This is a genomic window from Flavobacterium sp. CG_23.5 (assembly GCF_017875765.1).
Taxonomy (GTDB): Bacteria; Bacteroidota; Bacteroidia; order Flavobacteriales; family Flavobacteriaceae; genus Flavobacterium.
Genome location: NZ_JAGGNA010000001.1, coordinates 57,672 through 173,014, shown reverse-complemented (window position 1 = coordinate 173,014; position 115,343 = coordinate 57,672). Strand labels below are relative to the sequence as shown.

The 115,343-nt window shown below is 33.8% G+C and carries 79 protein-coding genes and 1 tRNA gene (1 of these 80 only partly in view); 57 read left to right on the top strand and 23 right to left on the bottom strand.

All coding sequences use genetic code 11. From position 1 onward, the window contains the following. Window positions 1–606: 606 nt before the first annotated feature. From H4V97_RS00600 to H4V97_RS00565, 8 genes are all read left to right on the top strand, one after another. Complete coding sequence (locus H4V97_RS00600; RefSeq protein WP_196849685.1) at window positions 607–1,158, top strand: DinB family protein; 552 nt, start codon at window positions 607–609, stop codon at window positions 1,156–1,158. 392 nt (window positions 1,159–1,550) lie between these two features. Further along, window positions 1,551–2,579 (top strand): alpha/beta hydrolase, encoded by a 1,029-nt coding sequence (locus tag H4V97_RS00595; protein WP_209548648.1) that lies wholly within the window; start codon window positions 1,551–1,553, stop codon window positions 2,577–2,579. A 904-nt stretch (window positions 2,580–3,483) separates the two neighbouring features. Then, window positions 3,484–3,678, top strand: coding sequence for a hypothetical protein (locus tag H4V97_RS00590; RefSeq protein ID WP_196849687.1), 195 nt, complete (start codon window positions 3,484–3,486; stop codon window positions 3,676–3,678). Window positions 3,679–3,946: 268 nt separating this feature from the next. Then, entirely contained in the window at window positions 3,947–4,651 is a 705-nt protein-coding gene (locus H4V97_RS00585; RefSeq protein ID WP_196849688.1) for a DUF4386 domain-containing protein, read from the top strand. 451 nt (window positions 4,652–5,102) lie between these two features. Next, window positions 5,103–6,479, top strand: coding sequence for a tetratricopeptide repeat protein (locus H4V97_RS00580; protein WP_209548647.1), 1,377 nt, complete (start codon window positions 5,103–5,105; stop codon window positions 6,477–6,479). Between the two features lie 689 nt (window positions 6,480–7,168). Continuing rightward, window positions 7,169–7,780, top strand: a complete 612-nt coding sequence (locus H4V97_RS00575; RefSeq protein ID WP_196849690.1) for an SOUL family heme-binding protein — start codon at window positions 7,169–7,171, stop codon at window positions 7,778–7,780. 161 nt (window positions 7,781–7,941) lie between these two features. Beyond that, complete coding sequence (locus H4V97_RS00570; RefSeq protein ID WP_231385418.1) at window positions 7,942–9,570, top strand: long-chain fatty acid--CoA ligase; 1,629 nt, start codon at window positions 7,942–7,944, stop codon at window positions 9,568–9,570. A 212-nt stretch (window positions 9,571–9,782) separates the two neighbouring features. Next, window positions 9,783–10,367 carry a fasciclin domain-containing protein gene (locus tag H4V97_RS00565; RefSeq protein ID WP_196849691.1) on the top strand — a complete coding sequence of 195 codons (585 nt, stop codon included), beginning with the start codon at window positions 9,783–9,785 and terminating at the stop codon, window positions 10,365–10,367. Between the two features lie 276 nt (window positions 10,368–10,643). Here the strand turns inward: H4V97_RS00565 and H4V97_RS00560 are convergent, their stop codons facing one another. Both H4V97_RS00560 and H4V97_RS00555 read right to left on the bottom strand, forming a co-directional pair. Beyond that, on the bottom strand, window positions 10,644–11,195 hold the full coding sequence (locus H4V97_RS00560) for a C40 family peptidase (RefSeq protein WP_196849692.1): 552 nt from the start codon (window positions 11,193–11,195) through the stop codon (window positions 10,644–10,646). A gap of 211 nt (window positions 11,196–11,406) precedes the next feature. Next, the gene (locus H4V97_RS00555; protein ID WP_196849693.1) at window positions 11,407–11,781 is read right to left on the bottom strand and encodes a hypothetical protein; all 375 of its coding nucleotides are present in this window, start codon (window positions 11,779–11,781) and stop codon (window positions 11,407–11,409) included. A gap of 244 nt (window positions 11,782–12,025) precedes the next feature. Here H4V97_RS00555 and H4V97_RS00550 point away from each other — a divergent pair, with 244 nt between their 5' ends. Next, entirely contained in the window at window positions 12,026–13,075 is a 1,050-nt protein-coding gene (locus tag H4V97_RS00550; RefSeq protein WP_196849694.1) for a glycosyltransferase family 9 protein, read from the top strand. Window positions 13,076–13,230: 155 nt separating this feature from the next. Here the strand turns inward: H4V97_RS00550 and H4V97_RS00545 are convergent, their stop codons facing one another. After that, entirely contained in the window at window positions 13,231–13,977 is a 747-nt protein-coding gene (locus tag H4V97_RS00545; protein WP_196849695.1) for an NUDIX hydrolase, read from the bottom strand. A 162-nt stretch (window positions 13,978–14,139) separates the two neighbouring features. Here H4V97_RS00545 and H4V97_RS00540 point away from each other — a divergent pair, with 162 nt between their 5' ends. The 12 genes from H4V97_RS00540 (at window position 14,140) to H4V97_RS00485 (ending at window position 31,346) form a co-directional block, all read left to right on the top strand. Beyond that, window positions 14,140–16,605, top strand: a complete 2,466-nt coding sequence (locus tag H4V97_RS00540) for a glycoside hydrolase family 3 N-terminal domain-containing protein (RefSeq protein WP_196849696.1) — start codon at window positions 14,140–14,142, stop codon at window positions 16,603–16,605. 607 nt (window positions 16,606–17,212) lie between these two features. After that, window positions 17,213–18,031: a 3-methyl-2-oxobutanoate hydroxymethyltransferase gene (panB, locus tag H4V97_RS00535; protein ID WP_196849697.1), complete on the top strand. Its 819-nt coding sequence runs from the start codon at window positions 17,213–17,215 to the stop codon at window positions 18,029–18,031. Between the two features lie 65 nt (window positions 18,032–18,096). Then, window positions 18,097–18,867 (top strand): glycosyltransferase, encoded by a 771-nt coding sequence (locus H4V97_RS00530; RefSeq protein ID WP_209548646.1) that lies wholly within the window; start codon window positions 18,097–18,099, stop codon window positions 18,865–18,867. Between the two features lie 3 nt (window positions 18,868–18,870). Then, window positions 18,871–20,301 (top strand): ArnT family glycosyltransferase, encoded by a 1,431-nt coding sequence (locus tag H4V97_RS00525; RefSeq protein ID WP_209548645.1) that lies wholly within the window; start codon window positions 18,871–18,873, stop codon window positions 20,299–20,301. A 7-nt stretch (window positions 20,302–20,308) separates the two neighbouring features. After that, window positions 20,309–20,998: an RluA family pseudouridine synthase gene (locus H4V97_RS00520; protein ID WP_209548644.1), complete on the top strand. Its 690-nt coding sequence runs from the start codon at window positions 20,309–20,311 to the stop codon at window positions 20,996–20,998. Between the two features lie 75 nt (window positions 20,999–21,073). Then, complete coding sequence (locus tag H4V97_RS00515; RefSeq protein WP_209548643.1) at window positions 21,074–22,402, top strand: aldehyde dehydrogenase; 1,329 nt, start codon at window positions 21,074–21,076, stop codon at window positions 22,400–22,402. Beyond that, on the top strand, window positions 22,393–23,130 hold the full coding sequence (locus tag H4V97_RS00510) for a nitroreductase family protein (RefSeq protein WP_209548642.1): 738 nt from the start codon (window positions 22,393–22,395) through the stop codon (window positions 23,128–23,130). Before H4V97_RS00515 ends, H4V97_RS00510 begins: the two co-directional genes overlap by 10 nt. 35 nt (window positions 23,131–23,165) lie before the next feature. Beyond that, the gene (locus tag H4V97_RS00505) at window positions 23,166–23,936 is read left to right on the top strand and encodes a hypothetical protein (protein WP_245345170.1); all 771 of its coding nucleotides are present in this window, start codon (window positions 23,166–23,168) and stop codon (window positions 23,934–23,936) included. Window positions 23,937–24,437: 501 nt separating this feature from the next. Continuing rightward, window positions 24,438–28,085, top strand: a complete 3,648-nt coding sequence (locus tag H4V97_RS00500; protein ID WP_317196487.1) for a PAS domain S-box protein — start codon at window positions 24,438–24,440, stop codon at window positions 28,083–28,085. 100 nt (window positions 28,086–28,185) lie between these two features. Then, a complete protein-coding gene (locus H4V97_RS00495) occupies window positions 28,186–29,046 on the top strand; it encodes a neutral zinc metallopeptidase (protein WP_209548640.1) in 861 nt (286 codons plus the stop codon). Between the two features lie 195 nt (window positions 29,047–29,241). Further along, window positions 29,242–30,531, top strand: a complete 1,290-nt coding sequence (locus H4V97_RS00490) for a DEAD/DEAH box helicase (RefSeq protein WP_209548639.1) — start codon at window positions 29,242–29,244, stop codon at window positions 30,529–30,531. Between the two features lie 335 nt (window positions 30,532–30,866). Continuing rightward, the gene (locus H4V97_RS00485; RefSeq protein WP_209548638.1) at window positions 30,867–31,346 is read left to right on the top strand and encodes a hypothetical protein; all 480 of its coding nucleotides are present in this window, start codon (window positions 30,867–30,869) and stop codon (window positions 31,344–31,346) included. Window positions 31,347–31,785: 439 nt separating this feature from the next. Here the strand turns inward: H4V97_RS00485 and H4V97_RS00480 are convergent, their stop codons facing one another. The 3 genes from H4V97_RS00480 to H4V97_RS00470 all read right to left on the bottom strand — a co-directional run bounded on the left by H4V97_RS00480 (window position 31,786) and on the right by H4V97_RS00470 (window position 35,098). Next, complete coding sequence (locus tag H4V97_RS00480) at window positions 31,786–32,484, bottom strand: pseudouridine synthase (RefSeq protein ID WP_209548637.1); 699 nt, start codon at window positions 32,482–32,484, stop codon at window positions 31,786–31,788. Window positions 32,485–32,618: 134 nt separating this feature from the next. Continuing rightward, entirely contained in the window at window positions 32,619–33,224 is a 606-nt protein-coding gene (locus tag H4V97_RS00475) for an REP-associated tyrosine transposase (RefSeq protein ID WP_209548636.1), read from the bottom strand. A 338-nt stretch (window positions 33,225–33,562) separates the two neighbouring features. Next, complete coding sequence (locus tag H4V97_RS00470) at window positions 33,563–35,098, bottom strand: YifB family Mg chelatase-like AAA ATPase (RefSeq protein WP_209548635.1); 1,536 nt, start codon at window positions 35,096–35,098, stop codon at window positions 33,563–33,565. A gap of 233 nt (window positions 35,099–35,331) precedes the next feature. Here H4V97_RS00470 and H4V97_RS00465 point away from each other — a divergent pair, with 233 nt between their 5' ends. The 4 genes from H4V97_RS00465 to H4V97_RS00450 all read left to right on the top strand — a co-directional run bounded on the left by H4V97_RS00465 (window position 35,332) and on the right by H4V97_RS00450 (window position 41,664). Continuing rightward, window positions 35,332–38,322: an amidohydrolase family protein gene (locus H4V97_RS00465; RefSeq protein WP_209548634.1), complete on the top strand. Its 2,991-nt coding sequence runs from the start codon at window positions 35,332–35,334 to the stop codon at window positions 38,320–38,322. 44 nt (window positions 38,323–38,366) lie between these two features. Then, window positions 38,367–39,671 (top strand): amidohydrolase family protein, encoded by a 1,305-nt coding sequence (locus tag H4V97_RS00460; RefSeq protein WP_209548633.1) that lies wholly within the window; start codon window positions 38,367–38,369, stop codon window positions 39,669–39,671. A 4-nt stretch (window positions 39,672–39,675) separates the two neighbouring features. Further along, window positions 39,676–40,053 carry a PH domain-containing protein gene (locus H4V97_RS00455; RefSeq protein WP_196849711.1) on the top strand — a complete coding sequence of 126 codons (378 nt, stop codon included), beginning with the start codon at window positions 39,676–39,678 and terminating at the stop codon, window positions 40,051–40,053. Between the two features lie 285 nt (window positions 40,054–40,338). Further along, the gene (locus H4V97_RS00450) at window positions 40,339–41,664 is read left to right on the top strand and encodes an ammonium transporter (protein ID WP_209548632.1); all 1,326 of its coding nucleotides are present in this window, start codon (window positions 40,339–40,341) and stop codon (window positions 41,662–41,664) included. A gap of 411 nt (window positions 41,665–42,075) precedes the next feature. Here H4V97_RS00450 and H4V97_RS00445 read toward each other — a convergent pair whose 3' ends face one another. The 6 genes from H4V97_RS00445 to H4V97_RS00420 form a co-directional block, all read right to left on the bottom strand. Next, window positions 42,076–52,797 carry a T9SS type A sorting domain-containing protein gene (locus tag H4V97_RS00445; RefSeq protein WP_209548631.1) on the bottom strand — a complete coding sequence of 3,574 codons (10,722 nt, stop codon included), beginning with the start codon at window positions 52,795–52,797 and terminating at the stop codon, window positions 42,076–42,078. Window positions 52,798–53,513: 716 nt separating this feature from the next. After that, the gene (locus H4V97_RS00440; protein ID WP_209548630.1) at window positions 53,514–55,361 is read right to left on the bottom strand and encodes a CocE/NonD family hydrolase; all 1,848 of its coding nucleotides are present in this window, start codon (window positions 55,359–55,361) and stop codon (window positions 53,514–53,516) included. A 161-nt stretch (window positions 55,362–55,522) separates the two neighbouring features. Further along, window positions 55,523–57,550: a protein-disulfide reductase DsbD family protein gene (locus H4V97_RS00435; RefSeq protein WP_196851603.1), complete on the bottom strand. Its 2,028-nt coding sequence runs from the start codon at window positions 57,548–57,550 to the stop codon at window positions 55,523–55,525. Continuing rightward, on the bottom strand, window positions 57,550–58,857 hold the full coding sequence (tilS, locus tag H4V97_RS00430) for a tRNA lysidine(34) synthetase TilS (protein ID WP_209548629.1): 1,308 nt from the start codon (window positions 58,855–58,857) through the stop codon (window positions 57,550–57,552). Before tilS ends, H4V97_RS00435 begins: the two co-directional genes overlap by 1 nt. A 13-nt stretch (window positions 58,858–58,870) precedes the next feature. After that, on the bottom strand, window positions 58,871–60,025 hold the full coding sequence (locus H4V97_RS00425) for an ATP-binding protein (protein WP_196851601.1): 1,155 nt from the start codon (window positions 60,023–60,025) through the stop codon (window positions 58,871–58,873). A 103-nt stretch (window positions 60,026–60,128) separates the two neighbouring features. After that, window positions 60,129–61,415, bottom strand: coding sequence for an anthranilate synthase component I family protein (locus tag H4V97_RS00420; RefSeq protein ID WP_196851600.1), 1,287 nt, complete (start codon window positions 61,413–61,415; stop codon window positions 60,129–60,131). A gap of 325 nt (window positions 61,416–61,740) precedes the next feature. Between H4V97_RS00420 and H4V97_RS00415 the strand changes: the two genes are divergently transcribed. Next, window positions 61,741–62,118, top strand: a complete 378-nt coding sequence (locus H4V97_RS00415) for a DoxX family membrane protein (protein ID WP_196851599.1) — start codon at window positions 61,741–61,743, stop codon at window positions 62,116–62,118. Window positions 62,119–62,199: 81 nt separating this feature from the next. Here the strand turns inward: H4V97_RS00415 and lpdA are convergent, their stop codons facing one another. The 4 genes from lpdA to H4V97_RS00395 all read right to left on the bottom strand — a co-directional run bounded on the left by lpdA (window position 62,200) and on the right by H4V97_RS00395 (window position 64,772). Continuing rightward, window positions 62,200–63,603 (bottom strand): dihydrolipoyl dehydrogenase, encoded by a 1,404-nt coding sequence (lpdA, locus tag H4V97_RS00410; protein WP_196851598.1) that lies wholly within the window; start codon window positions 63,601–63,603, stop codon window positions 62,200–62,202. Between the two features lie 128 nt (window positions 63,604–63,731). After that, the gene (locus tag H4V97_RS00405) at window positions 63,732–64,022 is read right to left on the bottom strand and encodes a type II toxin-antitoxin system RelE/ParE family toxin (RefSeq protein WP_209548628.1); all 291 of its coding nucleotides are present in this window, start codon (window positions 64,020–64,022) and stop codon (window positions 63,732–63,734) included. Further along, complete coding sequence (locus H4V97_RS00400) at window positions 64,012–64,257, bottom strand: hypothetical protein (protein WP_196851614.1); 246 nt, start codon at window positions 64,255–64,257, stop codon at window positions 64,012–64,014. Before H4V97_RS00400 ends, H4V97_RS00405 begins: the two co-directional genes overlap by 11 nt. 56 nt (window positions 64,258–64,313) lie before the next feature. Beyond that, complete coding sequence (locus H4V97_RS00395; protein WP_196851613.1) at window positions 64,314–64,772, bottom strand: Lrp/AsnC family transcriptional regulator; 459 nt, start codon at window positions 64,770–64,772, stop codon at window positions 64,314–64,316. Between the two features lie 279 nt (window positions 64,773–65,051). Here H4V97_RS00395 and H4V97_RS00390 point away from each other — a divergent pair, with 279 nt between their 5' ends. Both H4V97_RS00390 and H4V97_RS00385 read left to right on the top strand, forming a co-directional pair. Continuing rightward, complete coding sequence (locus H4V97_RS00390; RefSeq protein WP_196851612.1) at window positions 65,052–66,278, top strand: aminotransferase class I/II-fold pyridoxal phosphate-dependent enzyme; 1,227 nt, start codon at window positions 65,052–65,054, stop codon at window positions 66,276–66,278. A 437-nt stretch (window positions 66,279–66,715) separates the two neighbouring features. Next, window positions 66,716–68,872, top strand: coding sequence for a prolyl oligopeptidase family serine peptidase (locus H4V97_RS00385; protein WP_196851611.1), 2,157 nt, complete (start codon window positions 66,716–66,718; stop codon window positions 68,870–68,872). Between the two features lie 116 nt (window positions 68,873–68,988). On the opposite strand, the gene H4V97_RS00380 is transcribed toward H4V97_RS00385, so the two are convergent. Then, window positions 68,989–70,920 carry an amino acid permease gene (locus H4V97_RS00380; protein ID WP_196849262.1) on the bottom strand — a complete coding sequence of 644 codons (1,932 nt, stop codon included), beginning with the start codon at window positions 70,918–70,920 and terminating at the stop codon, window positions 68,989–68,991. 264 nt (window positions 70,921–71,184) lie between these two features. Next, on the bottom strand, window positions 71,185–74,100 hold the full coding sequence (locus H4V97_RS00375; protein WP_209548627.1) for an FAD-binding and (Fe-S)-binding domain-containing protein: 2,916 nt from the start codon (window positions 74,098–74,100) through the stop codon (window positions 71,185–71,187). A gap of 267 nt (window positions 74,101–74,367) precedes the next feature. On the opposite strand from H4V97_RS00375, the gene H4V97_RS00370 reads away from it, so the two are divergent. From H4V97_RS00370 to H4V97_RS00305, 14 genes are all read left to right on the top strand, one after another. Beyond that, entirely contained in the window at window positions 74,368–75,900 is a 1,533-nt protein-coding gene (locus tag H4V97_RS00370; RefSeq protein WP_209548626.1) for a glycoside hydrolase family 10 protein, read from the top strand. Window positions 75,901–75,933: 33 nt separating this feature from the next. Then, window positions 75,934–77,208: an MFS transporter gene (locus H4V97_RS00365; RefSeq protein WP_209548625.1), complete on the top strand. Its 1,275-nt coding sequence runs from the start codon at window positions 75,934–75,936 to the stop codon at window positions 77,206–77,208. Window positions 77,209–77,374: 166 nt separating this feature from the next. Beyond that, on the top strand, window positions 77,375–78,985 hold the full coding sequence (locus tag H4V97_RS00360; RefSeq protein ID WP_209548624.1) for a glycoside hydrolase family 3 protein: 1,611 nt from the start codon (window positions 77,375–77,377) through the stop codon (window positions 78,983–78,985). A gap of 138 nt (window positions 78,986–79,123) precedes the next feature. Continuing rightward, on the top strand, window positions 79,124–79,762 hold the full coding sequence (locus tag H4V97_RS00355) for a peroxiredoxin (RefSeq protein ID WP_209548623.1): 639 nt from the start codon (window positions 79,124–79,126) through the stop codon (window positions 79,760–79,762). A 90-nt stretch (window positions 79,763–79,852) separates the two neighbouring features. Further along, window positions 79,853–80,161 carry a thioredoxin family protein gene (locus H4V97_RS00350; protein WP_209548622.1) on the top strand — a complete coding sequence of 103 codons (309 nt, stop codon included), beginning with the start codon at window positions 79,853–79,855 and terminating at the stop codon, window positions 80,159–80,161. 54 nt (window positions 80,162–80,215) lie between these two features. Next, window positions 80,216–80,473 carry a DUF6952 family protein gene (locus H4V97_RS00345; protein ID WP_209548621.1) on the top strand — a complete coding sequence of 86 codons (258 nt, stop codon included), beginning with the start codon at window positions 80,216–80,218 and terminating at the stop codon, window positions 80,471–80,473. Between the two features lie 289 nt (window positions 80,474–80,762). Continuing rightward, window positions 80,763–81,260, top strand: coding sequence for a thiol peroxidase (gene tpx / locus H4V97_RS00340; protein WP_209548620.1), 498 nt, complete (start codon window positions 80,763–80,765; stop codon window positions 81,258–81,260). A gap of 9 nt (window positions 81,261–81,269) precedes the next feature. After that, entirely contained in the window at window positions 81,270–81,644 is a 375-nt protein-coding gene (locus tag H4V97_RS00335; protein WP_209548619.1) for a diacylglycerol kinase family protein, read from the top strand. Between the two features lie 18 nt (window positions 81,645–81,662). Next, window positions 81,663–84,110 carry a DNA translocase FtsK gene (locus H4V97_RS00330; protein ID WP_209548618.1) on the top strand — a complete coding sequence of 816 codons (2,448 nt, stop codon included), beginning with the start codon at window positions 81,663–81,665 and terminating at the stop codon, window positions 84,108–84,110. Beyond that, window positions 84,094–84,804, top strand: a complete 711-nt coding sequence (locus H4V97_RS00325; RefSeq protein WP_196849251.1) for an outer membrane lipoprotein carrier protein LolA — start codon at window positions 84,094–84,096, stop codon at window positions 84,802–84,804. Before H4V97_RS00330 ends, H4V97_RS00325 begins: the two co-directional genes overlap by 17 nt. Window positions 84,805–84,811: 7 nt before the next feature. Then, a complete protein-coding gene (locus H4V97_RS00320) occupies window positions 84,812–86,245 on the top strand; it encodes an LptF/LptG family permease (protein ID WP_209548617.1) in 1,434 nt (477 codons plus the stop codon). A 9-nt stretch (window positions 86,246–86,254) separates the two neighbouring features. Continuing rightward, window positions 86,255–87,388: a 3,4-dihydroxy-2-butanone-4-phosphate synthase gene (gene ribB / locus H4V97_RS00315; protein WP_196849249.1), complete on the top strand. Its 1,134-nt coding sequence runs from the start codon at window positions 86,255–86,257 to the stop codon at window positions 87,386–87,388. A gap of 166 nt (window positions 87,389–87,554) precedes the next feature. After that, window positions 87,555–87,642, top strand: a tRNA-Ser gene (locus H4V97_RS00310). Window positions 87,643–87,923: 281 nt separating this feature from the next. Next, window positions 87,924–89,171: a site-specific integrase gene (locus H4V97_RS00305; protein ID WP_209548616.1), complete on the top strand. Its 1,248-nt coding sequence runs from the start codon at window positions 87,924–87,926 to the stop codon at window positions 89,169–89,171. 426 nt (window positions 89,172–89,597) lie between these two features. Here H4V97_RS00305 and H4V97_RS00300 read toward each other — a convergent pair whose 3' ends face one another. From H4V97_RS00300 to H4V97_RS00285, 4 genes are all read right to left on the bottom strand, one after another. Then, on the bottom strand, window positions 89,598–91,523 hold the full coding sequence (locus H4V97_RS00300) for an AAA family ATPase (protein WP_209548615.1): 1,926 nt from the start codon (window positions 91,521–91,523) through the stop codon (window positions 89,598–89,600). Window positions 91,524–91,709: 186 nt separating this feature from the next. After that, window positions 91,710–92,888, bottom strand: coding sequence for a hypothetical protein (locus H4V97_RS00295; RefSeq protein WP_209548614.1), 1,179 nt, complete (start codon window positions 92,886–92,888; stop codon window positions 91,710–91,712). A gap of 594 nt (window positions 92,889–93,482) precedes the next feature. Next, window positions 93,483–93,806, bottom strand: coding sequence for a hypothetical protein (locus tag H4V97_RS00290; RefSeq protein ID WP_209548613.1), 324 nt, complete (start codon window positions 93,804–93,806; stop codon window positions 93,483–93,485). A 3-nt stretch (window positions 93,807–93,809) separates the two neighbouring features. Then, window positions 93,810–95,501 (bottom strand): hypothetical protein, encoded by a 1,692-nt coding sequence (locus H4V97_RS00285; RefSeq protein ID WP_209548612.1) that lies wholly within the window; start codon window positions 95,499–95,501, stop codon window positions 93,810–93,812. Between the two features lie 170 nt (window positions 95,502–95,671). Here H4V97_RS00285 and H4V97_RS00280 point away from each other — a divergent pair, with 170 nt between their 5' ends. Continuing rightward, window positions 95,672–96,058: a helix-turn-helix domain-containing protein gene (locus tag H4V97_RS00280; protein WP_209548611.1), complete on the top strand. Its 387-nt coding sequence runs from the start codon at window positions 95,672–95,674 to the stop codon at window positions 96,056–96,058. A 144-nt stretch (window positions 96,059–96,202) separates the two neighbouring features. On the opposite strand, the gene H4V97_RS00275 is transcribed toward H4V97_RS00280, so the two are convergent. Further along, window positions 96,203–96,757 carry a PAS domain-containing protein gene (locus tag H4V97_RS00275; RefSeq protein WP_209548610.1) on the bottom strand — a complete coding sequence of 185 codons (555 nt, stop codon included), beginning with the start codon at window positions 96,755–96,757 and terminating at the stop codon, window positions 96,203–96,205. 621 nt (window positions 96,758–97,378) lie between these two features. Between H4V97_RS00275 and H4V97_RS00270 the strand changes: the two genes are divergently transcribed. The 14 genes from H4V97_RS00270 to H4V97_RS00205 all read left to right on the top strand — a co-directional run. Next, window positions 97,379–98,224, top strand: a complete 846-nt coding sequence (locus H4V97_RS00270; RefSeq protein WP_209548609.1) for an RteC domain-containing protein — start codon at window positions 97,379–97,381, stop codon at window positions 98,222–98,224. Window positions 98,225–98,335: 111 nt separating this feature from the next. Then, a complete protein-coding gene (locus H4V97_RS00265; protein ID WP_209548608.1) occupies window positions 98,336–98,614 on the top strand; it encodes a helix-turn-helix domain-containing protein in 279 nt (92 codons plus the stop codon). Window positions 98,615–98,653: 39 nt separating this feature from the next. Beyond that, window positions 98,654–99,544 (top strand): transcriptional regulator, encoded by an 891-nt coding sequence (locus tag H4V97_RS00260; protein WP_209548607.1) that lies wholly within the window; start codon window positions 98,654–98,656, stop codon window positions 99,542–99,544. 75 nt (window positions 99,545–99,619) lie between these two features. Beyond that, window positions 99,620–100,231 carry an ATPase gene (locus H4V97_RS00255; RefSeq protein ID WP_209548606.1) on the top strand — a complete coding sequence of 204 codons (612 nt, stop codon included), beginning with the start codon at window positions 99,620–99,622 and terminating at the stop codon, window positions 100,229–100,231. 96 nt (window positions 100,232–100,327) lie between these two features. Next, complete coding sequence (locus tag H4V97_RS00250) at window positions 100,328–100,957, top strand: hypothetical protein (protein WP_209548605.1); 630 nt, start codon at window positions 100,328–100,330, stop codon at window positions 100,955–100,957. A gap of 295 nt (window positions 100,958–101,252) precedes the next feature. Continuing rightward, entirely contained in the window at window positions 101,253–103,217 is a 1,965-nt protein-coding gene (locus H4V97_RS00245; protein ID WP_209548604.1) for a tetratricopeptide repeat protein, read from the top strand. An 18-nt stretch (window positions 103,218–103,235) separates the two neighbouring features. Further along, on the top strand, window positions 103,236–105,050 hold the full coding sequence (locus H4V97_RS00240; protein WP_209548603.1) for a site-specific DNA-methyltransferase: 1,815 nt from the start codon (window positions 103,236–103,238) through the stop codon (window positions 105,048–105,050). A 7-nt stretch (window positions 105,051–105,057) separates the two neighbouring features. Then, a complete protein-coding gene (locus H4V97_RS00235) occupies window positions 105,058–107,352 on the top strand; it encodes a DEAD/DEAH box helicase (RefSeq protein ID WP_209548602.1) in 2,295 nt (764 codons plus the stop codon). 9 nt (window positions 107,353–107,361) lie between these two features. After that, window positions 107,362–108,348 (top strand): virulence RhuM family protein, encoded by a 987-nt coding sequence (locus tag H4V97_RS00230; RefSeq protein ID WP_209548601.1) that lies wholly within the window; start codon window positions 107,362–107,364, stop codon window positions 108,346–108,348. A gap of 5 nt (window positions 108,349–108,353) precedes the next feature. Then, window positions 108,354–108,569, top strand: coding sequence for a DNA modification system-associated small protein (locus H4V97_RS00225; protein WP_209548600.1), 216 nt, complete (start codon window positions 108,354–108,356; stop codon window positions 108,567–108,569). Window positions 108,570–108,574: 5 nt separating this feature from the next. Further along, a complete protein-coding gene (locus H4V97_RS00220) occupies window positions 108,575–110,584 on the top strand; it encodes an AAA family ATPase (protein ID WP_209548599.1) in 2,010 nt (669 codons plus the stop codon). A 6-nt stretch (window positions 110,585–110,590) separates the two neighbouring features. Next, entirely contained in the window at window positions 110,591–112,171 is a 1,581-nt protein-coding gene (locus H4V97_RS00215; protein WP_209548598.1) for an ATP-binding protein, read from the top strand. A gap of 564 nt (window positions 112,172–112,735) precedes the next feature. Beyond that, on the top strand, window positions 112,736–114,292 hold the full coding sequence (locus H4V97_RS00210; protein WP_209548597.1) for a reverse transcriptase domain-containing protein: 1,557 nt from the start codon (window positions 112,736–112,738) through the stop codon (window positions 114,290–114,292). 18 nt (window positions 114,293–114,310) lie between these two features. Beyond that, a protein-coding gene (locus H4V97_RS00205; protein WP_209548596.1) for a nuclease-related domain-containing protein crosses the window boundary here: on the top strand, window positions 114,311–115,343 show its 5' end (the start). It continues 1,949 nt past the right edge of the window; the window shows 1,033 of its 2,982 coding nt (coding positions 1–1,033); the start codon lies at window positions 114,311–114,313; its stop codon lies off the right edge, out of view.

Below are 115,343 nucleotides of genomic sequence, written 5' to 3'. Positions count from 1 at the left end.
AAAATGCAGGTAATAAGTTTGTTTTAACATTCAATAAGACACTGTAACTTCAATAGAAAAATAACATAGTGTATCATTCGTTTTGATCTATTGCGTGATTTAGTGATATTACCGCTTCGCATTCAATTTACGTTCACTCGAAAAATTACCGGTTGCGAAGCACACACCATCTCAAAGAGCCAAACGGTTTGCATCATACTCGCGAAAAACATAGAATATAAGAAGAAATGTAACAAATAACAAAATCTGAAGAATCACTAAAAGATAGTATTAACAAGGCATACAACGACACAGTATACAGAAGGCCAGCAGGTAACAGGCGTTTGACAAAAAAGCGAATTAAGTTCTAAATTCATGTTTATATTTCGCAAGAAATTTAGAAGTAACAGAAAATATTCGGTTACGAAGTTCGCAACCTCGCAAAGCGACGAAACGTCCGGCTGTGAAAAAACTAAGTCAAAAAGAGAAACTATTCGGACACTTGTAGGAGAAAAATTTCATACAGCCTGTTCTCAGAGGCTCTTTTTGAGTTTATTCAGAGACTGACGTTAGTAACAAGTGTAGAAATTGAACTTAATTTTGACAAAATTTAAATAATTTAGGACAATGAAAAAATGGACAACTGAATTGGATAATATAACTGAACAAGCAATCTCAAAATTTGGGATACTTTCAAGCGAACAGTTGAATTGGAGACCTAATTCCAATACGTGGAGTATTGCCCAAAATATTGACCATATAATAGTTGTTAATGAGACCTATTATCCCGTTTTGATCGCTTTAAAAGAAGGAACATATAAAACCCCGTTCATATCGAAAATTGGTTTTATGGTTTCATTTTTGGGAAAAACGATTCTCAATGCTGTAAAACCAGACAGAAAGAAGAGGATGAAGACATTCCCGATTTGGGAGCCAACTGGAAGCGAAATAGACGGAGCAATATTGAGCCGATTTGAAAGGCATCAAAGTGAATTGAAACGACAAATTGAATCGTCAAAAGAATTGATTGAAACGGGGACAATAATTTCATCCCCTGCAAACAAAAATATAGTTTACAAATTGGAAACCGCATTTGACATTATTATTTCGCACGAGCAAAGACATTTTGAACAAGCCAAAGAGATTATGGAACTAATGCAAAATAACACTATCCACTAACAGCTGAGGCTTCGTTGCGTCTGAAAGACGAACAATGAACTCGCGGTTGAACGGAACCGCTTTACTTCCAGCCCTATGGGGTTATCGTAAAATAATTAAGAGGATTTGATATCCTCTTTTTTTTGGGGTGATAATCGATCTGGTTTTATCGTGTTTTCCTTCACCTTTGGGCATAGCTGCTCTTACCAATTACTGTAATTCAGCTTAAAGGGAACTACTTATTTGTAACTGTTGGCGCGAGATTCCCGTTATGTGTTGCATCTTTAAATATAAAACTTTTCTTCCTTTTTGTGACATAAATTTCTATATTTGGAAGAAATAAACGAAGGTTTTTTCACAGACTGACGTTGGCGGTAAGTTTACAAAAGACTAGAGACATCAATACATAAAAAATGAAAAAAAAGATTTTTAAAATCACAAAATGGCTATTACTAATATTATTGATAATATTTATAGTAAAAGGATGCATTCCAACTAAGTTAGACGTTCCTCAAATGAAACAAAGAGTAACAACTCAATATTGGAATTTACCCTCTGGTTCAAAAATAGCATACACAATGATTGAAGGGAAAGGAACGAAAAAAACTTCCCCAATTATTTACTTACATGGTGGACCGGGTGGTTATGTTTATACAAAAAATATTGAAATTCTTGGTAAACTTTCAGAATTAGGATATGATGTCTACTTATATGACCAAATTGGTTCTGGACTCTCGGGTAGATTAGAAAAAGTAAAAGAATATACTGCAAACCGTCATAAAAAAGACCTTGAAGAAATTGTAAATCTATTGGGAGCAAAAAAAGTAATTCTTATTGGGCAATCATGGGGTGGAGCTTTGGCAGTATTAATTGCGGCAGACAACTTGGATAAAACTGATAAATTAATTTTTACTTGTCCTGGTGCAATAAAACCAGTAAACGATGAATTAGAAAAAGTAAAATCGCCAGATAGTTTACAATTAAAAGAACCTTATAACCCAAATGCAAAAGCTATTGCTTTTGCTCTTAATCCAAGATATATTTCAATTAGTATTTGGGCTCGTTTTTTCGGTACAAAATTAGCTTCTGACAAAGAAGCTGATAGTTATCTAACTAAGTTGGCAACTGTATTTACAAAAGGACTTGTTTATGATTCATCAAAAGCCATAGCGGAGGAAGGTGGTGCTGGATGTTACAGCAATTTAAACACAAGCGTAAGTTATGGTAAATTAACCGACCCAAGAATAAATCTTAAAAAATCAAAAATTCCTATTTTAGTTTTGAAAGGACAATATGACAATATAAATTGGGGCTATACCAAGGAATATCTTGACTTGTTCACGAATCACAAATTAAAAATTATTCCAAGTGCTGGTCATGAAATTTTTGTTGAACAACCTGAAATATATTTGAATGAAATAAAAATTTTTTTAGAAAATTAAAACCTACCGCCAAAAGCTAAGGCTTCGTTGGGCTTGCAAAGCCAACAATGAAGCCGCGGTTAAACGGAACCGCTGTATTAGCAGTTTTAATGTCGTGGGTGTGTTCCCGATGCCGCCCATATTAGCTGATTAAATAATAAAACACAATTATGAATAGAAACGGAAATCTAATTTTGAGTAGTACTTGTTTATTTTATTTTGCAAGTGTAATATACATATCATTTAAACATATTGTTCTACATAATTTTTTTAGTGCAATATTCGAGTTAGTAACAATCCCTTTACTTATTTTAACAATCGTACTGCTTGGTGTTAATCTTAAAATATGGTATTTGGAAAAGTTGTCAATAAAATCACACTCCTTTCTTTCAATATTCATTTTAATAACAGCTATAATCTTAATGACTTTAGCAACAATCTTTGATATTTAAAATGCAGGTAATAAGTTTGTTTTAACATTCAATAAGACAACGGTAACTTCAATAGAAAAATAACATAGTGTATCATCCGTTTTGATCTATTGTGTTATTTAGTGATATTACCATTTCGAAAAATTACCGGTTGCGAAGTACACACCATCTCAAAGAGCCGGACGGTTTCCATCATACTAGCGAAAAACATAGAATGTAAGAAGAAATGTAACAAATAACAAAATTTGAAGACTCACTAAAAGATAGTATTAATCCATTGAGTGTAATTAGTTTTTGATGATAATTTTTCGTCAGTTCGAGTGATTTTCTCCCAAAGCCTCGGGAAGAAAAATGTATCGAGAACAAGAAAAATTGTTATTAAAATCGGTTCTCGATACATTTTTTGTTTCATTTCATTACACAAAAAATACTCGAACTGACGTTTTGAATAGTTACAGCTAACGGGTAGTATCAAATAATTAAATAGAGAACAAATGAAAAAACTAACAAAAAGGAATTCGCTTATTTTAATGTCTAGTGGAATGTTTATAATTGCAACTTCTCAAGTGTTTTCACGTTTTGTGGAATTAACTGATTTGACAAAAGGTTTGTTTTTGGGAATAGGCCTCGGACTTTTAATTTTGGCGGTAGCTTTAAGAAACTATAATACAGTTCAAAAGATTAAATAAACATCGCAGAAAATAAACTAAACTTCACACTATAGAATATTTGAAAACAAAATAGTTGAAAGATTTGAATTGTGTAGTAATAAAAAAGTAATAATAAGTACGATTGAGCGACAGCAGTTTTACAAGTTTGAGGTTGTACTGAAATTATGTTTTACTTCATATCTTCGTTTGGGAAGAAAAAACGCTGTTTAAAAATTCTCAACATTGCGAAGCAAAAAAACATATGGCAAGTTAAAATCAAAATTACTCCGAAAAAAAACTACATAAAATGATTTCAGATAAAAAATTAGCTCGTATTGCAGGTTTTTGTTACTTACTAGTAATTGCAACAGGATTGTTTTCCGAAGTTTTTGTAAGGCAGGCATTAACAGTTTCTACCGATGCGTTAGCGACTGCACAAAACATAAAAGCACATGGAATGTTATTTCGTTGGGGTTTTGCTTCGGACCTTTTCAATTTTGTAATAGGTTTGCCAACGATATTAATAATTTATCATATTTTCAAGCGAGTAAATAAATTATTAGTACAACTTGCGTTAGCTTTTGTAATTATCCAAACCGCCATAATTGCTGTCAATCTGCTCAATCAAATTTCACCGCTTCTGATTTTGGGCAATGATCCGTACCTAAACACTTTTCAACCAAATCAACTTGCAACACTTTCGTTGTTGTCGTTAAAAATTCAAGCCCAAGGTTATGCTATTGGTTTGGTATTCTTTGGATTTTATTGTTTAATAATTGGTTATGTACTTTTCAAATCAAACTTTTTACCAAAAATATTTGGAATACTTTATGCACTTTCAGGTTTATGCTACTTGATAAATAGCTTTACAATGTTTCTTTCCAAAGGTTTTGAAAACCCAATTTTTCTATATCTTGCAATTCCGATTTTTATTGGTGAATTGTCTTTTTGCTTGTGGTTACTAATAAAAGGTTTAGACACTTCAAAACATAAAATACCGAATGAAATTTAAGATTGTACTTATAAACAGAAAAAAGTCCGAACCGCTAACAGTTAAGGCTTCGTCGCGTTCGCAACGTCGAACCAACACCTAAGCAATAGCTACTGAACGATTCTATATTTGCCCTATTGAATTTGTTTAGTACAGTCAACTATCATAAGAGAATATTCAACTTGATTGGTCAAAAAGATTTTTAATAAGATCTACAAGCGTTAGTCTATTCGTTCAACTTTATGAAAATATTTTTAAAGCCTCTTTGCCACTTAAAATAATTAAAAAATCATTAAGAGTATTTTTGTAAAGAGACTTTCTTTTACACTACAAATCAACTATATTTACGTTAAAGTAAGTTCTAAAAAGACCTTTTTGGGGTTTTTAGTCTGATAGCTATCGAACGAAGCCAAGTTGTGTGATATTTTCGAGAACCGAGTAATTAATATTATATTAGAACTAAATTCACCCTATGCGAAACATTCTCCACCTGCTACTGATTTTAATTTCAGTAGGAAATAGCTTTGGACAATCAAAAGATGTCAAAGAAATTGAGAATACGTTATCTTTTAACAAGGAATACACTACAAATATAGTATCGTTAATTAAAGCTTCCTCTGAAAATACAAATATAAACCCTACCAAATCAATTGATTTTGCAGAAGAAGCGCTTCTCGAATCAAAAAAAATTAAATCTTTATATTATGAAATGCAAAGCCTAAATAAATTAGGTTTTGCATTATTTGTTACCGGCAATTATTCCAGGGGATTAAAAATTTCATTGCAAGGACAACAATTAGCTGAGAAATTAAATGACAATAATGGTATCCTCAGTGCCTATAATAATATTGGAAATATTTACAGGAGACAAGGAAATTACAATGGTGCGATTGCAACCTTATTACTGGCAAAGAAACTTTTAGAAGAAAAAAAGTTGTCTGGTAGCAATATAATTTCAACGTTAGGTATCTGCTATCTTGAAACAGGGCAAACAGACTTGGCAATAAAATACCTTCAAGATGCTTATCAGCAAAGCCTTAGAGTTAAAAGCGATCAAATTTCTATTATTTATAACCGATTAGGGGATTTGCAGTCGAAATTAAATAATATTCCATTAGCGTTGGAATATTACCGCCTTGGCGTAGCGACTGCCACGGAGAGAGAACAATACAGATGGTTATGTTTTAATTATCTTTCATTAGCAACTTTGTATTTTAACCAAAAGCAGACCGATTCAAGTATAGTTTATGCACAGAAAGCAATTTCGATAGGAAAACACAAATTTCTTCATCAAACCCAAAAGGCTGCAATAGTTCTTTCTGATTCTTACAATCAATTGAAACAGTCCGATAGCTGTTTAAAATATTTACGGATGGCCATGACTATCAAAGATACTATCCAAAATAACAAAGAGGAATCAGAAATCCAAAACCTCTTATTTGAGGATCGCCTCCAAAAAATAGAAGTCGCTGAAGAAAAAGTACGATTGGCAGAGGAACGTGCCCACAATCTTCAATATTCGGCAATTGCTGTAACACTAATTCTTTTTGTGATAACTTTCCTAATCTTTAGCCATTCGAAGTTTGCCAATAAGGCAACAATACGTTTTTTGGGAATCTTATCTTTGTTAATTATCTTTGAATTCATCAATTTACTTCTTCATCCGTACCTTGGCGGATTGGTTCATCATTCTCCAATACTCATGTTGTCCATAATGGTTTTAATCGCTTCACTTTTGATTCCGTTGCACCATAAATTGGAACATTGGATAACAGAAAAACTAATCGAAAAAAACAACAAAATAAGATTAGCCGCTGCGAAAAAAGTAATTGAACAAATAGGGCGCTGAAAATCAAAAAAAAAAGTCGCAAAAAAGTTAAGGCTTCGTTACTTTGACCGCGGCGAACCAAAACCCAAGCAATCGCAAATGGAAGAAGTAATGATATCTTTGTTGAACCCGTCACGGCGAGAAGGCAGGAACCAATCATGAGTCCATTCCTATGGAATTATCGTAAAAATATTTGAAGGATTTCAAGAGGGTTTGATATCCTCTTTTTTTTATGGCATACTGTTATAAAGCATATTGAGCTCTATTTTGTTCATTTTCTAGTACAAATTATAAGCTTCACTGTTAAATAACCGAATAAGGAAGTTGCTTTTTGACTAATATCAATGGGGAAATTGCATTCTAGGATTGCAAAGAGAATCAATAAAAAAACTGTAAAGGACCAATAAATTTAAAGCTAAAACAGTTACAAAGATTATTATCCTAATGAAAAAAAACTGGTATTGGACTAGGATTGCAAATCCACGCCATAGGATTTTTCGAAAAAAATTGACAAGATTATGGTAATCAATAAAGCTATACTTTCAATACAATCTTTAATTGACTTCTTCTTTTTGGTAAATAGGATACATTTTTTTCATAACTTTCAACAATGCGGTAGCGAATAAACTGCTACAATCACCCCAAGGGCTTATAGCCCGTGAATGTTGGTGAAATTAAAAATACAATAGCCATAACCCTAAATCCAAATAATGAAAATACTATTAATTTCACTCGGAGTAATCGTTGTAGCCTTTATCATCGTTCAATTATACGCCATGAACGAGCAAAAAAATATTGAATCCTATCCATATGTAGTCAATAAAAAGTACGACACATTTGAAATCCGTAACTACGAAGCAACTTTGTTTTCTTCTGTCAAACTCTCTACTAAAGATTATAAAGAGGCGTCCAGCAAAGGGTTCTCAATTTTAGCCGGATACATTTTTGGTGGAAATGAAAAGAATGAAAAAATAGCGATGACTTCACCTGTAGCCATGTCCTTGGAAGATTCCATGACGGTTATGTTTATGGTTCCCAAAAAATTCAAAAAAGAAACCCTTCCACAGCCTAACCAATCGCGAATAGAGTTTCGCGAGGAACCGGCAAAAACTGTTGCTGCCATTACCTTTGGCGGTTGGGCAAATGCTGAAAAAATAGAAAAATATAAAGAGAAATTGAAGGCAGCTTTGGATGCCGAGGGAATAAAATACACAAACCGATTTTACTTTTTGGGATACAATCCCCCTTTTGAAGTTATTAATCGTAAAAATGAAGTTATTGTTGAGTTGGAAATCGCACCCGTTGAACTAATTAAACAATAATAAAGTTGTCCGAAGTGTTATAAATCGGATTGAGCGTATATGAACTAGCTGTCGAGGAAAGGGAATTGTCAAATAACCGAATTTAAAAAAAAAAGGAAACTGATTGAATATTACGCAACAAGTAACATCATAGAATTAAATAATATTTTAAATTTTTTAGTATGGAAGGCTTAATAATGAATTATCCACTCACAACGACTACCATTCTTGAATATGGAAACAGCGTCTATCATCATAAAAAAATAATAAGCTACTTACCAGACGGAACCCGACAGGAATATCTCTTTGGTGACATGTACAAACGATGTAAAAAGTTAGCCAATGCGTTGACACTAAAATTAGGAATCACTAAAGGGGACATGGTGGGTACTTTTGCATGGAACCACGCGCCTCACGTTGAATTGTATTATGGTATTTCAGGTGTAGGAGCTATTTGTCATCCTATAAATATTAGGTTAACAAGCCATCAAACGGAATATATAATCAACAATTCTGAAGATAAAGTTATTTTTGTGGATGCAACTTTAGTCCCATTAATAGAAAAAATTGCCAGCCTGCTGGAAACAGTAGAATGTTATGTGATCATAAATGCCGCTAAAGACTTTAAAACCTCTTTGCTAAATACTATACACTACGAAGATTTACTGGCAGAGCAATCACAAGATTTTGAATGGCCCACGTTAAACGAAAATGATGCTTGCGGAATGTGTTATACAAGCGGAACAACGGGTTTGCCAAAAGGAGTTTTATACTCTCATAGGTCAACGTATTTACATGCTTCAACCATTATATCACCAAATGCCGGAAATTTTAGTAATCTAGATACCATTTTATTGATTGTACCACAATTTCACGTAATGGCTTGGGGATTTCCGTATTTATGTCTGTTGTCTGGATCAAACATGGTACTACCCTCTTCCAATTTACAACCAGAAGCTATTATTAAAATTCTTCAAGAAGAAAAAGTTACTAAAGCAAATGGAGTACCCACAATTTGGTTAGGCGTTTATGATGCCATGAAGAAGAATCCACCACAAGAAAAACTAGCACTGGAAGAATATCTTGTAGGGGGATCTGCATTACCCAAAAGTCTTATCGAAGGTTTCGAAAAAGATTTCGGGATAAAAGGAGTTCAGGCCTGGGGAATGACAGAAACATCACCTTTGGGTACCGTTTCCAGATTACAAATAAAGCATGCCCATTTATCCGATAACGAAAAACTGGACATCCGTGCCAAACAAGGAACTGCTTTTCCTGGTGTGGAATTAAGGATTATGACAGATGACGGCGCTTTGGCACCCGCAGATGGTAAAACCATGGGAGAATTACAAATCAAAGGCGCATGGGTTATCAATTCTTATTTTAAAACCAATAATCAGGAAAGTTTTACGGAAGATGGTTGGTTTAAGACGGGCGATGTCAGCACTATCGATGCAGACGGTTATATGGAAATTAAAGACCGAACAAAAGACCTTATAAAAAGCGGAGGCGAATGGATCTCTAGTGTTGCCTTGGAATCTGCATTAATGGCTCATCCTAAAATTAAAGAAGCGGCCGTAATTGCCATCGCAGACGAAAAATGGGTAGAAAAACCTTTGGCTTCCATAGTCTTGGTCAGAAATGAAGATACAGTTTCAGATGAAGAATTAATTGAATTTTTATCCAGAGACTTCGTAAAATATCAAATTCCAAGAGATTATGTTTTTATAAATGAAGTGCCAAAAACAAGCGTTGGTAAATTTGACAAAAAAGAGATTAGAAGACTTTTTGCGGCGGGAAAACTTACTTGAACAGCATAATTCCTTATTCTAGTAAACGATTCACTCGCAACCTATTGTGGCAAACCTAATTTGCTTCTAAATAAAGACAATAGTGACTAGCATTACTACCAATTAAGTTCATACATTATTATTTGTTTAATTATTTGTTAAAAAAAATAAACAAAACATATAATTGTGTATCTTTGAGTGTATTAATTTATTTTAAACTTAAAACATTGACTATGAAATTATTAAAAACATTAAGTGTATTGTTATTATCAGGAGTAATCGCTACTTCTTGTGGTAAAAAGAAAGAAGCTGATTCAGCAGAGATGACAGATTCAACAGCAGTAGTAATGGATACAACGGTTGTTGTCGAAACACCAAACATTGTAGGTGTAGCTTCTGCAAATGCAGATTTCTCAACGCTTGTAACAGCAGTAAAAGCAGCAGGATTAGTTGAAACATTAAGTGGAGAGGGTCCTTTTACTGTTTTTGCTCCAAATAACGCTGCCTTTGCAAAACTTCCTGCAGGAACTGTAGATGGTTTATTGAAACCAGAAAATGTAGAAAAACTAAAAGCAGTTTTGACTTATCATGTCGTAGCAGGAAAATTTGACGCTGCAACAGTGACTGATGCTATCAATAAAAATAACGGAAAATACAGTGTTAAAACTGTTCAAGGAGGTACAATCGTTTTAAGCTTGATGGACGGAAAAGTAATGTTGACGGATGAAAAAGGTGGTAGTGCAATGGTTATCCTTGCAGATGTAGCTGCTTCAAACGGAGTTATTCATGCTATTGATAGTGTGGTTATGCCAAAATAATTTTATACCTTATTATTTTAAAAGCCTTTACAGCAGTGTAAAGGCTTTTTTTTGTGAAGTAAAGAACGTAACTTTTTTATTTTTTTGCAACAAACAACAGTTCTAACAATAATTTTGAAAACTATAATAAAACTGTCAATGGGTAAGAATTGCAAATCCCTATTTCATTTTGTGATTGAGAAAATCTTAGAGGCAATCCGTTTTTCTATTTTATCCCAATATTTCATTATCAAGCAAAGTTGGAATTCGCAGAGATATTTCCCAGCTTCTCTAAATTTATAAAACACGAACTGCTTTTACAAATCTACGTGCATAACCCTCTTTCTTTAAACTTGTAATAATGACTTTCATTTCGCGACTGGAAGATGCGTGGATAAAATCACTTTCCTTTCCTTTTGGATTAGTCACAATACCTATATGACCTATAACATTTCTGCTTGGGCTCAAGAACACTAGAATATCTCCTTTTTGGACTTGATTAATGGGAATTTCTTTTCCGAAATTTTTAAATTCTGAAGAACTTCGCGGAACATGAATTTTAAAATGTTGAAAAACAAAATAAACAAATCCTGAACAGTCAAACCCAGCCCTGGAGGAGCCAGCCGCAATATAGGGCGTCCCTAGTAATCCCATTCCAAAATTCACAATATCATCCCTCAAGGAAACATCAATTTTAATTTGATTTATAATTGTGTCATTCAATACGGTTTCATTCGTTTTAGGAAACTCCTTCGCTCCTCTAAGCGAACCATACGCCACGCAGGAAACAGTTAGTGATAAACCAATTATTTTTGCGAATTTTAAAAAATTTGTCTTTTTGGATGTCATATTAAAAAAATTAGATTAACACTTTTAAGCTTGGAAAATGAGTGTAGATGTACTTATATTCCGAAAATAAAGTAGTATTTGCGTGAGTCATAACCATCTTCCACTTTTACAAATCTAACCAAATTTAGATGATTCGAACCGAAAGGGTGTAAAAAAGGCCAATTGCTAACTTGCAAATTAAAACGCGACATTTAATAAACACAAGCTTGCCTTACAATTTAGTAGATTTACCTACCATCAAATAAATATGATTATTTGGATATAAGAATTCCATTTTGGTATTCTGCTTGTTTACTTTCATCTCCACCTGCCCTTTCTCATTCTCTAAGATATAAAGCATATAATTTGGATCTGGAGAATACACTGAAGAGTCCACTATTTTATATTTCAATTTCATGTCAGTAAAAAAGAATACAACATCGTTTTTTTGAGTATCCAAGAACACAAAAGAATACTCATTTCCTGAAATATCACATTCTCCGGTTTTAAAAGGAAGTTCGTCTACACAATACCGTTGCACATTAAATACATGTTCTTGAGAATACAAGCTACCGGATAGCAGGAGCGTTAAAATAAAATATTTCATACTTTTTGATTCTTTTTTAAATTGTTAGATATGTAAACTACCAATTTTTGTAATACAAAAGATATGCCAATAAACTACTTTAGAGGATTGCAGCTAGTCTGTTTTATTTGTTTTGAGGAAAATTTTCATTCTGAATTGTATAAAAAAAGTCGTTTCTTTGACGATTATTCTTTAGAAAAAAGAAATATTAAAATAAAAATTAGATGTAGTTTTTCATTACACATAAAATAATTTTATCAAAAGCATGAATATAAAAAGTGAAATCAATGCATTCAGAAGAACTCTAATGCACCGTTTAACTAAAAACATTGGAACTTCCCATTTTAATCCAGATACAGATTTAACTAAAGTAGAGATTAAAAAGATCCTAATTTGCAGACCAAATCCTAGGTTAGGAAACCAGTTATTAATTACTCCGCTTGTTCAAGAAGTCATTGCAACTTTTCCACAATGTGAAATTGATTTATTCGTAAATGGAGGCTTGGCGGCAATTGTATTTAAAAATTATAAAAACGTCAAGCGAATAATCCAGCTCCCAAGAAAACCTTTTAAAGAGTTAGTAAAATATTTTAAAGGTTGGTTATCCTTAAAAAAACACCCTTATGATATTGTTATTAATGTAGTTGAAAACTCTTCTTCTGGAAGGCTTTCTGCGCAATTTGTGAATTCAAAGTTCAAATTTTTTGGGGATGATGTTGATGATATTAAATCGAAATATCAGGATTACGAACATATTGCTAAATATCCTGTCTATAACTTCAGACATTATTTAACCAAACTTGGATTTAAGGAAAATGACAATCCAGTGCCTTCATTAAACCTATTGTTAAGTGCTTCTGAAATCACCGAAGGTCAAAAAGTACTGCAAAGCATAATTAAAAACGACAAAAAAACTATTTGCATATTTACCTTCGCAACTGGCGACAAATGCTATTCAGAATCGTGGTGGGAACCATTTTATGAACGATTAAAAAAGGAATACCCTGACTATAACATTATTGAAGTTTTACCTGTCGAAAACGTTTCGCAAATAGGATTTAAAGCACCTACCTTTTATAGTAAAGATGTTCGAGAAATCGCTTCATTAATTTCAAATACCAAAGTATTTATTGGTGCCGATAGTGGAATCATGCATTTGGCAAGTTCAGCACAAACGCCTACTGTTGGACTATTTTCCCGCGATAACATAAACATGTATGCGCCTTACGACAACAATAGTGTCGCCATAAATACGAATACCAACTCTATTGATGATTATATCAAAGTAGTAGATGGAATTCTTAAAAAAAAATGATTTGATAAAAATTTAATTACTAAAATTAAACCATTTACTTCAAAATAAGTTTAAATGAAAAAAGAAGCACTTGAGCTTCTTTTTTTCATTTAATAAAACGGGGGCATTGATTTTAATGAAAATAAATTCAATAAAAATAATTGGTTTATTTGTTTTTACCAGCCGCTGTTTAGTCCTTCTTTCAATGCTTTTCCATATTTATCCAAATCAAATTGATATAAATCCGGCGCTTTGTGCGCACCGCCTTTTCTTCTTTCATCCAGTTTTATAAGAATATCGTAACGCAACATTTTTCGATAAAAATTACCTCGATTTAATTTTTGCCCCAAAATAATTTCATACAATTTTTGAAGTTCGGGCATGGTAAATTTTTCCGAAAGCAGATTGTACCCAATCGGTTTGTCATTTAACTGCTTGCGAAGTTTGATTAGTGCTTTATCGAAAATGGCACGATGATCCATCATAAAGTCAGGCAGTTCATCAATTGATCTCCACTCGCAAGCGTCCGAAAGTTCGTCTACAATTAGATTCACCTTAGAATAATCGACCAAAGCATAAAACCCAATGGAAATAAAACGTTGTTTGTTCCAAAGTGTATCCTCGGAATCATCAAAAAATACTTCGGAACGATTCAAATCTCCAAAAACCCTGAATTGTTGTAGGTATATATTTTCGGCACCTGTACGCTGTTTCAAAATTCTTTTGGCAGCTTCGTTTATATTTTCTTGTTTTAAAATATATCCACCGGGAAGCGCCCAAAGGTTTTGCTCTTTCATTTGTAAAACCAAAACTTTTAAAGAGGCATCATGAAAACCAAATATAACGCAGTCAATAGAAAGATTTGGTAGATAATTTGCCCAAGATTCTTCTGATTTTTCTTCCAATATTTTTTTTAATTCCATTGCTTTAAATTGTTGTCAAATCTACTAATTTGATTTTAACTATCACTTTACTAATTATATAAAACAGTATTAAAGATATTTTTTTTGCAAATATTAAAAATAATAATTAATATTGCTTCATAATGAAGCAATGAAAATAACCAAAAAACTAAATCTAACTTTATGAAAAACAATTCTATCCAGAAAATCACAAAGATTTCGCTGCTTTCTTTATTAGTTTTTTCAGGAATTTCTTGGAATACAAAATCAGGAAATGGCAAGATTGAAAAAGACCCAACTATTACCGTAAACGGATTCACTTTCACCGATTTCAATAATAATGGAAAACTGGATAAATACGAAGATTATCGGCTTTCTATGGAAGATCGAATCCAAGATTTAATCAATAAAATGACTGATGAAGAAAAAGCTAGTATGTTAATAGGAACAGGAATGCCAGGTTTTGACACAGTCACTTGTAGACCTATTCTTGGCGGTTATCAAGGAAAAGTACCCGGAGCTGCAGGTGGAACTTATGAAATAAAAAGATTAGGAATTCCTGCAATTGTAGTTTCTGATGGTCCGGCAGGAGTTCGTATTAAACCAGTAAGAGACAATTACAGCAATACTTATTATGCGACGGCTTTTCCTGTTGGTACTGCTTTAGCTTCCACGTGGAATGAAAAGCTTATTTACAATGTGGGAAAAGCGATGGGTAATGAAGTTAAGGAATACGGAATTGATGTTTTATTAGGCCCTGGAATGAATATTCACAGAAATCCATTATGTGGTAGAAATTTTGAATACTACTCAGAGGATCCTTTAATTGCTGGTAAAATTGCTGCTGCAATGGTAAATGGAGTTCAATCAAATGGTGTTGGAACTTCTATCAAACACTTCGCAGCTAATAATCAAGAGAGAAACCGTATGGGCATAAACGCTCATGTAAGCGAAAGAGCCATGCGTGAAATTTATTTAAGAGGTTTTGAAATTACTGTAAAAGAAGCTAATCCTTGGACCATAATGTCATCCTATAATTTAGTAAACGGCACTTATACTTCTGCCAGAAAAGATTTATTGACTACGGTTCTTCGTAAAGAATGGGGTTTTAAAGGACTGGTTATGTCAGACTGGTTTGGTGGTTATAACGACTTCATGTCGGCATTTAAAAAAGATGCGGTAAGTGATGTAGTAAAACAACTTTCCGCTGGAAACGATTTATTGATGCCCGGACTTTATGCTCAACAACAAAGTATTTTAAAAAATATTAAAAACGGAAAATTATCAAAAGAGGTTATTAATATCAATCTAAGAAGAGTACTGGAATTGGTTATGAAATCCCCTGCAATGAACAAGTATAAATATTCTGATAAACCCAACTTAAAAGAAAATGCTGACGTTACCAGACAAGCTGCGGCTGAAGGAATAATTTTATTGAAAAATAATAATGTTTTACCTTTTACTTCAAAATCATCTCCTTTGGCCGTCTTCGGAAATACATCTTACGATTTTATTTCCGGTGGAACGGGCAGTGGCGATGTAAACGAAGCTTATTCTGTTTCACTAATTGACGGACTTACCAATTCAGGTTTTTCAATCGATACAGAATTAGAAGGATTGTATAAACCCTATACTGCCGACCTAAATGCGAAAGAAATGGCTCGTCGCGAGAAAGAAGGCGGATTATTGGCAACCCCAAAAAGAATTCCTGAATTAGAATTGAATACAGAAATTATTTCCAAGAAAGCGAATTCATCAGAACTTGCTTTGATTACCATTGGAAGAAATGCTGGTGAAGCAGCTGATAGGAATGAAGATTCCGATTTTAATTTGGCTCCGGATGAGGTTACTTTAATCAACAATGTTGCTGAAGCTTTTCATGCAAAAGGAAAAAAAGTAGTTGTGATTTTAAATATTGGCGGTGTAATTGAAACAGCCAGTTGGAGAGAAAAAGTAGATGCTATTCTTTTGCCTTGGCAACCCGGTCAAGAAGGTGGAAATTCTGTTGCTGATGTTTTTTTAGGAAAAGTAACCCCTTCAGGAAAATTAACGATGACTTTCCCAGTAAAATATGAAGACACTCCATCTGCCAAAAACTGGATTGGCACACCCGCAGAAAATCCAACGAGCGTAAATTATGAAGAAGGCGTCTATGTTGGCTACCGTTATTTCAATACTTTTAATGTAAAACCAGCTTATGAATTTGGTTACGGATTATCATATACAACATTTGATTATTCTAATCTTACATTAGGTGCAGTTTCATTTACAAACAAAATGACGGTTTCTGTAACTATTAAAAATACAGGTAAAACAGCAGGTAAAGAAGTAGTTGAATTATACCTTTCAGCTCCATCAAAATCAATTGACAAACCAAAAGAAGAATTAAAGGCATTTGGTAAAACCAATTTATTGCAACCTGGAGAAAGTCAAACCATAGTTTTAACATTAAATATAAAAGATCTAGCTTCATTTGTTCCAAATAAAAATGCTTGGATTGCTGAAGCTGGAAAATACAAAGTTCTAATTGGCGCCTCATCATTAGACATCAGAAAAACAGCCGAATTTTCTCTAGCAAATGAAAAAATTGTAGAGAAAACAAACCCTGCCTTTGCTCTTGATTTAAAATTTACAGATTTGAAAAACTAATTACTGTTTTTTTTAATAAGAAAAAAAGGATTCGACTTACACCGAATCCTTTTTTTATGGAATATTGTTCCATTATTTACTTTACTTTTCTTTCCAATTCTAATTTTGCGATTGGTTGGTGTACAAAAGCAACTTCTTCAATTTCAACAACATTTTTTTAACAACCTAAATAGTGCGGGGCTCAAGATACCTTCGATTTGATGTTGTAAATTTTAGGAATTTACAAAAAATAGAGATCAATTATAATAGCACAAATTACGGCCGAAAAATAAAACAGACGTATTTTAAATACTCTTATTAAAAAAAAACGCAACTATCTTCTATTATTGCAAATTATCGGTAAATGAAGTATCACAATTGCAATTACCTCCTGTAATTTAGACAGAAATTGACCTTTAATTTGCTTCCGATTGCTGGGATTTATAAGTTTAAAGTTAAAGGATATGTAGTAAGTTTTTTATAATTTTAAATGCGCAAAATATAAAGATTTTATAAAGATTTAGGACTTCTAAAGATAATTTAGAAATTTGAGAGTCTAATTATGGCTTGTAATTATTGTTTCATAAGAATTTGTTTTACTACTTTTACAACTCATAAAAATAGAACTATGTCTGTCGCAAAAAAAGATTACAAAAGAATTACCACCAAGTCACTGATTGAAATGAAAGCCAATGGTGAAAAAATCTCTATGCTTACTGCTTATGATTATACCATGGCAAAAATCGTTGATACTGCTGGAATCGATGTGATTCTTGTGGGCGATTCTGCATCTAATGTTATGGCAGGTCACGAAACGACTCTACCTATCACTCTAGATCAGATGATTTATCATGCTTCTTCAGTAGTTAGAGCAATCGAAAGAGCTTTGGTTGTAGTTGATTTACCTTTTGGAAGTTATCAGTCAGACCCGAAAGAAGCCTTGCGTTCCGCTATTAGAATTATGAAAGAAAGCGGCGGACATGCGGTGAAACTGGAAGGTGGAAAAGAAATAAAAGAGTCAATCAAAAAAATTCTAAATGCAGGAATTCCAGTTATGGGACATTTGGGTTTAACCCCACAATCCATTTATAAATTTGGAACCTATACCGTTCGTGCCAAAGAAGATGAGGAAGCTGACAAACTAATGGAAGACGCTAAATTGCTTGAAAAACTGGGATGTTTTGCCTTAGTTCTTGAAAAAATCCCGGCCCATTTAGCCGAAAAAGTGGCTCAAAGCATTTCGATTCCAGTGATTGGAATTGGAGCTGGTGGCGGTGTTGACGGTCAGGTTCTTGTAATCCATGATATGTTAGGAATGAATAATGAGTTTAGTCCTCGTTTCTTGAGACGCTATATGAATCTATACGAAGGAATGACGACTGCAATTGGTCAGTATGTTGCTGATGTGAAATCAAGTGATTTCCCAAATGCTAATGAACAGTATTAACCATTTATTAAAGTAACTTAAAGAACCAATGCCTATATTTGTCTTAAAATAAATACAAACCCATTATGCTCGAAATACCTACTACTTATATAGTTATTCCCTGCTATAATGAAGAAAAAGGCCTTTTATCCAAGGAATATTCTAGGTTTCTTGATACTATACCTGAGGCAATTATTTGTTTTGTGAATGATGGTTCTACTGACAAAACACTACAAGAGCTCACTCTCTTACAGGAAAAACATTCGGGTCAGGTTCATATTGTTTCGTTGCTGAAAAATTCAGGAAAGGCGGAAGCAGTTAGAACCGGTATTAATTATTGCAACCAAAATTTTAACTACCAATTCATTGGGTATCTAGATGCTGATTTAGCGACCTCACTTGAAGAATTCATGGAACTTAAAGCCTATTTGCGGGAGGAAGTAGTATTTTGCTTTGGTTCCCGAATAAGAAAAATTGGATCCACAATTGAGCGTGAAAATAGTCGATTTTTGATAGGTAGAGTTATAGCTACTTTTATTTCACAGGTATTGGACTTAAAAGTGTACGATACACAATGCGGTTGTAAGGTTTTCACAAAAGACGTTTCCAAGCTTTTATTCGAAAAAGAATTCCTTTCAAAATGGCTTTTTGATGTTGAATTATTCTTCAGGATGATGCTTATTTATGGCAAAGAAAAAGCAATCCAAAAAATGTATGAAGTTCCATTAAAATTATGGATCGAAAAAGGAAATTCGAAAGTGAAAGCAACCTACTTTTTTACACTTTGGACTGATTTGTACCAAATCAATAAAAAATATAAAAGACTATTACACAATCCCTCTAACCAAAACCTATAGACAATGCTTGCAGATAAATTTAAAAACAATTCCTATATCCTTTATATTTCTGTAATTATTCTCATCCTATTTCGATTATTACTGACAGCGACCGTTCCGTTATTAGACAAAACCGAAGCTCGTTATGCCGAAATAGCACGAATAATGTGGGAAACAAATCAATGGGTGGTTTTACAAATTGATTACGGTGTTCCATTTTGGGCAAAGCCACCATTATCAACTTGGATGTCCGCGGTCAGCTTTGCTGTTTTCGGCATCAATGAATTTGCTTCAAGATTGCCTTCTTTTATTTTAAACCTTTTACTAATAATACTAACCGGACGAATCGCTAAAAAAAGCGGCGTCTCTTTTTATCTACCAGGTTTTATTTTATTGACAATGCCTGAATTTTTAATTCATACCGGAGTTGTTTCGACAGATACAGCTTTGGGTTTTTGTATTACACTGATGATGCTTTCTTTTTGGAAAACAATGAATAGTGCGGGAAAAACATTTTGGAATTATATCTTTTTTGTTGCTTTAGGTTTAGGTCTATTGGCAAAAGGACCGTTAATAATTGTATTGACATTCCCACCGCTTTTTTTATGGTGCTGTCTTGACAAAAATAGATTTAAGGATTTATTTTCTAAATTTTCTATTGTGCTGGGCATTTTAATATCAGCGATAATCGCAATTCCTTGGTATTATTTTGCAGAACAACAAACGCCAGGTTTTCTTGATTACTTTATTGTTGGGGAACATTACAAGCGTTTTGTGGAATCTGGATGGAAAGGAGATTTGTATGGAAATCCAAAATCAGTGCCTCTCGGAATGATTTGGTTGTTCCTAATTGCCTTTGCTTTTCCATGGATACAGATTGTATTATTCAAATTATGGAAAAACAGACAAACAATATTTAAAAACAAATGGGTTTCCTTTTTGGTTTTATGGCTGTTTTGGACACCAATTTTCTTCACAATTTCGAGAAATATTCTTCATACTTATATCCTTCCGGTAACGATACCCATTATGTTTTTGATGGTGTATTGGTGGCCAGAGTATAAAAACAAAAAAGTAGCCATTCGGATTTCATTGATTTTTCCACTTATTGTATTCATCGCTTATATTGGCTTATTTGCAACTGGAAAAGTGGATAATTATATTAATTCCGATAAATACCTTTTGGAAAACCTGAAAATCACAACAGCAAATAAGGAAACTCCTTTATATTATTGGGAAAGCAAGAATTACTCAGGACAGTTTTATTCAAATGGAAAAGCGCAAACATTGAAAACATTTAACGAACTAGACTCCGTTTTAATTAGTAACAAAAAAATATTTTTTGTTATTTCCACCAAAAAAGTGGTAGACATTCCAAAAAAATATAAAGACCAATTGATTTTAACCCAAAGCAATTACAAAACTTCTATTTTTGTATCAAAACAAAAGCCCTAAGTAAGTAATGAAAATAATATCCAATAAAGACAACCTCCAAATCCTGCACGTAGACAATCATCTAATTGTGGTTAATAAACGCGTAGGCGACATTGTACAAGGGGACAAAACGGGAGATAAACCATTGAGCGAGGTTGTGAAAGAATACATAAAAGACAAATACAATAAACCTGGGGAGGTATTCCTGGGAGTAGTCCATAGATTAGACAGGCCAACAACAGGAATCGTGGTTTTTGCCAGAACCAGTAAGGCTTTGACCCGCATGAATGAGTTATTTAGCAATCGTGAAACGCAAAAAACATATTGGGCAATTGTAAAAAATAAACCCGAAAAAAACGAAGATAAATTGGTTCATTTCATAAAAAGAAACGAAAAAAACAACACTTCAAAAGCACATATAAAGGAAGTTCCAGACAGTAAATTAGCCAGTTTGGACTATAAAATATTGAAGGAACTCAATAATTATTTTGCCCTCGAAATCAATCTTCATACAGGAAGGCATCATCAAATTCGGGCTCAACTTTCAGCCATTGGTTCACCGATAAAAGGCGATTTAAAATACGGTTTTGACCGAAGCAATCCTGACGGAGGAATACATTTACATGCTAAAAAGTTAGTTTTCATTCATCCCGTTTCTAAAGAAACTATTGAAATTATTGCGCCAACCCCTTCTGATTCAATTTGGGACGCTTTATGATTTTTTTTGTAAGAATGATTCATTATGTAAATTATAAAAATTAACTTGCATAGCACTTAATAAATTGTGTGTCCTATGAATTACAAAACGAACATAGCTGCTAGAAAAGAAACTTTAATTAAGTTACTGAATGTCATAATCACTCACGAAAATGAAATTATTGACGCTTTATATCAGGATTTCAAGAAGCCTGCTTTTGAAGCGGTGCTCACAGAAACTAATTATGTGATTTCTGAATTAAAAGATACCATTAAGAATATACATAAATGGGCCAGACCAAAAAAGGTTTTTCCATTCCTACTCAATTTTCCCTCTACGGATTATATTTATAAAGAACCTTACGGCAAAGTATTGATTATAGCTCCTTGGAATTATCCGTTTCAATTAGCGCTTTGCCCTTTAATTTCAGCTGTCGCGGCCGGAAATCAAGTGGTGCTCAAACCCTCAGAACTCACGCCCAAAACTTCTGAGATTATCACAAAAATTATAGAGAAAACTTTCGCTGTTAATCATGTACAAGTGAAGCAAGGAGGTCTTGAAGTTTCTCAAAAACTGCTTTCAGAGCGCTGGGATTACATCTTTTTTACAGGAAGTGTTCCTGTGGGGAAAATCGTTGCAAAAGCCGCAGCTGAAAACTTAACTCCCGTAACTCTTGAATTAGGAGGTAAAAATCCCTGTATCATTGACAATACTGCAAATTTAAAATTAGCAGCAAAAAGAATCGTTTGGGGCAAGTTTATCAATGCAGGACAAACCTGTATCGCACCCGATTATATTTTGATTCAAAAAGACATGAAAAGACATTTTATGGAATTCATGAAATTGGAAATCACTAAAGCTTATGGCGAAAATCCAAAATCATCCCCAGATTATGCCCGAATTATAAATACCAAAAACTGGCTTCGTTTAGCGAATATGATAGAGGAAAACAAAGTGATTTTTGGAGGTCAAACTGATATAGAAGATTGTTACATCTCCCCTACCCTTATTGACGAATCCAGTGTAGACACTTTGATTATGCAAGATGAAATTTTTGGTCCCTTGTTACCAATACTTTCCTATGAAAATGAAGGTGATATAAATAGGATAATTTCTAAATACGAAAAGCCATTATCATTATACGTATTTACTGAAGACAAGAAATTTGCAAAAAAAATAATTAAGCACTATTCTTTTGGAGGAGGTTGTATAAACGATACTGTGGTGCATTTTTCTAATAAAAGACTCCCTTTTGGTGGGGTTGGCCATAGCGGAATAGGTGCGTATCATGGTAGTTTAAGTTTCGATACTTTTTCTCATAAAAAAGGAATTGTAAAAAAAGCAAACTGGTTGGATTTACCAATGCGTTATGCACCATATAATGACAAATTAAAATCCATTCAAAAACTATTAAAATGGATTTAATTAATGAAAAGTCAGTAAGCGACGCCATAATATTTAGGCGGTCCGTTCGGGTGTTTAAAAACGAAGCTATTGATGAACAAAAAGTAAAAGATTGCATCCACTTAGCCACACTTGCAGCGACCAGCAGCAATATGCAACTTTGGGAATTTTACCATATCGTATCACCAGACATAATTAAGCAAATAGCAGTCGCCAGTTTTGATCAAAATGGCGCAAAAACTGCACAACAATTACTAGTTGTGGTGGTTAGAAAAGATTTGTGGAGAAAAAGGATGAAATCAAATATTGCATTTTTAAAATCCCAATTTGGAAATAAACCAGAAACTGAATACTCCAAAAGGGAAAAATTTGCGCTGAATTATTATAAGAAAATCATTCCTACAATTTACACTGATTTTTTTGGGATATTAGGCGCGATAAAATTCCTTGCTTTTTATATTATCGGAATTTTTAAGCCCATTTATAGACAAGTAAGTCAAAGTGACATGCGGATTGTGGCTCATAAAAGCGCCGGACTTGCCGCACAAAATTTTATGATAAGTATGGCTGCCCTAAATTATGATACTTGTCCAATGGAAGGTTTTGACTCGATTAGAATAAAAAAAATACTACACCTGCCTGCTTCTGTTGAAATAAATATGATTATCGGATGTGGACTTAGAGATGAAGAAGGAATATACGGAGAACGCTTCAGAATTCCTTTTGAAGAAGTCTATTTTAAAATATAAATAATTTAAATTAATCAATAAAAACCAAAAATTAAATGATGAGAACTACACAAGAAAAAATAGAAGAAATAAAAACCAATGGATACCAAATAGATTTTGGAAACGTTTTTAACCTAGCCTTTGAAAATTATAAAAAAATCGCGTTATATGCTGGTTTGATGATTTTTGTATTCTCAGTTATATTAGGACTTCTAGCTGGTGGAATAGTAATATTTACTTTTGGAGTTTCGGCACTAAACGAAAAAATGTTAGATAATCTAAAAACTGAAAATTTCACAGGAATTTATATGATTTTATATATTATTTCAGCTGTATTGTTAACTTGCCTGTTAAGTCCTTTCCCTGCGGGATTAATTAAAATGGCCCACTGTGCTCAAAAAGATGAGGAATTCCATGTTTCAACCATTTTCGAATATTATAAAAAGCCTTATTTTGCTGAATTGGTTATTTCAACTTTGCTGATTTCGATATTTAGTTCTGTTTTATCCTCAATACTGGATTATTCCGGAATTAAATTTGTTGGATCACTGATTGCAATGCTAGTATCATTTCTTACTTTCTTAACTATTCCATTAATTATTTTTGGAAACTTAAAAGCTGTAGAGGCCATAAAATCCAGTATCATAATCGTTTCGAAACAACCATTAGTTCTCTTGGGATTATTAATTGTAAGCTTTATAGCGTCCATGGTAGGATTCATTGGATGTTGCATTGGAATATTTTTTACCATTCCTTTTATTTATTCTATGTATTACGCGATTTACGTGTCTATTATAGGAATAGATTCAGAAACTGAGTTTGAATAAATTACTTTAAATTTGAATTTTTTTTTTATTAAAACACAACCTACTTTTTTTAGGTTGTGTTTTGTAAAAAAATCATATATTACTAGCCAAAAAAGATAAGATCCCCGAATCAAATCTTTCAAACCTAATCTAAATTTTTCTATGGTATTCTGCTATAGCCAATTATACTTTATTCCAAAAAAAATAATTTTATTTTGGATGTCTAATCCACTAGTAATCCAAATTTTATTTTGCATTATAATTCCTATTTTAATTATTTTTTTAATTTACAAAATTTTAAAAATAAGAACCGGATTAAAAAGTAATATACTAGAAAAAAGTACCAAAGCTATTACCAAAAATAAGGAATATCAAATTTATCTTTTGTTTTTAGGAGTTATACTTACAATCATAGAAATCGCTTTTGAATTTTTAAAAATAAGACCTAAAAGTTTTTTCTTTCTAAATTGTAGCGTTGGAGTGTTTTTAATGGTTTTGTACTTTATTAGCACTAGGTCCAAAGTGTTTTTTAGAAATATTCAACAAATTTTCATCGTATGTTTTTTATTATATTTTAGTTCTATCTCTAGAAATATAATTGTCTCTCCCAGTGATATTATTCCCATTGTAGCTTTTGTCGTGGCCTTTTTCTTTTCGTACACCGTTCTAAAACCTGCAAAACTTTATTGGGGTTTTATTGTAACAGTATTTATTTATCTTGTTGTTATTTCTGTTTTTGAACTAATTCCTCTAAAAACAGTCTTAGCGTTATTTATTAACTCATTAATAATTTTAATTATAAATTACATTCACTTCATATTACGGTTAAATACCAACGATGAATTCCGATTTAACAATCAAATCATCAATAATGGAAATTCATTAATTCTTGCTACAAATAGAAAAGGGGAAATTGTGTTTTGCAGCGAAACTATAAAGCCAATTTTAGGGTATTCTATCGATGACGTCATGGGAATGGGCTATTGGAAGCTAACTGAAGATCCTGAATATTATGGTGAAAAGTATCATATTAATTTCAATGATAATAAATTGTTCACCAGAAGACTCAAATGCAAAAATGGAGACTATAAATATATCCAGTGGAAAGACAAAAAATTTTCAAATGATTTAATTATAGGAATTGGACAAGATGTTACCAATGAAATGCATATTCAGAATCAATATAAAAATTTGATTCAAAACGCTATTGATTTTATTTTCGAAATTGATGATAAGGGTAATTTTACATTTGTAAATGATTTTACTATTCAATCTATAGGTTATGAAAAAAAAGAAATTCTAACGAGACATTATTCAGAATTCGTTAGAGATGATTACTCGAAGAAAATAATCGACTTTTATCAGAATTTAGTAAAAAAAGAGCTTCATTTCCCTACTGTTGAATTTCCGCTAATAAAAAAGAACGGAGAACAATTGTGGCTTTCACAAAAAGTAATTGTTCGTAGAAACGACATAGGTAAGATAATTGGCTTTTCAGGCATTGCTAGGGATATTACCAAGTTCAAGGACATAGAAGTCGAAAGTAAAATACGTCAAGAAAAAATTGAAGAATATAATAAAACGATTAAACAATTATCTACGACTAATTTTAATGAAAATGAAAAATTTGAAACTAGCATAAAATCAATAATTGAAGCCGCTGCAAAAGCTACTGAATGTAATCGAGTTAGTTATTGGAATTATACTGAGGAAGCGATACAATGTGAAATTTTATATTCAATTGATATTGATGAATTTTCAAAAGGAACTGTTTTGGAAAGTAAAGATTTTCCTCTTTATTTCGAATCAATTAAAAGTAAAAAACAAATTTGTGCCACTGATGTTTTCGACAAAATAGAAATATCAGAATTTACTGAAAACTACTTTTTAGATAATAATATTAAATCTTTGCTCGATATTCCTATTACTATCAATGGGGAATTAACAGGACTAATCTGTTTTGAAACTACTAGACAAGAGAAAAAATGGGATAATGAAGATATAAATTTTGCCAGAACGATTTCTGATATAATTTCTTTATTGATACTATCAAATATGAGGCTTGAAGCCGAGAAAAAACTGGAATACAAGAGTGAACTTCTATCGGCAATGGCACTTTGCACCGAAAAATTTCTAAACAGTAATGACATTAACGATATTTTTTCTGATGTTCTTATTATAATGGGAAAAGCAACAAAATCTCACAGGGCCTATTATTATGAAAATAATCCGGAGACGAAATGTATCAGTCAAAAATACAGATGGATTATTGATAATGCTAAATTAACTCAAAATAACATAAAGCTACAAAATTTACCTCATGCTTACTTTGAGGAATTATTGACTCCGCTGCTGAACAATAAAATTTATGAAGCGATAATTGCAAAAATTGAAAATAAATCATTACAAACCAAATTACAGGCGATAGATGTGACCTCTTTGATTCTTTTTCCGATTTTTGTCAAAAACAAATTTCATGGCTTTTTAGGATTTGATGACACGCAAAATGAAAGAACGTGGAATGAAGATGAAGTTAATATTTTACAAACTTTGGCCAGAAATATTGCTTCATCGATTGAACGAATCTCCAATGAAACGGCCATTTATGAAAGTGAGGAAAAATTTAGATTACTGGCTAATAATATTCCTGGTACTGTTTATTTGTCAAAACACGACCAATACGCCACTAAAATATACATCAATGATGAAATAGGAAAACTAACTGGTTATCCAAAATCAGATTTTCTAGAAAATAAATTGTCATTTATAGATTTGATTGTACCCGAAGATAAAGAACAAACTATTCTTGAGCAACAAAATGCCATTGAAAATGGTAGACCGCTTCATTTAACATACCGAATTGAACACAAAAATAAAAACATTGTTTGGGTAGAAGAATTTGGCGATGTCGTTTATAAAGACGGAAAAATCGCGTTTATTGAAGGCATTTTCATTGATGTCACGGAAAGAAAACAAACCGAAACTTTTATTAAAGCCAAAGAATTAGCGGAAGCTTCCAATAAGGCGAAATCTGAATTTCTTGCTAACATGAGTCACGAAATCAGAACTCCATTAAATGGAATAATTGGTTTTACTGATTTATTGATGAAAACGAATCTCGGGAAAACGCAAGAGAAATACATGACCACGATCAATCAATCTGCTAGTTCATTATTAGACATCATCAATGACATTCTTGATTTTTCCAAAATTGAGGCAGGAAAATTAGACTTATTTATAGAAAAAAATGAAATAAGGGAAACATTGGCGCAAATTACTGATTTGATATTATATGAATCAAATCAAAAAAATTTAGATTTACAATTGAACATTGCATCTGATGTGCCGGAATATTTTTGGATTGATAATGTTCGATTGAAACAAATCTTAATTAATCTATTATCAAATGCTGTAAAATTCACTGAAAAAGGTTCCATAAAATTAAATGTTTCTGTAGTTGAGAAAACAAATGATTCGAAAGCCAGAATTCTGTTTTCCGTTATTGATACAGGAATTGGAATCTTAGAAGAGAACAAAAAGAAAATATTTAAAGCATTTTCTCAAGAAGATAATTCAACAACAAGAAAATTTGGAGGGACTGGATTAGGTCTCACAATCTCTAACCAATTATTAGGTTTAATGAATAGTCATTTACAATTGGAAAGTACTTTTAATTTTGGAAGCGCCTTTTATTTTTATCTAGATTTAGAAATAAGCGATGTAATCTCCGAAGAAATAAAGCAAATTACCATTCCTGATATAACTAGAGAGCCTATATCCAAATCGATTAAGTACTATCAAAAGCTAAAAATAATGCTTGTGGAGGATAATACAGTTAACATGTTCTTGCTTAAAACAATCATTAAAAATTTGTTTCCTAATGCGACAATTTTTGAAATTCCAAATGGTAAAGAAGCTTTTCTTCAATTTGAAACTATAAATCCAGATATTATTTTTATGGATATTCAAATGCCAATTATGAATGGGTACGAAGCGACAAAAGAAATACGCAAACTACAATCCGGTTACAATGTTCCTATTATTGCAACAACCGCCGGCACTGAAAAAGAGGAAAAAGACAAATGTTTAGCGGCTGGAATGAATGACTATATTGCAAAGCCTATAATAAAAGGGATTATTGAAGACGCCATTTTGAAATGGACAAACTGATTATAAAGATTAAATTATTGTGAAAATATAATCTTATTTAAAAAAAGCAATCTAAATTAGTAGTAATTTTGAAAAGACAAACCACTTAACACATTATATTATGAAATGGCTAGGAAGAAGAGAAAGTGACAACGTAGAAGACCGCAGAACACTCTCTGGAGGAAAAGTCGCTGTTGGTGGCGGAATTATAGGAATTATAATTCTATTACTAAATACTTTTGGTGGGCAAAATGCACAACAATTGACCCCTATTTTGGAACAGTTACAAGGTAGCCAAACTACACAAACGGAATCTGGCATACCTCTAAGTAAAGAAGATGAGGAGATGGGTAAATTTGTCCGAGTAATTTTAGCTGATAATGAAGATGTATGGAGTAAAATTTTTACTGAAAACGGTGAAGTCTATAAAAATCCAAAACTAGTACTTTTTAGAGATGGAGTTCAAACAGCTTGTGGCGGAGCCTCATCAGCTTCTGGTCCATTTTACTGTCCTGAAGACCAAAAAGTATATATAGATCTGGGTTTCTTTGACGAACTAAAATCAAAATTTGGTGCTAAAGGCGGTGATTTTGCAATCGCTTATGTACTTGCGCATGAAATTGGTCATCATGTTCAAACTTTGTTGGGAACTTCTACCAAAATGAGACAAGCCCAAGAAGGCAAAAGTGAAGCTGATGCTAATAAATTATCTGTTGCACTAGAATTACAAGCGGATTTTTATGCCGGCGTTTGGACAAATCGCAACCAGAAAACGAATAATGTTCTTGAAGTTGGAGACATTGAGGAAGCTCTAAGCGCAGCCAATGCTGTAGGTGATGATGCCATTCAATCCAAAATGCAAGGTCAAGTAGTTCCTGATTCTTTTACACACGGAACTTCTAAACAAAGAATGTATTGGTTTAAAAAAGGATATGAAACTGGTGATATCAAACAAGGCAATACTTTTTCAGAAATACAATAAAGTTTATTTTAAAAAAATTTCAAATAAAAAAATAGGGCAAATAGTCCTATTTTTTTCGTTTGTAAAAGGTTGAAACAACACGCACTTTAATAAACAACATCAAGCAATCAAAAGTACATCGAAAAATTAGCAGTATCTTTGCGCCCAATTAAAGAAGCAAACTACATAATTGTGATTGCTTCATAAACACCATTTATGTCATTCAACTCATTAGGATTAAATGATGCTTTATTAAAAGCAATCAGCAAAAAAGGATACACAACACCTTCTCCAATACAAAAAAAAGCAATACCACCCATTTTAGAAGGTAAAGATGTATTAGCATCCGCACAAACAGGAACAGGAAAAACAGCCGGTTTTACCCTACCCATATTACAACTATTATCGCAAGGAAAACACTTAAGTCACAGACCCGTTCGTGCCCTAATATTGACTCCAACGCGTGAATTGGCAGCTCAAATATATGCCAATATTAAAGAATACAGTGAGTTTTTAGACTTGCGCAGTACCGTAATTTTTGGAGGCGTAAACCAAAAACCACAAGTTGCGTTATTGCGCCAAGGAATTGATATTTTAGTTGCAACTCCTGGTCGATTAATCGATTTGCAAAATCAAGGTTTAATATCACTTGCCAAAGTGGAAATTTTAGTTTTAGATGAGGCCGATCGCATGTTGGACATGGGATTTTTACGAGATATTGAGCGCATCCTGAAAGTATTACCTTCAAAAAGGCAAAACTTGATGTTTTCTGCAACTTTTTCAAAAGACATCAAGAAATTAGCAATGGGTATTTTGCACCATCCAGTTCATGTCGAGGCAACCCCAGAAAATACAACAGTGGATGCCATTACTCAAATCGTATATCCTGTTGCAAAAGAGAAAAAAACCGAATTAATAATTAAATTGATTACCGAAGGGAACTGGAAACAAATTTTGGTTTTCACCCGCACCAAACAAGGTGCTAATAAACTGACTGAAAGCATGATTAGTGCCGGAATCAAAGCAGCAGCCATTCACGGTAACAAAGGTCAAGGTGCACGAACCAAAGCTTTAGCGGGTTTCAAAGACGGAAGCCTAACTGCTTTAGTAGCTACTGATATTGCCGCTAGAGGTTTAGACATTCCATTATTACCTCATGTTATAAATTTTGAATTGCCGAATATTCCCGAAGATTACGTACACCGAATTGGTCGTACCGGAAGAGCTGGAGCCAATGGAGAAGCTATTTCTTTATTCAGCCCGGACGAAACTGTTTTTTTACGTGATATAGAAAAATTAGTTGGTTTGAATTTGCCTAAAGAAAACATCAAAGGTTTTGAGCCAGATCCAAACGCTTCCAAAGAACCTATTAAACAAGGGCAAGGAAGACAACAACGCGATTCAACTCCGCGAAAACCAAAAACAGACACTACAAACCGTAGCAGCAATAATAGTTTTGGTCCAAGACGTCCAAGTCAAAATAATGACCGACGTTCTAATAGATAATTAATTTTTATTCTTTTTTAGGAGCAGCATATTTTCGTTTTTTTAGAACATATTTCCCGCTATACATTACAAACCTAGTAAGAGCTGAACACCAGCTCCTACTAGGTTTTTCATTTCTATCGGGGCTATTTAGAGCGTTTTAATTTTCATAATAGTATTTGTAAATTCATCCCATAAATTTACAATAGCAAGATGACTTGTAAGAAAAAATCAATATATTTGGAATAAATAGTATGACTGTTGTGAGACCTATCGACCCTGAATTGGGTGGCTTTGTATGGTTTTGTCAGACATACAAGCAAGTCAGCTGTAATTGCTAAAAAAAACAACTCAAAATGAAGAAATGGATTTTAATATTATTTATATTTTTTGGTTTAAAATCAAGTGCTCAAAATTCAATTCCTCGTTTTGTTAAACTTACATTGACAGAAATCAAATCTATTGAAACAGAGTTTAATTGGCATGATGAAAATATATTGGTTATTAACTTCATAACGCCGATAAATTTTTCAGATTTAGATTATGAAAAAAATATTACTCAAACAATTGATTATTGGAGTGAATTTTATAAAAATGTAGATCTAAAAAATGCTAAAAAAGAATTTGTTTATTCTGACTGCATAGGAAGAAATCAAATATCTAAAAACAATAATATTCATATTGACAAAAACGAAATCATTCGCAACATTTTTTTTCCTAAAGATAAAACTTGCTCATCAATAGTTATTCTTAATAAAAATGGTGATTTCAAAATACTAACTGGAAAATATAATCAACAAGAAATTACTGATTCAATATCCGAATTGAAGAATTAATTGCGACTACTTGTAACAGCGCGCAAAACTTCATTGCTAAGTTTTCGGTAAGTTTTGACCCCCGCTGGCGCGAGTGTACTGCTCGTGAACACTAACAAAAGTAAATCACTATAAATTTATAATAGGTACGAGCGGGACGCTCGCACTAGCAATTTCATGATCAATTTAGCAAATTTTAAAACCTGCTAAGCAAAGTCTCTGACTTTGAGTATGTTTTTTTCAGTATCCGACTGACCTTAAAATTCAAATATTAAAAAAAAAAAATCGATTATAAATAGAAAGTCACTTCCTCAAAATAAGAGACTCTGTGGAACGTTGCGATAAAAATCTGAAATCAAAAATCGTCAATCAAAAATCTGAAATCTACTCCTCTTTATACTGAAAACTGTTGTTTTAAAATACAACAATAATTTAAAGCATTACTTTACAAATTAGTATTCTATTCATAGGTATTCAAATCTAGATTAAGAATAGTACCTACTCTCCTAAACTCTTCATTAATCTTTGCATTCAAGATAAGCTGTTCATTTGTTATTGGATGATTAAAAATTAACTGATGTGCATGAAGCATCATTTCTTTCAGTTCAAAATTCTCCAACCATAATTTATTTTGTTTGTTACAACCATGTGGGCGACTTCCTAAAATGGGGTGAAAAATATGTTTGAAATGTTTTCGCAATTGATGCATTCGCCCCGTTTCAGGAATCGCTTCTACCAAACAATATCGTGACGTTTGTTTATTGTTAAATTCTAACTCAATTTCGGTAGTTTGCAATCGATGAAAATAGGTTATAGCATTTTGTATAATACCATCATCATTGGTTAAATCATAATCAATCGTTAGCTCTTCCGGTGACCAACCACGTAAAATTGCTAAATATTTTTTCTCGACTTCGCGTGAGGCAAAACGATCATTCATAATTTTCAAAACGGCTGCATCCAACGCAAATAACAAGACACCAGATGTTTTGCGATCCAACCGACGAATAGGATAAACGTGTTGCCCTCCTATTTGATTTCTTAATTCTTGAATAGCAAACACTTTTGCATCGCGCGCATAAAATGATTTGTGAACCAATAATCCACTTGGTTTATTAATTGCAATAATATATTCGTCTTGGTAAAGAATTTCTAACATCTGGCAAAAATAAAAGAGATTTCTATCGAAATCTCTTTTTGACTTATTTATTTCTATACTTTTCTTTCTTCCCTACTCGCTCGCTCCGCAAAGTCTATGACTTTGAGGATGTGTAATAAGGTCTCCGACCTTTGTCACCAATTATCAAAAGTGCTAATCGATTGTGGTTTCAAAACATCAATTACCGGATTATCAACTTTTGTAATTGCTATAATTCCACTATCTTCCACATAATTTGAAGCACTGGAATATATATAATGAGAAGCTTTATGCACTATTCCTGCTCGAACAGGATTCAAATGTATATAATCCAATTTCGACCAAAAGAACTTTTCTGAAAAAATTTCTTCAGGATGACTCCCATATTGCCAGAACTGATATTTTTCATTTCGACTGTGACTTTTACAAGCAAATTCAAAACGTTTCAGCATCCAATCGGCTCTACTTTCTGGCTCAGTTTCTATTTTACTCAAAATAGTCTTTGCTGTAAACTTCTTGAAATCCCGAATCAAATCAGATAATTTATTGTTTTCTGATTGAATAATTAAATGAATGTGATTGGACATAATTACAAATCCATACAAAATCATTCCTTTGTTTTTAATGCAAAAATCCAAGCTTTCGATAATACAATCTTTATACGTTTTTCTAGAAAAAACATCAACCCAGTCTACAACCGTCGCAGTTATAAAATGCGGTTTGGATTGATCTCGAATTATAAATCCTTCTTTATCTTTCATTTTGTCTTTTTAGGGTCAGTCAGAGACTGAAAATCACTGCCTCAAAGTCGGAGACTTTGCGGAGCATTAAATCTGAAATTTTCGCTCACGCGATACAAAGTATCCAAGTCGAGGATGCGTTCGTCAGTATGTAACGGACTTATAAATTACTCGCCTCGCTCCGAAAAGTCTCTGACTTTGAGGATGCGTTCGTCAGTCTGTGACTGACATAAAAATAGAACGAACCAAAATAAAATCGGTCGAAAACCGAGAGTCACTACCTCAAAGTCGGAGATTTTGAGGAGCGCAGTCTAGACATCTGAAATCAAAAATCGTTGATCAAAAATCTGAAATCTATTTTAGCCCAACCACCCATCACGATCCAAACTTCTATACTGTATTGCCTCAGCAATATGGCTGGAAATAACCTTTGGAGCTGCATCAAGATCAGCGATTGTTCTGGCTACTTTTAATATTCTGTCGTAGGCGCGAGCTGAAAGATTCAATCGCTCCATTGCCGTTTTCAATAATTGTTTAGAAACGTCATCAAGAGCGCAATGCTCCCTGATATGTTTTGTATTCATTTGTGCGTTATAATGTATGTTTTCCATTTGTTCAAAACGTCCCGTTTGAATTTCCCTCGCAGCCGTTACCCTTTTTCGAATATCAACACTGCTTTCTGCTTTTTGATCATCGGATAATTTTTCGAAAGGAACTGGCGTTACTTCAATATGAATGTCTATTCTATCTAATAAAGGTCCCGAAATTTTACTCAAATATCGTTGCATTTCATGCGGCGAAGAAGTTTGCGGCGAATCCGGATCGTTGAAAAAACCACTCGGACTTGGATTCATACTGGCAACCAGCATAAATGACGATGGATAAGTAACCGTGAATTTGGCTCGAGAAATCGTCACTTCCCTATCCTCTAAGGGTTGACGCATTACTTCCAAAACATCTCGCTTAAATTCCGGTAATTCATCTAGAAACAAAACACCGTTATGTGCCATAGAAATTTCTCCAGGTTGTGGATAACTTCCGCCTCCTACAAGAGCAACATTCGAAATGGTATGATGCGGACTCCTAAACGGACGTTGATTCATCAATCCTACTTCTTTGAGTTTTCCAGCTACACTATGTATTTTGGTTGTTTCTAATGCTTCTCGCAAAGTCATTGGTGGTAAAATACTCGGTAAACGTTTGGCAAGCATCGTTTTTCCCGCTCCAGGTGGACCAATCAAAATAATATTATGACCGCCGGCGGCAGCTATTTCCATACAACGCTTTATACTCTCCTGCCCTTTTACATCTGAAAAATCAAACTCAGGAAAATCTAAATCTTTATAAAATTCCGCTCTGGTATCAATTACTGTTGGTTCTAAAGTTCCTTTTCCTTCTAAAAAATCAATGACTTCTTGTACATTCTCAACACCATAAACATCTAATCCAGTAACAATTGCTGCTTCCTTCACATTTTGCATTGGAAGAAAAAAACCTTTAAAACCTTCTTCTTTCGCTTTTATGGCGATAGGCAAAGCCCCTCGTATAGGTTGTAAACCACCATCGAGAGAAAGCTCTCCCATAATGATGTATTTATCAATTTCATCTGCTTTAATTTGGGCGGAGGCCACAAGAATTCCTATTGCTAAAGTCAAGTCATATGCGGAACCTTCCTTGCGTAAATCGGCGGGAGCCATATTAATGGTGATTTTTTTGCCTGGCATCGCGTAACCGTTATTCTTCAATGCAGCGGCAATTCTATAACTGCTTTCTTTAATGGCGTTATCTGGTAAACCAACCAAATGATAGCCTATTCCTTTATCCATATTTACTTCAACTGTAATAGTTGTAGCTTCAACTCCAAAAACGGCACTTCCGAAAACTTTAACTAGCATGTTTGTTAATTTTGTATGAAAATTAGTAAAAACATTTCTAATAAATACAAATAATTATACATCATTTAATAAAACGCCCAAAAACCTCTAAAATATTCACTAATATTTATAAAAACATGAATATTTGAATTTAATTTTAAGTACTTAATCGGTAAACAAATGTTAAAATGAATTAAATACACTGTTCACCCTTACATTTTATATATTTTTAGGCAATATTTACAAACCAAACCATGAAAAAAATCTTACTTCTGCTCTTTTTAAGTGTTTCATTACCCAAAATTTATGCCCAAGAATATTTTCCAAATAACGAAGGTGTTCAAAATATTAACCACAATTTCACCGCTTTTACAAATGCCAAAATTTATGTGACACCCACACAAATTATCGAAAATGGTACTTTATTAATTCAAAACGGCAAAGTAATTAGCGTTGGAACCAATAGTATTAACCCAAAAAACTGCACCACGATTAATCTCGCGGGTAAGTCAATTTATCCTTCTTTTATTGATATTTACACCAGCTTTGGAATAGAAAAACCAAAAAATAATTCTGCGGCAGGAAGAAATCCAATATATGACACAAAAATTGAAGGTCATTATTGGAATGAAAATATTCGCACAGAAGTCAATGGGTATGAGAATTTCAACTATGATCAACCTAAAGCCGAAGAGTTATTAAAAGCTGGATTTGGAGTTGTTGGTACACATGTACAAGATGGAATTGCTCGTGGAACAGGAACCTTAATCGCTTTAAACAATTTTGATAAAAACACTCGATTGCTATCTGAGAAAGTGACCAATCATTTTGGGTTTACGCGAAGTACAACAACAAATCAATCTTACCCTAGTTCCTTAATGGGAATGATGGCATTGTTGCGTCAAATGTATTTAGATTTAGATTGGTATAAAAATGGAAATTCCATAACCAAAGATTTATCATTGGAAGCATTATCCAAAAATGAAAATCTAATTCAAATATTTGATTCGGGTGATAAGTTAAATAGTTTAAGAGCTTCAAAAATAGCTAAGGAATTTGGCTTGAACTATGTATTGAAAGGAATAGGAAATGAATTTGAAAGAATCGATGAAATAAAAAAAACAAATTCAAAATTAATTATCCCAATTAATTTCCCTGAAGCTTATGATGTTTCAGACCCAAACCAAGCCAACCAAATGGAATTGAAAGATTTGCGTTTTTGGAACCAGGCTCCTACTAATCTTAAAGTTCTGTCTGATAACGGTATTGTTTTCGCTTTGACCACCGACAAATTAAAAAAGGTGGAAGATTTTAGAACAAATCTTCTAAAAGCCATTAAATATGGTTTTGATAAAACCAAAGCATTAGAAGCGTTGACAACAATTCCAGCTTCGATTTTGGGAAAAAGCAATGAAATAGGAAGTTTAAAAACCGGTAGTTTCGCCGATTTTGTAATAACTTCTGGAGAAATTTTCGATGAAAAAACAATACTTTATGAAAACTGGGTTCAAGGAAACAAGTTTGTTGTTAACGACATAACAATTAAAGATATACGCGGCGATTACGATTTGAGCGTGGATAATCAAAAGTACAAATGGAAAATCAGCGGTGAGATTGCTGCTCCAAAATCGATAATTACAACAGTTGATTCCAAAAAAGTCAGTTCCAAACTTTCGGTTTCGAATAATTGGATTTCAACTGTAATGAAATCTGCGGATTCAACAAAAACAACTTTCTCGAGACTAATAGGATACATCGATGATATTCAATTACTTTCTGGAAAAGCAATTTTATTCAATGGAAATGAGGTAAAATGGTCAGCTGTAAGAACGGCTCCATTTATAAAACCGATCGATTCTTTAAAATTGGAAAAAAATAACACCATTATTGCCACAACATTCCCAAATGTGGCTTACGGTAATTCAAAAAAATTAACTCCTCAAACTTTATTATTTAAAAATGCCACGGTTTGGACCAATGAAAAAGACGGTATTTTAGAAGAGACAGATGTATTAGTTAAAAATGGTAAAATTGCATCAATAGGAAAAAATATTTCTGATGCTTCAGCAACAATTATTGATGCAAAAGGAAAGCATCTAACGAGTGGAATCATTGATGAACATTCACATATTGCGATTTCTACCGGAGTTAATGAAGGCGGACACAATTCTAGTGCTGAAGTAACAATTCAAGATGTTGTCAATTCCGAAGATACTAATATTTATAGAGATTTAGCCGGTGGCGTTACCACTTCTCAATTACTGCACGGTTCTGCAAATCCAATTGGAGGACGCTCAGCGATAGTAAAATGGAAATGGGGCTTATCAGCGGAAGAAATGCTCTACAAAGACCAACCTAAATTCATCAAATTTGCATTGGGAGAAAATGTAAAACAAGCCAACTGGGGTATTACAAATCCTACTCGTTTTCCGCAATCAAGAATGGGAGTTGAGCAGGTTTTTACCGATTATTTCCAACGTGCCAAAGAATATGATACTGCCTGGAAAAATTATAAAGCCAATAAAGGAAAAAATAAAGCGCCTAGGGTAGATTTAGAATTGCAAACCTTAGCAGAAATATTGAATAAAGAACGTTTTATTACTTGTCACTCTTATGTCCAATCGGAGATATTAATGATGATGAATGTAGCCGAAAAATTCAATTTTAGAATCAATACTTTTACTCATATTCTTGAGGGTTATAAAGTAGCCGACAAAATGAAAGAACATGGCGTTGGCGCTTCTACTTTTGCGGATTGGTGGGCTTATAAATTTGAAGTAAATGATGCAATTCCTTATAATGGACCTATTCTTCACAACGCAGGAGTTGTGGTAGCCTACAATTCAGATGATGCGGAAATGTCCAGAAGATTAAATCAAGAAGCTGCGAAGGCGGTAAAATACGGAAATATATCAGAAGAAGAAGCTTGGAAATTCGTGACTTTAAATCCTGCAAAATTATTACATATTGATGATAAAGTAGGAAGTATAAAAGTGGGTAAAGATGCTGATGTCGTTTTATGGAACAATAATCCTTTATCTATTTATGCTAAAGCCGAAAAAACAATAATTGAAGGCGTAGTATATTTCGACGTTCAAAAAGATGAAGATCAAAGGGTAGCTATTGCCAAAGAAAGAAATGAGTTAATAGGCCAATTATTGCAAGAAAAAAATAAAGGCATGATTACTCAAGAACCTAAAAAAGCGGAGAAAAAAGAATACCAGTGTGATACTTTAGAACAATAAAAACCTGAAATCGAAGATTCACAAACACAAAAAATACAAAAATTATGAGTAAAAATATATGTATGCTACTGTTGGTTCTTTTTGTACCAATAATTACAAAAGCGCAACAAACACCAGCTCCAAAGCAATCAAAATCTATTCTAATCTTAAATGGCATTGCTCATTTAGGCAATGGAAAAATAATTGAGAACAGTGCCATAGGATTTATTGATGGAAAAATCACATTAGTCGCCGATGCAACTTTAATACGATTGGCAAAAGATGCCTTTGAAACGACAATTGACGCAAGTGGTAAACATGTTTATCCGGGATTTATTGCGCCAAACTCAACACTAGGTTTAGTAGAAATCGATGCAGTAAAATCTTCGGATGATGAGGAGGAAATAGGAAGTATTAATCCCCACGTAAAAAGTATCATTGCTTACACCGCCGATTCAAAAGTGATTGAAACAGTACGTCCAAATGGTGTACTAATTGCTCAAATCACACCTCGTGGAGGTAGAATTTCTGGAACTTCATCCATTGTACAACTTGATGCGTGGAACTGGAAAGATGCACTGATAAAAGAAAATGACGGAATCCATCTTAATTTTCCTTCCAGTTTTAAGAGAACCGGATCTTGGTTTGAACCAGGAACTATTGAAGCGAATAAAGACTACGTCAAACAAATCTCAGAAATTACTAGCTTTTTATCTAATGCTAAAGCCTATTCTGGCAACATTGCAAAAGAGAGAAATTTAATTTTTGAAGCCACACTAGGTTTATTTGATGGAACTGAAACCTTATATATTCATGCCAATGAGGAAAAACAAATTATTGATGCAGTGCAATTAGCTAAAGAAAACGGTGTAAAAAGAATGGTAATTGTTGGTGGATATGAAGCCTACAAAACAGCCGCTTTATTACAAAAAAATAATATTGGCGTGTTGCTGAAACGCGTTCATGATATGCCTGAAAATGATGATCAAGATATTGATTTACCATACAAAAATGCTAAATTATTAACCGACAGAGGGGTACTGGTAGGGTTAGAGAACAGTGGCGGTCATGAAAGAATGAATACTCGAAATTTACCTTTCTTAGCAGGAACTTGTGCCGCTTATGGTTTAGATAAAGAACAAGCGTTACAATTGATTACCTTTAATACGGCAAAAATATTAGGAATCGACAAACAATGTGGAACTCTAGAAGAAGGCAAAGATGCTACGTTATTCATATCACAAGGCGATGCTTTGGATATGAGAACAAATAAATTGACTAATGCTTTTATTCAGGGTCGAATGATAAGTCTGGAAACGCATCAAAGTCAGCTTAACAACAGATACAAGGAAAAATATAATCAAAATTAAAATCATGGGACTATTTAATGCCATTTTAGGCAACGCATCAGAAGTTAATATCGAAAATATTTCAAGAGAATTTGAACCCATTCTTATTGATGGAGAGATAATCGAAAAAGCGTATAAACTTATTCGGGATATGTTTATTTTCACCAATAAACGACTAATTCTGGTGGAGAAGCAATTGGTTGGAACTAAGGTAGATTACATGTCAATTCCTTATTCGAGCATCAAAAAATTCTCGAAAGAAAGTGCTGGAATACTCGACATGGATGCTGAGTTAAAAATTTGGCTAAACAGTGAGAGCACTCCAATTTCGAAACAATTTGGAAAGGGAAGTAATAATATAAATGAAGTGTATAAAATCTTAAGCCAACATATTTTAAAATAATAATTTTTTTACTGATTTTTATAAAAAATGTATCGATTGATGTACCATCATATTGATACATTTTTTTTATCTCTAAAAACTATCAAAATTTTAATAATTCCCGAAAAGATTAATTATTTATAAAAACAAGATTAATAAATTATTAAATTACACTTTAAATTCTAACATACCTATAAAATAATAGGGGGTAAATTGAAAAATTAATAAAAATAAAAAAATATACTTGTATTTTCATAGGGGTTTAGAATCATTTTATATTTTTATCGAAATTTAAAACTAAAAACAATGCGAAAAATTATTTTGAGTGTGATATTGATCACCATTCTAGTATTATCGATTTTTTCAATTAATCTCTTTGCAGAATCCACAACACTAGGTGCCCACGTTGTTCCATTAAAATTAGATACAGGAGATACAGCTTGGATGATAGTTGCCACAGCGCTTGTATTATTAATGACCCCTGGACTTGGATTTTTTTATGGCGGAATGGTAGGTAAAAAGAATGTAATTAGTACCGTATTACAAAGTTTCATGGCTATGGTTATCGTAACCGTACTATGGGTTGTTGTTGGATTTGGATTGTGTTTTGGACCAACAATAGGCGGATTAATTGGAAATCCTATGCCAAACTTATTTTTTCAAGGCGTAAGTGCTAACACTGCTTGGGAATTGGCTCCAACCATTCCAATGATCTTGTTTGCCTTATTTCAAGCAAAATTTGCAATTATTACACCAGCGTTGATAACAGGAGCTTTTGCAGAACGCGTTCGTTTCTGGGCTTATTTGTTATTTATGGTTTTATTCATATTATTCGTTTACGCACCTTTATGTCACATGACTTGGCACCCAGATGGATTATTTTTTGGATGGGGAGTATTGGATTTTGCCGGAGGAACTGTAGTACACATGAGTGCAGGATGGGCTGCTCTAGCAGGAGCAATATTCTTAGGAAAACGAAAAGTACAAAAAGCAAATCCAGCTCGTATTACCTATGTATTATTAGGAACAGGTTTATTGTGGTTCGGTTGGTTTGGTTTCAATGCAGGATCTGCTGTAGGAGCTGGTAGTCTTGCTGCACAAGCATTAGGAACCACTACAGTTGCCGCCGCTTCTGCTGCAATGGGTTGGGTATTTCTTGATAAAATTCTTGGACACAAACTTTCTGCGATGGGAGCTTGTATCGGTGCTGTTGTCGGTTTAGTAGCTATTACACCAGCTGCAGGATTCGTAAGTATTCCTCATGCAATTGCAATTGGTATTATTGCCAGTATTGTAAGTAATCTTGTAGTGAGTAAATTCCCTAAAGGTAAAATTGATGATGCATTAGATGTTTTTGCTTGTCACGGTGTTGGTGGTATGGTAGGTATGCTTTTGACAGGTGTATTTGCTTCAAAATCTGTAAATGCGATTGTAGGAGATAACCAAGGTTTAATTTTTGGTGATGCTACATTATTTTTAATTCAATTAAAAGCATTAGTTCTTGTTTCTATATTTGCATTCTCAGTATCGTATTTCCTTTTCTTTATTGTAAATAAAATTACTCCTTTAAGAGTTTCTGAAGAAAAAGAAGAATTAGGTTTAGATATTTCTCAACACGGAGAATATTTGTAAATCTCCTTTATATTAAATTTAAACACTCTGATAATTCGTTTTCAGAGTGTTTTTTTTTGCATAAAAATCAAAGCATTATTTTCACCTATTTAAAATGGAATACCATTGAATCCATGTTGATAAACTTGGTTTTTCCAAGCTTAAAGACTTGACTTTTACCATTACTTTGAAACTTCTAAATTATATGTACTTTCCTTAATTTCTATTCTATAAATTCATCTATCGAACCTATAAAACAGTCATTTGGATTCAATATTATGAGCTTTCTCGAATGGTTCGTAACTTGTCAAAGCAAGAAGGAAAAATAATTGATTTTTATCTTTAATAAATGAGCTTCAACATCTATAAAAAAACTCCATCCCAATATTGATTAGGATGGAGTTAATTTATAAATACTTTGTAAAAATTAGATTATTGTTTAATCAGCCTGATTGTTTTTTGATTCAGACCCTGACTGACTACAACTATATAGACTCCTGTTGGTAATTCTTCCCCAAACAAAATAGGTTGGCCGTCAGATTTTTCTATATTTTTAATTGTTCTGCCTAAAACATCAAAGACTACCATTTCTACTTTTTCGGTAGTGCCACCTACTGTCTCGATTGTGAAGTATTGAGCTGATGGATTAGGATATGCTATCACATTGAATTGCAGCGCTTCTAGAGGTTTTTTATCAATTTCTAATATTTTAACAGTATTCTTATTTACCTCATGAATTACAATTGAACCTCCTCCTAATTTGGTTGCGTCCGTAGGTGTACCATTGTCCGAAACTCCTTTGTTATTGTCATAAATAACGCCAGCACTATTCCATATTTTAATTCGGAATTTATCGAGACCGCCTCCACCACTAATCTGACCATCAACGGCTGAAACCATAAAGTTATAGCTTCCGCTGCCATTAATAGTTCCAATTCCTTTATAAATGGCCTGAGAACCTGCAATTACAAGAGATCCTGACACATAAGTTGAACTGGCAAAATTAAGGTTCCCTGCTTGGAACTGAAACTCTGTATTACCTTCAGGTATATTTGAACCTTTTTTGTATTTTGAAACAAATCCAAAATTTGCTTTTCCTGTTAATGTCAGAGTTGCTGTATATGCTCCTGCTGGAGAACTAATCCAGCCACCACCTGTTACAAAGCCACCATTAGGATCGTATATCGGTAGATAAGCAACGGAAGATGCGCAAGCAGCACCCGCAACAGCAGTCACTTTATAAACTTCTACTGGCAAATTAGATACAGTTGTACTTGCCACACCAAAATTATTTGTAATTGCGGTATAGGTAGTTATTCCTCCATTACCATTGTCAAGAGTAAATGTGACCAAAACACTAGCAACAGCTGGACTAATCGTTGCTGAAAGCGTTGCAGTAGAACCAACTGCCACAGGATTGCTACTAGCAGATGCGTCAATTGTGACTGGAGTGACCGTTATTACTTGCGTAAAGACAGCACTACTATTATTAGAAATATCCTTCGCTATCCAGATATTTGTATAGGTATTACTTAGTCCGCTTACAAGACTACCGGAAGTTTTGGTATAAATTACCGAACTGCAATTATCCGTTGCCACTGGTGCCAATGCATTTGCTGATGCAAGTTCACCCGCACTTCCACAAGTAACATTTCTATTCAATGTTCCAGTTATTGTAGTCCATACTGGTGCAGTTACATCCTGTACTGTGATCGTTTGAACACAGGTTGAGAAGTTACCCGCTACATCAGTGGCTTTCCAGGTTCTGGTGATTGTATAATTATAATAAGCCGCATTAGTATTAACTGCATTCTGTGTCGATACATCTGATGATGTGATTGTTACAGCTGAACAGTTGTCTGTCGCTGTTGCTGATCCATTGGCTGAAACTGTTGTTGCATTTTGACAGTTGAGAGTTACATTTGCTGGACAAGCGATTACTGGTTTAGTGACATCTTTTACAACTACGTTTTGAGTAGCTGTAGTAGTGTTTCCATTTCCATCATCAAAAGTCCAAGTAATAACCGAAGTTCCTTGAGTACTTCTTGTCAAAGCATCAGAAGTAGTTCCAGTAAGTATTCCTGAACAGTTGTCTGTAGTTGTTGGAACAGTGGCAGTAGCCGAACATTCTCCTGTGGCATCAGCCAAGATTGGTGTTACCGGAGCAGTATTGTCTTTTACAACTATGTTTTGTGTAGCTGTAGTAGTGTTTCCATTTCCATCATCAAAAGTCCAAGTAATAACCGAAGTTCCTTGAGTGCTTCTTGTCAAAGCATCAGAAGTAGTTCCAGTAAGTATTCCTGAACAGTTGTCTGTAGTTGTTGGAACAGTGGCAGTAGCCGAACATTCTCCTGTGGCATCAGCCAAGATTGGTGTTACCGGAGCAGTATTGTCTTTTACAACTATGTTTTGTGTAGCTGTAGTAGTGTTTCCATTTCCATCATCAAAAGTCCAAGTAATAACCGAAGTTCCTTGAGTGCTTCTTGTCAAAGCATCAGAAGTAGTTCCAGTGATTGTTCCTGAACAGTTGTCTGTAGTTGTTGGAACAGTGGCAGTAGCCGAACATTCTCCTGTGGCATCAGCCAAGATTGGTGTTACCGGAGCAGTATTGTCTTTTACAACTACGTTTTGTGTAGCTGTAGTAGTGTTTCCATTTCCATCATCAAAAGTCCAAGTAATAACCGAAGTTCCTTGAGTGCTTCTTGTCAAAGCATCAGAAGTAGTTCCAGTAAGTATTCCTGAACAGTTGTCTGTAGTTGTTGGAACAGTGGCAGTAGCCGAACATTCTCCTGTGGCATCAGCCAAGATTGGTGTTACCGGAGCAGTATTGTCTTTTACAACTACGTTTTGTGTAGCTGTAGTAGTGTTTCCATTTCCATCATCAAAAGTCCAAGTAATAACGGAAGTTCCTTGAGTGCTTCTTGTCAAAGCATCAGAAGTAGTTCCAGTAAGTATTCCTGAACAGTTGTCTGTAGTTGTTGGAACAGTGGCAGTAGCCGAACATTCTCCTGTGGCATCAGCCAAGATTGGTGTTACCGGAGCAGTATTGTCTTTTACAACTATGTTTTGTGTAGCTGTAGTAGTGTTTCCATTTCCATCATCAAAAGTCCAAGTAATAACCGAAGTTCCTTGAGTGCTTCTTGTCAAAGCATCAGAAGTAGTTCCAGTGATTGTTCCTGAACAGTTGTCTGTAGTTGTTGGAACAGTGGCAGTAGCCGAACATTCTCCTGTGGCATCAGCCAAGATTGGTGTTACCGGAGCAGTATTGTCTTTTACAACTACGTTTTGTGTAGCTGTAGTAGTGTTTCCATTTCCATCATCAAAAGTCCAAGTAATAACCGAAGTTCCTTGAGTGCTTCTTGTCAAAGCATCAGAAGTAGTTCCAGTAAGTATTCCTGAACAGTTGTCTGTAGTTGTTGGAACAGTGGCAGTAGCCGAACATTCTCCTGTGGCATCAGCCAAGATTGGTGTTACCGGAGCAGTATTGTCTTTTACAACTACGTTTTGTGTAGCTGTAGTAGTGTTTCCATTTCCATCATCAAAAGTCCAAGTAATAACCGAAGTTCCTTGAGTGCTTCTTGTCAAAGCATCAGAAGTAGTTCCAGTAAGTATTCCTGAACAGTTGTCTGTAGTTGTTGGAACAGTGGCAGTAGCCGAACATTCTCCTGTGGCATCAGCCAAGATTGGTGTTACCGGAGCAGTATTGTCTTTTACAACTATGTTTTGTGTAGCTGTAGTAGTGTTTCCATTTCCATCATCAAAAGTCCAAGTAATAACCGAAGTTCCTTGAGTGCTTCTTGTCAAAGCATCAGAAGTAGTTCCAGTGATTGTTCCTGAACAGTTGTCTGTAGTTGTTGGAACAGTGGCAGTAGCCGAACATTCTCCTGTGGCATCAGCCAAGATTGGTGTTACCGGAGCAGTATTGTCTTTTACAACTACGTTTTGTGTAGCTGTAGTAGTGTTTCCATTTCCATCATCAAAAGTCCAAGTAATAACCGAAGTTCCTTGAGTGCTTCTTGTCAAAGCATCAGAAGTAGTTCCAGTAAGTATTCCTGAACAGTTGTCTGTAGTTGTTGGAACAGTGGCAGTAGCCGAACATTCTCCTGTGGCATCAGCCAAGATTGGTGTTACCGGAGCAGTATTGTCTTTTACAACTATGTTTTGTGTAGCTGTAGTAGTGTTTCCATTTCCATCATCAAAAGTCCAAGTAATAACGGAAGTTCCCTGAGTGCTTCTTGTCAAAGCATCAGAAGTAGTTCCAGTAAGTATTCCTGAACAGTTGTCTGTAGTTGTTGGAACAGTGGCAGTAGCCGAACATTCTCCTGTGGCATCAGCCAAGATTGGTGTTACCGGAGCAGTATTGTCTTTTACAACTATGTTTTGTGTAGCTGTAGTAGTGTTTCCATTTCCATCATCAAAAGTCCAAGTAATAACCGAAGTTCCTTGAGTGCTTCTTGTCAAAGCATCAGAAGTAGTTCCAGTAAGTATTCCTGAACAGTTGTCTGTAGTTGTTGGAACAGTGGCAGTAGCCGAACATTCTCCTGTGGCATCAGCCAAGATTGGTGTTACCGGAGCAGTATTGTCTTTTACAACTATGTTTTGTGTAGCTGTAGTAGTGTTTCCATTTCCATCATCAAAAGTCCAAGTAATAACGGAAGTTCCTTGAGTGCTTCTTGTCAAAGCATCAGAAGTAGTTCCAGTAAGTATTCCTGAACAGTTGTCTGTAGTTGTTGGAACAGTGGCAGTAGCCGAACATTCTCCTGTGGCATCAGCCAAGATTGGTGTTACCGGAGCAGTATTGTCTTTTACAACTATGTTTTGTGTAGCTGTAGTAGTGTTTCCATTTCCATCATCAAAAGTCCAAGTAATAACCGAAGTTCCTTGAGTGCTTCTTGTCAAAGCATCAGAAGTAGTTCCAGTAAGTATTCCTGAACAGTTGTCTGTAGTTGTTGGAACAGTGGCAGTAGCCGAACATTCTCCTGTGGCATCAGCCAAGATTGGTGTTACCGGAGCAGTATTGTCTTTTACAACTACGTTTTGTGTAGCTGTAGTAGTGTTTCCATTTCCATCATCAAAAGTCCAAGTAATAACCGAAGTTCCTTGAGTGCTTCTTGTCAAAGCATCAGAAGTAGTTCCAGTAAGTATTCCTGAACAGTTGTCTGTAGTTGTTGGAACAGTGGCAGTAGCCGAACATTCTCCTGTGGCATCAGCCAAGATTGGTGTTACCGGAGCAGTATTGTCTTTTACAACTATGTTTTGTGTAGCTGTAGTAGTGTTTCCATTTCCATCATCAAAAGTCCAAGTAATAACCGAAGTTCCTTGAGTGCTTCTTGTCAAAGCATCAGAAGTAGTTCCAGTAAGTATTCCTGAACAGTTGTCTGTAGTTGTTGGAACAGTGGCAGTAGCCGAACATTCTCCTGTGGCATCAGCCAAGATTGGTGTTACCGGAGCAGTATTGTCTTTTACAACTATGTTTTGTGTAGCTGTAGTAGTGTTTCCATTTCCATCATCAAAAGTCCAAGTAATAACGGAAGTTCCTTGAGTGCTTCTTGTCAAAGCATCAGAAGTAGTTCCAGTAAGTATTCCTGAACAGTTGTCTGTAGTTGTTGGAACAGTGGCAGTAGCCGAACATTCTCCTGTGGCATCAGCCAAGATTGGTGTTACCGGAGCAGTATTGTCTTTTACAACTATGTTTTGTGTAGCTGTAGTAGTGTTTCCATTTCCATCATCAAAAGTCCAAGTAATAACCGAAGTTCCTTGAGTGCTTCTTGTCAAAGCATCAGAAGTAGTTCCAGTAAGTATTCCTGAACAGTTGTCTGTAGTTGTTGGAACAGTGGCAGTAGCCGAACATTCTCCTGTGGCATCAGCCAAGATTGGTGTTACCGGAGCAGTATTGTCTTTTACAACTACGTTTTGTGTAGCTGTAGTAGTGTTTCCATTTCCATCATCAAAAGTCCAAGTAATAACCGAAGTTCCTTGAGTGCTTCTTGTCAAAGCATCAGAAGTAGTTCCAGTAAGTATTCCTGAACAGTTGTCTGTAGTTGTTGGAACAGTGGCAGTAGCCGAACATTCTCCTGTGGCATCAGCCAAGATTGGTGTTACCGGAGCAGTATTGTCTTTTACAACTATGTTTTGTGTAGCTGTAGTAGTGTTTCCATTTCCATCATCAAAAGTCCAAGTAATAACCGAAGTTCCTTGAGTGCTTCTTGTCAAAGCATCAGAAGTAGTTCCAGTGATTGTTCCTGAACAGTTGTCTGTAGTTGTTGGAACAGTGGCAGTAGCCGAACATTCTCCTGTGGCATCAGCCAAGATTGGTGTTACCGGAGCAGTATTGTCTTTTACAACTATGTTTTGTGTAGCTGTAGTAGTGTTTCCATTTCCATCATCAAAAGTCCAAGTAATAACGGAAGTTCCTTGAGTGCTTCTTGTCAAAGCATCAGAAGTAGTTCCAGTGATTGTTCCTGAACAGTTGTCTGTAGTTGTTGGAACAGTGGCAGTAGCCGAACATTCTCCTGTGGCATCAGCCAAGATTGGTGTTACCGGAGCAGTATTGTCTTTTACAACTATGTTTTGTGTAGCTGTAGTAGTGTTTCCATTTCCATCATCAAAAGTCCAAGTAATAACCGAAGTTCCTTGAGTGCTTCTTGTCAAAGCATCAGAAGTAGTTCCAGTGATTGTTCCTGAACAGTTGTCTGTAGTTGTTGGAACAGTGGCAGTAGCCGAACATTCTCCTGTGGCATCAGCCAAGATTGGTGTTACCGGAGCAGTATTGTCTTTTACAACTATGTTTTGTGTAGCTGTAGTAGTGTTTCCATTTCCATCATCAAAAGTCCAAGTAATAACCGAAGTTCCTTGAGTGCTTCTTGTCAAAGCATCAGAAGTAGTTCCAGTGATTGTTCCTGAACAGTTGTCTGTAGTTGTTGGAACAGTGGCAGTAGCCGAACATTCTCCTGTGGCATCAGCCAAGATTGGTGTTACCGGAGCAGTATTGTCTTTTACAACTACGTTTTGTGTAGCTGTAGTAGTGTTTCCATTTCCATCATCAAAAGTCCAAGTAATAACCGAAGTTCCTTGAGTGCTTCTTGTCAAAGCATCAGAAGTAGTTCCAGTAAGTATTCCTGAACAGTTGTCTGTAGTTGTTGGAACAGTGGCAGTAGCCGAACATTCTCCTGTGGCATCAGCCAAGATTGGTGTTACCGGAGCAGTATTGTCTTTTACAACTACGTTTTGTGTAGCTGTAGTAGTGTTTCCATTTCCATCATCAAAAGTCCAAGTAATAACCGAAGTTCCTTGAGTGCTTCTTGTCAAAGCATCAGAAGTAGTTCCAGTAAGTATTCCTGAACAGTTGTCTGTAGTTGTTGGAACAGTGGCAGTAGCCGAACATTCTCCTGTGGCATCAGCCAAGATTGGTGTTACCGGAGCAGTATTGTCTTTTACAACTATGTTTTGTGTAGCTGTTGCTGTTAATCCAGCACCATCTGTTACGGTCCAAGTCACCACTGTTAATCCTAATGGGAACGCAGTAGGTGCATCATTGCTGACTGAAGCTACTGAACAATTATCTGCTGTTACTGGAGTGCCTAAAACCACATTGGTAGAAGTACATGCAGCATTCGTTGTGCCTGTTGTAGCTGTAGGTGCAGTAATCGTTGGGTTAATGTTATCTTTCACCGTTACCGTAAAACTACATGTATCTGTGCCACAAGAATTTGTTGCTGTAATAGTTACATTTGTTACACCTTTTCCAAAAGTTGCACCACTTCCAGTACCATTAGTTGTTGCTAATGTAGTTGCGCCGCTTAGTGAATAAGTATAGGTTGGCGCAGGTGTACCTGTAGCAGTTGCTGTGTAGCTTACTGTTGCATTACAAACGCCTGCTGAAGTATCTGAAGTTAAATTTGAAGGGCAAGTAGCGAATACTGGAGCTTTGTTCACTGTAATAGTTACACTACCACTTGCCGATGCGCTACAACCTGGTGTATCTCCGTAGGCGACACTAACAAGATTATAAGTTGTATCAGAAGTTAAAGCTGCTGTTGTGAGTGTAAAATTCCCACCATTATTTAGACTGGCTGTAATGTTAGAACCTCCATTAATATTATAAGTTACTGTTCCATCATTTGGACCAGTGAATTTGATTAATGTCGTAGAGCCAGAACAAATTGGGTTAGCGCCAGTAATTGAGATAGTTGCAGCAGGTAAAGCTCTTAGGGATACCGTTGCACTGCCTGAAAGATCTGCTGCTATTGATGAACAGTTTGCATTGCTTAAAGTAAGGATACTATAAGTAGTTGCTATGCTTGGACTGACAGAAACACTAATAGGACTACTGCTTCCACTAAACGGAATGCCGCCAGTTATAGTTCCGCTCCAAGGACCAGTTCCTGCTACTGCTATATTTAATGTCGTACTGTTGCCAGTACAAATGGTTTGCGTTCCACTGATTATCCCTGTTGGACGCGGATTAACTGAAAGCGTAATCGCATTACTTGTTGCAGTTGGTGTAGAGGGACAAATTGCATTGCTTGTCATAACAACAGTAATACTACCACCTGTTGTTCCTGTCTCTGTATATGTTACTCCAGTTCCAACTGCTGTAGTTCCTTTGTACCACTGGTAAGAAGGCGTAGTTCCACCATTGGTTGGTGTGGCAGTAAAGGTTACTGCGGTTCCAGAACATGTTGGATTCACTCCTGATGTTATTCCTATACTTACGGACGTTGTAAGGATTGGATTAACTGTTAAGGCAATTGCATTACTTGTTGCAGTTGTTGATGTAACACAGCTAAGACTACTCGTCATTAAAACTGTAATGCTACCTGCTGTTGTTCCTGGATTGGCGTATGTTGAAGCTGTTTGACCTACTATATCCACACCGGCTTTTTTCCATTGATATGAAGGTGTACCACCGTTGGATGGTGTTGCAGTAAAGGTTACTGAGCTGCCATTACAAGTTGGATTGATTCCTGATGTAATTGCTATGCTTACCGATGGTGTAACCTTAGCAGTTACAGCAAGTGCGATAGAATTACTTGTTGCAGTGGGTGTAGACACGCAAATTGCATTGCTTGTCATAACAACAGTAATACTAACACCTGTTGTTCCTGTATCAGTATATGTTGAAGCTGTTTGACCTGCAATATCAACACCGGCTTTTTTCCATTGGTAAGAAGGTGTACCACCGTTGGTCGGTGTTCCAGTAAAGGTTACTGCGGATCCAGAACATGTTGGATTAACTCCTGATGTTATCGCTATGCTTACTGATGGTGTAACATTTGCAGTTACTGCAAGCGTAATAGCATTGCTTGTTGAAGTGGGTGTAGACGGACAACTTGCATTGCTTGTCATTACGACGGTAACAACACCTCCTGTTGATCCTGCGTCAGAATAAGTAGCACTGTTTGTTCCGACATTCCCTCCGTCTTTTTTCCATTGGTAAGAAGGCGTAGTTCCACCATTGGTTGGAGTTGCAGTAAAGATTACTCCGGTTCCAGAACATGTTGGATTCACTCCTGATGTTAGTGCTATACTTACGGATGTTGTAAGGATTGGATTAACTGTTAAGCCAATTGCATTACTTATTGCAGTTGGTGATGTAACACAGCTAAGACTGCTGGTCATTACAACTGTAATGCTACCTGCTATTGTTCCAGGATCGGTATATGTTGAAGCTGTTTGACCTACTATATCCACACCGGCTTTTTTCCATTGATATGAAGGTGTACCACCGTTGGATGGTGTTGCAGTAAAGGTTACTGAGCTGCCATTACAAGTTGGATTGATTCCTGATGTAATTGCTATGCTTACCGATGGTGTAACCTTAGCAGTTACAGCAAGTGCGATAGAATTACTTGTTGCAGTGGGTGTAGAGGGACAAATTGCATTGCTTGTCATAACAACAGTAATACTACCACCTGTTGTTCCTGTATCAGTATATGTTGAAGCTGTTTGACCTGCAATATCAACACCGGCTTTTTTCCATTGGTAAGAAGGTGTACCGCCGTTGGTTGGCGTTGCGGTAAAGGTTACTGAGCTACCATTACAAGTTGGATTAACTCCTGATGTTATCGCTATGATTACTGATGGTGTAACATTTGCAGTTACTGCAAGTGTAATAGCATTGCTTGTTGCAGTTGGTGTAGACGGACAAATCGCATTGCTTGTCATTACAACTGTAATAACACCACCTGCTGTACCTGCATCTAAATAAGTAGCACTGTTTGTTCCTACATTCACTCCATCTTTCTTCCACTGGTATGATGGTGTTGCTCCGCCATTGGTTGGCGTTGCTGTAAAGATTACTGGTGTTCCAGAACAGGTAGGATTAGCTCCGCTGGTAATTGAAATGCTTACGGACGGTGTAAGAATTGGATTAACTGTAACAGTTGGATTTAAAGTTGGACTCGTATATATGTCCTGTCCCGTTGGAATACTCGGACAACTACTATTTAAAGATGCTAAGCCAGTCAATGAAAATGGAGAGCCCGCTGTAGTTGTTGGTGTAGCATTGATTGAGAATACCACATCATCATTTGATCCAAGTTTTGTGGAATTCGATAATGTAACTATATTACCTGATAGACTAATAGTCCATCCAGCCGAGGTATAGGAAATAATTGTTGGGGTACCTAAACTCGAAAATGTTGCAGGTAAGGTTACCTTAATACAACCAACCTTATTATTAGAGCTATTACTAGTTCCTGTAGCCGTTAATGTAAAATTTGTAGAAGTGTTAAGACATGCTGACGTGGGTGATATAGACAATGTCCATGAAGCACTATCCGTAAACAACCACTCCGCATGTCTTAATGATGTAACCCCATCCGCAGTTAATTTAAAATTTGCCCCAGCGGCATCCCCATCATTAGGCACCCACCATGTGGATGAAACATCCCCATTTGCATCTGCAATAGCGGTGAATGGTTGATGGTATTGTGCATCCGTACCGGAGGGAACGCCATCGGTATGTAAGACTTGTAAGGTTACCGTTTCACCTGGCGTAAAACCAGTTCCTGTAATTATTGCGGTTGCTCCAGGAGGATAATCCAATAGATCAGTTGCAATTGTCTGCCCAAAAGCCAGACTAGCAAAAAACAAATTGGTAATTAAAAAAACGAAGGTTAAAAATCTTGATTTAGGTAGAAATGTTTTCATACTTATTGAATTAAAATAATTATATAAAAAATACGATATGTCTAACTGTAAAATGTAAATCAATAGAATGGGGGTTCTATTTGGCTGATTTATTGCAATGGAAATCATTTGAAAAAAACAAAAAATGCTTTTCTGTAGGTAAAAAAACATCTTAATAAGAGCCTAATTTTTAGATACTTGAGTACTAATGTATAAAATTAAGAATTCATTAATCTTCTTTTTTTTACATTTTCGATGAAATGAATATTTAAAGCTACCAACTACATATATTGTGTTTTCAACTTAATGAAAATGAAAAAAAATAGTAAGAATGTAATTTTTTAAAATCAATTTTTATATTAAATTGAAAAAATTTTTCTTAAAAAAATTGTTGAATTATCGTAATCTAAAGTGTTCTACATCTAACTAAAAACAAAAATCAATGCTGTTTTTATTAATTCACAAAACTGAAATTGAGAAAACTCATATATAATTACATTTCCATACTGCCGGATTGAAAAAAATATAATTCCTATCCGTATCTTCATTGCGTTAATTAATCGTTCAAAGGTTGTAGATATACCTAGGATTCGATTGAATAATCTAAGCAGCAATCAATAAATATTGAGCAAAAAAATCCCATTCACCTTGGCGAATGGGATTCTTCGTTTTATAATTAAAACTTATATTATTTTTGAAATTAAAAAATTTAAAATCAATTTAAAAAGCTGATTTTCTTATTTCAAAACAGTAAACTCAATTTCAGAGTCATTATAAACCCTATGTGTCTGTTTTTGGAAATCTTCTGGTTTTGCATAAAAAATATTATTTACAAAAGTTTGTGGATTCAAATCTATTAATGGAAACCAAGTGCTCTGAATTTGAATTTGGATTTTGTGTCCTTTTTTAAAAGTATGGAAAACATCTTGCAATTTGATGTTAACAGCCGTTTTTTCATTGGCAACGAAAGGTTCCGGAATTGAAAAACTATTTCTAAAACGGCCACGCATCACTTCGCTTCTAACCATCATGTGATAATTACTCATTTTCAGGTATGGAGCAATTTCCTTGGTTTCCGGTTCGTCTTTTGGAAAAACATCAATTACTTTAACAATCCAATCGGCGTCAGTTCCTGAAGTGGAAACTTGCAGTTTGGCTAAAATATCTCCTGCCAAAGTAGTATTGTCATTTAGAATTTCGGTTTCAAAAACTACTACATCTGGGCGTCTTGAAGCAAATCGCTGATCGTCCGTCATATATTTCCTTGGCGTGATTCCTTTTTGATTAATATCTTCAAATGATGGAACCGGTTTTTTAGGATCACTTATAAATTCTTGAAATGATATATTCTTAGCTCCCATTTTTCTCAATTTATTTTCCTGCAAAAAGAAATCTTGCTTCTCCGTATTTTTGGGTGGCCAAGTCTCGTATGTTTTCCACTCTTTGTTACCAGTATCAAAAACATAGGCTTCGGGTAGTTTATTTTCCCCTTTTCCATTATTTTTCAAAAAGTGACGAAAAAAGTTGGCTTCAATATTTTTCTGAAAAAATCCAGAAATACTATCTCCAAATTTAATATTACCAATAACCTGTTCGGCTGAATTTCTTGCCCAATCCCCGTGACTCCAAGGACCCATCACGATAGTATTGTAATTTTTGCTGCTTTTTTCAATCGTACTGTAGGTGTTTAATGGACCATACAAATCTTCGGCATCGAACCAACCTCCAACAATCATTACTGCTGGTTTAATCGTTTTCAAATGCTGTAAAATGCCTCTTTTTTTCCAAAAATCATCATAGTTAACATGCTCTTTTAGCTGTTGCCAAAATTCGTCTTCCTTTCCATAATATTTATCTAAATTAGATAAAGAACCAGCGTCTAAAAAAAACTGATAATCATCTTTTGTACCTAAATCCGGAAATTTGTACCATGCTTCAGTAGTTCGTTTTGACTTTTGTGGTCCAAACAATGGAGTTGCCTTCCAATAACTTAATAAGTACGCTCCATTATGATGAAAATCATCAAAAAAGAAATCACTGATACAGGCCTGTGGAGAAACGGCTTTCAATGCAGGATGATTACTCAATAAAGAATAGGTAGCATAGAATCCAGGATAAGAAATACCCCAAGTACCCACATTCCCATTGTTATTAGCAATATTTTTAACTAACCAATCAATAGTATCGTAGGTATCTGATGCCTCATCGGTGTCTTTTTTACTTTTTTTATTGGGTATATATGCACGCATATTGTCGTATAATCCATCGCTCATAAAACGACCACGAACATCTTGATATACCACAATATAACCCTCTTTCATCATTGTCTCACTTGGCGAGATGCTTTTTTTAAATTCGCTTTCCCCATAAGGAGCGCAATTATAAGGTGTTCTTTGCATGATAATCGGATATTTTTTGGAGACATCCTTTGGAGAATAAATAGCAGTAAAGAGCTCTACTCCATCACGCATTTTAATGTGAACCTCTTTTTTAGTGTAATTTTCAGCAACAAAATTCACTTTATTGTCTTGTGCAAAGACTAGTGCTCCAATAAATAAAAGTGAAATAACAAGTAATTTTTTCATGAGTTTGATTAGATAAAATGTTTTGAAAGGTAAAAAAATCTCAATGATTAAATTGAGATTAATGGTTTTGTTTTTTCGAATCTAAAAATTTACGTTTTAAACGTAACAAGTAAACAATTTTAAAACTAACCGCGGTAGCAATCCAATTTTAGAATCCAGTATTACTTTGTCTTATTAAAACTTTCGATTCCAGTTTTTAGCCACATTTCATATTCAGCGGCTGCTACATAACTGATTGTTGGTTTTGAAATATTTAAACTATTTCCTTCCAAATCAGTTAGAACATATAAAGGCTGGGTATTGGTTTTATATTTTGAAATCATAAAATCCGTCCACTTATCCCCTGTCGTTTCGATATCAGAACCTGTTGTTTTCGAAACAAATTGTTCGTTTTTAGGCAACTCTCGTTTATCATCCACGTATAAAGAAATTAGTACGACTTGATTTTTTAACAAGGATAAAACACTAGGTACTGACCAGACATTATTTTCCATTTTTCTGCAATTCACGCAGGCATAACCCGTAAAATCAAGCATTATGGGTTTATTTACTGTTTTGGCGTAGGCCAAACCTTTCTCATAATCATCAAAAACAACCAAACCGTGTGGTCCGCTTTTTGCCCCATCCGGCAAAACAACTGATGATTCCGTTACTCCGGAACCTCCAAAACCCATTGGACTTTCGCTATATTCCATTGGCGGCGGAAAAGCATTAATTAATTTTAATGGTGCTCCCCAAAGTCCGGGAATTAAATATATGGTAAAGATTAAAACAACTAATCCAAAGGATAATCTTCCCACAGAAATATGAGGTAAAGGACTGTCGTGCGGTAAAGTAATTTTTCCGAATAAGTAGAAGGCTAACGTTCCAAAAATAGCAATCCAAATAGCCAAGAAAACTTCCCGTTCTAATAAATGCATTTGCAAAACCAAATCAGCATTCGACAAAAATTTAAAAGCCAAAGCCAACTCCAGAAAACCTAATACTACCTTTACAGTATTCAGCCATCCACCTGATTTTGGTAAAGAATGCAACCAACCCGGAAACATGGCAAACAACATAAATGGTAAGGCTAATGCTAATGAAAAACCGAACATTCCTATAATTGGAGCGATACCTCCCTTGGAAGCGGCTTCCACTAATAATGTTCCTACAATAGGTCCCGTACAAGAGAACGACACAATGGCCAGTGCCAATGCCATAAATAAAATTCCAACTATTCCGCCTCTGTCGGCTTGACTGTCTACTTTATTAGCCCACGATTGAGGCAGCATAATTTCGAATGCACCAAGAAATGAAAATGCAAAAACAATTAATAAAACGAAGAAAATGATATTAAACCAAACATTCGTTGATAATGCGTTCAAAGCTCCGGCACCAAAAATCCAAGTCACTAAAAATCCTAAGACGACGTAGATAAATATAATGGAAACCCCGTAAATAAGTGCATTTTTAATCCCTTTGGCTCTTGATTTACTTTGCTTGGTAAAGAAACTTACCGTCATTGGAATCATCGGGAAGACACAAGGCGTAAGCAAAGCGGCAAATCCAGAGAAAAAAGCGATAAAAAATATGGACCATAGCCCTCTTTTAGTTACAGGATTTGAATCAGGCATATTAACTTTAGTAGGAATAACAGTCGCTTTTTCTACTTCGGTTTTTACAACCGTTGAATCTGATTTTACAGTACCTGCAGCTATAGCCTCTTTTTTAGAAGCATCAACTGAGGTTTTTAACGCTGAAGGAATCGCAAAAGTGAATTTTTTTTCCAAATTAATACACGCCTCTTTACAGACCTGATAATTCAAATCGACTTCAATTGTAGTAAGCTTTGGATTTATGATTGTAACCTGTTGCTGAATTTGAGCTTTATCGCGAAAAAAAGTTTCATTAACACCAAAAACATCATTAAAAGCGGTGGTAGTTTTGCTTTCTTTAGCTTTGCCCACTAAGGTAAAATTCCCTTTTTGATTTTTAAAAATAACCTCTAATGGCAGTGGTCCACCGTCAGGAGTGAACTGGGAATACATATGCCAGTCCTTTTCTATAACGGCATTAAAAGTAAGCAGGTAATTATTCTCCGATTTTTTTTCGATTTTAGTAGTCCATTTTGCAGGATCCAGAATTTGTGCATTTACTTTGGCGAAAGCCAAAAAAACAAGCAGTAAAAAAATAATTTTATTCCTCATTATTCTAATTGTATTTTAAGTATGTTTTCTTTTTTATTTTCTATTCTAAAACGTTCATCCTGACGAATCCCAATAACCCAGACTATTTGATTATTGGAACATAAAAGCCATGTATTTTCTTTTTCAATTAAGGACAATTTTTCGTCTTTAAAAAGCTTGCTTACTTTTTTGGATTTTCCTTCCATTCCAAAGGGCTGAAAAATATCTCCCTCCTTCCAATGGCGCAAAACCATAGGAAATTGTAATTTTTCCGCATCCACAAATATAGTTGTATTTGAAACTAAACTAATGTCGGCTACTTTACAAAACGAAAGTTTTAAGGGAATCTTAACTTCTTGCTGATTTTCTTCAATTACAAACTCTTCTTCATGTACAAAATTTATTGGACTTAGAATTAAAGAATCTCTATCTTTCAACAATCGATATTCCGCAGAAAAAACCTGTTTACCTGATTGACTTTCGACCAAATCATAAATATCGTCCCATGCCGAAAATCCAAATTCATTGAGCCATTGGTACAAATACGATCTATAATTCGGTAATTTCTTCAGTTGATTCAAATCAAAATGAATATCGTCACCTTCTTGCTTTGCCACTTGCTGATAAACTATTATTGAAGCATCTTCAACCATATCTTGTGCTTCCTGCAAATAGGTTTGCGTTTTTTGAAAGGCAGTTAGAAAATTGGAATTTAGTTCTTTTAACATTGGAACTAAATGATGACGGATTTTATTCCTCAAATATTTATCCGAAGCATTAGAGCTGTCTTCTCTCCAATGTATATTGTTTTCTTTTGCATAATTTTCAATTTCTTCCCTCGAAAAAAGTAAAAGTGGTCTAATTATGTTTTCATTTTTCTCCGGTATTCCAGTCAAACCCTCTAATCCGGTTCCTCGAGTAAGATTTATCAGAAAGGTTTCCAGATTATCATCGGCGTGATGTGCCGTCAGAATATAATCGTACTTTTCATTTTCCAAAAGCTCATAAAACCAATTGTATCGCAACTCCCGAGCGGCAACTTGCGTCGATAATTTATAATCTTCAGCAAAAGCTTTAGTATCAAATTGTGTTACAAAAAGAGGAATCGTGTTCGCATTTGCATATTCCTGAACAAAATTCTGATCTTCAAAACTTTCCATTCCTCGAAGCTGAAAATTGCAATGCGCAATCGCTATTTCATAATTTAACTTATGAAACAAATTAGCCATTACCATACTGTCTAATCCTCCGCTTGTGGCCAAAAGCAACTTTTTCCCCTTTAAAAACTGGAAATTATGGGTGAGATCATTTTGTAATTTGTGTAGCATTTTTCAAATTTAGTTATTTTAAATCATACCAAGAAATAACATTGGCAATGGTACGTTTTTGATTATCCAATCCTGCGTAAACCAACGTTTTGCCCCTCACATTATCCTTGGCGAGATTCTCAAAATAAAGCAATCCCTTAAATAAATCCTGAGACACTGTTGCCGTAGCCTTAATTTCGATTACATCCAGCAAATCATCGTCCTGCGAAATCAAATCGACTTCATGACCGGCTGAATCGCGCCAAAACCAAAATTCCTTCATTAAATTCTGATGATAATTTTGCTTCACATATTCAGAAACTATCATGTTTTCAAACAGATGTCCTATGTATGAATTGAATTTAACTTGATTTTCATCTTTTATCTTCAATAAATGACAAAGCAATCCTGTGTCATAAAAATAGAGTTTTGGACTTTTGATTACCCGTTTGTCATAATTTTTATGATGAGGTTGCAGTAAAAACAGGATGTAACTGCTTTCTAAAACCGAAATCCAAGCTTTGGCAGTAGGTTGGGTAATACCGCAATCATTAGCCAATGAATTTAAGTTCAATAATTGACCCGCACGGGATGCGCATAAACTCAAAAAAGTCCTGAAAGTCCTAATATCCCTAATATTTATAAGTTCGGTAATATCACGCTCTACATAGGTTTGAATATAATTGCTATAAAAAGAACCTGCTGGGATATCCCTGTCATAAATAGCGGGATAAAATCCTTTGATCATGGCTTTTATGTAATCATTTGAAAGCAAATTAGCCGATTTCATTTCATTAAAATCGAAAGGTAATAATTTAAAAAGTGCCACTCTTCCGGCTAAACTTTGTGCGATATTGTTGATCAAATGAAAATTCTGTGAGCCTGATAAAATAAATTGCCCCATTATTTTACTATCATCTACAATGTTCTGTAAATAAGAAAACAGTTGAGGAACTCTTTGTACTTCATCAAAAATGCAATATTTCGAATATTTTTCGAAGAAACCATTGGGATCATTTTCTGCGAATGCTCTCAAATCGGGATTCTCTAAACTCAAATAAGTATAGTCGGGAAAAACTTCTTTTAACAGCGTTGTTTTTCCGGATTGTCTTGGACCAGTTAAGGCAAGTATTGGATACTTATCCTTGAAAAAAAGCATTTGTTTTACAATCGCTCTATCGACAGTCATAACGTATTGTTTATAAGGCAAATATATTAATTAATTTCGAATATACAATACTTTAATTTTGAAATTACACGACTTCAATTTTGAAATTACATAAAATTTAAGATCACTGTAAAACAGCAAACATCGCTTTTGCCTTGAGCAAACATTCCTCATATTCCTTTTCCGGAATAGATTGTGAAGTTATGGCACTTCCTACTGAAAACGAAACGTATTTATTTTCCTCATTGTACAAAATACTTCGGATCACCACGTTGAAATCAAAGTCGCAATTTGGTGTAAAATAACCTACGGCTCCACTATACAAACCGCGTTTTGTTTCTTCTAGTTCTTCAATAATTTTCAGTGCCGAAATTTTTGGTGCTCCAGTCATACTTCCCATAGGAAAAGTAGTTCTTATAGCGTCAACAGCGGAGTATTGACTATCTAATTTTGAAGTAATCGTAGAAATCATTTGGTGCACTTGCATAAAAGAATAGATGACACATAATTCAGTGACTTCAACAGAACCTTTTTGAGCCGTTCGGGACAAATCATTCCGAACTAAATCAGTAATCATGATATTTTCGGCACGTTCTTTTGGGTCTAAAGCCAATTTATTTCTTGATTTTTCATCTTCAATTGCATCCAAAAATCTCTTGGTCGTCCCTTTAATAGGTTGCGAAATTAATACATCTCCCTCTTTCCTTAAATACCGTTCCGGTGAAGCTGATAGTAAAAAATGCTTGTTGTTCTTAAAATAAATGGCAAACGGAGGCTGAGAAATTTCGTTGAGTTTTACAAATTTTTCTAATGGATTGATAGTTGCATTTTCGGCAAAAAACTCCATACAAAAATTAGCTTCATAAATGTCGCCTTGATGAATGTGTTCCAATATTTTTGCCGCTTTTTCAAGATAATTTTCTCTTGAAATTCGTTGCCGGATTGTTATTTTCTCTTCAATTTCAACTTTCGACTTTTGACTCTCGACCATTTCCTCAAAGTCTTCTTCCACTTCTTCATCACACATTTTGAGATATTGAATTTCGAGTTGATTTCCCTTCAATAAAAATATTTTTTTAGGTTGAAAAAAAAATAAATCGGGAAAATCCAAACCATCAAGATTATTAGATTTCAAATGTTCCACATCGTTTTTTAAATCATACGACAAATAGCCAAAAAGCCAATCTTTAGTAATTTGCTGATATTGATTTAAATCTTCGAAAGCGTTGTGATAATCTGTTTTTATAGCGGTGAAAGCATCTACGGCAAGAATACAATCATAACTGGAATACTGTTGCGGATAAGAATTGCTATCCATAAAAATGACTTCACGGAATTGTTGTCCCCAAAATAAAAGTTGCTGTTTGAACGCCTTTGGATCCGAAATTTGCTTGTGAATAGAAGTTCTCAAAAATTATTTTTCTTTAAAATTCAAAATTACAATAAAATATTTCCTTCAATAAGAGATTACTGTAAAAATTAACTGATTTTTTTGTAAATTTGTTATAGTAGATTGATTTTTAATTTCTTAACCTTTTGAATCAGTATTGTCTGAGCGGTCTAATTCTATTTGAATTTAACGATTTAAGGCCTACAAAATTATTTAATTTTACACTAAACTGGGATTAAATTTAAATCCACATTCAGTTATATGCAAACGGGAATTTTTTAAAGAATGAAAGTGCCAAATCTCAATAATATATTTTAAATGTGTAACCAATTTAAAACCATATATCATGAAAATTGCAATCATAGTTGTTCGATCATTACTTGGAATCCTTTTTCTTTATACCTCAATTAGTTTTTTTTTACATCTAACACCAGAGGCTGAAACAACCGGAAACTTCAAAGCATTCAATGTCGGTTTAATGGCGTCAACCTATTTGTTGCCTTTAGCAAAATCTCTCGAATTTCTCTGTGGAGTTTCATTTATTACCGGTCGATATGTAACCCTGGCTAATCTTATAATTTTACCGGTTACTTTAAATATATTATTGATCAATTTTTTCCTAACACCGCAGAACTTACCTATTGCATTATTTGTGTTTTTTGGAAACATATTTTTAATCTTTACCCACTGGGGAAATTATAAAAGTTTATTTGTGGCTAAATAATTTGGCTTTATAAATACAAAAACCCGTCACGTATTAAAACGAGACGGGTTTATTATTATAAAAAAAAATTGTGTTTTCTATTTACACATGCAACGCTCTATTATCAGTAGCGGCTAATGCAGCTTCTTTTATTGCTTCCGCAAATGTAGGATGTGCATGAGACATTCTAGAAATATCTTCGGCAGATGCTTTGAATTCCATTGCAGTTACTGCTTCGGCGATTAAATCGGCACAACGAGCACCAATCATGTGAACACCTAAAACTTCATCCGTTTTTGCATCCGCAAGAATTTTTACAAACCCGTCTAAATCTCCTCCTGCTCTTGCACGACCTAGTGCTTTGAAAGGAAAACTTCCAGATTTGTATTCGATTCCAGCTGCCTTCAATTGTTCTTCTGTTTGTCCCACTGCAGCAACTTCTGGCCAAGTATAAACAACACCAGGAATCAAGTTATAATCGATATGTGGTTTTTGACCTGCTAATATTTCGGCAACCATTGTTCCTTCTTCTTCTGCTTTGTGAGCAAGCATCGCTCCACGAACTACATCACCAATTGCATAGATATTAGGAATATTAGTTTGTAAATGATCGTTTACCTCAACCATTCCTCTATCAGTTATTTTCACTCCTGCTTTATCAGCGTTTAATCCATCCGTGTAAGGACGACGACCTACAGAAACTAATGCATAATTCCCTTCAAGAGTAATTGTTTCGCCTTTTGCATTTTCGGCTTGAACAGCAACAATATCGCCATTTCTTTCTACTGATTTCACTTTATGTGAAACGTAGAATTTCATGCCTTGTTTTTTCAATACTTTAGTCAATTCTTTAGACAACGATGCATCCATTCCTGGAATTATTCTGTCCATGTATTCAACTACAGAAACCTGAGCTCCTAAACGTAAATACACTTGTCCAAGTTCAATTCCAATAACTCCACCACCAATAATGACCAAATGTTTTGGCACTTCAGGAAGTTTCAGCGCTTCGGTAGAAGTGATGATTCTTTCTTTATCGATTTTGATAAATGGCAAAGAAGATGGTTTAGAACCTGTGGCGATAATGATATTTTTAGCTTCGATAGTTTCAGAAGATCCGTCTGCTTTTGCAACAGCAACATGTGTAGCATCAACAAAAGAACCCAATCCTTCGAGAACGGTAATCTTATTTTTATCCATCAAAAATTTTACACCACCTACTGTTTGGTCAACAACGGCTTGTTTACGTGCAATCATTTTTTCCAGATTCACTTTTACTTCACCCGAAACTTCAATTCCATGATCTGCAAAATGAGCGATGTCGCTGTAATGATGTGAAGAAGCAAGTAATGCTTTTGAAGGAATACAGCCTACATTCAAGCAAGTTCCACCAAGAGCGGAATATTTTTCGATAATTGCTGTTTTGAAACCCAATTGTGCACAACGAATTGCTGCTACATATCCGCCTGGTCCAGAACCTATAATGACTACGTCAAATGAACTCATAGTATATTTTTTTTATTGTGTTTTTATAAAATGTTGCACAAAATTAAGGAATTAAGTTTTGTTTAAAGTTTAATTCAGAAGGTTTTTTGTTACGAAAATGCAGTTATAAACTTTAGTGAAAATAAGATTTAAGGTTTTTTGGAAGGATTTCTAGAAGTATGAAAAATAGAGTAGACAATAATTTCATTCTTAAATACTTCATAGATGATTACAAAAGGGAATTTTTTAAGCGCTATTTCTCTAAAGCAAGGCTCTTTTTTTATCGCAAATAATTTAGGGTTCGCTTCTATTATTTTTAAATATCCTTTTATGTAACCAAAAAAATACTTACCTAATCCTTTTCTTCTACTTTCATAAAAATCAATGGCTACTTCCATTTCATTTTCCGCTAATCTTGAAAAAACAATTTTAAAAGCCATATTTAGTATTCAATCGCTTTTCTAATTCTTCCCATGAAATTCCAGAACTAATTCCAGAATGATATTCGAATCTAGCTTCTTCCACTTTTTGATAGTGATTTTCTGGAATCAATGAAATTATTTCTTCATTTTTTATAGCATCAAAAACCCCTTCAAGAACCGCTAATTTTGTATCGTCTTGAATAAGTTTTCCAAAATTCTCAATAAGCTTCTGTCTAATTTCTTTAGTATTCATGGGACAACTGATTTATTTCAAATTTAATTATTTTATGGCTATAAAACAAACGATACCTATATATCAACAATCGTCGTATTTTTTACTTCGCTAATCATAAAGGTACTGTGCGTGCTTCCAATATGCTGCAAAGTAGTCAGTTTGGTAACCAAAAATTCCCGATAGGCTTCCATATCTTTTACCACTATTTTCAGAATATAATCGTAGTCACCACTTACATGATGGCATTCAAGGACCTCTTTAAGTTTTACTACTTCACTTTCGAATTTGGTAAGAAACTCTTTGGTATGCTGTATTAATTTGAGATGGCAAAAAACCACAAAACCTTTTTCGATTTTCGAACGATTGACTAACACTACATATTTATCGATAATTCCTTCTCTTTCGAGTTTTTTGATTCGTTCATAAACCGCAGTAACGGAGAGATTGAGTTTTAAGGAAAGTTCTTTAGTTGTTTTTTTACTATCCGATTGTAATAAAAAAAGCAGTTTTTTATCGATGGCGTCTAATGTCATTTTTATTAAATATTTGAATTGAAATAAAATCTATATAAATCCTATTTAAGTAGCTAATTTAGAAAATTAAATAACATTAATCCTATTTTATAGTTTTAAAATCCAATATTAAACAATACTATTGATAATTAATCTACAATGGTTTTATTTTGAAATAGATTTTATAAAGACCGAAATCCCCTAGCCCTGATAGTAGCGGCATCCTTTTACTTTTTTCTTTAAAAAATAAAAGATATAGCGAATAGCAGGAACAGCTTCGAATAACAATAAAAAACAACTATGAAAAATTTCAATCCCGCAGACAACATTCAGGATTTACAGTACTTTGGCGAATTTGGTGGTGTAAATCCCTCGATTTCTGATTCATCAACCTATACTTTTTTATCGGCAAAAACCATGTTCGATACTTTTGAAGGCAATATGGAAGGTTGCTATTTGTACTCGCGTCATTCTTCACCAAGTAATTTATATTTGGACAGAGCCTTGGCGGCGATGGAAGGTACGGAAACGGCGAATGTTTCGGCTTCAGGAATGGGAGCAATCACTCCTACTCTTCTACAATTATGTGGAACCGGTGATCACATTGTTTCAAGCAGAACAATTTATGGTGGAACGTACGCTTTCTTGAAGAATTTTACTCCAAGATTAGGCATCAAAACTACATTTGTAGATATTACAAAACTTGACGTTGTTGAAACTGCCATTACTCGGGACACTAAAGTTTTATACTGTGAAACTGTCAGCAATCCTTTACTGGAAGTAGCTGATATTGAAGGCTTGTCCAAAATTGCAAAAAGACATAATTTAACGCTTGTTGTTGACAATACTTTTTCGCCATTATCCGTTTCTCCTGCAAGATTAGGGGCTGATATTGTGATTCACAGTTTGACAAAATACATCAACGGAAGCAGTGATACTGTGGGTGGAGTAACTTGTGCCTCACAAGAATTCATTGATAGTTTGAAAAATGTGAATAGTGGTGCCAGCATGTTACTTGGACCTACAATGGATAGTTTGCGTTCAGCGAGTGTGATGAAAAACTTGCGCACACTACACATCCGCATGAAACAACACAGTCATAATGCGATGTATTTGGCTAAGCGTTTTGAAAAAGACGGTCTAAAAACAGTTTATCCCGGTTTAGAAAGTCATCCAAGTCACGAAATTTATAAAACGATGATTAATCCGGAATATGGTTTTGGAGGAATGATGACTTTGGACGTGGGAACTTTGGAGAAAGCCAATGAATTAATGGAATTGATGCAGGCAAAAAATCTAGGCTATCTTGCTGTTAGTTTAGGGTTTTATAAAACGTTGTTTAGTGCTCCTGGAACTTCTACATCAAGCGAAATTCCTATGGAAGAACAAATAGAGATGGGATTGACGGATGGTTTAATCCGGTTTTCTATAGGTTTGGACAACGATATCGAAAGAACGTATCAAATGATGCGCGCCTGCATGATGGATTTGGGGATTTTAAGATCTAAAGCTACTCAGACTGCATAATTATTTTTAGTTTTTATTTACTGAAATCCGTTCGAAATTAAACTTTCGAACGGATTTTTTTTGATCAAAATTTAACTGCCATACACGGGAAAGTTTACGCCATTTAATTGGTGGTAAAAAATATTAAAACCTAAACTAAAGTGCAAATTTCTTGTTATTTTCTCCACTAGTGTTTTATTTTTAAAACAAAAAAAACACTGTTTATCAATACTTTACCTATTAAATTAGATGATTTTTTATTAAAATTTACTATATTTGATTTACCTATTAATAGTCAAACTCCCCCTTTTCAACATACCCCAAACCTTAACAATTGATACGAAAGTTGATTTTGTATTAATTCTATGATTATCACTAGCCTATAACTTCCCAAAGTATTAAGAAGTGACCGGTAAAAAATATAGCATTTTATTTTTAACACTCAAATTAATACTATTATGAAAAAAATTATTAGTTCGTCCGTCTTATTACTACTTGGTTCAACATTATTTGCGCAATGGAATTATCCTAAAACTAAAATGGCAACCGTTACTGATACCTATTTTGGGGTAACTTACAATGATCCCTATCGCTGGTTAGAAGACCTTAAAGACCCAAATGTCATTTCGTGGTTTAAAGAGCAAGCTGACCTTACCAACACTACTTTGAGTAAAATCTCAGGAAGAGATGAGCTTATTGCCGAATGGAAAAAATTAGACAAACTCCAGCCTGCAGTTTATTATGCTCCAATCAAAGAGAATGGTAGAATTTTTTATCAAAAAAGAATGCCTGGAGAAAAAGTTAGCAAAGTATATTACCGCGAAGGTATGCAAGGAGCCGAACAATTGCTCTTTGATCCCTTGACTTTTATTCCAGGAAAAACATTGTCCGTTCAGCAAATCATCCCCAGTTATGATGGTAAAAAATTGGTGATTGCCTATTCAGAAAGTGGCGCCGAAGTTTCTACAATCCAAGTTATGAATGTGGACAACAAACAGTTTTTACCTGATATTATAACGGCTACCGCTGGGCCTGGCAGTTGGACTTTTGATAATACTGCCTTCACTTATATGTGGATTAAATCTGCTGACAACACTGATCCCACCAGCCGTTTGAACCCAAAAACCAAATTACACAAATTGAGCACGGACGTTAAAACCGACATTGATTTTTTTAGTAATGAAAGCTATCCCGCTTTAAAAATTGAATCCAAAGCTTATCCTTATGCTTTTTTTGTTGAAGATTCTAAAGATTATATTTTTGCAGGAGAAGGAACAGTACAAAGAGAAATGAAATTTTATTATGCACCTATTGCTCAATTGCAATCTGGAAATATCCAATGGAAACCTCTTAGTACTATAGATGATAAATTAGTTCGAAGCGTTGATATGAATGGTGATAATATATATGCAATCACCTACAATGGTGCCAAGAATTACAAACTTATCACCACAGATTTAAAAAAACCAAATTGGACTACCGCTAAAATAATTGGACCAGAAAAAGGAACACAAACACTGGAATCGTTTACCCGCAGTAAAGACTTTTTATTACTTACTTACAGTGACGGTATTAATAATCATGTGTACAAATACAACACTAAATATTTTTCGAGTACAGAAGTAAAATTACCCTTTACTGGTTTAGTAAATATTTCTTGCATGGACACCAAAAGCAATGATTTTTTTATAGCCATAACTTCTTGGAACAAACCATTCACCGAATTTTTATTTGATGCCAATACGGATACTTTTTCAGCGAGCCCGTTTAACAAACCAGCAGTCTATCCAGACTCCTACAAGAATTTAGTTGTGGAAGAAGTGGAGGTTAAAGGACACGATGGCGTAATGATACCGCTCTCTATTATTTATAAAAAAGGATTAAAAAAAGATGGTTCGAATGTTTGCTTAATAGATGCATATGGAGCATACGGTATCAGTATGTCGCCCTATTTTAACATTAGATTAAATTCACTTGCAGTAAAAGGAGTTGTCATCGCTATTCCGCATGTACGCGGCGGTAGTGAAAAAGGACAAGATTGGTACAAAGCAGCTTACAAAACGACAAAACCCAACACTTGGAAAGATTTTATCAGTTGTGGAGAATACCTTGTTGCACAGGGTTATACTTCACCAAGTAAATTGGCAGGAACAGGCACGAGTGCTGGCGGAATATTAATTACGAGAGCAATTACAGAAAGACCAGATTTGTTTGCCGCTGCTATTTGCAATGTTGGTGTCGCCAATGCCATGCGGGCTGAATTTTCTTCAAATGGACCAGTCAATATCCCAGAATTTGGCACCGTAAAAGATGAAACTGAATGTAAAGCTCTATGTGAGATGGACGGAATGCAACATGTTAAAACGGGGGTAAAATATCCTGCTGTAATTTGTATTGCTGGTTGGAACGACCCTCGAGTGGTCGCATGGCAACCTGGAAAATTTGCAGCTGCTGTTCAAAATGCTTCTACTTCCGGCAAACCAGTATTGATGAAAGTAAACTACGACAACGGTCATTTCACCGAAGACAAAGAGGTTACTTTTGCAAATTTTGCTGATCAATATGCTTTTGCGCTATGGCAATGCGGTCATCCCGATTTTCAGTTGAAGAAATAATTTACTTAAGTAAAATAAAAAAATATTTTTATAGGAAAGTTATAATCCCATTTAGAACAAAAAAAAGCGTTTTGACTATTTATCAAAACGCTTTTTTTAGGCTTTAAATTTTAAAATTAAATCTCTTTCATATTCAATTTGCTGTTATTTCGGCTAAAGCCAAAATATATTGTTAAGCCTATAAGTAGCCAAATTGTGAAATAAATCCAGTTCCAAACACTAAGCTCAGCCATCATATACAAACAGCATATTAAACCTAATAACGGAATTAATGATAGGTTTTCTTTCCATGACCAAACTACTAATCCTACCATAACGATAAGAAAAATCCACATTGGTATTTTATGTTTGAATAAACTAAAACCACTTTCATATTTAACGGAATCTGCAATAGGTAAACCAGCTATCACTGCGGCATATTTCGCGTCATCTTGTTGGTATTGACCTAACAATTGCTCTAAATCCGGTGTTTCAGTAGTGATGTTTTTAGCATCTACACCTACTAAATATTCATATACTTTTTGAGTTTCTTCTTTATTTAATGAGGTTACAATATCAGCCGAATTATTTATCTGGGTTTCATTGGTAACAAAATCCATTGTCGCTTTCTTACTGAAACCGAATGCATAAACCAATCCAATCGCAATTAAAACAGGGAAAATATATTTTGAATTTGCGTAAGGAGTTTTGAATTTTCCACGAGGAATATCCGTTCTATTTTGTAATGCTAAAACGCCAGCACAAACTAAGACAAACGCAAATAAAGTTCCAATACTACACAAATCCGTTACCATTGTTAAGTTCAAAAATAAAGCAGGAACTGCCACTACAAAACCAGTAACTATTGTAGCAAAAGAAGGTGTTTTAAATTTTGGGTGCACTGTAGAAAACTTTTTAGGCAATAATCCGTCGCGGCTCATACTCATCCAAATACGTGGTTGCCCCATTTGGAAAACCAATAAAACGCTCGCCATAGCAACTACTGCACTTACCGCAATAATTCCCGACATCCATTTTAAATCTAATTTATCAAATACAAAAGCTAATGGATCACCCACATTCAACTCTCTATAACTTACCATACCAGTCAGTACTAAAGCTATTGCAATATATAAAATAGTACAAATAATGATAGCCCACATCATCCCTCTAGGCAAATCGCGTTGAGGATCTTTACACTCTTCGGCAGTAGTAGAAATAGCATCAAAACCGATGTAAGCAAAAAACACCGCCGAAACTCCTTTCAGCACACCACCTACTCCATTTGGTGTAAAAGGATGCCAATTATTGGTGTCAACATAAAAAATACCGACAGCAATAACAAGTAACACTATGCATAATTTTACCACAACCATTATATTACTGGCATTTCGGGACTCTTTCATCCCACGATATACCAAAGCAGTAATCAAAATAATGATTAATAATGCAGGAAGATCGGCAACAAGATGAAATGATCCTATAACTGGGGAAGTTGTCCAAGCGGTATAAGCTTCTTGTAAACCTAAAGATAAGTTTCCAAATGATTTTCCACCTTGCATCAAAGCGGTTGCATCTTTAAAACCATTTGATGCCGACAAATAATCCATTTGAACATATTGAGGCAATTTAATTCCTCCACTTTCCAGTAGTCCCGTAAAATAATCACTCCAAGAAATGGCAACGGTTATGTTTCCAACCGCATATTCCATAATAAGAGCCCAGCCAATAATCCAAGCGATTATTTCGCCAAAAGCGACATAAGAATACGTATAAGCACTTCCGGAAACGGGAACCATTGAAGCAAATTCAGCATAAGCAAAAGCAGCAAAACTACAAGCGATAGCAGTAAACAAGAAAAGAAATATTACAGCTGGACCTCCATCAAAACTGGCTTTACCAATAGTACTAAAAATACCTGCTCCTACAATTGCCGCAATACCAAAAGCGGTTAAATCTCGAGCGGTTAAATGTTTTCCTAAGGCATTATGACCGTCTGCATTATTTTTCTCAACTTGTTTTAAAATGTCTTGTACTGTCTTTTTTCTAAATAACCCTGATAATGCCATATTCTAAATTTTATCATTAAATATTAATATACTGTAATTTTTAATCTTTTATTTTGCAAATAATGCAATTTACCTTGAAATTTCAAAAGTATAAAACAAATTGAATTAATGGAGTCTCTTAAGTGCTATTTTTTTATTATTTTAATAAAAAAGAAAATTGACTTTATACGTATGTTTAATAAGTCAGATTGCACTTTATAATCATTTATAAAAAAAATTATATTTAACTGAGGACCATTTAAATTCATACCTTTTTGAAACAATTTACGATTTTAAACAACTTTTCAAAATAGTAACCGGATGTAAAGCTTTTCTATTTGTTCCATCAAAAATTTGATGACGACAACTGGTTCCTGCTGCTGCAATCGCAACATTAGTTTCCGTGGCTCTAATTTTTGGAAACAAAGTATCCTCTCCCATTTGCATACTGATGTCATAATGCTCTTTTTCGTATCCAAAAGACCCTGCCATACCACAACAACCCGAATTATAAATGGTAACCGAACTATTTTTTGGCAAATTCAACATGGCAAAAGTCGCTTCAATAGAACTCAATGATTTCTGATGACAGTGTCCGTGAATTTTTATCTTTTTCTCTACATCAGAAAATTGTTCGGAATGAATTTTATTATTTGCAATTTCATTTTTGAAAAATTCTTCAATGGTGAATACATTTTTTGCCAGTTTTTCTGCTTTCTTTTTGTCATCTGCCAATCGGATGTATTCGTCTCTAAAAGTCAATATAGCAGATGGTTCTATTCCTATCAACGGACAGTTTTCAGAAACAATATCCCCAAAAATCGTTACATTTTTATTGGCAATAACTTTTGCTTCCTCAAGAAAACCTTTGGAAATATAAGCTCTTCCACTTTCCTCGTGATCAATTACCATAACTTGGTAACCCAATGATGTCAGTAACTCGTATGCATCAATACCTACAGACACATCGTAATAATTAGTAAACTCATCACAAAACAAATACACTTTCCCATTTGTATAGGAATCATTTTGCAATCTAATTTTATTCTTTTCCACCCATTTTCTAAAAGTTGCAGGAGCCAATAATGGAACTTCTCTTTTGGAAGCAATTCCCATGCTCTTTTTAACAAATCCTTGGTTCAACACAAAATTTGTAAAACTCGGCAATACACTTCCTAATTTATTCAGCTTTGCATTATTGGCAAATATTTTATTTCGAATAGAAAATCCATTTGCTTTTTGATATTGGTACAAAAACTCCGATTTCAACGCAGCGACATCAACATTGCTGGGACATTCACTTGCACAGGCTTTACAACTCACGCACAATTCAAAAACATCGTATAATTCCTTATGATTGAATTTATTATCTTTTTCTGAATGAGTCAGATATTCTCGAAGTGCATTTGCTCTGGCACGAGTCGTGTCTTTTTCATTTCGGGTGGCACGATAACTTGGACATAAAGTCCCACCAGCCGAAGGTAATTTTCTACAATCCCCCGAACCGTTGCATTTCTCTGCAGCTCTCAAAATCCCCATACTATCCGAAAAATCCTGAATAGTTTGGATATTTGGTTCCTCTCTTCCGGCTTCCACCCGCAGGTTTTCGTCCATTTTGAAAGCATTTACAATTTTCCCAACGTTTAAAATGGTGTTTGGATCAAAAGCTTTTTTTATTCGTTTTAATAATTCATAGTTCTTATCACCAATCATAAAAGGAAGAAATTCACCACGCACTATTCCGTCTCCATGTTCCCCACTTAGCGAACCTCTGTATTTTTTTACTAAATGCGCGACCTCCGTTGCAATGGTTCTAAAAAGTATTAAATCTTCTTTTTTCTTTAAATTTAAAATGGGACGTAAATGCAATTCACCGGCTCCGGCATGAGCGTAATAAATCGCGTCCTGACCGTATTTTTTCATCATTGCGGCAAATTCAGCAATATAATTTGGCAAATCACTCAATTCAACAGCAGTATCTTCAATGGAATCAGCGGCTTTATTATCTCCGACAATACTTCCCAAAAGTCCCAATCCAGCTTTTCTTAACTCGACAACTTTATCGATATCTGTCCCGTAAATTTTGGGTAAAGCGTAACCAAAATGATTCTTCTGAAGGTCTTCAATCAAAGCATCAGCTTGTTTTTCGGTTTCTTCCATACTATCAGAAGCAACTTCAAACATCATGATGGCTTTTGGTTCTCCTTGCAAAAAGAACCTGTTTTTAAATTGTTCTCTGTTGGTTTTAGTACAATCTAAAATGGTATCGTCCAGCATTTCGCAAGTATATAAATGGTGCTTCATCGCCACCACAACCGCTTCCAAACTCTCTTGAATGCTATGAAAATGAGCAGCAACCATAATATTTTGAGTAGGAGGTAAATCATCCACTTTCAAAGTGATTTCGGTAGTAAAAGCTAAAGTTCCTTCGCTACCACAAAGTAATTTCCCGAGATTGATTGTTTTTTCAGAACCGGAAAATAATTCAGATTTCAATAGTAAATCAACCGCATATCCCGTATTTCTTCGGTGAATTTCAGGTTTTGGAAACTCTTTTACTATTTCCTTTTGAGTTTCTTGATTCGAAAGTTCCTCATAAATTGTTTTATAAATTTTACTTTCGAGTGAATCGCCTTTTGTCTTTTCAATAAATTCTGCCGAAGAAAGTTCTTTAAATACCACTTTCGACCCATCACTCAAAAGGGCTTTAATTTCCACTATTTTATCTCGGGTAACTCCATAACGAATAGACGTGGTTCCAGACGAATTATTCCCTACCATCCCTCCTATCATACATCTATTTGAAGTAGAGGTGTTAGGACCAAAAAACAAACCAAAAGGCTTCAAATACAAATTTAATTCATCACGAATAACTCCAGGCTGAACGGTTATTGTTTTTTTTTCTGCGTCAAAAGAAACAATCTTCGTAAAATGTTTGGAGACATCTACAATAATTCCGCTACCCGCAGTTTGCCCTGCTAACGAAGTTCCTGCTGTTCTGGGAGTAAGTGAAGTGTTGTTTTTTTCTGCAAAATGCATTAATTTTATAATGTCCTCTTCTGATTTTGGAAAAGCTACAGCAACCGGCTTAATTCTATAGGCAGAAGCATCCGTTGCATAAAGTGTTTTGTGAAGTTCGTCGTATAAAAGTGTTCCTTCTAATGATTTTGATAAATGTTGTAATTGCAGAGAGGTCAACATGGCGGATATATTATTTTATAAAAAACTGTTACTACAGTATTATTTGACAAATATAAATATATAACAGATTATAATTTAAAAAATCAAATAAGAAAAATTCAAATTTCGAATATAGTTTACTGTTTTACAAAAATTTAATTGGAACCAACAGATGAAAAAACTGGCAAAGAAATTGTAGCAGTTAAATTAAGTCAAATTTTATCTGGATTTTAACGGACTAATTTCACTAAAAAAACTACTTTTGAATACTTTATAAACACCACAATAATGAAGAATTACAAGCATATAGGATTACTTATTTCGTTTCTTTTACTTTCGTTTTCGAATGTAAATGCACAAATATTGGCCACAAATCCTAAGAATGAAGTTAGAGCCGTTTGGATCGCGACGGTTGCCAATATTGACTGGCCTATCAGTCGTACTGACAATATCGAAAAACAAAAAACTGATTTCATTGAAATTTTAGATACTTATAAAAAATTAAATTATAATGTTGTAATTGTACAGATTCGAAGTGTTGGGGATGCTTTTTATCCTTCCCAATTTGCTCCTTGGTCCCGCTATTTAACTGGGAAAGAAGGAGACGCTCCAAAACCATACTACGATCCATTAGCATGGATGATTGCCGAAACTCATGCCAGAGGTTTTGAATTTCATGCTTGGTTAAATCCGTATCGCGCCACGATGGATTTGAAAACAGATATTCTAAGTCCAAAACATGATTTTTACCAGCATCCGGAATGGATGATTAAATATGGCGGCAAATATTATTACAATCCAGCACTGCCTGACGTTCAAGATCATTTAATCGCCGTTGTTGACGAAGTGGTTAAAAATTATGATATTGATGCCATACATTTTGATGATTATTTTTATCCGTACAAAGAAAAAGGGCAAGTATTTAATGACTCAGTTAGTTTTAAAAAATATGGTTGCGGTCTAAATGTAGATGACTGGAGACGATCCAATGTAAATAATTTGGTGAAAAACATTTCGGTTTCCATAAAAAAACTAAAACCTTGGGTACAATTTGGCATCAGCCCATTTGGTGTTTGGAGAAATAAATCAGTAGATCCCAAAGGTTCGGATACACAAGCTGGTCAAACAAATTATGATGATTTGTATGCAGATCCGATAGCCTGGATGGCAAACAACTGGATTGATTACCTTGTTCCACAATTATACTGGAGTATGGATCATCCTCGTGCATCATACTCAAAACTGCTGCGTTGGTGGTCAGAGAACTCAACTAACACCGCTCTTTATATAGGAAATGGAACTTATAAAATAAATGCCGATTCGGATAAAAAATGGAGTAATCCAAATGAAATTCCAGATCAGATAAATATCACCCGAACCTATAAAAATGTGCAGGGAAATGCGTTTTTTAGTGCAAAATCATTTTTGAATAAAAATCTAAATGTAGCGCAACTATTAAAAGACAATCAATATAAATATCCTGCGCTTCCTAATGTTGTTCCTAATTCTGTTCGAAAAGTGATGGATGTCCCGATGATAAACACCATTGTAAAAAACCCAATTTCCTCCAGTTTCACTGTACGATATCCCTTAAACAGTAAGGTGCGTTATGTTATGGTATATGGTGCAAAAAATGACACAAAAATTAATGTGAATGATCCAAGTCAAATCATTGAAAAAATTGCATTTAAAGATAAAAATAATGCCCTTGATATAAAAATTCCGACATTAAAATTGGATAAAAATAACAATTGTGCTATTACGTTCATCGATTTTTATGGCAATGAAAGCGCTGCAACTTTAGTGAATTTTTCGCTGTAAAACTGAATAGATTATAATTCGTTATTTAAAAATATGAAAATAGACAATAAACCTTGGTTGTGGATTCCTTTATTAAATTTTGCTTCTGGATTGCCTTATGCAATTATTCTTTCGGTTTCGGTTATTATGTACAAAAGCCTTGGAATTAATAATGAGGATATAGGAATTTATACTAGTTTATTGTATTTACCATGGGTTATCAAACCTTTATGGAGCCCATTTATTGATATTTACGCCACTAAAAGGAAATGGTTTTTAAGCATGCAATTGCTCATTTCCATTGCTTTTTTAATAGTTGGTTTAACGATTCCATTAAGCAGTTTTTTTGTAATGAGTTTGGCTGTTTTTTGGGTAGCTGCATTTGCATCTGCGTCGAATGATGTTGCAAGTGACGGATTTTATATGCTGGCTTTAGAAAAAGAACAACAGTCCTTTTTCTTAGGAATCAGAAGTACGTTTTATCGCCTTTCGATGCTGACGGGAAATGGATTAATCGTGATTATTGCGGGTTATCTTGAACAAGAATATGGCGATAAACAAAAAGCTTGGTCCTACACAATGATTATTGTTGCTGCGATTATGGCTCTGATTACCATTTACAATTACTTTTCTACTCCAAAAAACGAAACAATTATCTCGCAGAAAGAATCTGAAGTACAACCAAAAGTTAGTTTCGGACATGTTTTTGTTACTTTTTTCCAGAAGAAGCAAATTGGATTAGTTTTGACTTTTATTTTAGTATTTAGACTGGGAGAATCACAATTATTAAAAATGTTAACTCCGTTTTTAATAGATGGTAAAGAAGTTGGAGGTCTAGGATTAACAACAGAAGATGTTGGTATTATTTACGGCACTTTTGGCGTTACAGCCTTGGTAATTGGTGGGATTTTAGGTGGAATTGCCATCTCAAAACACGGATTAGGAAAGTGGATGTTACCCATGATTTTAATGATGCATTTACCCATAATCGGATTCATTTTATTATCGTATTTTCATCCTCAATCGGAAATATACATATACATTGCTGTAATTGCGGAACAATTTGGTTATGGTTTTGGTTTTGCTGCTTTTATGATGTTTTTAATTTATGTTGCAGATGGAGAATCAAAAACAGCACATTACTCTATCGCAACTGGTTTTATGGCTTTAGGAATGATGCTCCCGGGAATGTTAAGTGGATTTATTCAAGAATACTTGGGTTATGCTAATTTCTTTATTTGGGTATTTTGCGCCACAATTCCAGGTTTGATTTTGTCTCGATTTTTGATTTTTCCTAAGGATTTTGGGAAGAAATTAGAACAAGAATAAATAAACTAGCTTTTTTTTAAACATTTAAGTCATATAAGTTTATCTAAGTAAGTAAAACTCTCTTAGAATAACTGTTTATCACAACCTTTTTTATGTAATTATTTATTCTATATATTTTGGCTTACATAACTTATATGTTTAAATTTAGTATCATATTCATCTAAAAATGACATTAGAACAAAAAATAGGACAATTTTTCTTCCCCGCCGTTTTCATAAACGACACCGAAGAAAACATTCAGGAAACCGAACGACTAATACGTGATTACAATATAGGCGGACTTACTTTCTTTCACAGTAGAGCAAGTGCTGCCACAAACTATGAAAATAAGAAACAAGTAATTTTAAACGACGATAGTTGTCAACGTTTGAAGGAACTCATCATCCGATACCAAAAATGCGCTTCCACTCCATTGTTGATGAGTATTGATGCGGAATGGGGTTTAGCGATGCGAGTTGAAAAAACACCTCAATATCCTTATGCCATTACCCTTGGCGCTTTGCCTTACAGTGAAAAACACTTAGTTTACAAAGTGGGAAAACAAATTGGTTTAGACCTTAAATCTGTTGGAATCCATTATAATTTAGCTCCTTTGGCTGACATTAACAACAATCCAAATAATCCTGTAATTGGCTATCGTTCTTTTGGTCAAAATAAAAAGAAAGTGGCAAGATTTGCCCTCGAATATTTAAGAGGATTGTCTGACGCAGGAGTATTAGGCTGCCTAAAACATTTTCCAGGACATGGAAATACCAATGTAGATTCGCATTTGGGCTTACCTATTTTAGAAGAAAATTTAGAACAATTACTTGAAAATGAATTATATCCGTTTATAAAAGGAATCGATAATAATGTCGATTCTATTATGATTGGTCATTTGGCTGTTCCGGCTCTAAATGAAGGCAAAAACACGTCGGCAACATTATCAAAACCCATTATAGAAACGCTTTTGCGAAAGCAATTAGGTTATGATGGTTTAGTAATTTCTGATGCACTGAATATGCGTTCTGTTTCGAGTTTATATGACAAAAAAGGACAATTAGAATGGGAAGCTTTTAATGCAGGAAATGATGTATTATGTTTTGCCGAAAATGTTCCCGAAGGAATACAGGAAATCCTTAAAAATGCCTCGCCAGAACGCATCGAAGAAAGCTTTAACCGTTTATGGAAATGCAAACAAAAAGCAGGGATTCTTGACGCAAAAGCGACTTTGACAACCATATCAGAAGGTGAATTTGATTTTGAAACTACTTCGGATTTAAATCTAAAAATTGCAGAAAATTGTATTACAAAAATAAAAGACAATCACAACGCTGTTACCGTTTTTGACGCAAAAAACAGAGGTGATCTTGCTAAATTAAGTCTTTATAAAAACACTGATAATACATTTTTTAAAGCACTTGACACCCTATTGCCCTCGGCAGAATTCTCTTATGAAAATGGTGGTGATGCAGCAATAAAGGAATTGGAAAAAAGCTTAACAAGATATGACACTGTTATTATTTCTTTGTTTGTTCCAAAAGCAAAACCTTTAAATAATTTTGAAATTGAGGACAGTGTGCTTCAATTTTTAGGTAACTTGTTTGGGTCCAAAAAGTGTCTTTTATATGTTTTTGGAAATCCATATGCCTTGCAAGTTATCCCAAATTTAGAATCGACACTAGGAATCGTTCAAATGTATCAGGATTTTACAGAATTTCAAGAAGCAGCTGCCATTCAATTACTGGAAAACGCAGAATGTAAAGGAACCTTACCCGTGATAATCAGCACCATTTAACTAAAAATCAAACACTTAATTCCATTTGATAAGAAATAACTATTTAAAAATAAATAATTATAATCAAATGTTATTAGAACAAACCTCTTGTTTGAGTTACTTTTGCACCATCAAAAAAAATAACTAAAAATAAAGAATATGTCATTAGTAGGAAAAAAATTCCCAAGTATTGCAGTAGACGCTATCTCTGAAATGGGTGATAATTTAAAAATCAACATCTTTGAAGAAGCAACAAACAACAACAAAAAAGTACTTTTGTTTTGGTACCCAAAAGATTTCACATTTGTTTGTCCAACTGAATTACATGCTTTTCAAGCAGCTTTACCGGAATTTGAAAAAAGAAATACACTTGTAATTGGTGCTTCTTGTGATACCAATGAAGTACATTTTGCATGGTTAAATACTGCAAAAAACAATGGTGGAATTGAAGGAGTTACTTACCCAATTCTTGCTGACACTAATAGAAATTTATCTAATATCTTAGGAATTCTTGATATTGAATCAACAAGTTACAGTGATGAAACAGATTCAATAATTGTAGAGGGATCTAATGTAACGTACAGAGCGACTTACTTAATTGATGAGACTGGTAAAATTTTCCACGAAAGTGTAAATGATATGCCATTAGGTCGTAACGTAAATGAATATTTGCGTATGGTTGATGCCTACACTCATATTCAAGAAAAAGGAGAAGTTTGTCCTGCAAACTGGGAAGCTGGAAAAGAAGCAATGAGCGCTGACAGAAAAAGTACTGCAGAATATTTGACTTTAAACTAATAAAAAAGAAATAGCAATGGCAAAAATCAATTTCAATTTTAGCCTTTTGACATTGATTTTTGCTATTGATATTGAATTAAAAAAAAATATATGTTAATCGAATTAAATGAAGATACGTTAGCTGATTTAATCGGCAAAAACGAAAAAGTAGTTGTTCAATTTTCGGCTTCATGGTGCGGAAACTGTCGAATTATGAAACCAAAATTCAAAAAATTGGCGACAGAAAACGATGCGATCACTTTTGTTCTCATAGATGCAGAAAATTCTCCCGAATCTAGAAAATTAGCTAATGTGAGTAATTTGCCAACCTTTGCTACTTTCGTAAATGGGAAATTAGTGAATGAAACGCAAACAAATAAAGCGGAAGTTTTAACGGAATTAGTGAACGAAATTGTATAATTGTTGAGTTTTTTCATTCCTAAATCCTAAATCAAAATTCCTAAATTAAAAAAAATGAAATTACCAGTAATCAAGCATTTAACGCAGTTCATAGAAGATAACGACCAAGATTATATCATTGAAGCAATTGAAGTTCTAGAATCAATGACCGAGATTTCTTCATTGAAAGACGAAGAATTAGATGTGATAGGCGAATTAATTTCGAATATGTATGGCGCATTAGAAGTGAATAAACTGGTGAAAAATGGAACTGATAAAAAAGAGGCCTTGAATACGTTTATGAAACGAGTTCTGGGTTCTATTGACAAATAAAGCTTGTCATTTCTCTTATAAACTTGAAAATTGATTATTCTTTATTCAAAATTTAATGTAGGCAAGTTGTCCGACATTAGATTTTGTCCTAATACCGAATAGTATCGAAATCAAACTTTACAAAAACGTACTCTGTCATGGGTGCGTTTTTTTTTGTGCTTTCACCAAATAAAAATTGGAATCTAATGCTTTACTTATTGTTCCAAAAACGAGAAACTTTATCCCGAAGATTCGGAACTAAATCTTAAAAAATTTTCATACTTTTGAACTTCATTAAAAAACACACATCATGGCTTCAATAACATTAGGCGGAAATCCAATACATACTTCGGGAGAGTTACCAAAAGTTGGTACAAAATTAGCTGATTTTAAATTAGTAAAAACAGACCTTTCAGTTGCTACATTAGGTGATTATGCAGGGAAAAAATTAGTACTTAATATTTTTCCAAGCGTTGATACTGGAACTTGCGCAGCTTCTGTTAGAAAATTTAACGAAAGTGCAAGTAACTTAGTAAACACAAATGTATTATGCATTTCAAGAGATTTACCTTTTGCCCAAAAACGTTTTTGTGGTGCTGAAGGACTTGAAAATGTAGTTAATTTATCTGATTTTCCAGAAGGAAGTTTTGGTAAAATAAATGGGTTGGAAATCACTGACGGTCCTTTGGCAGGATTGCATTCACGAGCCATAATTGTAGTTGATGAAAATGGAATAATTACCCATACGGAGCAAGTTCCTGAAATTGCGGATGAGCCAAATTACGACGCTGCATTAGCTGTACTTTAAAAAATAAGAATGGAATTTCAAAAGGACAATAGCTTACTCACCGGTCGACTGAAAAGTGTAACTTATGCTTTTAAAGGAGCCGTAAAATTAATCACAACAGAACACAGCGTCATGGTTCAATTTTCTATAGGAATATTGATGGCCGTAGCTGGGGTTTATTTTGGTATTACTAAAACAGAATGGCTTTTTCAGACCTTTGCCATTGGTTTAGTTATGAGTATTGAAGGATTAAACACAGCCGTAGAAAAAATGGCTGATTTTATTCACCCTAATTATCACGAAAGAATTGGTTTCATCAAAGATATTGCCGCTGGAGCAGTATTTTTTGCTGCATTGACGGCAATAGCAATCGGTTTAATCATATATATACCTTTATTTTTTTAGGTATAATAAAATTCAAGAATGGCAAAAACGACAAAAAAAGAACCTTTAGATAAAAAAACCGACTCTAAATCTAAGGCAAATAATCCAGTGAAATTGACGAAACAACACAAAATAGTTTTTGGTTGTCTTTTGGTATTATTTTCAATTGCGTTACTACTCGCATTTGTTTCCTTCTTTATTTATGGGCAACAAGATCAAAGTGCAGTTGCAGAATTGGCTGACAGATCTGAAATTGTTCATAATTGGTTAGGTAAATTTGGCGCTTTTTTGGCTGATTTAATTGTTTATAAAGGATTTGGGCTTGCTTCCTTTATTTTTGTTCGATTATTTTTCCTGACGGGAATGTATCTTATTCTTGCTATGCCCTTAAAAAAATTAAAGAATATTTGGTTTTGGGATTTATTTGTAGTTATTATCTTGTCTGTTTTATTTGGTTTTTTTGCTACTTCCGTACCTGAATTAGGAGGAACAATTGGATATGAATTGAATTTATTTTCACAAGATTATATTGGAAAAACAGGAACTTTGTTAATTCTATTTTTTGGATTAATCATATACGTGATATTCAAGCTTAAAATTTCTCCTGAAAATATTCAATCTTTCTTTGATAGTACCAAAAAAGAAATGAAAGCTGAATTAGCGACTAATGCAATTGGTATTAGCAAAAACGCTTACAATTTGGAAGAATTTGCAGTTGCTGAAGAGGAACTCGATGAAATCCATTTAAAGACAAATGGTTCACAATTCGAAATTAATAAGGAAGCGTTGAAACCAACTATCAATAATTCTTCTGAAATCAATTTGGATCCTATCGCAAAACCATTAACTATGATGGTGACGCCGCCGCCTTTTCCAGAAGTTATTTCCGCTCATAAAGAGGAATTTGTAATTGAAACGGCACCGGAGGAAGATATTATAGAAGAGAATTTGGCTTCAAGACTGGTTGCAGATTTTGGATTATTCGATCCAACTTTGGATTTATCCAACTATAAATTCCCCACCATCGATTTATTAAAAGAATATTCAACGGGAGGAATCACCATAAATCAAGAAGAATTAGAAGAAAATAAAAACCGAATTGTAGATACACTTCGCAATTACAAAATAGAAATTGCCCAGATAAAAGCGACCGTTGGTCCATCGGTTACTTTATATGAAATTGTACCGGAGGCTGGAATTCGTATTTCTAAAATTAAAAGTTTAGAGGATGATATTGCCTTGTCACTATCGGCATTAGGGATCCGTATCATCGCTCCTATTCCCGGAAAGGGAACCATAGGAATTGAGGTTCCCAATAAAAATCCAACAATGGTTTCTATGAAAAGTGTTATTGGCTCAGCCAAATTTCAAGAAGCAGAGATGGAATTACCAATTGCTTTGGGTAAAACTATTTCGAATGAAACCTTCGTAGTCGATCTGGCCAAAATGCCCCACTTATTGATGGCTGGAGCAACTGGTCAAGGAAAATCAGTTGGTTTAAATGCTGTTCTGACTTCCCTTTTATACAAAAAACATCCTGCTGAAGTTAAATTTGTTTTGGTTGACCCTAAAAAAGTGGAGTTGACTCTTTTTAATAAAATTGAAAGACATTATTTAGCAAAACTTCCAGATATGGATGACGCTATTATCACTGATAATGCAAAAGTGGTCAATACATTGAACTCCCTTTGTGTAGAAATGGATAACCGTTATTCGCTTCTTAAAGATGCGATGGTGCGTAACATAAAAGAATACAATGATAAATTTAAGGCTCGAAAATTGAATCCCGAAAATGGACACCGATTTCTTCCTTATATTGTATTAGTCGTTGATGAATTCGCCGATTTAATTATGACCGCAGGAAAAGAAGTAGAAGTACCGATTGCACGTTTAGCTCAGTTAGCACGTGCCATTGGAATTCACTTAATAATAGCGACACAAAGACCATCAGTAAACGTGATTACAGGTTTGATTAAAGCCAATTTCCCGGCTAGAATAGCTTTTAGAGTTACCTCCAAAATTGATTCAAGAACTATTCTTGATACGCAAGGAGCTGATCAATTAATTGGTCGTGGTGATATGCTTTACACAAACGGAAATGATGTAGTGCGTGTACAATGCGCTTTTATAGATACGCCTGAGGTAGAAAAAATCACTGAATTTATTGGTTCTCAAAAAGCATATGCCACCGCTTATTTACTTCCAGAATTTGTTGGAGAGGAAAGTGGCATTAATCTTGATATGGATATCTCCGACAGAGATACTTTGTTTAGAGAAGCCGCTGAAATCATTGTAAACGCACAACAAGGATCGGCTTCATTGTTACAAAGAAAACTAAAATTAGGCTATAACCGAGCAGGTAGATTGATTGATCAACTCGAAGCTGCGGGAATTGTAGGGCCTTTTGAAGGAAGTAAAGCACGCAGTGTAAATATCCTAGACATGAGTTCTCTTGATCAATTTTTTAATAATGAACAAAATAATTAATACCATGAAATCAACGAATTCACAATTCAAAAAAAACAATATAAAAAACATGACTAAAAAGTACCTTTTAATTACAGCCTTACTGTTTTTTAGTTTTTTGACCCAAGCACAAGATAAAAAAGCAAAAGATCTTTTAGACCAGGTTACCGCAAAAGTGAGAAGCTATAATACAATTACAATCGATTTTAAATATACTTTAAACAACGCTAAAGAAAACATCAATCAAGACAGTAAAGGAAATGTAATCATGAAAGGCAATCAATATGTCTTGAACTTTATGGGCGTTACTAAAATTTTTGATGGGAATAAAACCTACACTATTGTACCTGAGGATGAAGAAATCACTATTTCTAAAGTAAATGAAAAAGATGATAATGCCATCACACCTTCAAAAATGCTGACTTTTTTTAATACTGGTTACAAATATTCTATGGATATTTTGCAAGATATAAAAGGCCGAAAAATTCAGTATATCAAACTAATTCCTACAAGCGGTAAAGATCAAAGAAAAGAAGTGCTGTTGGGAATAGATATTCAGACCAAACACATCTACAATTTGATTGAAATGGGTAAAAAAGGCACAAAAACGACTTTAACGGTTAATTCTTTTAAAACGAACCAACCATTGTCAAAAAATCAATTTACCTTTACCCAAAGTAAATACCCAAATTACTACATCAATAAATTAGATTAATTCGTAGGTGAAAATTCTTGACAAATACTTATTAAAAACATTTCTGACTACATTTACGACTGTATTTGTAATCCTCTTTTTCATCTTTATACTTCAAACTATTTGGTTGTTCATAGCTGAATTAGCCGGTAAAGATTTGGATTTACTAATGATTGTCAAATTCTTGGCTTTTTCGATGCCTCGAATTATCCCGCTGGTACTGCCGTTGTCGGTTTTACTGGCTTCTATAATGACTTTTGGAGATTTGTCTGAAAATTATGAATTGGCAGCAATGAAATCTGCGGGTGTTTCGCTAAAAAGAGCGATGAAAAGTTTAACTGTTTTTATTCTATTTTTGAGTATTGTCGCTTTTTTCTTTTCCAATAATGTAATTCCTTTTGCGGAATATAAGTTTATAAATTTTCGAAAAAATATAGCACAAGCAAAGCCTGCCCTCGCAATTACAGAAGGGCAGTTCAGTGATGTAGGATTTTATAATATTAAAGTCAATAAAAAATCAGGAGAAAACGGAAACACTTTAACAGGAATTACAATTCATAAGAAATCAAATTTAGGCGATGGTAGCAAAACAGTTATCAAGGCAAAAGATGGCGAATTAGTAAGCAGTGAAAAATCCAGTATTCTTCAACTAGTCTTGAATGATGGATATTATTATGAAGATATTGTTCCAAAAAAATATGAAGATCGTAGCAAAATGCCTTTTGCGAAAAGCACTTTCAAAAAATACATCATCAATATCGACTTATCCCAATTAAATAAAACTGATGCAAACGACCAAAGCATTGCCGGTACAAATACCATGCTTAACGTTAGTGAATTAAACTACACTCTAGATTCTCTACATAAAAATCTAAAAACTGATATTATTTCGTTTTCGGAAAACATGAATCAGCGAATTGGAATCCCGAAAGAGAACAAGATAATTGCCGTCAAAAAAAATAAAAAACTCCCTAATAACATATTATCGTTATATACTAATGATCAAAAATCAAAAATCTTGGATTTGGCAATCAGTAATTTGGCAAGTACAAAATATTCAATCGATGCCAGTAATACCGAATTTAAAAATAAGCAAAAAAATATAAATAATCATATTTTAGCCTTTTACGACAAATTTGTAATCGCATTTGCTTGTTTTTTAATGTTTTTTATTGGTGCACCTTTAGGCGCTATTATCAGAAAAGGCGGATTGGGACTTCCTATCATTTTTGCCGTTTTGATTTTCATTACATTTCATTTTATAAATACTTTTGGCAAAAGAATTTCACAAGAAAACAGTCTTTCTCCGTTTATGGGGGCATGGATGTCCTCTTTTGTGTTAACGCCTTTAGCAATTCTTTTATCATACAGAGCGACAAATGATATTGGATTAATAAATATGGATGTTATTTTAGCTCCATTTCAAAAAATATTTAAAAAAATATTTCCATCTCAAAAATAAATACCAATCATGGTTACAAATAAAATACACCTCAACACTATAGAAGAAGCCATTGAAGATATTCGTCAAGGTAAAATTATTATTGTTGTTGATGATGAAGATCGAGAAAATGAAGGTGATTTTTTGGCGGCAGCCGAAAAGGTGACTCCTGAAATGATTAATTTCATGGCAACACATGGACGTGGATTAATTTGCGCTCCATTGACAGAAAGCCGCTGTAAAGAATTAGGTTTGCATGTGATGGTTACCAATAATACGGATCCAATGGAAACTGCTTTTACGGTTTCGGTTGATTTAAGAGGAAATGGCGTTACAACAGGAATATCCGCAGCTGATAGAGCCAAAACAATTTTATCTCTAGTTAATGCAGACACTAAACCCCATGATTTAGCAAGACCAGGACATATTTTTCCATTAATAGCTAAACAAGGTGGCGTTTTAAGAAGAACTGGTCATACTGAAGCTGCAATTGATTTTGCACGTTTAGCAGGTTTTAAATCGGCAGGAGTGATTGTAGAAATCATGAATGAAGATGGAACCATGGCTCGCTTACCTCAATTAGTAAAAGTGGCTAAGAAATTTGATTTGAAATTGGTTTCTATAGAAGCGCTAGTAGCTTACAGAATGTTACACGACAGTTTAATTACAAAAAAAGAAGATTTTGATATCGATACTCGTTTTGGCACTTTCCGTTTAAGAGCATATGAGCAAAAAACCAATAAGCAAATCCACATTGCACTGACAAAAGGTACTTGGAATTCAGGCGAATCTATTCTAACTCGAATAAATTCCTCTCAAGTAAACAATGATCTATTAGGTACTTTGACTAATGATGCAGACCAAAAACTTGACAGTATGTTTAAAATAATAAACGAGCAAGGAAAGGGAGCCGTTATTTTTATCAATCAAGACATGCAATCTGTAAATTTACTTAATCGCATTACTGAACTTAAAACATTGCAGGCAAAAGGAGAAATGAAAGCCCCAAAAATAAAGATTGATAGTAAAGATTTTGGAATTGGAGCTCAAATACTTCATGATATAGATATTTCTAAAATTCGATTGGTATCAAATACAGAACAAGGAAAACGGGTTGGAATGATAGGTTACGGCTTAGAAATAACCGAATATGTAAATTATTAGCCCTTTTTCAATTCTTTTTAAAAAATATATTTCCCCTAAACCAAAGGAAATGAAACATTTAAAAAACAGTCTCAAAAATAGCTTAAATTTTTATCTAAATTGTTTTTGTAAACCGAAAAAGGTACTTATATTTGCACTCGCAATCAGCAAATGATTGTCGCTCACTGGAGAAATGGCAGAGCGGTCGAATGCGGCAGTCTTGAAAACTGTTGACTGTTACAGGTCCGGGGGTTCGAATCCCTCTTTCTCCGCCAGTATAAATACAAATTGAATTAAAACCCTTTAAATCGTATGATTTAAAGGGTTTTTTCTTTTATACTCCCTCCAAAATATTCATTAATGCGTGTACTGAAAGGGATAAAATCGGTTACCCTAAAACTCATGACTTTTGGGTAACCGATTTTTATCTCGGGCTAGTATACACAAGGCTTTCGAACATATTCATTAACATGTTCATTAAGTTGTTCAGAATATGAACATCTTGTGTTGTAGTCATTTTAGATTTAAATTTAATATAAACTAAAAGGTTACCGCGATGAAAACAAAAGTATCAATTCTCTTTTATGCAAAGAGAGCAAAAGCCAGCGTAAACGGTTCAGTTCCGATCTACATAAGAATCACCATTAATGGCAAAAGAATTGAATTAAGCACAAACCGATTTGTCGACATTTCCAAATGGTCTACAGAAGCAGGCAAAATGAAAGGCAATTCAGAAGAAGCCCGTTCAATAAATAGCCATCTTGATATGTTTAAAATCAAAATTATTGATGGGCAAATGGAATTAATACACAAAAACATTCCGGTTACTGCAGAAACTATCAAAAACAAAATCCTTGGTTTTGAAGAACGCAAACGAATGTTGGTCCCCATCTTCCAAGACCATAACAATAAAATTAAAGAATTGGTAGGTAAAGAATATGCACCAGGTACATTGGAGCGCTACAAGACCTCGTTAAAACATACGATCGATTTTCTTGAATGGAAATACAAAATATCCGATATCGAGATTGATAAAATAAATCATGCTTTTATTACCGACTATGAGTTCTACTTGCGAAGCGTTCGAAATTGCGCCAACAACACCGCGGTGAAGTACATCAAGAATTTTAGCAAAATCATAAAGATTTGTTTGGCCAACAATTGGATTGACAGAAACCCTTTCAGCAACTACAAAGCCAAAATCAGAGAAGTGGAACGGGTGTATTTATCCGAGGAAGAGATTGAGAATATCATCAACAAAGATTTCAAAACAGATAGACTCTCATTAGTACGCGATATCTTCCTTTTTAGCTGCTTTACAGGTTTAGCCTACATTGATGTCAAAAACCTAACAAAGTCCCACATAAGCCTCGGTATTGATGGAGAAAAGTGGATATTCACCCACCGCCAGAAAACAGAAACGGCTTCAAAGATTCCAATTCTTCCAATTACCCAAATGATTATTGATAAATATGAGGATCATCCGGAATGCTGCAATCAAAACAAACTGCTTCCCATTTTGAGTAACCAAAAAATGAATGCGTATTTAAAGGAAATTGCTGGCGTCTGCGAAATCGAAAAAGAGCTAACCTTTCACATTGCTAGACATACTTTTGCAACCACAGTAACTCTCACAAACGGAGTTCCTATCGAAAGTGTAAGTAAAATGCTTGGACACAAAAACTTAAGAACCACACAACATTATGCAAAGGTGCTAGACAAAAAAGTCAGCGAGGACATGATGATTTTGAGAAAGAAAATGTTAAACAGCAACAATGATAAAATTAGCAAAAAGGCCAATTAGAATTTTCACTAATTGAACTTAACACTTAGTGGATTTACAATAGTGTATAGTGGTCTAGGCCTACAAAATCGACACTGTATTAAAATATCAAAAGCAAATAATACAGTGTGTAATTCTGGAATTGAGTACATTAAATTCTAGAATTACACACTCTACGGTTAGTCTTAAACTATCTAAAATTAAAAATACCTTAGGCATTTACTTTTTTACTTAATACGCAAATAACATAGTGTGTAATTCGTGAATCCCACACTATAAATTTGCCTAAACCACAAAAAAAAGAGGCTAAAAAGCCTCTAGAATCTTCTAAACTCCAATCATGATAATACCAGCAACGGTAGTGTAATCACTTCCGTTCAAAATAGTCTTCATTGTTCGTCTTTTCAAGAGATAGGAGCCTTAGCTGTTGTGTGCTGCCTAAACATTTTAAAATAACTTATTAATTTCGGTAAACATTTTTTCAAATCTGTCTAAAGTGGCTGGTTTTAAATAATTTTCATCAATTCCTAACTGATTCAGTTTATTTGCGGGACGATAATGATTAAATCTCGACTTTTTAATCACTTTATTTATTTGTTTAAGAATTGTATCAAGACTTGTGTCCAAATCAGCTAATTTGATTTCTGGATGCTCTTTGTCAAATGCCAAATTGAATAGATTTAGATATTCTTCTTTATCAAAAAGGTCTTCAATATCAGCAACAGACTTACCATTGTCGGTAAATTCATTAAAAAACCTAATATTTTTATCTTTTATAATTTTATGCATAACTAAATCCTCAACTTTTTGCTTTCCTTTTTGATCAGTGAATGTATCAAGTAAACATCCAACATTAAGTTTTGAACCCCTTAATAATGATATAAAAGTCGTGACTTTGTCTAAACCACCAACAGGAACAATAGTAATATTTTCATTTAGAAATGTTCGTTTTTCTCCTTCAAGTAAAGATGAAATAACCGTCAAATAAATTAAATCTGCTGGACCTTCAACAAGAAGATTGTTTTTTGAAACAAATAAATTTTGTGCAATATCATAACCTAAAGCTGCTTGAAGTGGAAATAAAGTATTTGGATCTTTTTCTTGAATAGAATCCGATATTATAGTTCCATCCTCAGTTTCGAAACAAGTTCTTACTCGATCTAAATGCTCAGTTTCGACCATAAATGGAGAATGAGTTGTATAAATTATTTGATATTTTTTTGACAAATCATGAAAGAAACCTAGTAAATCAGCTTGCGCGGACGCATGTAAATTCAAACCTGGTTCGTCGAGTAACAAAATATAATCTGAATTTTTATCAGCTTGAATTTTGCTAAACCAAATAATAAAAGAAAAGAACCAATTAAATCCTTTACTTCTTCTGTCTAAAGGCAATGTAATTTTGTGTCGTTGATTTTTAACCCGTATATCTAGAATTTTTTCGGGCTGACCTTGTATATTAGTTGTATTTTGAATTTTGAACTCTATATCAAGATTTTTATTTGTAGACCAATATTTAAAAATTTCTGCAGTAATTTTGTTGGAGGAAGCTTCTAAAAGAGCTATGTATTTTTCATATTCTTGTTCAGTTGCATTTAGAATATCTTCAGGTTTTATTCTTGCCAATTCAAATAATGCTTTCGAAGTTTTATCTTTTTCATTTGTCGGTGGCTGATTAATTAAAGTATTAATGTTGATTTTACCTCTTAGCGGATAATAATCATCAAAATACCAAAATTTTGGCATCTTAGCTTTAATCCATTTTTTACCAATATACCCAGCAAGATCATTACCCCATTTAGGATATGCTCCATCAATAATCTTTTTAACTTCCTTTTTAAAAACAGGAAGATCCTCGTCTGCTTCAATACCAACAATCTTTTCTACTTCATCTAAAGCAGAAAGCTTTTTAATAATTTCTTTTGTTTCAGCTGACAATTCATATTTTTCTACCTCTAACTCAAGAAATTTTTTGAGGTTAGCAGTAACTCCAGAAAATGAATTTGCCTCAGCCTTATAGTGAACTGTGTAGCTAAATTCTTTAACTGTAAAGACTCCTACCCCAAATTCATCTTCAATCTCTTTTAAAAGTTCTGCAGAAATCTCATATTTACAAGTAATGATATCAGAATCTTCATCTCCATGTTGAAAATCAATTAACTCATTTCTTGGATAATCTTGTGTCATGTCAAATTCAAAATCCGAATCTACAGTAAAGTAATTAGTTTTTGCAATTGCGGTTAGAAAAGAAGTCTTTCCTGCTTCATTCATACCGACAATAGTTGTGATTGCCGGATCAATCTCGACAACTTGTTTTTTTTGAATACTCTTATACTTATCTATTGTAACTTGAGTTAATGTAATCATTGCCATATTTGATCGCTTTAATGTTTGTAGTTAACTATGTTTTTCCGAGCACTTATCCCATAAGGTTTTTCCTGTTTGAGATGATCTGTCATGCTTAATTCAAGTATTTTCGACTTATTGTGGACATCACTGCGAAACGGTAATTCCACTAAAAACCCCAATATATAGGAGAACCCCTGTAAGCAGCTAAACCTATATGTTTTTATATTCGCTTATAATCGATTCTGATTTTTTCTCGTTTTGAAACCATCCTAATTGTTTGGACAAAGCTTTCAAGTATTTTTCTGAGTCTTGTGTTATTTCAGTTGATTGAAAAAGCCCAAATTTCCATTCCTTTATCCCTTTTGAGGCTGCGAGTAATACAATTTGATCAGTATTTTTATAGTATGCATATAATTGCTGTGCATATAAGAGTATTTGATCAATTTCTTTTTGAGTTCGTTCTATTGGATAATAAATAAAAAGAAATGCAACTCCGTTGAACACTGTAAAACGTCTAGCAAGAAAATCTTTTTCATTTTCATATTTAGTGACTAACTCGAATAAGTTGTTGGCTAATACTCTTCGTTCAAATCTACTCATCGTCATAAATTTTTTGGCTAACAATTCCCCATCTTGCATTGGTAAAATGTTTTCCTTAACCATTTTGTCTATGAAATAGCTATTTTCATCTTCTAATTTTTTTAAAATTACTTCGCGTTGTTCAATATAATTTTCCCATTTCCCTGCGATAACTTTTGTTTCTTCAGTGAAATTATCTAAAAGGGTAGGACTGAATTCTCGTGCATTCGTCACAAAGTCAGCTATTAAGTCCTTTTCTCGACAATAACATACTTTTTTATTATTTAGCTGCAAAAGTGTTTCTCGTGCTTTTAAATATTGTACAAGATCCTTTATAGTGTCCAGCTCATTGAATATAATTCCAGCAGTTTCACGATTAAAAATATTTACAATTCCTTTCTCGTTATGATAGTCTACGAATTCATAGTGTTCAAAATCTTCTCCAACACTAATGGTTATTTTGAAAATATTTTGGAAAGTTTTTGTATCAAATTCAACTTCACCCTGAATTTCGTGTTTTAGTTTAATTTTGTCACGCTGCTTAAATTTCCTTTGTGCGCCGAATAATTGTTTAGTAGACTTTCCAATGACCTTTTTAAGAAAGCGATCATAATTTCCGTTAACATAATAGTTTTTAACTGATATGATAATTGCAGTATCGTAGAAGAGTATTAAGAAATCACAAATTTCCTTTCCATCTCCTTCTAAATCCATTGGATTTGCAAAACACCAATATTTTAAATATGCTTTTTCTGCTAAAAATTCGACGAAATCTTCTCCTTTTTTTCCTTTATCAAATGATTCACTCATGTTTTTTTTTGGTTTTGCTGACAACTAATAAATACCATCAACATCTTATTCTTTTTTTAAAATACAATAATAGTTACGCTATTTATCCCAAATCGTAAATAAAAACTTTTTAAATCATTTTTACAATACCCACTTTTAGTGATATTTATACATATCTATGAAGTAAAAGTATTACAGTACAATTTAGATTCTTTACGGTTTTCCGCATTATCGCAAAAAAAAGACACCTGTCAGCATCTTTATTTCCTATCCCTCCTCCTCCAACTATCATTATAAAAATAATCCCTCCTAAATTCATAATCACTCTTTCTCAAATAAAAATCTGCATTCTACAAAGCACAAAGCATACTATTTCAGATCATTACCTATTTACTATATAGAGTACTTAAATACTATTTCTTTTACATATAATACTAAGTTTTGTTTTTGAAACCTCATTCTCTCAAATTGTCAATTCCACGTCGACAAATAATATTTTACCTAGACAATATAAAATAGAGAAAATCCAAAATATTGACCAATACATTGTAGAAAATCTTAAAAGGTTTCTTCCAGAATAAAAAAACTTTAAAGAATGTTTCTAATAAATTATTTTTAATCATTTACACACATTTCTTTTATTTCATCTAATAATTCAACCTCATCGTAAGGCAAAAATTGTAGGGCAAGCTCCAGTATTCGGTTTATATCCACGCTTGTATTTTTGACTAACTTGGAAATCTTCGGTGCTTCTGGATCTGTTGCAATAACGCATAATTTAATAAGAGTAGTGGCAACATGAAGCATGTCTATATAGCCACAAACTCTCACCTCATTTGTATAGAGATTCTCCTTCCCTACTACCGACTCAAGGTTTCGGTAATAACGGACAGTATATTCCTTAAATTCTTCTAGCGTAGTAAATTCATTTGTTCCCATAATTTAATTGTTAAGTGTATTATTTTTATTTTGAATACGTTCCAACTCATTTTTAGTCAATTCACTTGCCCTCTGAGCAAATTCATCACAACGATTACGTAAGATTTCATAATTACTGAAATCAATTGTATCAGCAGCACCATATCTTAAGAAACTAGTACCGTTTGCAAGTGTTCTAAAAAGTGCTTTGTCTTTTTCGGTTTTGCGTGGGAAAATTTCTGCAGTCAAAAAAGTGAAATGTTCACAAAGGTCAAATAGAAACCCTAAAGAATAATGTTGAGGTGTATAACCCAGAAATAAGCGAATAAGGCCCAGAGAAATTTGCTCTACAATAAGATGTTTAAAAACAGTATTCACTTTCGTAGCTCCCTTATTTTCAAAATTTTCATGTTCCATCAAAGTGTTTACAATTAAGTTTCGTTGCTGTAGATAATTAGTTGTAGATTTAATATTTCGAGAAGGAATTTTATCACAATGAAGTATAGCTGGTTTAGCAACATTTTTAAAAATGAGCTGACCTTGCTGCATTATTTGAAAAAAAAAATACTGTTGATCTCCACTTTTAGCTTGCAAAGATTTTTTACTATGCATAAGGATTGTAGCTGTATATCTCCCATTTGTTTTAGTCTTAACAATATCAATTATATCGGCGGTAGCATTATCAAGGTACTTTTCAACGAAAACTAACAAATAAAAATGGGTGTTTTCAATGGGACTATTATCTTTTTGGACTACTACGCTGTTTTGTACGTAGGAAGACGTGCGCTGTCCAAAACAATAAATTGCCCTCGTTTCAATAAAGCCTGTTATTATTTTTGCTAGAAGTTGCTGCGGATTAGAATCTTCTAGTTCAATTACAGCCGGACTCTTTTGAAAAAAGACATTCTCGCATCTACTGATACATATCTCAAACAAACGCAGAACCTCTTTTCTCATGGGATCCAATTTGGCTTCCACTGCTTCAATAATTGCTAAATCAATTTCCGGAATACGTTGATTCCCTTGAACTGCCGCACAGGCATTGTCAAGCTGTTCCATTAGTAAACATTCCTTTTCATCCTCCATATTAAATAAACGACCTAGCGTTTGCGAAAATTTACTGATATGTTCTTGCTGTTTTGCCAAACTTTTCAAAACCAGCCATTCGCCCGTTAAGAACCAGGAAGCGCTAATGAATAGACACCTAATCGACTGATGCAAGGTATAGGCAGCCTGTAGGTAGTTTTTACCCTTTTTATAATATTTTACATTCAAACTTATTGTAAACGCACATTCATCTTCGATTCGGTATCGGCTTCGAGCGTTCTTTAAAAATCGTTTTAATTTAATACTTTCAGGATATAAAGTGTCACAACTTTCTGTTGAACTATAAACAAGAGTATCCGAGTTACAGTGCATAACATAAAAGAGATTTCCGTTTTCAATTTCTTCTTTTACCCAACTGGAATCAAATATTCGAAAAGAAAATTGAGGATAATTATGGAATATCTTCCAGGAATACTCATATACGTCATCCCAATAATGGGGACTATTTTCGCCTATAATAACTATTAATATACCGTCGTTAAGACCATCTTCTACCTGCGAAGAAAAATAGATACTATCGGCCTCGACAAACCCTAAAACGAGTTCAATAACTTTTTCAAGTGACTCTTGTTCCGGGTGATTTTTCTGAATTAAAGTGTTGTGATACATAAATCTTATTTTTGAAGTGAAACATAGTTGCAAAATTTGTATTTTTGTTTAACGTCAAACGAAGGAAAGAAGATTTCATGGCGTACCGAACCAATAGCACCGGTATCGTACTAATGATTATTTGTTTTTTACCATCGAACTTTTTTAACCAGAATTACTATCTTTGAATTATGAACACAGCAACAAAACCAAAACACATAGGTCGTAACATCAGTCGCATTCGTGAACTTCGTGGTATGAAACAGGAAGCTTTGGCGGTTGCCATGGGTGTAAGTCAACAAACCGTTTCTAATATGGAAGGTAGTGAAACAATTGAAGATGCGCTTTTGGAAAAAATCTCAACTCTCTTAAACGTTTCTCCAGAAGGAATAAGACAATTCAGTGAAGAAACTGTATTTAATATTATAAATAATACCTTCACAGATAGTAGTTCTAATAACAATAATTATTTATGTTCAATTAATCCACTGGATAAAATTCTTGAACTTTATGAACGTCTATTGTCAGCTGAAAAAGAAAAAATAATTTATTTAGAAAAGTTACTTAAAGATAAATAAATACCACAAATAATGCAAAGAGACTTTACGGTCTCTTTTTTTTGTCATGAAAAACTATGTTTGTAGTAAAAGCTACTAACTTATAATCACAATTTATTCTAACAATTGGATTTTAAATAAACCTTTCACTATATAGCTCCTTCTCTAAGATTTCTTTCCCATTACATTATCGTTTACAGGGGAAAACAAAGTAATAACTATGTCTTGACTTTTCGATAATTTTGAAAAAATACAGCTAACTAAAATAGATAATTTATCGATAGTTATAAATTCCAATGAGACAATGTTATTATAAGACTTATTCGCTATAATTTCAGTTTTTACCTTCTCCAATAAGGGCAAGGATTCTTTCACAAGTATTTCTGCAAAATCTTTTCCTATGAGTTGGTCAGCATTGTAGCCCGTCACAGTAGTTACTGCAGCACTAATATTGTTTATTTCAAATTTACTACTTACACGAAACACACCTTGCGCAACTAACGAGTGGCTCGGTAAGGGATAAATGTAATCCAACTGAGAAACAGATTCCTCCATTTTTTTAGCCAACAAATTTACTAGAATTGCTACAGACTCCAGTTTATCATTATTCCCAGTTCTAGCTATCCGATAGGCAAAATTTCCTTCTCCCATTTTTAGAAACATTTGACAGATAGTGTTCATACGTTCTTGATTTTTTTCGTGATGTATTTCTTGCTGCATAATATCATTAATTAAACTGTTGTAAATTCTAAATAAAGCCAAACAAAATATCAGTACTACTAATTTTTAAGTACAATTTGGCCAGAAGCTGCCTCTACATAATTTCAAGCTGAAAAAACTGGTAAAAACCATGTACAATGTTACATCATTCATTTATTGTAAACTTGTCAATTCGGGAGGATTACTTGTCAATTCGGGATTAATTTTTATTGACCCCATTAGACCATCCTTTTTAAAATACTAAAAAAAGGTTTTTTACGAACTGCAATTAACCCAACTGTTTAGAGTTTTGACGAAGAATCAAATGGTTATCGTGTACCGAGAGCCTCGCGAATTATGTGAAGTCCCCATACCGATCATAATGATATAAAAACTTACTTACCACCCGGCATTACGCAAAAATTTTAGACAAAAAAGTAAGTAAAGACATGGAAATACTACTTGAAAAGCTCAACACACTAGCACTCGAACAGCTTAAAAAAAATTAATACTTAAACTACTGAAGATAAATCACATACCTGTAGTTACACATTTTATTAAATTATTATAAAAACTATTCATATAATTTAGATGATTTTTCATTCAATTAATCAATAACAACCATCAAACCTAAATTATTATATGCTAAAATTCAGTCGTAAAGTTCTCAGTGAACTAGAAGAAGAATTAAACACTATTTTTTTTGATTATGACAATCCAATCATTATGTGCGAGAAATCCATAGAAACGATTGTAAAGCATTTTAAAATTCTTAAAAGTTTCGTTTTAGAAAATGAATTTGAAAATGAAAAAGATGAAATTCACTTTTTTAAAATCATAAAACCAAAATTCACTTCAAAATTAATATACTTCAAGAAAGTTAGAAAACTGGAAACTCGAAAACCGCTTGGCAGCAAAAGAATTCAGCGTGAGTATTTGGATTCTGAGTTAAACAAACTCAATATCAATTTTACTGAAAATATAGAATTTTATAATTATTATCGATTAGGAGGCGAGTTCATTGATAGTAAAATTTTTATTCGAAATAATGCTGAAATCAATTATAATTTAGAGACATTTTACCACGAATTAGATCATCGCTTTTCAACAACTCATGACTATAAAGTAGCTAGCATTCTGGCTAATGAAATTTTTCAAAAATACATTGAAAATAAAATTCGAAACTTAAACGAGAACATATCTCCGTATATGGTACCAGTAGTAGACTTTAAAACTTTAAAATGGACAGAGAGTAAAACGGCTTTAATTGAAACAGTTTATGCATTACATACCCAAAAAGCATTCAATCATGGAAAAGTAGGTATTGTAGAAATAGCAAAATACTTGGAAAAAGTCTTTGATATAGAATTGGGAGATATTTACAGGGTATTCAATGAAATTAAAAATCGTAAAATAAACAAAACTAAATTCTTAGATACTTTAAGCGAAAATCTCAACAAACGCTTCGACGAACAAGACTGGAAATAATAGACTTTACTATCTTTTGATTAAAAAAAACACCCAAGGTACACCCAACTTGGGTGTTTTTTCATTTCAACTTCACTTCTTTTGCATCATAACGTATTAAAAAACAACAGTATGACAACAGAAAACCCTACCCTATTTACCCATCAGCTTATTACTAAAGGTGATTTAGTAGAATTCAAAAACAACCTTATAGCGGAAATTAAGGAAATCATCAATCACAATCCGGAACCCAAAAAATGGCTCAAATCTTCTGAAGTTAAGAAACTACTCAAGATCTCCCCTGGCACACTACAAAACCTGCGCGTCAACGGAACATTAAACTACACCAAAATTGGAAGTATTATTTATTACAATTATACCGATATCCAAAAATTGCTCGAAATCAATTAACCATTAAAATTTCAAAAAAACAAATAAAAGAACCAAGTTATGAACTACATCAAACACCTTACAGGTTTCTTTAATCGAATAGCGCTTGAAAACACACTTAATCCAACGCACATCAGTTTATACATTACTATTTTTCAATGTTGGAATGTGAACCGGTTCAAGAATCCAATAACTATTACTCGAGACGAAATGATGAAAGGAAGTAAAATTGCTTCTAATGCCACCTATCATAAATGCATCAAAGACTTACAAAGATTGGGTTATTTAGATTACAACCCCTCTTTCAATCCGTATTCCGGTACTTCTATTACAGTCCACAATTTCTCAGAGGGATACAAATCAAAATCCGATGATAATGAGCTGACCTGTTCAAAAAATGAATCAACCCGTTCAAAAAATGACCGTACTAGTTCAAAAAATGAACAGCCTATTGGTCAGGCAACTGAACAGGTTAATGGTCAGCTCTATATAGAGAATAAAAAAACATATAAAAACAATAAAAACAATATAGAGAGAACACCCGAGTTTGAAATTTTAGATGATAATTTAATTTTAGAAAATCCAGAAAAAAATAAGAGAAAAGAAAAAAGTTCCGCCAAAAAAGAAAAGGTTAAAGCTGTCACTTCGAACGTGTCATCCCGAGCGGCGTCGAGGGACGAAAACCCAACATTGGAATTGACAAAAGAGTATTTCAAGTTTCAAGAATATTCCGAGTTTGAAGCAGAGCGATTTTTTAATTATTACTCCAGCAACGGATGGCTGATTGGTGGAAAAACAAAAATGAAAGATTGGAAAGCAGCTGCACGAAATTGGATGATGAACACTAATAAATTTAATGTAAAAACGCCACAAAACATCCCAGTAAAAGAGCAAACGAGAGCGTATAATCTCCACGCAGCTGCGGATAAAAACTACGGGGAACCACTTTAACCTGAACTTGTTTCAGGTTCTCTACGATTCGAAAGACACCTCTCACTGCCAATCTCTAACCTCTCACCCCACACTATGACATCAAAATACAATTATCCAGAAATTATTGCTTGGTTAGAAAAAAAAGGCAAAAAGGATTTTGGAGACAAATTTCAATTCCTAGAACAAGACACGACAAACATCACAAAACTGATTTGTTATTTTCTAGATGATCAATGTACTGCAGCTAAGTTTGAAATCGACCTCAGCAAAGGAATTCTTCTTTCTGGCCCAGTAGGCTGCGGTAAAACTTCTTTGATGGCATTAATGCGCTACGTACCTCAACCAAATAAAAAGTTCTTCATGAAAACGAGCCGGGACATTAGTTTTGAGTTCATCAAAGATGGATATGAAGTAATTCAGCGCTACAGCCATGGCCACAACACCCATGCCGAACATAAAAACTACTGTTTCGATGATTTAGGCACCGAAAAGAACCTCAAATACTTCGGAAACGAATGTAATGTCATGGCAGAGATTATTCTCTCCAGGTACGACATTTTTATATCCAAGAAAATCTACACCCACATCACCACAAACCTCTCCGCATCCGAAATAGAAACCGCCTACGGTAATCGAGTCCGGTCTCGCTTGAGAAACATGCTGAACTTAATCCCTTTTGACAAAACCACCAAAGACAAACGATAATAGCAACCAACCTCTCTGTCATCTCAAGCGGAGTCCAAAGACCGTAACAAACGAACTTTAAACCCTAAACGAGTAACCAAATAACCTTTTCACACAATGAAAAAAATCAACACCTTCTGGAACTGGTTCCAAGACAACAATCAAAGAATCAAAAATAGTTGCAATGAATCTCCTGAAAAACAAAAGGAAATTCTATTTTGGTTAGGCAAAAATATCAGCTACTACTGCAGGGAAATAGATTTTATAATTGTCTTTCCAAAAAAAGAAAATAGCAAAACAGAATTCATTGTCACAGCCAATGGAAGTTCCGATTATTTCCAACAAGTCACCCTTTTAATCGACAATGCACCAAGACTGAGAACCTGGAAATTCACGGCGTTCCTGATGCCAACTGAGAAAATCAATAAAGTTATTGAAGAACTGGAAAAACCATACATAATTCGCGAGAACACTTTAAAAGCAAAAAATCTGAATTTTATAGCATTAGATCATGACCACGAAACGCATAAGTTTGAAATCTATATTTCTCTAAAAAACTACATTTTACTTTGTAATACAAAAACACTTTCCCAAGTCATTTACATAATTTTACAAAACCAAATGACACAAGGATCATTATCCCAAAATAGTAATTTTGTCCAACTGGCACAGCTTCCAGATATAGCGCAAAACGGGATTAAACTACATGAATTACAATACTATCTTGATTCTTTTAAAATAGATTGAATATCACTAAAAGTGGGTATTGTTAATGCAATAAAATCGCTGTTATTTTACATTTTATGAACCAAAACGTACCAATCCATTACAAAACGAATGAATCAATGGATCGTAAAAACGCTACCAATTCCATCAAAATGTGGTAAACCGTAAAGTAAAACAAATCAGAATATTTATTTTTGTATTTCTCGCTTAAAAGTGGATTAGGAATTTAAAAACACTGAGGTAAGCTGTTCATTAATTGAATAGGTTATAAGTTTAAAAATTTATAGATTTACTTTCTCATATTAGTACCATATAAATGCAAATTATTCATAAAATAAACGATTTCTTTTTTACACTATTTCCAGATTTAACTCCTGATAACAAGGATGTAATAACTGATGCAATTAAAAAACAGTACTCTTATGGTCCTTTTATACCAACGGTTACTTTGCAGGAAGATTTAGTTATAATTGATGTCGATACCGAAACTATTATAACCCAAGACGCTGATTACAACAAAACCGTTGCCTTGTGCGACAAAGGAAAATTTGACGAAGCAAGAGCAATCCTCGAAAAATTAATCGATAAAAACCCTACTAATTCAGAGTTTCATAGAATTCTGGGACAAATACTTTCCGAGCAAGGTGACCAGGACGAAGCCATAAATGCTTTAATCGATGCACTACGTTGGAATTCAACTAACGGTTGGGCTCTAATGATGATGGGGAACATTTTTGCCAGACACAAAAACGATGTTACTACAGCTTTGAAGTATTACGACCAAGCGATATTGGCTAATAAAGCTGATCACATCACTTTAGCTAACATTGCTTACCTCCTCTTACAGGAAAACAAACTAGAAGACGCTAAAAAATATGCTTACGAAGCAATCAAGTTAAAAGACAATTATCCAAATACCTCTTTTATTCTTTCACTGATTGCAGAAAAGGAAAATGATTTACAATCTGCTTTTTATAGTACGATTCAAGCTATAAAACAGTCAACTAACGAAGAGGCACTTTACCAAAACGCATTAAAACAAGCCTTTTCCTTGGCCAATAAAATTGCAAGCGATTCCGATGGTAAAAAACTATTTAAAACCTACAGAAGCCAATTAGAAGCTCAGGGCGGAATTGAAATTGACATTTTCAAAGACGACGAAATCCAAACGGCTGCCAAAATAGAATTTGCGGAAAGACACAATCGCGACAAACATATCGTTAAATACAAATCGACCTATCCTGCAGTAGAACATCTAGTAATGCACGAATTGGTCCATTTAGATTTTGTAATCCAGGCACGTAAAGAAAATCTGAACCAAGTATTCTTATCTACTCAAAAAAACAAACAGGATTTCCTCCAAACCATACAACCAGCTATTCAAAAACTGAAAAGCATGGGAGTAGAAGAAACAATGGTTACTAAATTTACGGATGGAATCTTTAATGGATTAAATCTTCAAACCTACAACACACCAATTGATGTGTTCATTGAGGACTTCCTGTACAAAGAATATGCAGAATTAAGATCGTACCAATTCCTATCCCTTTTTAACTTGCTTCAAGAAGCAATTAAGTCCGTAACGGATGAAAGAGTTTTAGATTTAGCCCCGCAAAATATAGTTTCAAAAACTAAAACATATAGCTTGGTAAACGCCATGCAATTCAAAGCATTATTTGGGATTGATTTAATTCCGGAATTCAAAGCTTCAACAGCCGAATTAAAACAAGCCCAATCTTTTTTCAACGAATTTTCAGAAATCAAAGACGATCGCAAACCTGGACAAGAGTTCGAACTAGTAAAACATTGGGGAAAAGAACTCAATTTAGACTCTTTCTTCGAGTTAGAAAGCGAAACTAAATTCGAGACTAAAAATAACATCGATGATTTCCTAACAAAGCTGCAACAAGATCCTTTTGGTTTAGAGGAAGTGGAAGATCCTTTGCAAAAAAGGGAAATGGAAAAATTCCAAAAACATCAAGAAGAAATTGGAACCAACATGGCTATTGTCATGTTTATGGTTGATGCCCTAAAGTACTTCAAAGACAAAGCAGCAGAAGATATAAAACAAACAGCGCTTGAAATTGCCATGTTAGGCACAATGGGTATTGATCCCAATAAAAAAGACTACATCATTTCCAGCATAACCGGCAAACGCTTTTCAGGTAATCAAATCCTTGCCTACTATTATGTTTCTTGGACTTTAGCCATGCCAGAACAAGTGCAACATCTTGGTTTGGATTTTAAAAAAGAATATGAAATGGCAAAGAAAATAAAATAGTTGCAAACTAATTCAAATATGAACAAACAAGAACTTATCTCAAAAATAAAAAAACTAGAGGGCGTAACTCAAGACGAGCGTGCCTATTTAATTAATTTGGTAAACACCAAAAAGAAATACGGCTTAGTTTGGGAAGACAAACCCGAAGATGTGGAGGAACAATTACGAGAAAATCTTCCTGTATTGAAAGAAGTAAAAGAAAAAGCCATCATTAATGGTGAGGAACATCCAAACCATATTTTAATTGAAGGCGACAACCTGCATGCATTAACTGCTCTGACGTTTACACACGAAGGCAAAATAGATGTGATTTATATTGATCCACCTTATAATACTGGTAATAAAGATTTTAAATACAACGATACCTTTGTAGATAAAGAAGACAGCTTTCGCCATAGTAAATGGCTCTCCTTTATGTATAAGAGGTTAAAAATTGCTAAAAAATTATTACATGAAAATGGTATTGTTTATATAAGTATTGATGATAATGAACAATCTCAATTGAAATTATTATGTGACGAAATCTTTATTGAAAATAATTTTGTAGGCACTTTTATATGGGTAAAAAAGAAGAAGGGAAGTCATCTTTCTAAGACTTTGAGAAGTATGACAGAGTATGTTTTGTGTTATTCAAAATCAATAAAAAACATTGAATTATATGGTGAAGAAGCATATGCTGATAAATGGCAACCATTAGTTAAAAGAACTAATTCACTTAAAAATTTAGTTTTTCCAGAAAATTTTTTACAAACTACTTTAAAAAACGGTAAATATTTAGCTGGTAAATATGGAAACGGTACTTCATCAATAAAAATTAAAAATGATTTCAATATCGAGGAAGGTATAATTTTGGAAAGCATTACTGTTGAGGCCTCTTTCGTTTGGGTTCAAAAAAAATTAAATGAAGAAATTAAACTGGGTAGTGCGATATCCCTTTCTTCCAAATTTGGTTTTAATACTTTAAGGCACAATCAGAGTGATAAAATTAAAAGACCATCTTCTTTAATAAATCCTGAAATTGGTGTTGGCACAAATGAAGATGCATATCAAGAGTTAATTAATATATTTAATGCAGAAGGTGTAATGACCTATCCAAAACCTTCTACTTTAATTTCATATTTGATTAATACTTTAACTTTCTATTCAAAAAATGAAAGTCCAATAATTCTAGATTTTTTTGCTGGTACAGGAACATCATTACATTCTACAATGGCACTCAATGCAGAAGACGGTGGAAATCGTCAATGTATTTTAGTAACCAACAATGAAAATAATATTTGTGAAGAAGTGACCTATGAACGTAATAAAAGAGTGATTGAAGGCTATAACAATGCTAAAGGTGCTGCAGTTGAAGGTTTAAAAAACAATAATTTGAGGTATTTTAAAAGTGAATATGTTAGTCGGGATCAATCCATGAAGAACAAAAAAGAACTTGCAAAACTGGCCACAGAACTATTATGTATTAAAGAAGATTGTTACCATGAATTGCATAGTAAAGTGAAATGGTACCGCGCCTTCTCTGGACAAAAATCACAGTTTATCATTATTTATGAGGATATGAAGATCGAAGATAGCTTTGAAATCATTAAAAAGCTCTTTGACGAAAAGAAAAACGACAATCCTGTTAAAGTATATGTATTCAGTAATGGCCAATATCCCTATACGGAGGATTTTGAGGAAGTTTTAGCACTTATCACACTCTGTGCTTTACCTGATGCAATATATAAAGCCTATCAAAATGTGTTGCCAAACAAGAAACGGACTACTGTTCCAGATTTAGAAGAAGATGCAATAGACGAAGAAGGATATTTATTTAATCAAGAAACCGTATAAATTTAGCATGATACATTTAAAAAAATACCAAGACGAAGCGGTTAACGATCTTTCCACTAATTTATGTAAACTGTTAAAAAAATCAGGAAGCAGACAGAATTTAATTTTCAAAGCACCTACAGGTTCAGGTAAAACTGTGATGATGGCTTCGTTGTTAAACAAGTTTTGCGAGGAGTTACCAGAACGTTACGAATTAGAAAAACGAAAAGCAGCGTTTATTTGGATAGCACCAAACAAATTATACATTCAGAGTTACAATGCTCTAAAAGGGTATTTTGCCGAAATGCGTTCTATAAAGCCTATTTTCTTTGAAGATGTTTCAGATAATGAATTACAACCAAACGAGGTGTTGTTTGTCAATTGGGAAAGCATCAACAAAGAGAAAAACACCATGATTAGAGAAAATGAAACTAATAAAAATCTATACAGTTTCATTAACAAAGCCAAACTAAACGATACTGAAATCATTGTTATTATTGATGAAGAACATATGTTTGCTAATACTAAAACAGCAAAACGAGCTAATGAAGTATTGCAAAAAATTTATCCGAAAGTAGAAATTAGAGTTTCGGCAACACCAACAACCAATAGCGATTACAGAACATTGGTAGAACGTCAGGATGTTATTGCTGAAGAAATGATCAAAGAAGGGATTATTTTAAATCCTGCTTTAGATCTAGTAAAGCAAGAAGGTCGTTCTTTAGAAGAAATTTTATTACATCAAGCTCTAACAAAAAGAGAGGAATTATGCCAAGCGTATGAAAGTTTAGGTGTAAAAATCAATCCGTTATTGTTAATACAACTACCCAACGATACCAGTGATAATAACACAGTAGATGATCAAAAGTATATTGATGTGGTTTTACAGAATTTGGAAGTAAAATATAACATTACAGTCAGTAATAATAAATTAGCAGTTTGGTTATCAGGTAGAAAAGACAATGTAGAAGATATTGAAAAGCCAAATAATATGGTCGAGGTTTTACTCTTCAAACAAGCCATTGCATTAGGTTGGGATTGTCCTCGAGCAGGAGTTTTATTGATTTTTAGAGAATTAAAAAGCACCACGTTCACCATTCAAACCGTAGGTAGAATTTTACGTATGCCCGAACAAAAACATTATCCAAATCCGTTGCTAAATCAAGGATATGTTTTTACCAATTTAAGTAAAAATCAAATCGAAATTGTTAAAGACGATATGAGTTATATTACAACGAATAAAGCACGAAGAATAGAAAACTATATTCCTGTTCAATTGAATTCTACTTATATCAATACCCGAATAGTTCGTAATCGTTTAGGTGCAAAATTCAGAAAAGCGTTATATGAAATTGCCGAACTGAATTGGGAATTAAAAAGAGAAATGGGTTCAGACCATTTTTTTGAAACCAATAAAGAACTTCTTAAAAAACGCTTCATAAATACAGATATAAATACTATTGAAATTGTTATTCCAGAGAATGTATTATTGACTGGAGAAGAGCAAACGAAATTGGTAACCGAAACGGCTCGTTTTGCAAAAACGCCAAGTGAAATGGCAAGATTATTCAAAGATTTTTGTAGAGGTTTAATAGCACCTTATGCAGCTGTAGATAGTACGCCAGTTTTAGAAGGAGCTATGAAATATTTCTTTGAAGACTATTTTGGAATTATTGAATACGATGCTATTAAAATAATGTTGTACGACCAAAACCAGCCTGTTTTTATTGAGTTAATAGAAAAGGCTAAAGAGCGCTATCAGGAAATGCAAGAGCAGAAAGCAAATAATGCTACAAAAGATGTTCAAAATTACCAATGGGAAGTTCCAATTGAACGAATTTACAATGAATTATACGAGGAAAAAGAGGAAGTAAAAATCCACGCTTTAGAACCTTTTTATGAATACAATAGGGCATCAAAACCCGAAGTTAAGTTTGCAGAGTTTTTAGAAGATAATGCAGCACATTTAGAATGGTGGTATAAAAATGGGGAAAAAGCCAAAGAGCATTTTGCAGTTCCGTACATCGATTATTTGGGCAAACAAAGTCTTTTTTATGTTGATTTTGTCATACTGAGTAAAACTAATATTACTTATTTATTCGACACTAAAACAGCCGGAAGTGACCCAGCAAATGCACATTTAAAACACAATGCTTTAATAGAGTTTATTGCAGTTAGAAATAGCAAAGGATTAAAAACTATTGGAGGGATTTTAATTGAAAAAGTAAACGGTACGACATCTACTTGGTGGTATTGGAATAATACGATCAGTAATACAAAAGACACTAAGGGTATGGATATGTTTAACCCGATTGCACTTTAAGCATACACCATGGTAAACAAAATTATTTTTTATCAAAGTCAAGATAGCAATGTAGTAATAGATGTAACTTATTTTGAGGATAATTTTTGGCTTACCCAAAAGCTAATAGCGCAGCTTTTTGGTGTAGCAGTGCCTGCCATAAGTAAGCATTTGAAAAATATTTTTGAGTCGGGAGAACTCATCGAAAATGCAGTTGTTTCCAAAATGGAAACAACTGCATCAGACGGTAAAAACTATACTACTTCTTTTTACAATCTAGATGCTATAATAGCGGTTGGCTACAGAGTAAATTCAAAACAAGCCACACAATTCCGTATTTGGGCTACACAAACGCTTAAAGAATACATTATCAAAGGTTTTGTCTTGAATGACGAAATGCTCAAAAACGGAAAACCATTTGGTAAAGATTATTTTGATGAATTACTGGAGCGTATTAGAGAAATTCGCTCAAGCGAACGACGGTTATACCAAAAACTAGGTGATATTTTTGAACAATGCAGCGCTGATTACAACAAAGAAGCGGAAGAAACAAAGCTGTTTTACAAAATGGTCCAAAACAAACTGCATTTTGCTATAACCGGGAAAACAGCTGCCGAAATTGTCTACACTCGTGCCGATAAAACCAAAGATTTTATGGGTTTAACCTCTTGGAAAAAAGCACCAGAAGGCAAGGTCTTAAAAAGCGATGTGACCATTGCAAAGAACTATTTGCAGGAAAATGAAATTGGCGATTTGAATTTATTGGTCAGTGCCTATTTAGATTTGGCAGAGTTTCAAGCACGTAGAAACCAATTAATGAATATGAAAGATTGGTTAGAACGAACCAATAAGTTTTTAGAAAGTAACGACTTAGAAGTACTACCAAATGCAGGAAATATTTCGCACGAACAAGCAGTAGAGAAAGCACATTCAGAATACGAACAGTTCAGAGTAGAACAGGATAAAAAATACATTTCTGATTTAGATCGGGAAATAAAAAAACTCAATAACAAGTAAAAGTTATGATAAATAAAGGCTTAGACACCACTTTTATTCATTTTGGTATTCGTAAAGACGATATGGAAATTATCAAAAATCTTTGTGAAGAACAAGGTTTGGATTTTGAATGGATGCAAGAAAACATACTAAAAGAGTTCCACAATCTAAAGATCAATAATGAAGATATTGATAGCAAAAAGATTGAAAAAATTATCGAAAAGGCTTTAAACAAAATATAAGTACTATGCTCATAACCAAAATAATTGCCAAAAACTTTAAAACCTATCAGGAACTAGATTTAGACTTGACTGTTAATGAAGAGCAGCCTATAATCTTAATTGGTGGAGAAAACGGTGGCGGAAAAACTACTTTGTTTCAAGCTATTTACAGTGCTTTGTATGGGCTAAAAGTCAAAGACGAACAACACTTCAATAAATTACAAAATGCTGGTGAAAGAGCTAAAACCTCCAGTAATAGTAGCAACAAGATTGAATTAGAAATTCATTTTACGGGTAAAGTATTACACACTGATTACAAATATATAATTAAAAGGTTATATACTATCAATGCTCAAAATAATCCAGTAGAAGCCGTAATGCTTAATCTTAACGGGGACATTTTTAATTATGGCACCGCAACGCCTCACGCCGAAAGAGTAAAAAAAGAAGCCGAAGTAAATAAAATAATCAAAGCCAATCTGCCACAAGAATTAAGTAAATATTTCCTTTTTGATGCAATGGAAGCAGGTAATTTGTTGAAAGACGAGTACCTAAACCGTGTTATTAAAGAAAATATTGAAAATGTAATGGGTTTCAATAAATACATCCAGTTAGGAAATGCCACTCATACCCTTACGCAAGAATACATTGCGCAAAGCATAGAAATTGGGGAAGAAAGAACACAGTACAAAAACCTGATAGAGGAGCAAAAGAAGTACCAGGAATTAATCGAATCTACAGCAACACTAAATGAAAGAGCATTAAATTACTCTATTTCTCAAAAGGAATTTTATGAAAGTGCCAAAGAAGGTAAAAATCTACAAGCAGATATCAAAGAACAAATCCTAATCGTTGATAGAAAGATTGAAGATATTTTAAATAAAGAATCACTCTTCATCGAGCAATCAGAAAAATTTCTAAATGATATTGAGATTCAGGTTTTTATTCCAAAGTTGGTTACCATTGTTCAATACGAAATAGAACTAATCCTTTCAGAAAAAGGACAACAAATCAGCAGTGATTTTATAGACCCTGAACAAATCAATAAATTGACGGACAGAGTATTGGAATTCCTAAAAGAACATCATTTAATCTTAGGGGAATTATCTAAAGAACAAAAAACTGCACTTGCAAAATTCATCTTAACAAAATCAAGCCAGAACAATAAGAAAACAGAATACGACTTCATTGATAAAAAAGATGTCACTTATTTTGAACAGTTATTGGGTTGGTCAAGTATTAACCAGTACACTACCCTAGAACAACAAAAAAGCAGTCTAGAAAAGGAATTGGCCACCTTGCCTAATTTAAGAATTCAGCTGCTAGATTTAAGAAAAAACGATATTGGTGGCAGTGAAGATATAATACAAAGCTTTGAAGCCAATGAACTAAAAATTAAAGACTACAAAGACGCTCTTCATAATTATAAAATTGAAAGCGACAAACTAGATGCTAAAATTAAAAGGTTTGATTTGTCTGACGAGGAAGAACCCAATCCTAAACTGGAAGCACTTAAAAAATTAGGCCCTTTATTTTCTAAAATTTCAAATGCTTTGTTGATAAACAAAAAAGCACGTATTGAAGAGGAAATGAAAAATGATTTGAATACAACCTTAGTCGTGTATAAAGACCAAATAGATCGCGTAGTTCTTTCAGAGGATTTAAGTAATCTATCCTTTAAAATATACCACAAAGCAGGAAACGAAATATATCTAGACGAATTAAATGCTGCGTCAAAACAAATAATCATTCAAGTATTACTAAAATCATTGCATTATTTTGGTGATTACAATCCACCAGTAATGATAGACACCGTTTTCGGTTATCTAGATGAAAACAGCAGGGCTTCACTATTAGAAAATTATTTTCCAAAACTTTCACATCAAACCATTTTATTAAGCACCGATAGTGAAATTAGAAAATCGATTGATTTGGCTAAAATTGAGAACTTCATTTCAAAGAAATATACACTCGTTAGAGACAAAGAAAACCAATTGACACATGTTGTCGAAGGGTATTTTGAAAAATATAATTAAGCGGTTATGGCAGCAATAGAAACAGGTTTAAGACAAGCAGAGGCATTAAATTCAAAAATGAATGATTTGCGCGAGCGATTGGAAAAACACATCAATTTAAAACAGTACACAGACAATCATAAAAACGTTACTCCAAAAGGTAATGCAAAACTGATGCGTATTTGTTTAATTGCTGGGTTGTCAGATACCGAGAAAAGAAACAAGGAACTCCTCAATATTCAAATGTCGTCTAATAGTATTCACCCAACACTATTTACGGTACATAATTTAAATGGCATTTTGTCCTCGATGATTAAGTTACGTTACCACGATTTAGACATCAATTGGGAAGACAATATAACAAAAAGTAAAGTTGTAAACGCTGAGATATTCAGAGGTTATGATTTACTGATGAAAGGCGAAACATTACACGATTGGTTAAAAGTCAGTACTACAGCATCCATCAAAGCAGGTCAAATACCGTTGCTAAACTTAAATATTGGTAGTTATGATGGAGATATAAGTGCCTACTTAGATATGAATAGTAAGAACGTTACCAATACTCAAATATTGATTGCGGGTACTACTGGTTCAGGAAAATCAAATCTATTGGCCGTTTTAATGAACGAGATGCGTTCCCTTTCAATAGAAAGTAACTATCCCGTAAATTTCCTTTTCTTCGATTACAAAGGAGAGTTTTCAGATATAGCGAATAATGATTGGTTGCAACATTTTGAGTTAGATCGTACCGCTATTTTAGATCCAATGGTAGAGCCATTACCATTTACTCCGTTTAAAGATTTTGTGGGTAAGACACAAAATGAAATCAACATGTATTCTACCGCATTGGCTAATGCCCTTTTAGCAATCGATAGTGCAAAGATTAGTGCAAACATGAGTAATCGCCTATCAGAAGCAATTATAAACGCATATAAAGAAACGAAGGGTAAACCAATAAATTTCACCATCATAATTGATCATTATACTGACTTACAGCCTCAAAATGAAAAAGATAGAGTAGATAGTGTAAAATCAGTATTAAGTCAATTAGAACGCTCTAATCTATTTTCAAATGAAGATCGAATCGATTTGATTGGAAATAGTTTTATTGTTAAGATGGACAAATTTCCAAACGATGGTCCATTAGGAAAAGCCATAGTTTATTTTATTGTTTCCAAACTGAACTCAATCTACGAAAACTTACCGGTACAAGCCAATGATAAAGAAAAAGTAGAACTAAGACATTTCACGATTATTGATGAAGCACATTATATGTTAGGCTTTGACAATAAACCACTTCGTGATTTGATTGCTGTAGGACGTAACAAAGGAATGAGTATCATTCTGGCAACTCAAAATATGGATGCATACAAGAGCAAATATTTTGATTTCTATGCTAATGCACAATACCCTTTAATCATGAAGCAGCAATCCATAAACGATGGCGTACTGAAAGATATGTACGGTGTATCAGGCAATGAATTAAACGATATTAAACAAGCAATAGCAGGACTTCAAAAAGGGGAACTAATCATCAAAAATAATGATGCGATCTTAATGGGCTTTGGCAAAAAATATAAAAAAATCAAGGTTAGACATTTGATATAATATAGAAGCATGGTTGGTTAATAATGGTTATAATGCTATGATCATAATACTAACAAGGTAAAGAAATAAAATCTAATACAAAGAAGATTTTACGGCAATGATTTTTGAAGGTTTAATAGATTCAATCCAGAAGGGAATAAATAATTCAGCTGGATTGAGATAGGTTAAATTATAAATTATAAAAAATATGAAATAGTAAATTAGAGGAGGAGCCGGAGAATACGTTTTATGGTATAGAGCAATCTAGCGCAACATTAAACGCTGTTGTGATGACTGAATTCCAGTTATGCAAGAGAATTGATAACAATTATCTCTGAGCAGAACTGTTATCTCCAGCGCTGAACATAACAGTTCAGTCAGAGATAATATAGCCGTTATAGACTTATAAATAGTTGATGATTTCATTTTCATTAATTTAATTTGTAAATATATAATAATAATTACCCGACTTGAAGGAGCGATGTTTAGGCATCAATAACGCATGTATTCTTCACTTGTTGTAAAAAATAAGTAAAAGCAATGCTTCGTCGTCGACCTCCTCTTTTTTCACTTTAATAAAAAAATATGGCTGTCAACAAATTAATAAAAAAGGAAAAGGATTGGTTTAAACTAAAACGATATCCACACATAGACAATCCTTTGTTGGCTAAAGACCGTCATATATGGATAGAACCCTACGTTACAAATCCACTAAAAGTAGCAGCTCATAATTTTTATCCACTTATCCATAAAAAAAGTAAAGTTAGAAAGTTCCGCAGAGAATATTGTGAAGTATGTGGAAAACTACTTTACACTAATCTAAATGGTAAAAAAACATTTCGTAAAGCTGCTAAACCTAAAGAAAGAGAATTATACTATGCAGGGCATATAGATGCTTTAGTGTATAGTTATTATGCTGAGTTATTGACAAAAGAATACGAAACAATTCTGTCACATAAAAACTTAACAGATGTGGTAACTGCTTATAGAAAGATACCAGTAAAAGTTGGTGCAAAAAAACACAAATGTAATATCGACTTTGCTGTAGATGTTTTTAAATCAATAAATGAATATCCAAAAGATAATTTTGTAGCTATAGCTTTTGATATAAAAGGCTTTTTTGACAATCTTAATCACAAATTGTTACGTGAAAAATGGAAAAAAGTTTTAGGTTTAACAATCGAACCTTTACCCGATGATCATTTCAATGTATTTAGAAACATCACTAGATTCAGTTACATTGATTTGGTAGATATTTTTCAAGAATTTCAAAATCAAATTTTTGTAAAAGCTTTTGCAAATTGTAAACCTGTAATAACAAGAAAGAGAGTTTCAAAAATCAAATACCTAAAAAAATCAAATGCAATTGCTTTCTGTACAAAAGACGAGTATTTAGCAAAAAGGAAAAGTTTAGTTAAAAAACAAAGATTCGTAAAAGATGATTCTGGAAATACTGTGACAAAAGACTTTGGAATTCCGCAAGGCTCTCCAATAAGTGCTGTATTAGCAAATATTTACATGCTTGATTTTGATTATGAAATAAATAGATATTTGGAGAGTATTGGAGGGATTTACCGAAGGTATTCCGATGATATGGTAGCGATTTGTCCATTAGATAAAAAAGAGGATGTAATAAAGGAATTCGCAGATAACATAAAGAATAGTTGTTTGACCATTCAAGATAAAAAAACACAAATCTTTCATTTTGAAAGACATTCGAGAATTTTAAAATGTGGTCAAGAATTTCCTAATGGAATAAATTATAATAAAAACTTTATCTATTTAGGGTTAGAATTTGATGGTTTCGATGCAAAAATAAAATCCGCAAGTATTTCGGGATATTATCGCAAAATGAAGAGAACTATTAAAAGAGGAAAATATTTTTCAAATAAACCTCTAAACAAATATACTGGAGAACTATTCAAATCAAGATTGTTAAAAAGATTTTCATACAAAGGTGCCGATAGAAGGAATAAATACATTTGGAATCCAAGTAAAACGTATTTTGAAATATCACAGCATTTTGATTGGGGTAATTTCATTTCATATGCCAAAAAAGCACAGCAAATAAAGTTTCCAAATAAAATTGAGTCTCAAACAAAAAGACATTGGAATAAATTAGAAAAGCTACTAAAAATTTAATTTTTAAACAGTTAACAAATGAGTTTAGAAATACTACATAATAGAGCGGAACATACCCACGAGAATGAACAATTCAGGAGATTTGCTTTGGAATTAAAAAGCATATTTTCTCAAAGAAATTGGGAAGGTATTCTTATTGGGAATCCATTCAATGATAACTACCATAGGTTTAGAGCAGATGCAATATTATGCTACAATCATGGTATAATATTAATTGATTTTAAAGATTATAAAGGAACAATTATTCTTCCAGACAATGTTGATGGCTTTCAAAAGGATCCTTGGAATATTGAAAATAATATCGACAAGGGTAGAATTGAAATTAAAGCAGGTTCTCATTTTAACAATCCATTCAGACAATTAAAAGCATATCGCCAAGCCTTTTATGAAATTGTTGAACACGATATTTTCTTAAACAGTTATATAGATCCATCAAGAGTATGCATTGCAAATGTGTTTTCAGGCCCCTTAGATTTAAAAAATGATATTCCACGAAGTTTACCTTATTACAAGATTATACAAGAAAATGATATTGCAGCTCCTCTATACGAATTTGCCAGTAAAAATGCATTTACTTTAGACATCGCAGACACTTTAAAAAAAATATTTCCTGCTGAAAAATGGGATGACGGAAAGGCTTTAGTTCAACCATCAATAATAATTGATACCTTTCAAGAAATTGAAAAAGATGTTGAAAAAGAATTAAATAACTTTTTAAAAGACAAGAAAAGCGGTGTTTTTGTTTTAGAATCTATGAATATAAAAAGTCGCGATGCATGGATGAAGCATTTGCTTGCGGAAGCAACTAATTTCGGAATTCCTCAAATAGAACTTTGGGGACATTCAGCTAGAATTTGTAAAAAAATCACAGACAGAACTAGAACAGAAGTAAATAGTATCTATAAAACAATTTATGGTGGTATAAGTCAATCAGATGAAGAGGAAGTAGAAAAAGATGGTGAAAATGAAAACTCCAAATTACTTGAAATAATCCCAATAAAAACAAATGAATATATAGATGAAAATGCTCTGATTATTCTTCACGAAGCAC

Coding starts and splice junctions, on each gene's coding strand:
- H4V97_RS00600 (WP_196849685.1), top strand. CDS start 607: ATGAAAAAATGGACAACTGAATTGGATAATATAACTGAACAAGCAATC.
- H4V97_RS00595 (WP_209548648.1), top strand. CDS start 1,551: ATGAAAAAAAAGATTTTTAAAATCACAAAATGGCTATTACTAATATTA.
- H4V97_RS00590 (WP_196849687.1), top strand. CDS start 3,484: ATGAAAAAACTAACAAAAAGGAATTCGCTTATTTTAATGTCTAGTGGA.
- H4V97_RS00585 (WP_196849688.1), top strand. CDS start 3,947: ATGATTTCAGATAAAAAATTAGCTCGTATTGCAGGTTTTTGTTACTTA.
- H4V97_RS00580 (WP_209548647.1), top strand. CDS start 5,103: ATGCGAAACATTCTCCACCTGCTACTGATTTTAATTTCAGTAGGAAAT.
- H4V97_RS00575 (WP_196849690.1), top strand. CDS start 7,169: ATGAAAATACTATTAATTTCACTCGGAGTAATCGTTGTAGCCTTTATC.
- H4V97_RS00570 (WP_231385418.1), top strand. CDS start 7,942: ATGGAAGGCTTAATAATGAATTATCCACTCACAACGACTACCATTCTT.
- H4V97_RS00565 (WP_196849691.1), top strand. CDS start 9,783: ATGAAATTATTAAAAACATTAAGTGTATTGTTATTATCAGGAGTAATC.
- H4V97_RS00560 (WP_196849692.1), bottom strand. CDS start 11,195: ATGACATCCAAAAAGACAAATTTTTTAAAATTCGCAAAAATAATTGGT.
- H4V97_RS00555 (WP_196849693.1), bottom strand. CDS start 11,781: ATGAAATATTTTATTTTAACGCTCCTGCTATCCGGTAGCTTGTATTCT.
- H4V97_RS00550 (WP_196849694.1), top strand. CDS start 12,026: ATGAATATAAAAAGTGAAATCAATGCATTCAGAAGAACTCTAATGCAC.
- H4V97_RS00545 (WP_196849695.1), bottom strand. CDS start 13,977: ATGGAATTAAAAAAAATATTGGAAGAAAAATCAGAAGAATCTTGGGCA.
- H4V97_RS00540 (WP_196849696.1), top strand. CDS start 14,140: ATGAAAAACAATTCTATCCAGAAAATCACAAAGATTTCGCTGCTTTCT.
- panB (WP_196849697.1), top strand. CDS start 17,213: ATGTCTGTCGCAAAAAAAGATTACAAAAGAATTACCACCAAGTCACTG.
- H4V97_RS00530 (WP_209548646.1), top strand. CDS start 18,097: ATGCTCGAAATACCTACTACTTATATAGTTATTCCCTGCTATAATGAA.
- H4V97_RS00525 (WP_209548645.1), top strand. CDS start 18,871: ATGCTTGCAGATAAATTTAAAAACAATTCCTATATCCTTTATATTTCT.
- H4V97_RS00520 (WP_209548644.1), top strand. CDS start 20,309: ATGAAAATAATATCCAATAAAGACAACCTCCAAATCCTGCACGTAGAC.
- H4V97_RS00515 (WP_209548643.1), top strand. CDS start 21,074: ATGAATTACAAAACGAACATAGCTGCTAGAAAAGAAACTTTAATTAAG.
- H4V97_RS00510 (WP_209548642.1), top strand. CDS start 22,393: ATGGATTTAATTAATGAAAAGTCAGTAAGCGACGCCATAATATTTAGG.
- H4V97_RS00505 (WP_245345170.1), top strand. CDS start 23,166: ATGATGAGAACTACACAAGAAAAAATAGAAGAAATAAAAACCAATGGA.
- H4V97_RS00495 (WP_209548640.1), top strand. CDS start 28,186: ATGAAATGGCTAGGAAGAAGAGAAAGTGACAACGTAGAAGACCGCAGA.
- H4V97_RS00490 (WP_209548639.1), top strand. CDS start 29,242: ATGTCATTCAACTCATTAGGATTAAATGATGCTTTATTAAAAGCAATC.
- H4V97_RS00485 (WP_209548638.1), top strand. CDS start 30,867: ATGAAGAAATGGATTTTAATATTATTTATATTTTTTGGTTTAAAATCA.
- H4V97_RS00480 (WP_209548637.1), bottom strand. CDS start 32,484: ATGTTAGAAATTCTTTACCAAGACGAATATATTATTGCAATTAATAAA.
- H4V97_RS00475 (WP_209548636.1), bottom strand. CDS start 33,224: ATGAAAGATAAAGAAGGATTTATAATTCGAGATCAATCCAAACCGCAT.
- H4V97_RS00470 (WP_209548635.1), bottom strand. CDS start 35,098: ATGCTAGTTAAAGTTTTCGGAAGTGCCGTTTTTGGAGTTGAAGCTACA.
- H4V97_RS00465 (WP_209548634.1), top strand. CDS start 35,332: ATGAAAAAAATCTTACTTCTGCTCTTTTTAAGTGTTTCATTACCCAAA.
- H4V97_RS00460 (WP_209548633.1), top strand. CDS start 38,367: ATGAGTAAAAATATATGTATGCTACTGTTGGTTCTTTTTGTACCAATA.
- H4V97_RS00455 (WP_196849711.1), top strand. CDS start 39,676: ATGGGACTATTTAATGCCATTTTAGGCAACGCATCAGAAGTTAATATC.
- H4V97_RS00450 (WP_209548632.1), top strand. CDS start 40,339: ATGCGAAAAATTATTTTGAGTGTGATATTGATCACCATTCTAGTATTA.
- H4V97_RS00445 (WP_209548631.1), bottom strand. CDS start 52,797: ATGAAAACATTTCTACCTAAATCAAGATTTTTAACCTTCGTTTTTTTA.
- H4V97_RS00440 (WP_209548630.1), bottom strand. CDS start 55,361: ATGAAAAAATTACTTGTTATTTCACTTTTATTTATTGGAGCACTAGTC.
- H4V97_RS00435 (WP_196851603.1), bottom strand. CDS start 57,550: ATGAGGAATAAAATTATTTTTTTACTGCTTGTTTTTTTGGCTTTCGCC.
- tilS (WP_209548629.1), bottom strand. CDS start 58,857: ATGCTACACAAATTACAAAATGATCTCACCCATAATTTCCAGTTTTTA.
- H4V97_RS00425 (WP_196851601.1), bottom strand. CDS start 60,025: ATGACTGTCGATAGAGCGATTGTAAAACAAATGCTTTTTTTCAAGGAT.
- H4V97_RS00415 (WP_196851599.1), top strand. CDS start 61,741: ATGAAAATTGCAATCATAGTTGTTCGATCATTACTTGGAATCCTTTTT.
- lpdA (WP_196851598.1), bottom strand. CDS start 63,603: ATGAGTTCATTTGACGTAGTCATTATAGGTTCTGGACCAGGCGGATAT.
- H4V97_RS00405 (WP_209548628.1), bottom strand. CDS start 64,022: ATGGCTTTTAAAATTGTTTTTTCAAGATTAGCGGAAAATGAAATGGAA.
- H4V97_RS00400 (WP_196851614.1), bottom strand. CDS start 64,257: ATGAATACTAAAGAAATTAGACAGAAGCTTATTGAGAATTTTGGAAAA.
- H4V97_RS00395 (WP_196851613.1), bottom strand. CDS start 64,772: ATGACATTAGACGCCATCGATAAAAAACTGCTTTTTTTATTACAATCG.
- H4V97_RS00390 (WP_196851612.1), top strand. CDS start 65,052: ATGAAAAATTTCAATCCCGCAGACAACATTCAGGATTTACAGTACTTT.
- H4V97_RS00385 (WP_196851611.1), top strand. CDS start 66,716: ATGAAAAAAATTATTAGTTCGTCCGTCTTATTACTACTTGGTTCAACA.
- H4V97_RS00380 (WP_196849262.1), bottom strand. CDS start 70,920: ATGGCATTATCAGGGTTATTTAGAAAAAAGACAGTACAAGACATTTTA.
- H4V97_RS00375 (WP_209548627.1), bottom strand. CDS start 74,100: ATGTTGACCTCTCTGCAATTACAACATTTATCAAAATCATTAGAAGGA.
- H4V97_RS00370 (WP_209548626.1), top strand. CDS start 74,368: ATGAAGAATTACAAGCATATAGGATTACTTATTTCGTTTCTTTTACTT.
- H4V97_RS00365 (WP_209548625.1), top strand. CDS start 75,934: ATGAAAATAGACAATAAACCTTGGTTGTGGATTCCTTTATTAAATTTT.
- H4V97_RS00360 (WP_209548624.1), top strand. CDS start 77,375: ATGACATTAGAACAAAAAATAGGACAATTTTTCTTCCCCGCCGTTTTC.
- H4V97_RS00355 (WP_209548623.1), top strand. CDS start 79,124: ATGTCATTAGTAGGAAAAAAATTCCCAAGTATTGCAGTAGACGCTATC.
- H4V97_RS00350 (WP_209548622.1), top strand. CDS start 79,853: ATGTTAATCGAATTAAATGAAGATACGTTAGCTGATTTAATCGGCAAA.
- H4V97_RS00345 (WP_209548621.1), top strand. CDS start 80,216: ATGAAATTACCAGTAATCAAGCATTTAACGCAGTTCATAGAAGATAAC.
- tpx (WP_209548620.1), top strand. CDS start 80,763: ATGGCTTCAATAACATTAGGCGGAAATCCAATACATACTTCGGGAGAG.
- H4V97_RS00335 (WP_209548619.1), top strand. CDS start 81,270: ATGGAATTTCAAAAGGACAATAGCTTACTCACCGGTCGACTGAAAAGT.
- H4V97_RS00330 (WP_209548618.1), top strand. CDS start 81,663: ATGGCAAAAACGACAAAAAAAGAACCTTTAGATAAAAAAACCGACTCT.
- H4V97_RS00325 (WP_196849251.1), top strand. CDS start 84,094: ATGAACAAAATAATTAATACCATGAAATCAACGAATTCACAATTCAAA.
- ribB (WP_196849249.1), top strand. CDS start 86,255: ATGGTTACAAATAAAATACACCTCAACACTATAGAAGAAGCCATTGAA.
- H4V97_RS00305 (WP_209548616.1), top strand. CDS start 87,924: ATGAAAACAAAAGTATCAATTCTCTTTTATGCAAAGAGAGCAAAAGCC.
- H4V97_RS00300 (WP_209548615.1), bottom strand. CDS start 91,523: ATGGCAATGATTACATTAACTCAAGTTACAATAGATAAGTATAAGAGT.
- H4V97_RS00295 (WP_209548614.1), bottom strand. CDS start 92,888: ATGAGTGAATCATTTGATAAAGGAAAAAAAGGAGAAGATTTCGTCGAA.
- H4V97_RS00290 (WP_209548613.1), bottom strand. CDS start 93,806: ATGGGAACAAATGAATTTACTACGCTAGAAGAATTTAAGGAATATACT.
- H4V97_RS00285 (WP_209548612.1), bottom strand. CDS start 95,501: ATGTATCACAACACTTTAATTCAGAAAAATCACCCGGAACAAGAGTCA.
- H4V97_RS00280 (WP_209548611.1), top strand. CDS start 95,672: ATGAACACAGCAACAAAACCAAAACACATAGGTCGTAACATCAGTCGC.
- H4V97_RS00275 (WP_209548610.1), bottom strand. CDS start 96,757: ATGCAGCAAGAAATACATCACGAAAAAAATCAAGAACGTATGAACACT.
- H4V97_RS00270 (WP_209548609.1), top strand. CDS start 97,379: ATGCTAAAATTCAGTCGTAAAGTTCTCAGTGAACTAGAAGAAGAATTA.
- H4V97_RS00265 (WP_209548608.1), top strand. CDS start 98,336: ATGACAACAGAAAACCCTACCCTATTTACCCATCAGCTTATTACTAAA.
- H4V97_RS00260 (WP_209548607.1), top strand. CDS start 98,654: ATGAACTACATCAAACACCTTACAGGTTTCTTTAATCGAATAGCGCTT.
- H4V97_RS00255 (WP_209548606.1), top strand. CDS start 99,620: ATGACATCAAAATACAATTATCCAGAAATTATTGCTTGGTTAGAAAAA.
- H4V97_RS00250 (WP_209548605.1), top strand. CDS start 100,328: ATGAAAAAAATCAACACCTTCTGGAACTGGTTCCAAGACAACAATCAA.
- H4V97_RS00245 (WP_209548604.1), top strand. CDS start 101,253: ATGCAAATTATTCATAAAATAAACGATTTCTTTTTTACACTATTTCCA.
- H4V97_RS00240 (WP_209548603.1), top strand. CDS start 103,236: ATGAACAAACAAGAACTTATCTCAAAAATAAAAAAACTAGAGGGCGTA.
- H4V97_RS00235 (WP_209548602.1), top strand. CDS start 105,058: ATGATACATTTAAAAAAATACCAAGACGAAGCGGTTAACGATCTTTCC.
- H4V97_RS00230 (WP_209548601.1), top strand. CDS start 107,362: ATGGTAAACAAAATTATTTTTTATCAAAGTCAAGATAGCAATGTAGTA.
- H4V97_RS00225 (WP_209548600.1), top strand. CDS start 108,354: ATGATAAATAAAGGCTTAGACACCACTTTTATTCATTTTGGTATTCGT.
- H4V97_RS00220 (WP_209548599.1), top strand. CDS start 108,575: ATGCTCATAACCAAAATAATTGCCAAAAACTTTAAAACCTATCAGGAA.
- H4V97_RS00215 (WP_209548598.1), top strand. CDS start 110,591: ATGGCAGCAATAGAAACAGGTTTAAGACAAGCAGAGGCATTAAATTCA.
- H4V97_RS00210 (WP_209548597.1), top strand. CDS start 112,736: ATGGCTGTCAACAAATTAATAAAAAAGGAAAAGGATTGGTTTAAACTA.